Genomic DNA, 115343 nt, shown 5'->3' on the forward strand with positions numbered 1-115343 from the left:
GGTGACGCTGATGCCGCTCGCCACCGCGTGCTCGGTGAGGAGCGCCGGCGCGCTGAAGCGGGCCTCTTCGGCGACATTCGCCACGAGCACGGGGCCGTCGGTGAGGAGGGTGTAGCCGGCCTGCGAGCCGCCGCCTCTCGGGACGCGCGCGCTGCCGACGAGGCCGTCGTCCCACCCGACCCCTTCGCGCAGGAGCAGGGATTCACGGTCGGTGCCGAGTTCGAGCACCTCGCACAGCGGGGCCTCGGCGGCGGCGGCGGCGGCCTCGACGGCCTGGCGCATCAGCTTATCGAGCGCGCCGCCGCCGAGGGCGGCCCGACCGAGCTCGGCTACGGCCGCTTGCTGGCGCGCCTGCCGTGCCGCCTGCTGCTCCGCGCGCTTCGTCGCGTCGACGTCGACGAAGGTGACGACTACCCCGTCGATCAGGCCGTCCTCTGTGCGGTAGGGCAGCATCCGCAAGAGGAACCACCGCCCGTCCCGGTCCTGCACCTCCTCCTCGACGTGTTCGAGCTGCTCCAGCACGCGCTGCGCGAGTGCGGGGAGCGGTAGCCCTGAAGGCAGCGTCTGCCTGTCGAGGCGGTGGGAAAGGTGCGCGAAGGGCCGCCCCACGTCGGACGGGATCACGTTGAAGAGCTCGTCGGCGCGCGGCGTGAACCGCTTCAGGTGCAGGTGCCGGTCGAGGAAGAGCGTCCCGATGTCGGTCGAGGCGATGAGGTTTTGCAGGTCGCTGTTGGCGCGGCCCAGCTCCTCGATCTTGTTCTTGAGCTCCTGGTTGACCGTGCGCAGCTCCTCGTTCATCGACTGGAGCTCTTCCTCCGACGTCTCCAGTTCCTCGGTCGTGGACTGGAGCTCCTCGTTCATCGACCGCAGCTCCTCGTTCGAGGCCTTGAACTCTTCGTTCGAGGTCTCCCGCTCCTCGATCATGGCCTGGAGGTGCGCGCGCGTGACCCGGAGCTCTTCCTCCAGGCGCGGGACGCGCGGGTCCTCGTCGGCCCCGTGGGCGTCGGGCACCGACGACCCGAGCAGCCGCGTCGAGGCGGGATCGAGCTCCAGGAAGGCGACCTCGACGAGGCGCTCTGGGAACCCGTCCTCCTCGACCGGCCCCACGCGCATCCGCACGATCCGGTCCTCCCCGGCGACCTCTATCCGCTGGAACAGCGTCTCCGTCACCGCGTGTGCCTCGAAGGCCCGGAAGAGCGCTCCGCGCAGATCGAGCCGCAGCGCACGCTGCACCTTCTCGGTGACCCTCTGCGTGGCCGGTCCTTCCCGGTCGCGGAGGAAGCGCCCGGCCTCACCGAACACATGCGTGATGTCGTAGTCTTCGTTCACGAGTAGCCGGGACGGCGCGTAGCGCCGGAGCGTCCAGTCCCGGTAGCGCTCCATCAGCGAGCGCTCGTCAATGGGGCCGTCCCCCGTGTCGCTGCGGTCAGCGGGACGCGGCACATCTACATTCCGCACGGGAAACGTCGACGTGGCCGCGACGCCGTCCCGCCGCTGGAAGAGGCGCTCCCGCTTGCCCACGTCGCGGAACGTCTTCGAGAGCGAGTCCAGCGCTTCCGATGACCCGAGGAAGAGGTAGCCGCCCGGCCGGAGCGCGTAGTGAAAGGCGCTGAAGACGCGCGCCTGCACGTCGCGCTGGAGGTAGATGAGCAGGTTGCGGCACGAGACGAGGTCGAGCCGCGAGAACGGCGGGTCGTGGATGAGGTTGTGGCTGGCGAAGAGCACGGTCTCGCGGAGGTCCGGCCGGACGCGGTAGCCGTCCGCGTTCTCCTCGAAGAAGCGGCCGAGCCGCGCGGGGCTCACGTCGGCGGCGATGGCGTCCGGGTAGAGGCCCTCGCGCGCGAACTCGAGCGCCTCCTCGTCGATGTCGGTGGCGAAGACTTGGAGGTCGGGGGCGGAGTCGAGCGTGGCCGCGTGCTCCTTGAGCAGTAGGGCGATGGAGTAGGCCTCCTCGCCCGTAGCGCATCCGGCCACCCAGACGCGCACCTGGTCGCCGGCGCGCTTCCCCTCGAAGAGCGCGGGGACGACGTCGGCTTCGAGCTTCTCGAAGGCGTCGCGGTCCCGGAAGAAGTTGGTCACCGAGATGAGGAAGTCCCGCATGAGGTCGTGCAGCTCCTCCGGGTTGTCGCGCGCGAGGCGGAGGTAGGCGGGCAGCCCCTCCGCGCCGACGATCTGCATCCGCCGCCCGATGCGGCGTAGGATGGTCGAGCGTTTGTAGTCGCGGAAGTCGTGGCCGGTCTGCTCCTGGAGCCGCGTGAGGAGCCGGTGCAGCGCCTCGGCGTCGGTGGTGGGGAGCGCCTCCTCGTCCCCGGGGAGGTCCGCGAGATCCGCCGCCCGCCGCACCTCGACGAGCTTGGCCGCTAGCTCCGCCGCCGTGCCGGTGAGGTCCACGAACCCGGTGCCGATGGCGCTGCGCGGCATCCCGTCGTACTCGGCGTCGGCGGGGTCCTGCGCCATCGTGAGCCCGCCGCGCTCCTTGACGGCCCTCAGCCCGAGCGTGCCGTCGGAGCCCGTCCCTGAGAGTACGATGCAGACGGCGCGCTCGCCGAGGTGCTCGGCGAGCGAGCGGAAGAACAGGTCGACCGGGGAGCGGTGGCCGCGCGCCCGCTGCGGATCGGAGAGGCGAAGCCGTCTGCCCGCCACCTCCAGGTTCTTCCCAGGCGGGATGACGTAGACGCGGTTGGGCTGGATCTCCGGGTGGTCCTCCACCTGGGCCACTTCCAGGTCGGTCTTCGCCTGGAGCAGCTCGGCAAGCTCGCTCTCGTGGTCCGGTGAGAGGTGCTGCACGACGATGAACGCCATGCCGGGCTGGACCGGGAGGGCCTCGAAGAAGGCCTGGAAGGCCCGCAGCCCTCCCGCCGACGCGCCGACGCCCACGACCGGGAACGCGACACCCCCCGCTGCAGCGTCATCGGGCCTCGCCGTCTCCGGGGACGGGGCCTCCGTGGACGGCGTGTCCTCCGAGGGGGGCGAGTCCAGAGGTGGACTGGACGAGTCGGGAGCGTTAGAGCGGGTATCGCGATTCATGAGACGGGGCCCGGGTGGTGGGTGTTGCCGCAGACCGTAGAGCCGGGTACGCATGGCTCCGGCGCATCTGTGGCTGGAGGGCATAACGATAACCCCGGCACATGTCTGAGTCAAACACGCACCATTCACCTAGGGCCTGTCTGAGATTCGGTCTCCGGGCTCCACCTCGGCCTGCGATCCGCTCGCTACGTTGCGCTACATCGCCGTAGCTGGCGCTACGTCTGGTGAGGTCGCTACGCTCCCTGATCCTGCGGATTCGCGCGCCTTCCGAGCAGCTTCCAGTCCGTCGGTTCGCCTGCGAATCTCCAATCTCAGACAAGGCTTAGCTTCACCCGTCGCAGTAGGGCCCGTCGCGAATACTGCCCTGCTCGCGCGTCCGCCTCGGCGCGTCCGTTCTCTGCGCTTCACGAGCGAGCGCTCGGTCTCGCTGCGGCCCTTTCGCTGGGACTGACGACGGGGACGGCGTGGCCGCGGTGCTGGACGCGCCCACGCCGAGACCCCGCAAGGTTTCGTCTCGCGGGAGCTTGTTCTGTTCGCGTTCGGGGCGAGGCTCGCGCGCCGGCGAAACCGGCGCGTGCGGGGCACCTTCGCGTAATCTGCACGGCATCCGACGCCGGTCTTATCTAGATTGGGTCTAAACAATAGGCCGCCCAGCTCCATGCCCCGCCTCGCCCTTCTCCTCGCCCTGCTCGCTGCGCCGGCGGCGCTTGCCCAGCAGCCCTACACGCTCGTGCAGCCCATGAGCATCCCCACGGGCACCGCGGCGCAGTTCACCGAACTCGACCTCGCCCCGACGCTCGACCTCGCCATCGCCAGCGGGGGCAGTGCCGGAAGCTCATCGTCCAACGGCGACGTCACCTTCCCGCTCTACCAGCCCGGCTTCGGGGACAACTTCGTGCCGATTCCGGGCGGGCTCGGCGAGGTCTACACCGAGATCACCGGCTTCGCCATCGCCGACTTTGTCGGGGGCGGCCTCCAGCCCGTCGACGGCGTTGTCCTCGGAACGCGGACGGGGCAGGGGACGGCGTCGATCACGACGCTGATCAACAAAGGCTTTCCGTTCGTCCCGCTCACGGTGGAGCAGGAGCTAGCCACGGGCATCCAGGCCGGCCGCGTGGTCCAGGTGGCGGACCTCTCCGGCGACGGCATCCTCGACATCGCCGCCTTCTTCACGAACGCCTCGGGCACCGGCCAGGCCGTCTACTACCCGGGCGACGGGGCCGACGTCTTCGGGACAGCCCGCACGATTGCGGCCCCCAACCGGCTCGTGAACGTCGAGGGCGCGGCGGTGGCCGACGTGGACAGCGACGGCGACCTCGACGTGCTGACGGCTTCGCAGAGCGAGGTCCTCGCCTTCCTCAACACTGGCAGCGGCTCGTTCGGCGCGCCCGTCGTGATTGACGCCGCGCTCGCCTCGGCCCAGGACGTGGCGGTGGCCGACATCAACCGGGACGGCAACCCGGACGCCGTCGCAGCCGGGGCGTCGGGCGTGATCGCCTACTACGCCGGCAACGGGGCCGGCGGCTTCGGGTCGCGCTTCACCGTCACCGACGCGGCGACCGGGGCCACGCGCCTCGACCTCGGCGACGTGGACGCGGACGGCGACGTCGACATCGGGGCGGCCGAGGCGTCGCGCTTCACGATCTACCTGAACTTCGCCAGCGGCCGCTTCACCGAGCCCTACACGGTGGTCACCGGCTCCGACCCCACGGACATCCTCATCGGCGACATCGACCAGGACGGCGACGGCGACGTGGTGACGATCGACCGGGGCGGGACGAGCGGGTTCTACCGCAAGACGAGCCAGGGCTTTCCGGTCTCGTCCGAGGACGGCGCGGCCCCGAGCGAGGACCTCGGGCTGAGCGTCTACCCGAACCCCGTGGGTGCCGATGCCACCGTCCTGCTGCGCGGCGAGGCCGGCGGCGCGGTCCGCGTCCGCGTCGTCGACGTGCTCGGCCGCGAGGTGGCCGTGCTCCACGACGGCCCCACGACTACCCTGCACCCGCTGCGCCTCGACGCAAGCCAGCTGCCGGCCGGCGTCTACCTCCTCCAGGCGCACGGGTTGCAGGGGTCTGTTTCTCACCCCCTCACCGTGGTGCGATGACGCGCGCTCCGCTGCTGGTCCGGGCCACGAGCACGCCGGTCCTGCTGGCTGCGTGGCTGCTGTGCATCCTCTTCGCGCAGGGACCCGCTGCCCAGCCCGCGACAGGGCAGATCGAGGGGCGCGTCACCGATGCCGAGACGGGCACGCCGGTCCCCGGCGTCAACCTCGTCGTGGAGGGCACCCCGCTCGGAACCTCGTCCGGGATCGACGGGCGATTCGCGCTGGACGCGGTGCCGGCCGGTGAGCAGACGCTCGCGGTGTCCGCGCTCGGGTACGAGCGGGCGACCCGGTCGGTGGCGGTGCGCGCCGGGGAGACGGCGCGGCTCGCGCTCGCGCTCCGGCCCGACCTCGCGGCGCTCGGCGAGGTCGTCGTGACCGGGCAGAAGGTGCAGCGCTCGCTCGTGGACACCTACGCCAGCGTCGGCGTGCTCTCGCCGCAGGAGATCGAGGCGTTCGGCGTCAACGACCTCGCCGAAGCCATCGCGCTCGTCGGCAACGTCAACCTCGTCGAGGCCGACAACCGCAAGAGCATCTCGCTGCGCGGGATCAACTCCGACGGCCTGACGCAGCCGTCGGGTGACATCCGCTCGGTCCAGGTCGTGATCGACGGGGTGACCCAGACCAGCATCGCCACGCGGCGGGGCCTGCGCGGGCTGTGGGACCTCGCCCAGGTCGAAGTCCTGCGCGGGCCGCAGTCGGCGACCTACGGCCGCAACGCCGTCGCCGGGGCTGTCGTGATCGAGACCGCGCGCCCGACCTACGGCTGGGCCGCGCGCGCGCGCCTCATCACCGACGCCGAGGAGGGCCGCGAGGGTGCCTTCGCTGTCGGCGGGCCGCTCATCACCGACCGCCTCGCGTTCCGCGTGAGCGGGCAGCTCGCCACGGACGAGTTCGGGATCGAATTCACGACGCCGGGCAACGAGACCCTCGACGACGCCGAGTACCGCAACCTCCGCGGGCGGCTCCTGGTCGAGCCCGATGTGCTGGAGGGCCTGACGATCTTGGTCAGCGCCTCGACCTCGTTCGACCAGCCCGGCAGCGCCCAGGTCTCCGGCCCCGACTTCTTCGCGCGCGTCGCCGACCTCCCGCCGAGCCTGGAGTTCCGCGAGACCCGCCTCGAGAGCTACGGCGCGAACGCCACGCTCGACCTCGGCTCCGGCCTGCAGGTCGAGTCCATCACCGCGCGCGCCGTGGGCGACACCGAGATCTTCACCCCGGACTCGTCCAACTTCATGCGGGACGAGCTGCGCGCCGAGGAGTCGCTTACCCAGGAGGTGCGGGCCACCTACGCCCCGACCGGCGGCCCCCTCGCCGAGCGGCTCTCCGGCACCGCCGGCGTCTTCTACGGGCGCTTCGACAACGACCGCGACTCCGACGTCGCGATAGGGGTGCTCCCGTTCCAGCAGATCGAGAGCGCGGGCCGGACTGTCAGCCGGGACGCCTTTGCGAGCGGGCGCTTCCGCGTCATCGGCGGGCTGACGGCGATCGCCGGGCTGCGCTACACCCGGACGACGCTCGACGACTTCGTCGTGGACCTGCTGCGCGACGACACGACGGACGTCGAGACCACGTTCGAGGCGTGGCTGCCGGAGCTGGGGCTGGCCTACGGCCTGGACGACTTCTTCGGGACCACGCAGCGCCTTGCCTTCACCGCCGCGCGCGGCTTCCGCGCCGGCTTCGCCGCGACCGAGCCGAGCACGAGCGAGGTCTACGAGGTCGACCCGGAGTACCTGTGGAACGTCGACCTCGCCTACCGCTCGCGCTGGCTCGGCGGCCGGCTCGCGGTCAACGCCAACGCCTTCTACTACCGCTACACCGACCAGCAGATCGCGGTCGAGGACACGCTCCTGGCAGGGGGCCTCCCGCTGACGGTGACGCGCAACGCGGGGAGCTCGTTCGCCTACGGGTTCGAGCTCGAGCCGCGCGTGTTCGTCGGCGAGGGGCTCTCGGTCTATGGCTCGGGCGGCTGGCTGCGCACGGAGCTCGACGACTTCGTCGCGGCCGAGGGCGATTTCAGCGGCAACGAGTTTCCGCGCGCGCCGCGCTTCACCGGCGCGCTCGGCGTCGCCTACGAGCACCCGACTGGGCTCCGGGCCTCGGCGCGCGTGACCCACACCGGCGGCTACTTCAGCAACCCCAGCGCCGGCACCGAAGGCCTCCGCAACGACACGCTCTCGACCGTCGACGAGCGGACGCTGCTGGGCCTCCGCCTCGGCTACGAGTCGCCGCCGGTCCAGGGTGCGCGCTTCACGCTCACCCTCTTCGCCGACAACGCCCTCGACACGGACTACCTCACGAGCCGCAATGCGGACGCCTTCGCCTCGGTCGGCCGCGAGCGCCGGCTCGGGATCGAACTCAGCGCCCGGTTTTAGCCTCTACTGCCATGAACTGCTCCCATCCGCTCGACCCGCTCTTCCAGACCGACCGCGGTGCCGTCTTCCGCTGCGAGCACTGCGGGTGGTTCAACGTGCTCTTCCGGCCCGTCGTCTTCACACACAGCCGCGAGGGGTTCGAGGACTTCTGCGCCCTGATCCGCATGCTGGAGCCGGACCCCGGCGCGGACCCGCAGACGAACGAGTGCTGCTACCATCTCCACACGCCGGACCGGCAGATCGGGCTGCTGCTCTCGCAGGAGGAGGTGGACGACCTTCGCGAGCTGCTCGACGGCGCGGCGGCGATGGACGAACTGGACGGACTGATCGATGACGCCCTGGACCCGACCGGCAGCCCGCCCGGCTGACCCCTTCTGACCCTAACCCCTCGCCGCTGCGATGCTCAGCCTGCTCTCCGCGCTTCTGACGGTGCTCTCCGTGCTGCTGGCCTTCGTCGCCTGCGGCTGCCTCTACGCAGCCATCCCCACGGAGCCATCGGAGGCGTTGCCGCAGCGCCGCCTGCGCTGGTCCGGCGGAGCCGCCGCCGTGCTCGCGCTGGGCTGCTCGGTCATCGCGTTCGGCCCCGGCCTCGGTCCGGTGATCGTGGCGACGGTGGCGATGTCGGCGGCGTCGGCCGCCGCGATGGCAGACCCCCTGTTTGCTCCGGAGCTGTAGGCCGCACGCCGCGCCGCCCGTTTCCGAGCCCGTCCTCCGCCGCGCTCGCCCACACCCTCTGTGTAGGCACCTTCGGTGCGGAATGGGCAGCGTGGGGGAATGGAACGAAGGGGACAGACGCGCACTGACGCTCCCCCGATTCCTCCCGTTCTCCCGATTCCTCCTCACCCGGTCCTCGGCCGTTGCTCCTGCGCCGCCGTCTGCGTATCCTCCTACTATGCTCCTCGCTCTCGCCCTTCTCCTCGCCGCGGCCGCCTACGGGGCGTTCTACGTCGGTGCGCCCGGCCGGCAGTCCGAGGCGGTCGGGCCGCCGCGTGCGATGCGCGTGGCGGGGGGCGTGCTGACCGTAGCGGCCCTCACCGTCTCCCTCGCGGCGACGGGGTCGTCGGTTGGCCCGGTGCTGGTGCTGGTGGTGATGAGCGCTGCCGCGTCGGCCCTGGCCCTCGCGGGTCCGTTCCTGCTGCCCGAGGCGACCCCGCCGGTGCGTCAGCGAGCACCACAGCCGAAGGCGGCCGGCCGGGGGCCGACGCTCCCGCCGAAGCGGCCTCCGGCGCGCACCCCCAAACGCCCGCCCACGCGTCCGCCCTCCGCGCCGTGAAACACGACTGGACCAAAGGCGAGGGGTGGGGCAAGGGCACGGCTGTTTTCTTCGGCGGCTTTCTGGGCTTCGTCCTGTTCGGGCTCGCGCTCGGGACGGTGCTGCCGGACCTCGGCGTGCCGATTGGCGTGGCGGTGGCGCTCGGCGTCGTGCTCTCGGCGCCGGTGTGGATCGGACTCGGCGTGTGGGCTGTGCTCGCGCCGAGCGGGCGCGGGGCGTGGCTCCGCGTGGGGGGAACCGTCGTCGTCCTCGGGGCCGTTACAGCCACCGCCTACTTCCTCTAGCTCCGCCCCGCCATGGAGACGGTCCGCCGTCCGCCCTCCCCGCCCGCACGTCCGCCCACGCCGGCGAAGGGGAAGGCCGCGCCTGCGAAGCAGCAAAAGCTCGTCGGGCCGCGCGCGTTCAAGCTGCTGTGGGACACCCACTCGGTGACCGGCATCGTGATCGGCCTCGGGCTGTTCGTGATCTTCTACGCTGGGGCCTACGCACTCTACCGCGGCGAACTCCACGCCTGGGCTGACCCTGCGATGCGCGTCGCCGAGGCCGGGGTCACAGTCGACGAGGCCGTGGCTCCGCTCTTCGCCGAGCGCCCGCCCGCGCAGGGCACCGACGTGCAGGTGAACCTCCCTTTCCGCGAGCGGGCCTACTACTCCGTCCGCTACCGGACGCCGGTCGGCGACACGACCGAGGCCGTCACGGCGACGCTCAGCCTGGAGACGGGCGAGGTCATCGCCGAGGACGGGCGGGGCTTTCGGAGCGACCTCTCGGAGATCCTCTACAAGCTCCACTTCTTCGGGCAGGCCGGGTTCTGGGGCGAACTCGTCGCGGGCTTCATCGCGGTCTTCTTCCTGCTCGCGGTCGCCAGCGGCATCCTGATCCACCTGCGGAAGCTCCCGAAGGACTGGCACACCTTCCGCCCGCGCGGCAAGCTCCGCGACGCCCTCGCCGACGCCCACACCGTCCTCGGCCTCATCGGACTTCCGTTCGCGGCGATGTACGCCATCTCGGGGGCCTTCCTCGCACTTCTCATCATCCTGCTTGCCCCGACCGTCCTCGTCGTCTTCGGCGGCGACCTCGAAGCCATCGACCCCATCGTAAACGGCTACGAGATGCCGCCGCACGAACCAACCGGCGAGGCCGCCGAGATGCTGTCCTTCGCCGAGTACGTCGAGGCCCTCCCGGCGTCGTGGGAGGGCACCGTCGCGCCGACCTTCATGAGCGTCCACGGCTGGGGCGACCAGGCCGGCATCGTCCAGGTCTTCGGCGAGGCGGCCAGTTCGCTCACCGCCGGCCCGCAGGCCATCCTCCAGGCGACGACCGGCGAGGTTCTCGCCGCCAACAACCCGACGCGCGGCACGGCGCTCGGCGGGACGACCGCCGCGCTCGTCAACCTCCACTACGGGCGGATGGGGCCGGGGACGCCGGTGGCGAAGGTGCTCTACTTCTTCCTCGCCCTCGCCACCGCCGCCGTCATCCTGACCGGCAACATCCTGTGGGTGCTCGTCCGCCGCCCGAAGGACCCGCGCGCGACGCCGAAGCTACACCGGTTCCTGGCGCGGCTCACGGTCGGCGTCGGCTGCGGCCTCGCCGTGGCGGTGCCGGTGCTGTTTCTGACGACGGCGGCGCTGCCCATCGAGTTGCCGAGCCTCAAGACGTGGGAGAACGTCGCGCTCTTCGGCGCGTGGGGCGCGCTGACGGTGGCGGCGTTCGCCGGGCCGTCGGCGGTGTGGGCGGCGCGCTGGCAGCTCGGCCTCGCGGGCGCGCTGAGCCTGCTCGTCCCGCCTGCGGGCGGGGCGCTCGGCGGGATGTGGATCTGGACGGCGGCTGCGAGCGGGCTGTGGGGCCTCGTCACGGTCGACGTGGGCTTCCTGCTGATGGGGCCGGCGCTCCTGTGGACGGCGCGGCGGCTTAGGCCCGACGCCCTCGCCCCGGCCCTCGCGGGCGACGGCGCGACCGCCGAGGCGGCCCCCGCCGGACCTATCCCTGCCCCTTCGTGACGCGCCGCCTGCTCCTCGCCGCGCTCGCCTTCTTGCTACCCACTGCGCTGTCGGCGCAGACGGCGTCGGCGCAGACGGCCGCGCCCGTGCCGCCGCCGCCGACCGAGCGCGTCGTCACCGCCACGTTCGCCGACGAGGCACCGCGCATCGACGGGCACCTCGACGAGGCGCTGTGGGACCGGGTCGCGCCCGTGACCGTCTTCACCCAGGTCTGGCCCGAGACCGGGGCGGCGGCGACCGAGGACACCGAGGTCCGCGTCGCCTACGACCGCGACCACCTCTACTTCGCCTTCCGCAACCTCGACCGCACGCCGGCGCTGATCCGGGCGCGCAACCTCGAGCGCGGCGGCCCCAACGGCAACGACGACCACGTCCTCATCGGCCTCGACACCTACCGCGACGGGCGCAACGCCTACCTCTTCGAGATGAACGCGCTCGGGACGCAGGACGACGCGCTCATTACCGACGAGCAGATCGGGTTCGAGAGCTTCACCTGGGACGCCGTCTACCGCTCCGAGACCGTGATCGACGAGACGGGGTGGTCGATGGAGGTGGCGATCCCGTTCCGGCAGCTCCGGTTTCCCGAGGGCGACGACCTCGCCTTCGGGCTGATGTTCTCGCGCGTGATCAGCCGCAAGAACGAGCGCGTGATGTGGCCCGCGATCGGGCTGGACCGGGGGTCGAGCTTTGAGGCGCTCGCCACGGTCTCGCAGTACGGCCTGCTGCGCGGTCTCCGGGGCGTGCGGCGCGGGCAGAACCTGGAGGTCAAGCCCTACGCCATCTCCGGCGCCCAGCAGGCCCGCCCCGACCTCAGCCTGCCCGCCGAGGACGCCGAGCTGAGCGTCGACGCCGGCCTCGACCTCAAGTGGGGCGTCACCTCCAGCCTCACGCTCGACGCGACGGTCAACACCGACTTCGCCCAGGTCGAGGCCGACGCGGCGCAGATCAACCTCACCCGGTTCAGCCTGTTCTTCCCGGAGCAGCGCGAGTTCTTCCTGGAGCGCGCCGGCCTGTTCGCCCACGGGTCCTCCGAGGCGGCCGAGACGTTCTTCTCGCGCCGCATCGGGCTGGACGAGTCGATCCTCGCCGGGGCGCGGCTGACGGGCCAGCTCGGCCCGCTCTCGCTCGGGATGCTCAATATCGAGACCGGCCCCGGCCTCGGCGACCTCTTCGGCGCGGCCTCGGCCAACAACACCGTCGCCCGCCTCCGCGCCGACGTGCTCCCGCGCACGACGGTCGGCGGGATCGTGACCAACCTCGCGCGCGGCGGGCAGCGCAACACGGCGGCCGGCCTCGACGGCGAGGTCCGGGTCGGGCGCAACAGCGTGGTCCGGGGCTGGGCGACGCAGGTCTGGGACTCGGACCCCGCGCTCCGCAGCGCGGCCGGGTCGGTCTACGGCCGGCTCGCAGACGACCGCGTCGGCGTCGAAGGCGCGTTTCGGAGCGTCGGGAGCCGGTACGCGCCGGCGCTCGGGTTCGTCCGGCGGCGCGACTACCGGCGGGTCTTCGGCCGCGCGTTTCTCCGGCAGCCCCTCGCGCAGCGCCCGCTCGGGCTGCAGCGCGTCGGCGGCGACGTGGACGGCACCGTCTTCTGGGGGCTCGACGGCGCGCTCCAGTCGTCCGAGTTCGAGGTCGAAGGCTTCGCCGAGTCGGCGAACAACGACCAGGTGGGCCTCGGCGTCCGCCGCGTCTTCGAGCGCCTGGAGGAGCCCTTCACGATCCGCGACGGCGAGACGGTCCCGGCCGGCGACTACGGGTTCACCGAGGCGTTCGTCTTCGGCGAGACCGACGACAGCCGCGCCGTCTCGGTCGGGGCCGGGGTCCAGGTCGGCGGGTTCTTCTCGGGCCGCCGGCTGGAGGTCGAGGCCGGGGCGGGCTGGCGGCCCTCGGCCGGGTTCTCGCTCAGCGGCGAGGTCGAGCACTCGCTGATCGACCTCGGGAACGGGCCGTTCGCGGCGACGGTTGGCTCGGTGTCGGTGCGGACGGCGTTCAGCCGCGCGCTCTTCGGGCGGACGCTCCTGCAGTACGACAACTTCTCGCGCCAGCTCCGGGCCAACGTCCGGTTCAACTGGATCCATACGCCCGGCAGCGACCTGTTCCTTGTCTTCAACACCGCCTACGGCCTCGGCGAAGACGACCCGCTGGACCCGCGCCGGACGGTCGTCTTCCGCGACCGGCTCGCGGTCGTCAAGCTGACGTACCTCGTCCTCATCTGACCGTCCCGGACCGGGTCCCGACCCGGACGTGTCTCTCACTGTCTCACCCGTCTCTTCCATGACCAGCCCCCGCCGCTTCGCCTCCCGACTCCTCCTTGCGCTCGCCGCTGTCAGCCTCGCCGCGTGCGGCGGCGATGCGGCCGAGACCGACGCTGCTGACACCGGTGCCGTGTCGTACAGCGAGAACGCCATCGTCATCCGGCCGGTCGGCAACGAGATGCGCTACGCGCAGACCGAGTTCACCGTCGAGGCCGGCCAGGAGGTTGAGCTCGTCTTCGAGAACATCGCCACGAGCCCAGTCATGCAGCACAACATCGTCCTCCTCAACACCGACGACCAGGCCGCCGTCGACCGCGTCGGACAGGCGGCGCTCGCCGTCGGGGCGGCCGGGGCCTACGTGCCGGACGACCCGGCCGTGCTCGCCTCCACGTCGGTCTCCGGCCCTGGCGAGACAGTGAGCGTGACGTTCACAGCCCCGAGCGAGCCGGGGCGCTACCGCTACCTGTGCACCTACCCCGGGCACTACGCGCTGATGCAGGGAACGATGATCGTCACGTAGAGCGCAGCACTGGTCTCGACGCATGGTGAGAAGCCACGGACGGCTCGCCGAGCCGTCTGCAGCCTCCGGTAGAGTTACTTCGGCTTTGGGAGGGTGTGGTCGCCGGACACGCCAGCGCCATCTCGGCCCGTGCGGTTTGGTTGCCGGCCGAGGCTGGGGGCGAGGTTCGGCGAAGGTTGCGTGAAGCCAGAACGACGGATAAAGAGAATGTGAGCACGGCTATTTAGATTTAGTCTACACATCGCCCCATCACCTCACCCCTCTTCCCATGGCTCGCCTTCTCCTCTCCGCGGCCCTGCTTCTTGCCGCCCTCCCAGCCTTTGCCCAGACCGGCAGCATTGTCGGCACTGTGACTGACACGGACGGCGCGGCGCTCCCCGGAGCCAACGTCCGCATCGACAACACGACGCTCGGCACCGCTTCCGGCGCTGACGGCACGTTCCGCATCCCCTCGGTCCCGACCGGATCGCAGACGGTGATCGTGACGCTCCTCGGGTACGCCCGTGCCGAGCGCGACGTGACCGTGACAGCCGTCGGTGAGGTCCGCCTCGACGTGGCGCTCTCGACCGACGTGCTCCGGCTCAGCGGGGTCGCGGTCACGGCCTCGCGCCGCGAGGAAGACCTCACGCAGGTCCCGCGCTCGGTTGCGATCGTTCCGGCCGAGACGGTCCAGCTCTACACCGAGCAGTCGCCGGACCTGAGCGCTACGCTCGGCAAGTTCGTCCCCAACTTCACCGCGCCGAACGTCGGCAACAGCGTCTTCACGGCGACGCTGCGCGGGCGGGCCCCGCTCTACCTCCTCGACGGCGTGCCGCTGGCGACGAACGAGGGTGTCCGCGGTGCCATCCTCGGCAACCTCGACCCCTCGACGATCGAGCGCGTTGAGGTGCTCTACGGGGCGTCGTCGATCTACGGCGGCGGCGCGCCGGGTGGCGTGATCCAGTTCTTCACGAAGGAGCCCAGCCAGGCTCCCCTCTCGGCCGAGGCCACGCTCTTTGCCCGGAACTATCTCGTCGACGGGGCCCTCCTCGAGGGTGAGGCCCTCGACTACCGCGCGGCCCTCACGGTCTCAGGCACGCAGGACCGGTTCAGCTACCTTGTCAACGGGGCGATCGAGACCAACAACGGCATCTTCGAGCCGGACGGTGACCGCCTCGCGCCCGGTGCCGGCCGCGGCGACTTCAGCGACTACGCGGTCTTCGCCAAGGCGGGCTACGCCCTCACCCCCTCGCAGTCGGTACAGCTCACCTTCAGCAACTCGTTCCTCCGTCCTAACCGGTTCGACTTCCAGGCGACGGTCCGGGAAGAGGAGGTCGAGGCCGACCCCGAAAGCGCGACGGCGATCTCGGAGCCGGTTCCCGAACCGTTCACCTATGACGAGTCGCCCAGCCAGCGCTACACGATGGTGAATGCGGAGTATGCCCACTCGGCGCTCGGCGGCGGTGCCCTTCGCTTCCAGGGGTTCTACTACGACCTCAACTTCCTCCAGGAGGGCGGCGACATCCGCTCGTTCGTCGAGGACGGAACGTTCCCCGAGTCCTGGCCGGGCTTGTTCCAGACTAGTTCCTCGGGCCAGGAGATCGGTGCCCGCGCCGAGTACGTCCGCCCGTTCGGCGAGCAGGTTCTCCTCACCATCGGCGGTGACGTCCAGCGGGAGGAGAACGCGACGCCCGTCGTGGTCTCGACCGATGACGGCACCTTCGACCAGAACCGCGTCTTCGACGGCGGGGGCGGCACGCGCGACCAGGGCGCGCCGACCGAGATCCTCAGCGGCGGTGCCTTCGCGCAGCTCGACGCCGACGCGCTACCCAACCTTCGGTTCTCGTACGGTGCCCGGTTCGACTACATCGACTACGACGTGCTCCCCTTCGTGCCGACGTTCACAAGGAACGAGCCTGGCCTGGAGCGCCTCGGCGGCTCCGGCTCGGACAGCGGGTTCTCGTTCAACCTCGGCGCGGCCTATGAGGTCGTCCCGCAGACGACGCTCTTCGTCGGCCTCTCGCAGGGGTTCTCGCTGCCCCAACTCGCGTTCTTATTCACGAACGTCGAGCCCGGCGTCGTCATCCGGGGCGACGACGTCGTCTCGCCGCAGATCGTCACGAGCGTCGAAGGTGGTATCCGAGGCCAACTCGGGGACCGCTTCGCCTACGGCCTTGCTGGGTTCTACGCATTCTCCGAAGAGGGGGCGCAGATCGTCTTCGTCGACTCGACGGGCTTCGGCGAGCGCATCCAGGCCCCGCAGCGGAACTACGGGTTCGAGCTCACAGCCGAGGCCGCGCCTGTGGAGGGCCTCCGCGTCGGCGGCGACCTCTCGTGGACCGAGACCGACGTCGACCCACAGGACGACGGCACCTTCCAGCCGTCGCGGAACATCGAGAGCATCCCGCTCAAGACCACGTTCCGGGCTTCGTACGCGCCCCCGGTCCTGCCTGGCCTCTCGTTCCGCGCCGAGTTGCTGGGCCTCTCCGACCGTGACCGCGCCTTCGACTTCTTGGTCGACAACGACGGCGATGGCGAGATCGACGTTGACGACGAGGGCAACCCCTCCCGCGCCGATCAGTACGCCATCAACGGCTATATCACGCTCGACCTCGGCGTGGGCTACGAGGTCCCGGCGGAGGTGCTTGGTGGCGCGCGCGGGCGGGTGAGCGTGCAGGTGCTCAACGTGCTCAACGAACTCTACATCCCGCCGATCGAGCAGCGCAACGTGGGGGCCGTCTTCGCCTCGCGCCGCGTAGCCGGACCGGGCCGCACGCTCACGCTCACGCTCGGCCTGGAACTGTAGCCGCCAGCCAGCAGCAGACCGTACGAGACGGTGCCGGGTGGGCACAATCCCTCCCCGGCACCGTTGTTTAGTTTTCGGCCGGTTCTCCCGTCTGCTTTTCGCCGCTCGCCATGCAGCCTGCTGCCCCGCCGAAGCGCCCTCCGGTGCCGCGCCCTGTGGCCCCCGCGCCTACGCCGCAGAAGCAGCGGCCGTGGTCGCTCGGGCCACGGGCCCAGCGGCTTATGTGGGACGCCCACTCGGCAACGGGCGTCGCGCTCGGGCTGGTCCTGTTCGTGATCTTCTTCTGCGGCGCCTTCGCGCTCTACCGTGCCCCGCTCGACGCCTGGGCCGACCCGGCGCTGCGCGGCCAGCCAACGCTCTCGACCGAAGACATCGTCGGGCCGGTCTTTGCCGAGCGACCGCCCGAGCCGGGCTCCGGCGTCACCGTCGTCTACGCCTTCGGCGAGCGCCGGACGGTCCTCCTGATCTACAACCCCGCAGGTGAGACCACGCCGGAGGGAGATCCCGTCCGAGCGGTGCTCACCTACAGCACCACGACCGGCGAGGAACTGGCCCCGGGCGGGCGGAGCCGGCTGAGCCTCGTGCTCTTCCAACTCCACTTCCTGCTCCAGCTCCGCCACGTCCTGCCGGGCAGCAGCCTCATCGGGATTGCGATCGCGGGTGTGTTCGCCGTCTTCATGCTCTTCGCGCTCGTCAGCGGGGTGCTGATCCATCTCAAGAAGCTCCCCAAGGACTGGCACACGTTCCGGCCGCGCGGGACGGTCCGCACGGCGCTTGCCGACGCCCACACCGTCCTCGGCCTTGCCGGGTTGCCCTACGCGGTGATGTACGCCGTAACGGGCGGCATTATCTCGATTATGATCATGCTTGCCCCGCAGATCGAGACGGCGTTCTTCGACGGCGACGGCGACGCCTACGACGCAGCCATCTACGGCGTCGGCGTGCCCGAGGCCGACTCGACCGGACGGGCGGCGGCCATGCTCGGGCCTGACGCGCTTGTGGCGGCACTCCCCGAAAGCTGGGCGGGCATCGACCCCATCTTGGTCCGCTACAGCCGCTGGGGGGATGCCGGCGCGACGGCGACGCTCCACGGGCATGTCAGCGAAACGCTTACCACATCCGGAAAGGCGACGCTGCGCGCGGCCACCGGTGACGTCATCGCCCACAACCCTCCGACGACGCCGACAGCGCTCGGTGCGACCTACGCCGTGACCGAGCAACTCCACTACGGCGACGTAGGCGGCTGGCTGCTCGACGCGCTCTTTTTCCTGCTCGCCCTCGCCACGGGTGCCGTCATCCTGACTGGCAACGCGCTGTGGATCGTCGTGCGCCGCCCGAAGGACCCGCGGGCGACGCCCCGGCTGCACCGTGTGCTCGGCCGCCTCACGGTCGGGTTCGGGTGCGGACTCGTGGCGGCTGTGCCAGTGCTGTTCATCCTTGCGCACGCGATCCCGACGGGCGCGGCCGACCGGAAGGTGTGGGAGGAGGCGCTGTTCTTTGCCGCGTGGTTCGCACTCATCGCGGCTGCGTTTGCCGGGCCCTCGACCGTGGGAGCGGCGCGGTGGCAACTCGCGCTCGCCGCCGGGCTGTGCCTGCTCGTGCCGGTGGCGAATGGATGGGCTACCGGCGACTGGCTCTGGGCAAGCGCCGCGAACGCGCGGTGGCAGGTGTTCTGGATAGACCTCAGCTTTGTCTTCGCGGCGCTGGTGCTTGTCTGGACGGCGCAGCGACTCCGGCCGGTGGCTCCGGACCGCGTGCCTGTGGTACCGTAAAGACGCCTCGGCGAGGTACCCCTGCCGGTGGCTGAGTCGGCGCTGTCCCGGAGCGCCCGCCGTCGATCCATACGCCGCGAAGTCTGCGTGAAGCAGGTGCTTCACCTCGGCGCGGCGAGGAGAGCATGATAGTTTAGACCCAGTCTAGATAGCTCCGTGTCGCAGCGTCATGCGGCGTCGGCAGGCTGTCGGGCGTTCCCTTCCCTTCACCTTCCCTTGTACCCATGAACCGCTTGTTCCTTCTTGCGGCGCTACTCGTCGCGGTGCCCTCTGCCCTCGGGCAGACCTTCACGCTCGAAGAGACGATCCCCATCGAGACGGCCTCCGAGATCCAGTACGTCGACCTCGACGGGACCGGCAACCTCAGCCTCGCGATTGCCAGCAACGGCAACATCTTCGGCAGCGAAGTCGGCAACCTCTCGTTCCTCCTCTACCAGGACGGGCAGACCGGGGCCGACACCTACTCCGACCCGATCACCGCGCTCGACGGCGTCTACGGGTTCGTCGGCGGGCTTGAGGTGGCCGACCTCAACGGCGACTTTCTGCTCGACGCCGTCGTGGCTGGTATCCGCACTGGGGCGGCTGGCTTCATCCCCGACGTGACAGTCTTCCTCAACCAGGGCTTCCCGTTCGCGCCCTTCCTGGAGGCCGACACGCTCGCCTCCGGCCTGCGCGACGCTCGCATCGTCCTGATCGGCGACGTCACGGGCGACGCTACCCCGGACATCATCGCGGCCTTCACCGACCCGTCCAATATTGGTCAGCTCGTCTACTACCCCGGGGACGGGACGGGCAGCTTCGGGGCCGAGGTCAACATCGCCGACCCGAACCGGGCGCGCGACGTGCGCGGCGGCGAGCTCGCTGACCTCGACGCCGACGGCGACCTCGACCTCGTCGTCGCCTCGACGACGGGGCAGGAGGTCCTGGCCTTCCTCAACGACGGCACCGGCAGCTTCGGCCAGCCCGTCGTGCTCGACGGCTCGATCGCGCAGGCGCAGAGCGTGGACGTGGGCGACCTCGACGGCGACGGCAACCTCGACGTGGCCGCCGCCGGCCAGAGCTCGGCGCTGCTGACCTACTACCTCGGCGACGGCACCGGCGGCTTCGGCCCGCGCGTCACGCTCGACGCAGCCGCGACCGGCATCAACAAGGTCACGCTCGCCGACGCCGACCAGGACGGCGACGTGGACGTGTTCACCTCGCTGGCGTTCTCCGGTGCCCAGTTCCAGCGCTACACCAACTTCGGCGGAGCCCTCTTCAGCGCGCCGTCCCAGATCGCAACCGGTGCCACGCCCCGCGACATCGCGCTCGGCGATGCCGACCAGGACGGCGACCTCGACATCACGACGGCCGACCTCGGCGGGACGGTCCAGTTCTTCCGCAACGACCAGACGCCGGCCACGGTCTCCATCCCGTCGTCCGAGTTCTTCGGGGCCGACGGCCAGCCCGAGACGGGTGAGGGCTTCCGCGTCCTCGCCGCGCCCGTCGGCGGCCTGACGGTGGCCGACCTCGCCGAGATCAACGTCGTCGTCGGCGTCGAGGGCCAGTACCCGGGCTTCGGCGACTCGAACCTCGCCCTCGGCTTCGCCGGTCCGACGCCGAACGACCTCGTCCTGGCCGAGCGCGAGACGCAGCCAGTCCAGCTCGGCCGCGGCTTCCGCTGGGAGTGGCCTGACCGCAACATCACCATCCCGCCCAACGCCCTCGGCGGTGGCACGAGCCAGGCCTTCGAGAACGCGGGCGTTGACCTGACGGCGACGGGCACGGCGCTCGTGGCCGACCACACGGTCGCCTTCCCGGAGCGGACCTCGACCGGCAACCGGGCCTTCTACCTGCTCGGCAACCCGTTCGCCGAGGACTTCCGGGTCGAGCCCGGTGTGACGCTCACGCTCGACGCCGGCGGCGGCACGCTGTCCTCGACCTTCTTCCGCTTCGACCCGGCCGCGGGCGGCGGGCAGGGCCGGTTCGTCCCGTTCAGCACGGCCGACGGCAACGCGGCCGATGACATCGTCTCGGCCTGGCAGGGCTTCGTCGCCCAGGTCACCGGCGGCACGTCGGCCCCGACGTTCACCTACGCCGTGAGCGGGCAGACGACCGGCGGCTCCTTCGTCGGCCGTCCGCTGGCAACCGGCGGGAGCCTGGTCGAAGCCAGCCTGCTCACCGGCTCGGAGGTGGACTGGACGCTGCTCGAAGCCTCGGCTCCGGCTCCGCTGGCCGCGTCGGCGGCCGAGACCCAGCCCGCCCTCAGCACCGTCGGGCCGAACCCGACGCGCGGCACGACCTCGGTCACGCTGACGCTGGACGAGACGCAGCCCGTCGTGGTCCGCGTCGTGGACCTGCTCGGGCGCGAAGTGGCCCGCGTGCTCGACGGGGAGGTCCAGGCGGGCGCGCACACGCTCCGCGTGCCGGCGGGCTCCTTCGCCGCAGGGACGTACCTCGTCGTCGTCGAGGGCCGCACGGTCCGCGAGACGCGCCGCTTCACCGTCGTCCGGTAGCGGCTAGTCCGTAGCATCTCCAACGGTCCCGAGGCGGCCGAGGGTGGCGGCTTCGGGACCGTTTGTAGTTGAAACGTGAGGAGCGTGCGAAGGACGGCCGATGTGCTTGTGCGGAGCAAAAGACGTTTGTATAATTTAGAATCTGTCTAAACAGAAGCGCTCAGAGCTATGCGTGTGGTTGCAGCTTTCCTGCTCTTCGTACTTCTCGGCCCGGCAGCCGACGCCCAGCCCCTCGCCGAAACGGACACCACGATCGAGATGTCCTCGGTCGTCGTCACGGCGACGCGGACGCCGAAGGCGCTCGAAGACGTGGCCGTCCCGACGACCGTCATCCCGGCCGAGACGATCCAGCGCCAGGGCGCGGTGCGCCTGAGCGACGCGCTCGCGGCGGTCCCGGGCCTGCACCTCTTCGACGACCACGGCACCGGCCTCCAGGTCCAGGGCTTCGCGCCGGACTACACGCTCATCCTGATCGACGGGCAGCCGGTGATCGGCCGGACGGCCGGGACGCTCAGCCTCAACCGGATCACCGTCCAGGGCGTCGAGCGGATCGAGCTCGTGCGCGGGCCGTCCTCGTCGCTCTACGGGAGCGAGGCGCTCGCGGGCGTGGTCAACATCATCACGGCCACCCCGGGCAAGGGCGTGGGCGGCAGCATGCAGGTGCGCGGCGGCTCCTTCGGCACGAGCGACCTCACGGCCAACCTCGAAGCCGGCTTCGACCGCGGCGGCGTGCGTCTCCTCTTCAACCGCTACGCTTCCGGCGGCTACGACCTCACGCCGAACTCGTTCGGGCAGACGGTCCCCTCGTTCGACGACTGGACGGCGGACCTCCGCGCCCGCGCCCGCCTCTCCGACCGCCTCAACCTCAGCCTCGGCGTCCGGGCGGCCGTTCAAGGCCAGGACGGCGGCTTCGCCCTCCTTGACGGCGAGGGCAACGAGGTCCGCTACGACGACAACGGGTGGCGCGGGGACTTCAGCATTCACCCCGAGGCGAACCTCCGGCTCAGCGACCGCTTCGGCCTGCGGGCGACGCTCTACGCGGCGCGCTACCGCACCGAGTCGGAGTCCGTCCGCCAGAGCGACGGCAGCCTCTACTTCCGCGGCGACTTCGACCAGCGTCTCGCCCGTGCCGAGACGCAGTTCAACGCGGCCTGGAACGGGCAGCACCTCACCGTGGTCGGCGGTGGCCTGACCGACGAGCGGCTCGTGAGCGACCGCTACAACTTCAACGGCGACCAGCCGGTCGCACAGCACGCCTACGCCTTTGCGCAGCACGAGTGGATGCCCCTCCGCCTCTTCGAGGCCAGCGCGAGCGCCCGCCTCGATGCGCACACCGACTACGCTGCGCAGCTTTCGCCCAAGCTCGCTGTGCTCGTGCGTCCGGCCGAGGCCGTCCGACTCCGCGCCAGCGTCGGGAGCGGCTTCAAAGCCCCGGACTTCCGGCAGCTCTACCTCAACTTTACCAACCCCGTCGCAGGCTACTCCGTCTTCGGCTCGACGCTCCTCGAAGAGCGGGTGGCTGAGCTCGAAGCCGACGGCCAGATCACCGAGGTCTTCATCGACCCGAGCACGCTCGAAGCGATCAGGAGCGAGAGTTCTGTTGCCTACAATGTCGGCGCGACGGTCGAGCCCGCGCGGTGGCTCTCGGCGTCGGTCAACGCCTACAACAACGACATCACCAACCTGATCGAGACCCAGGTGGTGGCACGCAAGGCGAACGGCCAGTCGGTCTTCGGCTACTACAACGTCGCCGGGGCGTACACGCGCGGCCTCGAAGCGGAGATGACGGTCCGCCCGCTCGCCGCGCTCGGTGCCAGCGCCCGCAGCTCGCTTGACCTGGCCTTCGGCTACCAGTACCTCCAGGCCCGAGACCGCGACGTCCTCGAGGCCATCGAGGCCGGCACCACGTTCGGGCGCGACCTCGACGGGCAGGAGTACCGCCTCACGGCCGGCGACTACGGCGGCCTCTTCGGGCGCTCGCCGCACTCGGTGACGCTCCAGACGACCTACGCCCACGCCGACCTTGGCCTCGCGGCGAGCCTCCGGGGCCGCTGGCGCAGCCGCTACGGCTACCGTGACCAGGACGGCAACGGTATCGTCAACCGCGACGACGAGTATGTCCCCGGCTACGCCATCGTCGACGCGACGGTGACGAAGTCCTTCCCGGTGCCCGGCGGCACCGAGGCCGAGGTCCAGCTCGGCGCGGACAACCTCTTTGGCCTAACGCGGACCCTCCGCGAGGGCAACGACACGAGCGTCCTCGTGCCGTCGCTCCCCGGCCGCCGGCTCTACGCTTCCGTCCGGTTCTCGTTCTAGACCGCAGTACCCTTCCACACAGCCTCAACTGCTATGCGAATCCCTCTGCCCCGCCTTCTGGCTTCGTTCTGCTTCTGCGCGCTCCTCACGCTCGCGGCCTGCGACAGCGCCGACCCGATGAATGACCCGGGACCCGACGACCCGGGGCCAATCGATCCCCCGCCGCCGCCGCCGCCGCCGGACGATGACCCCGTTCCCGTCCCGCTGCCCGTCGTCACCGTCAGCGACGTGGCGGCCGACCCCGCGATGGGCGGGGGCGGACCAGGCTCCGGCACGGGCCGCTTCACGCTCTACGACCTCGACGAGAACGAGGTGGTCCTGTCCTGGGCCGAGGAGGACCAGGCCGTCCGAGACGCCGCCATCAACTCGCCCACCTGGGACATCGGCTTCCAGAGCACCACGATCATCTTCAACGGCGGCGACAGCGGCCCCGGCATGGGGACGGCGCAGGTCCTTGAAGACCTCTTCGCCGACGTGACCGAGGCACCCGCTAACGGCTACGCCGCCGACGGGGCCAACGCCGACTGCTCGACCGGCTTTGCCGTCTGCACCGGCTCCGACAACGGCTGGTACAACTACAACTTCATGACCAACATCGTCTCGCCGCTCCCCGGACGGACGATCGTCATGACGACCGGCGAGGGCGACTACGCGAAGGTGCGCGTGATGAGCTACTACCAGGGGGCCCCGACCGACCCCGACCCGTTCTCCGACCCGAGCCGGTACTACACGTTCGAGTACGTCCTGCAGCCCGACGGCTCGCGCAACCTCGAAACGACGATCCCGGACGACGAAGGCTAAACCGCCTGCCGCGCCCGTCCAGCCCCAGCTCCATGCCCACCCCGTCCGCCTCCGCCCTCGCCGACCCCGTACTCGCACGCTGCACCGCCGGATACGTGCGACGCTGTCCGTGCTGCTCGGGGTTCGAGCTGCGCTTCGACGGCACGACGATCACGCTCTCCGCTGCGCAGCTTCGCCAGCTGAGGTCCACGCTTAGTGCGGTCTGCAGCGAAGCCGGGCGGCCGGGCGCGTGCTGGGGCTGGACGCTGCGCGTCCGAACGTCGTCGCAGCAGGCCTCCTTCCTGCTGTGGACCGCCGAAGCCGAAGCATTGGGCGTCCTCCTCGACGAGGCGCTGGCGACGCTGGACCTGGACACCCTACTCGTCGACGTGCTCGGGCCGCGCCCGCCGGCCGTCTCGTGATCGGGGCCCGCCCCTCACCGGCCGTACCCATGCACGCGTCCTCTTTCACAAATCTCGCTTCCTCAGTGCAGCCCTGACCCCCTCGGCACCTTCGGTTCCGAGGAGCGGCACAGGCGGTGCTGAGCACAGAAACCCGGCCGGCTGGCCCACACAAGGCGTGGTGGGACGCCCGTGGGCCCGTCGCCGGGGTTATACTTAGGCTCATCCGGGCAGACTTGACCAGCAAAGCCTGAGCGAACGGGCGCGAAGCAAGGCGCGCGAGCAGCCAGGCGCAGCCCAACGGGCGTCGCGGATGGACCACCAGCCGGCCCAGCGCCGGCGAACGCGTGACCGCTCGGCGGGTCACGGCCGTCGAACAGACCAGCACCGTACCGCTATGACTTGGCATCGCATCGTCCCCAGCCTCGCTCTCGCCGCCATCCTCGCCGGGTGCGCGGGCGACCCGGCACCCACGCCCGCACCTGGGGCAGAGCCGGCCTCGGTCGTCGGCACGGACGGGGTCGAACTCGCCGATGCGGACCCGACGCGGATCGTCACGCTCGGCGGGCCGGTGACGGAGATCGTCTACGCCCTCGGCCTGGGCGACCGGGTGGTGGGGACCGACGCGTCGAGCCTGCACCCGGACGAGGTCATGGAGAAGCCGCGGCTGAGCTACTTCCGCCGCATTTCGGCCGAGGGCGTGCTGTCGCTCGACCCGACGCTCATCATTGCCCTCGACGGGATGGGGCCGCCGCCGGTCGTCGACCAGCTTCGGACGGCCGGGGTGCCGGTCCTGCTCGTCCCCGAGACCGAGGCGATTGAGGAGGCCGAGAACCGCATCGAGACGCTCGGCGCGGCCCTCGACCGGCGCGCCGGGGCCGACTCGCTCGTTGCCCAGATGCAGGCCGACCTCGCTGAGGCCGCCGCGATGCGCCCGGAGCAGGCTCCGAAGGCGCTCTTCGTCTACGCGCGCGGAGCCGGCGTGGTCAACGTCTCCGGCAGTGGCACGGCGGCCGACCTCGTCATGCGCCTCGCCGGTGCGGAGAACGCCGTCACCGAGTTCGACGGGTTCCAGCCACTCACGGCCGAAGCGGCGGCCGAGGCGGCCCCCGATGTCGTCGTGATTCCGGCGCGGGGGCTCGAGAGCCTCGGCGGGGCCGACGGCCTCTTCCGGCAGCCCGGCCTCGCCCAGACGCCCGCGGGCCAGAACCGCCGCGTGATCGCCATCGACGACGCGCTGCTGCTCGGGCTTGGGCCGCGCGTCGGCGAGGGCATCAAGCGTCTTGCCGGAGCACTCGCCGAGGTCTCGGCACCGCCCGCCGTCACGGCGCAGCGATGAGTGCCTCGCTCTCGGTCCTGCTTGACGGTGCCCGAGCCAGCGATGCGACGACGCCCCCGGCCGCTGCGGTGCCGTCGGCCGACCCCCGCGCGCGCCTCGTGCTGGGCAGCCTCGGCCTGGCCCTGGCCGGGGCGATGCTCTTCTCGGTCGGCGTCGGGGCGGTGGCCATTGAGCCGACACAGGTGATTGCGATCCTCGCGGCGAGCGTGGGGCTAGAGACGCCCTGGGCCTACGAGGCGCAGCAGGCGCTCGTACTGACCGGCATCCGCCTGCCGCGCGTGCTGCTCGGTGCGCTCGTCGGGGCCGCGCTCTCGGTGAGCGGGGCGCTCATGCAGGGCCTCTTCCGCAACCCCCTCGCCGACCCCTCGCTCATCGGCGTCTCGAGCGGTGCGGCCCTCGGCGCGGCGACCATGATCGTGCTCGGCGGGACGCTCCTCGGCGGCGTGCTCCTCGGCGCGCTCGGCATCGCCGTGGCGGCCTTCGGGGGCGGGCTCGTGGTGACCGTGATCGTCTACCGGATTGCGACGCGCGGACGGCGGACCTCGGTGGCGACGATGCTGCTGGCGGGGATCGCCCTCAACGCGCTCTGCGGCGCGGGCACCGGCGCGCTGGTGCTGCTCTCCAACGACGGGCAGCTCCGCGACCTCACCTTCTGGACGCTCGGCAGCCTCGGCGGGGCGACGTGGGGGACGCTCGCCGTCGTCGCGCCGCTGGCGGGGATCGCGCTCGCGGCGACGCCGCGCCTCGCGCGGGCACTCAACGCGCTCCTCCTCGGCGAGTCCGAGGCCCGCCACCTCGGCATCAACACCGAGCGTGTGAAGCGGACCGTGATCGCGCTCTCGGCGCTCGCCGTGGGGGCCGTCACCGCCGTGAGCGGGCTGATCGGGTTCGTGGGCCTCGTCGTGCCTCACCTGATCCGCCTCGCCTTCGGGCCGGACCACCGGCTGCTGCTCCCAGCCTCCGCGCTCCTCGGCGCGACCCTGCTCGTGGCGACGGACCTTTTTGCTCGTATCCTTATCGCGCCGGCCGAGATTCCGATCGGCATCCTCACGGCGCTCGGCGGCGCCCCGTTCTTCCTCGCCCTTCTCCTGCGCGGCCAGCGCCGCAGCGCTCTCTGACCTCTCTCCGCATGGACATCTACCGCACCACCATCACCGTTGCCTCGATCCTCATCCTCACGGGCGTCGCGGCCTACGTCGGCTCCGGCACGAACAGCGTCACGGCGCTGATCCCGTCCTTCCTGGGCCTGGCGATTGCCGGGCTGTGGGCGCTCGCGCGGGCCAAGCCGGACCTCGGCAAGCACGCCATGCACGGCGTCGCAGTCGTGGCACTCCTCGGGGCGCTCGGCAGCCTCGGGCGCGTCGTGCCGGCGCTCCTCGGCGGCGACATTGCCCTCCCGGTCGCGTTCGCGGCGCAGCTCGTGACGACGGTGCTGTGCGTGTGGCTGATCGTGGCGGCGGTCCGCCACTTCCGGGCCACGCGCCGCGCCTCCGTCTGAGTCCACCGGTCGTTTCCGTGCTTGAACTCCGCGACCTCACCTACCGCATCCGCGAGAAAGCGCTCGTCGAGGGCGTCGGCCTCGCGCTGCATCCGGGCGAGGTGGTGGCGGCCGTCGGGGCCAACGGGGCGGGGAAGACGACGCTGCTCCGCCTGCTGAGCGGGGAGCTGACGCCGACGAGCGGGTCGGTACACCTGGACGGCCGGCCGCTCGCGGACGTCGACCCGGAGCGGCTGGCGCGGCGACGGGCCGTGCTCCCGCAGCAGTCCGCGCTGACGTTCAGCTTCTCGTCGGTCGACGTGGTCCGGCTCGGGCGGACGCCGCACGCGACGACCGGGGCGACCGACCTCGACATCGCCCGCGCCGCGATGGAAGCGGCGGGCGTGGCGCACCTCGCCGCGCAGCGCTACCCGACACTCTCCGGCGGCGAGCAGCAGCGCGTCCACCTCGCCCGGACGCTCGCCCAGATCTGGGAGGCCGACTCGGACTCGGACAGCGGGCGCTACCTCCTGCTCGACGAGCCGACGGCCAGCCTCGACCTCGCGCACCAGCACGCCGTGCTCCGCATCGCCCGGCAGTGCGCCCAGGCCGGCTTCGGCGTCCTCGCCGTGCTGCACGACCTCAACCTCGCCGCGCAGTACGCCGACCGCATCGCCGTGCTGCGCCGAGGCCGGCTCATGGCCGAGGGCACCCCTGCCGGCGTCCTCACGGCGGAGACGATCTACGACGCCTTCGACATCGCCGTCCTCATCGCCGAGCACCCGCGCGTGGACTGCCCGCTCGTCGTCCCCATCCCGGAGCACGACGCCGCCTCGCCGGCTCCGTCGCCGGACGCGACCCGCCAGGCCGCCGCCCTCTCATAGTTCCCTACACCGCACCGTCCCCATGCTTACGACCTCCGAGCCCCTCGCCGAACTGAAAGAGCGCTGGACCGCGTACCGCCGCGAGAACCCCAGCGTCCGCATCCGCAACGCTGCCGCCGAACTCGGCGTGAGCGAGGCCGAACTCGTCGCCACGAGCGAGGGCGACGGCGCGACCCGGCTCGACGGCGGCTGGGGTGCGCTCCTGGAGGAGGCCGAGACGATGGGCGAGGTGATGGCGCTGACGCGCAACGACGCCTGCGTCCACGAGAAGACCGGCACCTACCGCAACGTCAAGCTGATGGAGAAGCACGCGATGGGACTCGTGCTCGACGAGGACATCGACCTCCGCCTCTTCCTCGGGCGCTGGCGCTTCGGGTTCGCCGTCGAGACCCCGTGGGACGGCGCGAAGGACGGCCTCCGCCGCAGCCTCCAGTTCTTCGACGCCCACGGCACGGCCGTCCACAAGGTCTTCCTCAAGCGCAAGAGCGACATCGAGGCCTACGACCGCCTCGTGGCGAAGTACCGCCACGCCGAGCCGGAGGCCGCCCTCGGCATCGAGCCCGTCCCGGAGCCTGAGCCCGAGACGCCCGACGCCGACCTCGACCGCGCCGCCTTCCTCCAGGCGTGGGCCGAACTCAAGGACACGCACGACTTCTTCCCGCTCCTGATGAACCACGGCGTGGGCCGCCTCCAGGCGCTCCGCCTCGCCGAGAACACCTTCGCCGAGCGCGCCGAGCCGGCCAGCGTCCGCCAGATGCTGGAGCACGCCGCCGCCGCCGCGACGCCGATCATGGTGTTCGTCTCGAGTGCGGGCTGCATCCAGATCCACACCGGGACGGTGAAGAAGCTCAAGGAGTACGGCCCGTGGTACAACGTGCTAGACCCCGGCTTCAACCTCCACCTCAACGAGGAGCACATCGACTCCGCCTGGGTCGTCCGCAAGCCGACGATCGACGGGACGGTGACGGCCCTCGAGATCTTCGACGCCGAGGGCGAGCTGATCGTGCAGTTCTTCGGCAAGCGCAAGCCGGGCACGCCGGAGCTGGAGCCGTGGCGCGAGATCATCGCCGGGCTGCCGCGAACCTGATCCCTGTTTCCTCAACGGGCTGCGCACTGCGCGAGGAGGTAGGGACGGCTCGCCGATCCGTCCGCGCTCGGCCGTGCTTGCCAGGGTAGCACGCTCGGCGAGCACGCCCGACCGCAGCCCGGTCCCAGCGTGCGGAAGTCGGCCAGAGGCCGTAGTCAGGCCGGAGCGCACGAGGGCGCGACCGCTGAAGCCGCCGTGCCCTCGCGCGTCCGGCCAGGCAGCCGGGGCTAGCGCGTAACCGCGATGCACTGCGTCCGCCTGAGAGTCGGGGTCAAGCGCTCGTGCGGGCGTTCCGGTTGTGGCCTGCGCGACCCTTGCTTCGCGTTTCAATCTAGTGTACCATGCCACCACTCCACTGGCCGTCACCCGGGACTACCAATGCCCGACCGGGGTGCCCATCGCTGCCGCATCTGCTCTAGGCTGCGGCCCACGCTCGTCCTCGCGCTGCTCGCGTTCGGCTTCGCAGCCGACGCCCTCGCGCAGCGTGAAACGGTGGGGAGCATCGAGGAAATAGGGCGTGACCGGCGCTCGGTGGACTCGACCGACGCCGTCCGGCTGACCTCCACCCCGGTCTACACCCGCAAGCCCGCCCGGCGGCAGGACGCGCTCCACATCGGGGAGCTCGTAGAACTGCTCGAACCGTACTACGTCCGCGCTAACCTCAGCCGTGGCACGACGCGGACCCGCCTCTTCGCGGGCTCCTCCGGCGCGTCCATCAACGTGTTCGAGCTAGAGGAGCGCGGAGCCTACGAAATCCTACCGGGGGGCGTGGACCCGCTGAGCGGGCTAGAGCTTCGCATCCGGCACGGGGTCATGGTCCTCGAACACGCCGCCGGCCGGCTCGACGTGTGGGTCGACAGCACCCTCATGCGCATCTTCGGCACGACGGTGCTCATCGCGGCGGACTCAGCGAGCACCGAGGCGTTCTGCTTTCTCCAGCAGGGCCACGTTGCGTTCCCGGACTACGGGATCGACGCCCGCGGCAGCGACGTGATGTGGCGGCTCCGCGCCGGGGCGGCCCCGGAGCGGATCGGGATGGGCGCGGTGGTGCAGGAGCAGTTCCGCCAGGAGATCCGGCACATCACGCACGAGGTCTGGCCCGTCGCCTTCTGGCGGAAGCCGGGTTTCTACCTCCCGGTCGGGGCAGCCGTCCTCGGCGCGGGCCTCTACTTCCTCCTCAGGCCTGGCGGCGGCGATGGACGCTCCGGTGATGTCCTCATCCGTCTTCCCGGCTGACACGCACGAGGCGTTATGACGGCCTCTCGTCTCTTCGTTCTGACCCTGATCGCCGCGGCCCTCACCGGCTGCGCCGACGAGCACGCCGTCGCGCCTGACCTGGAAGGCGCGAGCCCCGATGTCGTCTTCGATCTCCGGCCGCTCTTCCGGACCGACGACGGCCAGGAGCCCTGCGTCTCCGTGGCGGATTCGCTCACGCTCCTGGTCGAGGATGCGGACGGAGGACGCCAGACCCGCCGCGTGGACCTGAGCCCCGAGGTCGCGGAGATCCGCCTTCCCGTCGAGGTTGAGGCGGGCACCGTGACGTTCACGGCGGAGGTGACGAGCAACAACGGGGCGCTGCTCTACGCCGGAGCCGAAACGACCGTCATCGATGCCGACGCGTTCCGCGTAGAGGTCGAACTCCGCGCCGTAAACGCGGTGCTCAAGGCGTGCAACGTTCCCGCGCCGCTCGTCTTCAACGACGATGCCTTCCGCGGGGCCGTGCAGGTGATCAACCGCGGGACGCGGGTGGCCGCATGGCGGGCTGTCGTGGACGCGCCGCTGTGCGACAACGAGCCGTGCCTCGTCCTGACTCCCGACTCTTCCTCGACCGCGCCGGACGACACCACCGACGTGCTCGCCCGCGCCGACTTCGGAAGTAGCGGGTCGGCCTTCAGCGCGCGGATCGATTCAGAGGTGGGATTCCTCGACCTGCGCTTCGTCATTCAACCCATCAACCCCTCCCTCTCATGGACCCCATTACGCTCATCGTCACGGCGCTCGCTACCGGCGCGGCGGCTGGACTGAAAGACATGCCCGCCAAGATCATCACGGACACCTACGAGGGTCTGAAGACGCTGATCAAGGACAAGTACAACAAACGAGACGCCGACGAGGCCATCGCCGATCTCGAAAAGAAGCCCGCCTCGGAGGGGCGCAAGGCGGTCGTGCACGAGGAACTGGAAGGCGCAGGGGCCGGCCGGGACGAGGCGGTGTTGCGCCAGGCCCAGGCCGTGCTGAGCGCGGTCCGGGAGCACGCGCCCGAGGCCGCCGAAATGGTAGGGGTCCGGCTCCGAGACATCGAGGTGGCGGAGAACCTCGATATCCACGACGTGGTCTCGTCGGGCCGAGGCGTTGATGCCGAAGGGGTGAGCGTCGGGGGCAGCATGCGGATTGGGGGAGTGCGCGCCGGGACCGACGGCGGAGCGGAGCCGGGAAAGCAGCGCCCCTAGCTACGGGCGCTCTGCCGGGCGCGCTCCTCGAAGAAGGCCTGGCGTCGGTCTTTACGTTCAAAGACGTCAAAGTCGGGCGCGACCTCATCGTGCGCGGCGTCGAGGTCCACCTTCCACCTGCGCCGCCCGCGCCGGAAGACCAGCCCTGGCTGGACGAGCTGCGGCAGTACGTGGGCCGTGAGGTCGGTCAGTGGTTGGAAGACGAACTGCACGGCGGGGCGCCGCTCCAGCCCGGCAAGCAGGAACTGAGCGAGGCCGTAGGTCGCCGCCGGCCGGTGCTCGTCAGCGAGCGCGCGGCGGACCGCCTGCTCGATCCGGCGGAGCCGCTGGCCGAGGTGTTCGTCAACGAAGCCCGGTCGCTGCTCATGCTCGGTGCTCCCGGTGCCGGTAAGTCGGTGATGCTTCGCCAGCTCGCCCGCGACCTCCTCGCGCGCGCCGAGGCCGATCCCCACGAGCCGGTCCCCGTGCTCCTCAACCTCGCAGGCTGGACCGACGACGGGCGGACGTTCCTCGACTGGCTCGCCAGCAGCGACGGCCTGCGGCGCAGCTACCGGAGCTACACCGAGACCGACCTGAAAACGTGGCTCAGAGACCGCCGCCTCTGCCTGCTGCTCGACGGCCTCGACGAGGTGCACCCTGAGCACCGCGCCGCCTGCGTAGCTGCCATCAACGACTTTGCGGCGGGTGCCGGCGGCGGCTCGCCCGGCGGCCTCGTCGTGTGCTCCCGCCTCGGCAGCTACCAGGAGTTGGCCCTCGGCGGTGCGCACCTCATGCTCGGGGCGGCCATCTACCTCCAGCCCCTGACGGAAGAGCAGGTGCGCCGGTACCTCGCGGCAGGCGGTCCTCCCCTCGACGGCCTGCGCGCGGCGTGGAACGAAGACCCGTCCGTCCGAGAACTCGCCCAGAACCCGCTCATGCTTAGCACGATGAGCCTCGCCTTCGAGCGCCTCGGGCGGCTCCGGGGGGAGAACCGGATCGCCCGGCTGCTCGATGCCTTCGTCGAGCGGGTCTTCGAGCGGGCCAGCGAGCGCTTCGGTCGTCAGGAGGAGGCGTCGGCGCTGCCGCTGGACCCGGACGGGCCGGCGCTTCCCTACGACCAGGCACAGACGCTCCGCCGCCTCGGGTGGCTCGCCGACCGGCTGGACGGGCGTGCCACGTTCTACCTGGAGGAGCTTCAGCCAAGCTGGCTGCCCTATGGACGCCCACGCCTGGTCTACACCGTCCTCTCCCGGTGCGCGGGCGGCATCCTGCTGGGCCTCGCCACGAGCATTCTTTTGCTGGCTGCGCTAGGTCTCAGCGGTTCGCTCTTCGGCGGGGTAGCCGAAGCAGCGGCGACGGCGGGAATCGTACTGGCGCTGAGTGTGGCCGGTGCCCTCGCTGCGAGCGTCTTCGCCGTGCGGCGCTTCGCCGCTGCGCCCGACGGCCGAGCGGAGGGGCAGAGCGCGCCGGGGTACCGGCTGTGGCCGCTCACGCTGGCGGCGCTGCTCACCGGCATGGCCTTGCTGGGGGGACTGCTTTTTTCGGCCGGCGGCCCGGCGGGAGCGAAGTACGGAATCCTCTTCGGGGTGCTGTGGGGAGCCGTGACCGCAGTCGTGTTCGAGCCCTCAGCGGGATGGCGTACCGTGGCACGCGACATCCGCCTCGTGGAGCCGCTCCGCTGGTCGTGGCAGAGCGCGGGTCGGGCAGCCCGACGGGGCCTGCTCGTCGGCGCGCTCGTCGGGGCGGTCGCAGGGGGGCTCTGGTCGTGGGTGTGGGGTACGTCGGGGATAGGCGTCGTTCTTGCCGGGGTCGCGGCGGTGGGCGTGGGCGCGGTCGCAGCCGCTGTGGGAGGCGCGCTGGGGGGACTGCGACAGGGGAGCCTAGCGGCCGAGCCTCGCCTAAATCTGGGCTTCCGACTCTCGCTCCGCAACGCCGCCTTCGCCGGAAGCGTCACCGCGCTTGCGGCGGCGGTCGTGTTTCTCCTGCTGGGCCTCATCGTCTCCGCCCTACTCAGCAACCCGACCGGTAGTGCCGCCACAGCCCTGCTCTCTGCGGCGTCCGCTCTCTGGTGGAGCCTCGGCGGCGGACTGCTCTGCGGGCTGCTCGCCGCCCTTCGCTACGGCGGCCTCAACGCCGTCTACCACCTCACCCTGCGGATGCTGCTCGCCCGAGCCGGGCACCTACCGTTCGCCGCCGCCGCCTTCCTCGACTTCACGGCTGACCTCGCGCTGACGCGGCGGGCCGGGGGAGGCTACGCGTTCGCCAACCGGTTCCTGGCTGCACACTTTGCAGCCGGCGGTTCCTCACAGCCGGACTTGGTCGCAGACGCCGAACAGAGCAAAGCGCTGCCCTCCGAAGAAGACGAGCCGCTCGTTTCCGGTCAGGGATAGAGCTGTCGCTCAGCCTCGGCGAGCATGGCGGGGGTGTCCACGTCTTGCCAGAACCCGTCGCCGATGTCGAGCACCGTCATCCGGCCTGCCGCAGCGAGGCGGCCGATACCGTCGGAGAGCGAGGCGTCGCCGCGCTCGTCGTAGACGTCTGCCAGGGCGTCGAGCAGGGCGTGCGTGCAGACGAAGAGGCCCGTGTCGATGCAGTTGTACTCGGCGAGCTGCTTGCCGATGTCGGCGATCCGGCCCTGCTCCTCCCGCACCTTCGTCGCGTCGTCGAGGTCGAAGACGCCGTCGATGTCGTAGTCCACGAGGAGCGTCGCCCCTTGCTCAGGTGGCGTGTGCGCTCCGGCGAGGCGCAGCACGTCGTCGCTGAAGACGTGGTCGGCCATCGTGAGGAGGAAGGGGGCCTCGACGTGCGGGTGGGCGGCGAGGACGGAGATGCCGTTGGCGAGGTCGTAGCGCTCGTTCACCACGAAGTGCAGTTCGGCCTCGCCCGTGTGCACCGACCGGGCAGCAGCCTCGACCTCGTCCGCGCCGTGCCCGACGACAACCACGATCCGCTCGCACCCGGCGACCTCCAGGCTGCGAAGCGTCCGCTGGATGAGGGGTACCCCAGCCACCGGCGTTAGCGGCTTCAGCGCCGTTTCGTCGCTCACACCTTCGAGCCGGGACCCGAACCCGGCGGCGAGGACGATGCCCGTCTTGGTGAGATCGGTCCCGGTGCCGCCGCTCACTCGACTTCCTCGGCTTCGGCGTGCGTCTCGAAGTGCTCGGAAAGATGGGTGATCGGCTCTTCGCCCGCCATCACGCGGAGCGTGTTCTTGAGCCGGAAGTGCTGGATGAACAGGTCATGCTCCTGGACGTGGCCCGAGGGCGTGTGCGGGCTCTTGAAATAGAACGAGAGCCACTCCTGGATCCCCGAGCGCCCGGCGCGCGCGGCGAGGTCGAGGAAGAGCGCGAGGTCGAGCACGATCGGCGCGGCGAGGATCGAGTCGCGGCAGAGGAAGTTGACCTTGACCTGCATCCGGTAGCCGAGCCAGCCGAAGAGGTCGATGTTGTCCCAGCCCTCCTTCGCGTCGCCGTGCGGCGGGTAGTAGTTGATGCGGATTTTGTGGTAGAGGTCGCCGTAGAGGTGGGGGTAGGTCTCGGGCTGGAAGATGGTGTCGAGCACGCCGGCCTTCGTGACCTCTTTGGCGCGGAAGCTGTCGGCGTCGTCCAGCACCTCGCCGTCGCGGTTGCCGAGGATGTTGGTCGAGAACCAGCCCTTGAGCCCGAGCATCCGGGCCTTGAAGCCGGGGGCGAGGATGGTCTTCATCATCGTCTGCCCGGTCTTGAAGTCCTTCCCCGCGAGTGGGACGCCGCGCTCCTCGGCGAGTGCTTCGAGCGCTGGGAAGTCAGCCGAGAGGTTGGGCGCGCCGTTGGCGTAGGGGACGCTCTCCATGATCGCGGCGTAGGCGTAGAGCTGGCTCGGCGCAATCGCCGGGTCGTTGTCCTTCATCCCCTGCTCGAACGCCTCGACGGTCATGTGGCAGGGCGACGGAGCGAGGTACACCTCGGTCGAGCCGCACCAGACCATCACGGCGCGCGTCGCGCCCGTCGCCTCGAGCTGCCCCCGGATGTCGTTGCGAAGCTGCTCGGCGAGGTCCCACTTCGTCTCGCCGGTCTTGACGTGCGTCCCGTCGAGCTTCTTGACGTAGGCCCGGTCGAAGGCCGCCGTCATGGGCTCGATGCCGTGGAGGAAGTCCGCCATCGGTTCGAGGTCGCGGTCCTCGAGCACGCCGGCGCGGACGGCGGCGTCGTAGGCGTCGTCCGGGATCGGGTCCCACCCGGCGAAGGCGAGGTCCTCCAGCGGGGCGAGCGGGAGGAGGTCGCGGATGAGCGGGTTCCGGTTCTCGGAGCGCTTCCCGAGGCGGATCGTCTGCATCTGCGAGAGCGAGCCGAAGGGCTGCGCCGCGCCGCGCCGCACGGCCTCGACGCCTGCGATGAACGTGGTGGCGACAGCCCCCATGCCGGGGAGCAGGACGAGGAGCTTGCCGTCGTGGGCGGGGAGGGAGGTAGTCACGGTGGAAGCCGGTCGGGTGGCGTGGAGAACGTGTAGAAATATACCGGGCGGGCTCCGGCCGGTTGGTCGCCCCAGAGCAATTCAGCCCATTCTCACGTCATCGCCCGGCTGCCCGCGCCGAAGCCACCACCTCCTGCATCGCAGCCCACGCCCGCTCGGCGGCGTGCCCGTCGGCTCCGAGCATGTGTCGGTCGAGGAAGTTCTGCGCGGCGTCGCGGCAGCAGGCCGGCTCGTCGAGGCCTCGGTCGATCTGTGCCATCATCTCGTCGAAGTCGTAGGCGAGCAGGCCGCCGTGGTCCTCGGGCGGCAGCTTCCAGACGAACCGCGCCGACTCGACCTCCTTCTCCCGGACGCCGAAGACGGTGTACTGCCGCTCCATGAACGCCTCGTCGGCGCTCGCCACCGGGTAGACGTGGACGGTCGGACGGAGCGTCGCGTAGAACAGATTGGCGATCGAGGAGAAGTTGGTCACCAGCACGTCGGTCACCTGGAGGTCGAGGAAATTGTCCGGATGGCGGTCCTTGAACTTGAGGAGGACGTTCGGATAGCGCCGAGCGAGGTCGTCGAGAAACCGGCGGTAGGGTGCCGGGAACCGGAACGAATCGTGGAGGCGGAGGATGACGTTCGCCTCGCGGCGGTCGAGGTGGGCGAGGAGCCGGTCGAAGAGGTCGGCGTCGCGGCCCCAGTGAGCGAAGACCTCGCCGTAGTGCCACGTCGGGGCGATCAGCACAGTCTTACGATGAACCACATCGAACGGGTAAACCGGCTGCGCGAGCGCCCGGTCGAGCGGGACGCGGAGGTCGTCGTGACTGACGGCCCCAATCAGGCGGCAGTTCTCGGGCGCGAGGCCGCTGACCTCGGTGCGGTGCCCCAGATCCCACGGCCCGAAGCACTGCCAGCGGAAGCGCGGGTTCGGTACGCGGGCATCGCCGAAGGCCTGGCGGACGGAGCGGTGCAGCCACGCGAAGTCGGTCTCGGCGGCGTTCGGGCCGCGCCACCCGAAGCCGTGCCACAGCATCAGCCCCGCCGCCGACGGCGCGCGTAGCGGCACGCGGTTGTCCATCACCGTAAGGTCCGGCCGGAACCCCGGCACCCCGAGGAGCCGGTGCCACGGGCGGCGCTTGACGAGGCGCGTACGCTCCAGCGGAAAAAGCTGCGCCACGCCCTCGCGCCGGAACGTCGCCGGGTCGTCGAGGACGACGCGGACCGCGCAGTTGCCGCGCCGGTCGAGGTACCGGGCGAGGCTCCAGAGGTCGGCCCCGAACGTTGTGGCCCAGATGAGAATTTTCATGGGATGGGAGATCGGACGCTGAGAAGGAGTGCCATGGGGGGCGGTACCTTGTCGAGCGGTCGTCTCCGCGAGCGCCCTGGCCGCATGAGTAAGATTCTTCTCGCCTCCCCTTCTCTCTTCTCGACGGGGGGCGTCCCCAGCATCTGATGAGGTCCTTCCTCGCCTTCACAAGCCACACGGTAGATGTGATGACGAAGGCAACCGAACGGGCGGCTTCCCGAAACACGCCCGAGCCCCTCGCCAACGAGGTCCACTTCATCGACACGAAATCGGGGGCCTGCCGCATCTCGCTCTTCAGGAGGCTCAGGCGCGCTGACTACGGCACCGTTTACATCTCCTTGCTCCAGCACGTCGACAGTGCGTTGATCCCCGCGGCTCTCGGAAGTAAGGTGGTCTGTCATGCACACGGGAATGATCTCTTCACTACCCGGAGGGCGGACCCCGTCACGCGCTGGGCTCGCACGCGAGGGATGCGCAGCGTGGCCCGCTTCATCGCGGTGAGCGACTGGACGGGCGAGCCGCTCGTCCAGCAGGGCGTCGAGACGGCGCGGGTCCAAGTTATTCCCAACGGGGTAAACGCTGCCGCCTTCGCCGCCAGTCCCGTCCGGGATGTCGCCGATGTCGGCGAGGCGGCGTCCGTGCTGCTCACCGTAGCCCGCCTCGTCCCCCGGAAAGGGCACGCTCTCGTGATTGAAGCGCTGCGCCGTCTCCCGGATGTGGCCTACCTCATCATGGGTGAGGGCTCGGAGCGCGCCTGCCTCGAACGCCTCGCCCGTGACACCGGCGTCGCCGACCGTGTCCGGTTCGTGGTCGCGGGATACGTGCCAGACACGGAGTTGCCTGCCTATTGCCACGCCTGCGATGCCGTCAGCATGGCCAGCCAGCACCTCGCTGAGGCGGGCAGCGTGGAGGGGTTCGGGCTGGCATTTCTGGAGGCCAACGCCGTGGGCAAGGCGGTCATAGGGACGAGGACGGGGGGTATTGGTCGGGCTGTGAAGCACGAGCACAACGCCCTCCTCTGCCAGCCCAACGCGCGCGACTGGAGCCGCGTCGTGCACCGGATCGACGAGGTGCTGGCGGCATGAGTACGCCGGACCCCGATCCGCCCCCCGGCAACGACGGCCGGGGGCAGGTCCAAGACGAAGTCCAGCGCGGGGCCGTAGTCAACGCGCTCGGTCTCGCCGCGAAGGTGACGGGGCCGCTGTTCCTGCTCGTCGTCACACGACTTTACGGAGCCGAGGTGTTCGGCGTGTTCGTCTCGGCAGCGGCGCTTGTCGAGATCGCCCTGGCCCTGCTGACCTCCGGGTTCCGCGACGCGGCGGTCCGGTATGTCGCCCGCTACGCGGAGAGCGACCGGGCCCGGCTCTACGATGCACTCGCTAACACGCTCGGCCTTAGCATTGGGGGGGCTATGCTGCTCGCCGCAGCGACTCAAGTGGTCGCCGTGCCCATCGTCCGAGCCCTGTATGATTTCGGCGATGTGCTCGCGCCGGCGGTGCAGGTCATGGCGCTCGCCCTCCCCCTGATGGCGTTCGAGCGCATCGTGCTCGCGGCGACGCAGGGACTGCGGATCATGAAGTACGAGGCCTTCTTCGGGGGCGCGCTGAAGTCGCTCATCTTGCTCGTGATGGCCTACGCGCTCCACCTCGCCATGCCGACGGTGCAAGGGTTGGTGATCGCCTGGATGCTGGCGCAGGCGACCAGCAGCTTCGTGGCGCTGGCGATCTACGGGCGGGAGTTCGCGTGGCGGCCGCTGGGCCACGCCTTCCGGCGCTTCCGGCTCGATCGCAAGCTGCTGAGCTTCGCCATACCTCAAAACCTCAACATGACACTCAACCGCTTTCTGACAGGGGTTGACGTGCTGATGCTTGGGGCGCTCGGCGCGAGCGCGGCGGCAGTCGGGACGTACGGGGCCGGGGCCGCTGTCGTGCGCGAGATTCGGCAGGTCAGGCTCGCCTTCTCTAGTGCCCTCGCCCCGCAGATCGCCCGGCTGTACGGACAGGGCGAGCGCGAGGCGCTGAGCCGCGTCTATTCCACGACGGCCCGGTGGACGGCGACCCTCGGCATCCCGCTCCTGCTCGCGGTGGCGGTGCTCCACACCGACCTGCTTCGGGTCTTTTACCCGGACTATGAGGACGCGGCGGCCTTCATGCTCTGGCTGCTGCTGATCCCTTATTTGAGCACCGGCTTCGGGCTGGCCGGCAACGTCGTCGTGATGACAGGGCACTCCCGGCTCAACCTGTTCAACAGCGTCTCCTCGGGGATCATCAACGTCGCGCTGAACTTCGTGCTGATCCCGCGTTTCGGGTTGGTCGGTGCCGCGGCGGCCTCAGCGCTCGGCTCGCTCGTCACGACCGTGCTCCAACTCTTCGAAGCCCACTGGATCGTCGGTGTGTCGATGCAGCTGGGTGTGATCTACCGCCCGCACGTAGCGGGCCTAGTCGGTCTGGGGGTGGTAGTCGGTATCGCGCTGGCGGTCCCACTGCCGTCGATGCCGCTCGGGTACCGGATCGGAGCAGCCCTTGCCGGTGCGGTCGTCTACGGGCTTGTGCTCTGGGCGCTGACCGGTCGGCCCGGCCCGCCCGAGGCCGTCTAGCTCGCTTGCGCGGCCAAGCGGCGCTCGAGGTATTTGAGGATGCGCACCGCCCGATCATCCCACGTCTGCGCCCCGCCGCGCGCCGCTTCGGTGAGGCGCGCGCGGAGAGCCTCGTCCGCCAGGAGGGCCGAGAGCGCATCGGCGGCGGCCCCGATGTCGTCCGGGGGCACGAGGCGGGCCGAGACGCCGTCGACGAGGACCTCGGTGAGGTCGGGCGTCGCCGGTCCGAAGATAGCCCGCCCGGCGGCCCGGTACAGAAACGTCTTCATCGGCAGCACCGTGTTGCCGACGGACTCGAGCGGGCCGCGCGTCGGCGGGACGAGCAGTACGTCGGCGGCGTAGAGGTACGGCACGGTCGCCGAGAAGGGCTGCCACGGCACGACCGTCACGTTCGCCATCCCGGCGGCCCGTCTCTCGACCGGCCCGTCACCCTTCGACCCGACGAGTACGAACTGGGCCTCCGGGAGATGCACGGCGAGGTCGAGCACCAGGCCCAGCCCCTTCTCCGGCGAGACGTGCCCGGCGTAGGTCACCACAGGCTCGCCCACCGGCAGGCCGAGGCGGGCGCGAGCGTCCTGCTGCGAGAGCACCGGCTCCAGGCGCGCCGGCTCATACCCGTTGTGCGCCACCAGCAACTGCTCGTCGCGCGCCCCGATGCGCCGGTAGCTGTCGGCGGCGAGGCGCGAGTGTAGCACGGCTCCGAGAAAGCGCGGGTGCCCAAAAATCCAGCGGAAGAGCGGCGTGCGGCGCGGGTGCTGGTCCGGCCATGGGCGGTAGGTCTCGTAGACGACCGGCGTCCGCCCAAACCAGAGCGCGGCGAGGACGGTCGGCAGGTTACGCGTGTAGAGCACCTCGGCGGCTGCCGCGGCATCGTGGTGAGCCACGACCAGCGAGTGGATCAGCTTTTCCAGGCCGCGAAACGTCGGGAGCCCCTCACGCAGCGCCGTGACGGCGAAGGTCGGGCCGACCTCGTAGAACGCGGCGAGGTCGGCCGCCGTCGGGGCTGGCTGCTGGGCATAGTCAGGCATCAGCAGGTCGACCCGCGCTCCGGCGCTCCCGAGGCTGGAGACGGTCGCCATTAGCTGGTCCGCGTCGGTCGCCGTGCGCGGCAAGAACTGGTCTGTGGAGTAAGCGATCCGCATAAGCGGGAAGGAGCGAGCGCGGGGCGGATACCGGGCGACCGCTGCACAGATCCGAGGATCACGATACGCACCGTCTCTTCTTGCGCGGCACCGCCGGTCGGCCTAGTTTGGCGGCACCGCCCACCAAGCATAGCGCCGATGCCTGCCCGCTCACGTCTCCTGCTCGCTGCCCTCTCCTTTTCTGCCTGCACGCCCGCCCGCGTCACGGTTTCCAACGTCTCCGCTCCGGTCGAAGTCGGGGCGAACGAGAACCTCCACGCCGTGCTCTGGACCCAGACGGCAGCCGAGTACCGCGCCCTCACGCGCCAGACCTACGCCACCGCCGAGCGCGCCCTCGCCCGCGCCCTCGCCGATCCGAGCTGGACCGCCGACACGGAGCAACTCGCGGCGGGCGGCTACGAGGCGCTCCCGCCGGCGGTCGTGCTCGACGTGGACGAGACGGTGCTCGACAACTCGGCCTACCAGGCGCGGCTCGTGCGGACGAACGGGCAGTACGACCGCGAAAGCTGGAAGGCGTGGGTGATGGAGGAGGCCGCTACCCCGGTGCCGGGCGCGCTCGCCTTCACCCTCGCCGCCCAGGACCTCGGCGTGACCGTGGTCTACCTCACCAACCGCCGCACCGACGAGGAGGACGCCACGCGCGCCAACCTCGCCGCGCTCGGCTTCCCCATCGCGGCCAAGTTCGACGGCGTCCTGACGCGAGGCGAGGCCGACGAGAAGAGCGACAAGACCGCCCGGCGTGCCGTCGTCACCGAGCAGTTCCGCGTCGTCGCCTACTTCGGCGACAACCTCGGCGACTTCCTCCCGGACGCGGCCGACTCCGTCGACGCCCGCAACGCCGTTGCCGCGCCGTACGCCGACTGGTGGGGCGAGCGCTGGTTCATGTTCCCGAACCCGCAGTACGGCCACTGGGAGGGCGTCGTGTTCGGAGGCGACTACAGCCTCTCCCGCGAAGAGCGCCTCCGCCGCAAGGCCGACGCGCTGCGCGTCGATTAGGAGCGGAAGAGCGGAGAACGAGAAGAGCGAAAGACGTCCGGGTGCACCGCCGAGTCAGCCTTCCCCGCGTCCGCTCGTCCTTTCCGCCGCTCCTAACCCGCTGACGAACGCCCGGAGCGAGGCATACCCGAGCCGCCCCACCGCCTCGCTCCACGGCACCCATTCGACGGCCTCGATGCCCTCGCAGGCCTCGGGTGTGAAGGTGCGCTCCGGCGTCTCCATCACGTACCAGTGCGTCGTCTTGACCGCGTAGCGGTTCTTGTGCGGGTAGCCGTGCACTGTCGTCCCCGCCGGCCGGACGATCCGCAGCCGCTCGACGCCGACCTCCTCGCGGACCTCGCGGAGCGCGCAGGCCTCGACGGTCTCGCCGGGGTCGAGCTTGCCTTTGGGGAGGTCCCACGCGCCGCGCCGGAAGATGAGCAGCAGGAGCGGCTCGCCCGGAACGCCCGCGTCGTGCCGGACGACGAGGCCGCCGGCGGCCGTCACGGGCACGGGTGGGCGGTAGGGGTCGAGGTTCGGAATCGCCTCGGGCGGTGCGGGGTCGGCCGAGCCTTCGAGGACGAGGAGGCGCTCGGCGTCGGTGCACGCCGCGCGGGCGGCGTCGAAGGCGTCGAAAAAGCGGGCGGTGTTATCCTTCCGCGACACGCCCCGCGTGCGTATCGTGTACAATGCCTCCGCCGGGACGCAGGCGAACCGAAGCGCGTACCCTGCCTGCGAGACCCCGTCCTTTTCCATGTCCGTGATGCGTGAAACGTGACGCGCGAAGGTACGCGCCGACACCGGGTTCACGCCTTGCGCCCGATCCTTCACCCCTCATGTCCAGCTACGCGTACGACCTCATCGTGATCGGCGGCGGGGCCGCCGGCCTGACCGCCTCCGGCCTCGCGGCCTCCTTCGGGGCCAAGACCATGATGGTCGAGCGCCACCGCCTCGGCGGCGACTGCACCTGGACCGGCTGCGTCCCGAGCAAGACCATCATCAAGGCCGCCCACGTCGCCCACGCGATGCGCGACGCCGGGCACGTCGGCCTCACCGACACGGCACCGGAGATCCCGTTCGACAAAGTCGTCGCCCACATCCACGCCGTCCGCGAGGAGGTCTACCACGACGCCGACCGGCCCGAGATCTACGAGGACCTCGGCGTGGACCTCCGCTTCGGCGACGCCCGCTTTACGGATCCGCACCGGATCGTGATCGAGGGCGAGGACGGGAGCGAGGAGGTCTCGGCGCGGAAGTTCGTCATCGCCACCGGCGGACGCGCCTTCGTCCCGCCCATCGACGGGATCGACGCCGTGGACGTGCTCACCAACGACTCGCTCTTCGAGATGACCGAGCAGCCCGCCTCGCTCGTCGTCATCGGCGGCGGGCCGATCGGGACCGAGATGGCGCAGAGCTTCACCCGACTCGGGACCGAGGTGACGGTCGTCGACCAGGGCCAGCGCATCCTCGGGCGCGACGACGCCGAGCACGCCGAGATGCTCCGCGCCTCGCTCGAGGCCGAGGGCGTCCGCTTCGTCCTCGGCGCCCGCGTCGAGCGCCTCGCCGAGGAGGACGGCCAGAAGGTGGTCTACGCCTCCGTGGGCGGCGAGGCTCGGGCGCTCCGGGCCGACGCCGTCCTCGTCGCCACCGGGCGGCGGCCCAACATCGAAGACCTCGGCCTCGACGCCGCCGGCGTCACTACGACGAAGCGCGGCATCAAAGTCAACGACCGCTGCCTGACCTCGCAGAGCCACATCTTCGCCGCCGGCGACTGCACGGGCGAGTACCAGCTCACCCACATGAGCGAGCACATGGCGAAGATTGCGACCACGAACGCCATCCTCCGCGTCCCGTCCACCCTCGACCGGAAGCACGTCCCGTGGGCTACGTTCGCCGACCCCGAGATCGCGCATGTCGGCGCGACGGAGGAGGAGTTGAAGGAGCGCGGGGCGAAGTACGAGGTCTTCCGCTTCCCCTACACGAAGGTGGACCGCGCCATCACCGAAAGCTCAACGACCGGGCAGATCAAGGTCTTCGCCACCAAGTGGCGCGGCACGATCCTCGGCGCGAGCGTCCTCGGCGACCGGGCGGGCGAGCTGATCTCGCTCTACGGCGTGGCGATGAAAAACGGCGTCACCCTCCGCGCCATAGCCGACACGATCTTCCCCTACCCGACTTACGCCCTCGGCGCCCGCCGCGCCGCCGATCAGTGGTACGCCCGCAAGCAGTACCCCGGCGTCGTGCGGACCGTCCAGAAGCTCTTCGGCTACCGCGGTCCCGAGCCGAAGCCCATCGACCCGAACCGGATCGTGTGAAAACAGAAGAGGACTGCCCCGTCGCCGGAGCAGCCCTCGTGCGGTCAGTCGCTCTCTGGAGGGGTAGCCCTCAGGGAGCACACGGCGCGGCTTAGTTGAAGCCGAGGCGGGTGACGTTCTCCGCGGCGGGGCCCTTCTGGCCCTGCGTGATGTCGAACTCGACCTTTTCTCCCTCTTCGAGGGTCTTGAAGCCATCGCCGTTGATGGCGGAGTGGTGGACGAAGCAGTCCTTGGAGCCGTCCTCGGGCGTGACAAAGCCGAAGCCCTTGGCGTCGTTGAACCACTTCACTGTTCCTGTCGTGCGCATACTGCTATACCTTCTGGTTGTGGGCGGCACAGCGCGGGGAGCCCGCCCGTGCCTGCTCGGTCCGTGCGTCCATCGCCCCACACGGTGGGCGTTGAGCAAAAAAGAAGGACCGGGTCGATAGTCGTCCCGGTCCCTACAACACGGGTGCTGCCACTCACGGGAGCATTCGCTCGCGGAGTGCTTGCTGCTCGATTGAGGGCAGAATACGCAACAGGGACCAGCGAGTCCCGTGTTCACGGACTCTTCGTGATGCGTCAACTCAGCATCCGGCGTTCCGGCAAGCGCCCTTACCCGTCATCTTCCCAGTGAAACACGCTGGCCTGACTCTGCCGACTTGTAGATTGCCGTCATAATCCGCACGTCGCGCATACCTTCGAGGCCTGGCGTCTTCGGTTTGCGGTCGTCTTGCACGGCCTCGGCCATCTCGTCGAGCATCGCGGCGAACTGGTTGACGTTCGGGATGACGATGCGCTCGTGGGTGCGGCCCCGCGTGAGGATGAGGCGGCGCTCGTAGTACTTCGTCGCCGGGTCGAGCGTGACGGTGCCGGCGTCGCCGAAGACCTGGAGCCGGTTGGCACCCTCAGTGAGGTAGCTCGACGTGCAGCTCGCCACCGCGCCCGACGGAAACTGCATCGACCACGCGACGCCTTCCTCGACCTCCACCTCGGGGCGGCCGCTGCCCGGCGCGAACCGGGCCGTCACCTCGGTCGGCTCCTCGCCGAGGAGGTAGCGCACCCCGTTGAGCGCGTAGATGCCGATGTCGAACAGCGAGCCGCCCCCGGCAAGGTCGCGCTTGGCCCGCCACCCGTCGCGCCGGTCCGCGAGGTCGAGGATGCGCCCGTGGTTGCCGACCGCGATCCGGGGCGTGCCGATCTGCGCGCCCTCGCCGCGCACGAGGTCGATGGCGCGCAGGTTGTACGGGTCGAGCTGCGCCCGGTAGCCGATCATCAGCTTGCGGCCCGCCGCCTGGCCCGCCGCGATCATCGCCTCGCAGTCCGCGACGGTCGCCGCCATCGGCTTCTCGCAGAGGACGTGCTTGCCCGCTGCGAAGGACCGCTCGGTCCAGGCGCGGTGCATCGTGTTCGGCAGGATGAGGTAGACCACCTCGACGGTCTCGTCCTCCGCGATCCGGTCGAAGGTCTCGTAGCTGTAGACGTGCCGCTCCGCGAGGCCGTGCGCCCGGGCGACGGCGCGCGCCTTGTCCGGGTCTCCCGAGACGACCGCCGCGAGCCGGCATCGCCGCGTCGCCGGCAGGTTCGGGAGGATCTGCTCCAGCGCGTACGCGCCGAGGCCGACCAGGGCGAACCCGACGCGCCCGGCAGGGGGCAGCGCGAGGGGCGTGAAGTCAGTCATAGGGGAAAAGCTGAGGGCGATGAACAGAAAAGCCTCTAGCGCGTATACTGGTCCTGCAGATCCCGCACGTTCCAAGCCACACCGTGCCGGGCTGCGAGCATCGCATTTGTCCGATCAACAACAGAGGTCGTTGTGGGAATCTACACGCTGAAGGAAGCCGAACTGAACGGAGTCGAGGGGCAGGGCTACGCCTACCCCGTCAAGACATTTCGAGGGAAGGAGTACAAAGGCGTGTTCTTCGCCGAGAACGAGGAGGCCATCGAAGTGGCCGAGGGCGAGGAGGAGGTCGAGTTCACCGGCACGATCTACGACCGGACGCGCGAGCGCGTGGAGACGTTCAACGTCAACGTCGTCAACACCGTCTCCGCCGGCATCGGCGAGCGCGCTGACTTCGTAGCGCTCGAAAAGCCCTAGCCGAGCAGCAGAGGTGCGGCCTCTCGGCGGGGAGCCGATGAATGCCTCCCCGCTCGGCGGACTCGGGAGACTGCCGGGCCACCTGCTCCGGAACCGATGGCCGGTGACGCGACTGCCCTGGAAACCTACGGCGGTCACCTCCGGGTCCGCGTCGGGGCGCTGGTGTTCGACGAGGCTGAGGTGCCCGGCGCGGTTCTGCTCGTCGAGCACAAGGCGCTTCGCGGGGAGGGTTCGTTCTGGACCCCGCCCGGCGGCGGCGTGGAGTTCGGCGAGTCGCTCCCGGAAGCCCTGCGGCGCGAAGTAGAGGAGGAGACCGGGCTCCGCGTGCGCGTCGGCCCGCTGCGCTACACGCTCGACTTCGTCCGGCCCCCGCTGCACGCCGTCTCGTTCTACTTCCAGTGCACCGCCGAGGGTGGCACCCTCGCCACAGGCTCCGACCCCGAACTCGGTAACGATCAGCTCATCCGCAGCAGCGGCTTCGTTTCGTTTGACGCGCTCGGCGGGCTGACGCTCTACCCCGAGGGCTTCGCCGAACGCCTGCCGGCCGAAGCCCGAAGCGGGTTTCCATCGGGAACGCAGCACCTCGGGACATTGCGCTGAACCGCCAGGTTGCTTACAGCCGGCGCATCACGCTGCGCACGGGGCCGATGACGTGGCAGCCAGGGTCCTTGACGCTGAAGACCTCGTTGGGGTACGTGCGGTCGGCCGACCTGAGGTGGAACTTGTTGTCGACGAGGTGGAACTCCCGCGCCAGGAGCGACTCGCCGACGAGCGCCGCGACGACGATCCCATCGCCGAGCCGTCGCCACTTCGTTTCCTGGATCACGAGGTAGTCGCCCTTCAGGATGCCCGCCTTGCCCATGCCGTCGTCCCCGGCGCGGCCGATGAGGCAGTCGTCTTCGTCGGCATCGTTCAGGAATAGCGGGTCTGCGAACAGCGCTCCTTTGGGTCGGCGGCGCAGGCGGCTGGGCTGGGCGCTGTCGGTCCGGCTGACGAGCAGCAGGCTCGGCACGTCGGCGTCGAACGCGTAGGGATCGGTGCCGGCATCGACGAGCGAGATGCCGCGCGCTTCGTTCGGCGTGCGGCGGATGTAGCCCTTCTGTTCGAGGGCAGCGAGGTGCTTGGAGACGCCGTTGGTGGAGCGGATCGAGAGGGCTGCACCGATCTCTTTCAAGGTCGGCGGCTTGCCCTGTTCGCGGACGTAGGCCCGGATGTGTTCGTAGACCTGGTCCTGGCGCTTAGTGAGGTGGGCGGGAGGCATAGTGAGTGGGATGAGGCCGAAGCAGGAAGGATATGTGTACCCAAGCGATTGTGGATGGTGAACAAATTAGCACCAAAACGTTAAGGGTGCGAAGAGTGGTGAAAGTAATTTCACTTCCTGGGCAGAATCATCTCAGCGGCTACTGAAATTATATGTGTAAAAGGTCGAAGCCCGTCTTTTTATCCACAAAAAAAGGCTGTTTTGGGCGTTTTTGCTTGACTTTAAGCACATGCGTGCTACTTTGGAGGCCGGTGGGGGAAAGTGGGGATTCAGACCACGCCACCCCGACCATCCATTCTCCGGGCCTCGCCGTGGCACGCTTCAAAGGACAGGCTACAAACTCAGTAGACGAGAAGGGTCGCGTGGCGATCCCGGCTAAGATGCGCCGCGTCCTGACGCCCGAAGCGAACGAGACCTTCACCGCCACGCTCGGCTACGAGCAGTGCATCAACCTCTACCCCAACGACCGCTGGGAGCAGATGGAGGAAGAATTCGGCAATCTAAACCAATTCAACAGCGAGACCCGCCTCTTCATCCGCGACACCCTCCGCTGGGCCGAGGAAGTCTCACTCGACAAGCAGGGGCGCATCGTACTCCCGAAGGACCTGATGCGGGAAGCCGACCTCGGCGACACCGCCCTCGTCATCGGTGCCCTGGACCACATCGAAGTCTGGGACCCGGCGCAGTACGAAGACTACCTCGACGACCGGCCTGCGCCGAAGGAAGAGGTAGCCGAGAAGGTGATGGGTCAGATCCGCAGCGGAGGTGCCGCATGACGACGACGTTTCCCCCGAGCGCTATGAACCGACGCACCGACCGGCCTCAGTCCGAGCCGCCCGCGCCCTACGCGACGGACTACCACGCCCCGGTCCTGTACAGAGAGGTCGTCGGTGAACTCATCACCGACCCGGCGGGCGTCTACGTCGACGGTACGCTCGGCGGCGGGGGTCACGCGGCGGCCCTCCTCGACGCGCTCGCGCCCGAGGGCCGCGTCGTCGGGATCGACCAGGACCCGGAGGCACTGGCGACGGCCAAAGCCCGGCTGTCCGGCGAGGCCGAGGCCGGGCGCTTCCGCACGCTCCGCGGCAACTTCGGCGACCTCGAACGGCTGCTCGCCGAGGCAGGTATTGAACAGATCGGTGGTCTGCTGCTCGACCTCGGCGTGTCGTCGCACCAGATCGATGAGGTGAGGCGCGGGTTCGCCTACGTCGCGAGCGGCCCGCTCGACATGCGGATGGACACCGGCGCCCCACTGACGGCTGCTGACCTCGTCAACCGCGCCGAGCCGGAAGAGCTCGTCCACATCCTGCGCGCTTACGGCGAGGAGCCGCGCGCGCCGAAGATCGTCCGCGCCCTCGTCAAAGCTCGGCCCATCGAGACGACCGGCGAGTTGGCCGAGGTCGTCCGCGCAGCGACGTACCACCGCGAAGAAGTCAAGACCCTGGCTCGCGTCTTCCAGGCGCTCCGCATCGCAGTCAACGACGAACTGGCCGTGCTGGAGCGGGCGCTCATCGCCGGGCTGCGCGTGCTCCGGCCCGGCGGGCGGATCGCCGTGATCGCCTACCACTCGCTGGAGGACCGGCGGGCCAAGCAGTTCCTGCGCTACGGCAACTTCGCCGGCGAGCCGATGCGCGACTTCTACGGCACCCTCCTCACGCCGTGGGCTCTCCTCACCCGCAAGCCGGTCACGGCGAGCGATTCCGAGATCGAGGCGAACCCGCGCGCCCGCAGCGCCCGCCTCCGCGTCGCCGAGAAGCGTGACCCCGAAGAGTCGGGCCTCGGCTCCGCCTTCTCCTATCCACAGACCCCGTAGACCGGCTGGTCGCCCACCCCACGATGCCGACCTCCAAGACCACCTCGACTCGCAAGGCCCCGTCCCGGCGCACGAAGGCGTCGGCGACCAAACGCTCGTCGGCCTCGCGGGCGCGGTCGGTGCAGCGCAGCGGGCGGAAGGCACTGACCTCGCCGAGCCGGCTGCCGTCGTGGAGCGACCTCGCCTCGAAGCGGGGCGCTTCAGCGCGCCGGGCGAAGGCTCCGAAGCGCGGCCTCGCCGAGGGCGTCCCGACGCTCCGGTTCGCGGGCTACGTCGCCGCGGCGTGCGTGCTGCTCACGCTCTACGTCGGCCACATCTACTCCACGCAGGAGCTTGCGGCCGAAGTCCAGCAACTCCAGCGCGAGAACCACCGCCTCGTCCTCAAACACAACCGCCTCCGAGGGGCCTTTGACCGCATGACCGCGCCGTCGGTCATCCTCCAGCGCGCCGGCGCGCTCGGCCTGGAGACCGGCTCGGCGTACGGCCCCACCATCCAACTAGAGACACCGTCCCGATGATGCCAATGTAGGGGCTTGATTAATCAAGCCCCTACCACTCCGCAACCTTGAGTAGCCCTCGCTCCGATATCCTCACCCGCCTGTACGTCGTGCTGACGCTCCTGGCGCTGCTGCCCGTGCTCGTCGCGGTGCAGCTGGTGTGGATCTACGTCAGCGAGCGGCCGGCGCTCGTGGAGCAGGGTGAGCGCCAGGCCGAGAGCTTCGTCACGATCCCGGCGGTGCGCGGGGCGATCCTCGACCGGGCCGGGCGGACCCTTGCCGCGAGCGCGGCCCGCTACGAAGTCGCCCTCGACCCGACGGCCCCAGGTTTCGCCGATGTCGAAGAGGCTTTCTACGAACGGTTCGGCCGGCTGACGGGGCGGAGCGCGGCACAGGTCCGGCGCCAAGTCAGCGAGCGGGCGAGCCGGCAGTACGTCCTGCTGCACCGGCGGCTCGGCGAGGTGCAGAAGGAAGAACTCGACACCTGGGGCGTCCCCGGCTTGATCCTCACGCCGGGCTTCGAGCGGCGCTACACCTACGACCGGACCGGCGCGCACGTTCTCGGCCACGTCGACACCGACCTGCGCGGGACGGCGGGGCTCGAGTTGCGCTACGACGACGTGCTGCGCGGCGAGCCGGGGCGGCAGGCCGTGCAGCGCGACCGGCGCGGGTACATCAAGGCGCTCGTCGGCGGTACGGTCGTCGAGCCGAAGCACGGCGAGAGCCTCGTGCTCACGCTCGACCTCGTCTTGCAGTCGATCTTGCAGGAGGAACTCGTGCGCGGGGTTGCAGCGGCCGAGGCCGCCTGGGGCACCGCCGTCGCCCTCGACCCGAAGACCGGGGCCATCCTGGCGATGGCGAACGCGCCGGACTACGACCCGAACCGCCCCGATGCCTTCTCGACGGCCGCCCGGCGCAACCACGCCGTCACCGACCAGATCGAGCCGGGGTCGACCTTCAAGCTCGTCACCGCTGTCGCCGCGCTCGAAGCCGGGGTCGTCGCGCCCGAGGACTCTATCGAGACCGGGCAAGGCTACGCCGTCTTCGGCGGCCGGCCGATGCGCGACTCGCACGCCTACGGTACGATCACGTTTGCCGAGGCCATCGCCAAGTCGAGCAACATCGCGCTCGCCAAGACGGCGCAGCAGCTCGGTCCGGGCACCCTCTACCGCACGGCCCGCGCCCTCGGCTTCGGCCAGCCGACGTGGGTGGACTTGCCGGGCGAGGCCGGCGGGACGCTCCGCCGGCCGGAGGCGTGGAGCGGGACGACGCAGACCTCCCTCGGCATCGGCTACGCGGTCAACGTGACGGCGCTCCAGGTTGCGACGGCCTACGCTGCGCTCGCCAACGGCGGCCTCCTCGTGCAGCCCTACCTCGTCGCCTAGCGGCGAGACGTGACGGGGCGGACGGTCTGGACCGCGCCGCAGGACTCGGTCCGCCGCGCCTTCACGCCGGAGACGGCCGAGCAGCTTCGGCCCGTGTTCGAGCAGGTCGTCGCCGAGGGCGGGACCGCGCCGCAGGCGGCCGTCGAGGGGATGCGCGTTGCGGGCAAGACCGGCACGGCCCGCCTCGCTACGGCGGGCGGCTACACCAACATCTACCGCGCGAGCTTCGTCGGGATGTTCCCGGCCGACGACCCCGAGGTGGTGCTCCTCATCCTCATGCACCACCCGAAAAATGGGCGCTACGGCGGGACGGTCTCAGCCCCCGTCTTCGGGCGCGTCGCCGCGCGCTGGACCGGCGTGCAGCCTGCCCTCGCTGGCCGCACTGCCGCGACCGGTTCGCTCCCGGTCCGCACCGCCGCCGCGCTGCCCGACGTGACGGGCCTGCCCCAGCCCGTCGCCGCGCAGCGCCTGCGCACCCTCGGTTTTCCTGTCGCCCCTGAGTCCGCTTCCGCCACGGAGCGGGGCGACGCTTGGCGGGAGGTGGCCGTCCAACACCCCAGCGCAGGCTCCAGCCAGGAGCTACGCCGGACGGTCCGCCTCGCCGCCGCTTCTTCAGACGACCTAGACGCCCACGGCCTGATGCCGGACCTGCGCGGGCTGAGCGCTCGGCAGGCTGCCGGCTGGCTGGCTGCGCTCGGCGTCGCCGCACAGCTTCGCGGCGCGGGCGTCGTTGCCGACCAGTCGCCCGCGCCGGGGAGTCCGCTCCCCGAGACGGCGGTGCTGACCTTCCGCTACTTCCCGTGAGCCGCCATGAACCGCTGCCGCTTCAACGCCTGCTGGCCCCTCTCCGCGATGCGGGGCTGCTCGTGGCGGCCACGGGGAATCTTGACCTACCCATCGACCACCTCGCGCACGACAGCCGGGCGGTCGGCCCCGACGGGTGCTTCTTCGCGATAGCGGGGGAGCAGGCCGACGGGCACCTGTTCATTGACAAGGCTGTGCAACACGGGGCGACGGCAGTGGTCTGCCAGTCGCCTCCCGAATCGCTCCCGGCGAGGGCGGCGCTCGTAACCGTTACGGACACGCGGGCCGCCCTCGCCGAGGCAGCGGCCGTCTTCTTCGGCTACCCCAGCCGCGAGCTGCAACTCGTCGGGGTGACCGGGACGAACGGCAAAACCACGACGGTCTTTTTGCTCCACCACCTCCTCGCGGCGCTCGGCCAGAAGACCGGGCTCATCGGGACGATTGAGGTGCGGATCGGGAGCGAAACGAAGCCGGCAACGCATACGACGCCGGACGCGCTCGCGCTGAACGCCCTCCTCCGGGAGATGGCGGACGCGGGCTGCGCGGCGTGCGCGATGGAAGTCTCCAGCCACGCGCTCGCCCAGGAGCGGGTGCGGGGCCAGCGCTTCGCCGCCGCCGTCTTTACCAATCTGACCCACGATCACCTCGACTATCACGGTTCGGTGGAGGCCTACCGCGGCGCGAAGGCGTCGCTGTTCAAGGGCCTCGCCGAGGGGGCCGTGATAATCGCCAACCGGGACGATGCGGCCTGGACGGCGATGGTGAAGGGGTCGGCGGCGCGGCTCGTGACCTTTGGGGCGAACGCCCCCGAGGCCGGCCGCGCCGCCGACGAATTGCAAGGCGGTCTCGCCGAGGAGCACCTCCGTACTGAGGAGCACCTCGGCTTCGAGATCGTCGAGAACGACCTCGCGGGGCTGCGGCTGCGGCTCGGCGGCGAGGTCCGGCCGTACCGGCTCGCGGGGGCGTTCAACGCCTATAACCTCGCCGCGGCCTACGGCGTCGGGCGCGCGCTCGGCTATCCAAGCGAGGCCGTGCTCGATGCGCTGCAGACCGCCCTGCCGGTGCCGGGCCGGCTGGAGACGATCGCGTCCGAAGACGGCGTGCTCGCGGTCGTCGACTACGCCCACACGCCGGACGCGCTCGAGAACGTCCTCTCGACGGTCCGCGACATGATGGACCCCGAGGCCGTGCTGACGGTCGTCGTCGGCTGCGGCGGCGACCGGGACCGCGCCAAGCGCCCCGCGATGGGCGCGATCGCCGAGCGCCTCGCCGACCGCGTGGTCCTGACCAACGACAACCCCCGCACCGAAGCGCCGGGCGCGATCCTCGCCGAGATCCTCGCCGGCATGGCGGACTCGAACACCGCAACCGTCCTCCCGGACCGCGCCGAGGCGATCCGCCACGCCATCGGCCCTGCGGTGCCAGGCGACGTGGTCGTCGTCGCCGGGAAGGGGCACGAGACCTACCAACTCACCGGCACCGAGCGCCACGCCTTCGACGACCGCGAACAGGTCCGCGCCGCTTTCGACACTCGCACTTCCTGAAGACCTGCACCTCCCGAAGGCTGCGAAAGCACGAGCGAATGAGCTTCTATCTCTCAAACAAAATAGCTAGTCATCCCGGCCCCCGAGCCGGGATCCACCGGCTTGCACGTCCTGTGGATCCCCGCCTGCGCGGGGATGACGAGCGCGAAAAAGCGGAGCCAGACTTCGCCCGCCGCACCGCCTGATCCTGCTCGCCATGCTCTATCACCTCTTTCAATGGCTGGAAGCGACCTACGCCCCGCCGGGCTTCCAGGTCTTCGCCTTCATCACCGTCCGCGCCTCGCTCGCGGCGGTGACGGCGCTCCTCATCGCGCTCTTCGCCGGGAAGAAGATTATCGCCTTTCTCCGCACCCGGCAGCTCGGCGAGACGGTCCGCGAGGGCGAGGACGCCGGGGCCGTCAGCCACGAGCACAAGGCCGGCACGCCCACGATGGGCGGCGTCATCATCCTGCTCGCCATCTGCGGCGCGACGCTCCTCTGGGGCGACCTCACGAACGCCTACGTCCTCCTCGTCCTCCTCGCCACGCTCTGGATGGGCGCGATCGGCTTCGCCGACGACTACGTCAAGGTCATCAAGAAAGACAAGGACGGGATCAGCGAGTGGACCAAGATCGCCGGCCAGACCTCGCTCGGGCTGCTCCTCGGTGCGGCGCTCTACTTCCTCCCGGCCTTCCGCGAGACCAACACGCTGACGAGCCTGCCCTTCATCGCCAACGGCACGTTCGACTACGACTTCCTCAGCCCGCTCGTTGGGGTCGACCTCGGCTGGCTGATCTACATCCCGATTGTCGTCTTCATCGTCACCGCGCTCTCGAACGCCGTCAACATCACCGACGGCCTCGACGGCCTCACGACCGGCACCGCGGCGTTCGTCTCGATTGGGCTGATCGGGCTGGTCTACATCACGGGCAACGTCAACCTCGCGGCGTTCGTGAACGACCTCTACCTGCCGCGCTCGGGCGAGCTCACCATCTTCGCCGCGGCAATGGCGGCGGCGTGCTTCGGCTTCCTGTGGTACAACGGCTACCCGGCGCAGGTCTTCATGGGCGATACCGGCTCGCTCGCGCTCGGCGCGGCGATCGGGACGACGGCCATCATGATCAAGAAGGAACTGCTGCTGCCGGTGCTGTGCGCCATCTTTTTCGTCGAGACGCTCTCGGTGATCATCCAAACGGTCTACTTCAAATACACGAAGGCCAAGACGGGCGAGGGGCGGCGGGTCTTCAAGATGGCCCCGCTCCACCACCACTACGAGGCGCTCGGCACGCACGAGTCGAAGATCGTCGTCCGCTTCTGGATCGTGACCGCGATGTTCGTCATCCTCACGCTCCTCGTCCTACGTATCCGATGAACGTCGAGGGCAAAAAAGTCACCGTCGTCGGGGCCGCGCGCAGCGGGCTCGCTGTGGCGAGGCTCCTCGCCGCGCGCGGGGCCGAGGTGTTCCTGACCGAGCAGGGCCGCGCTGCGCCGGGCGTGGCCGACGACCTCGACGCGGCCGGCGTCGCGCACGAGTTCGGCGGCCACACCGTCCGCGCGCTCGACGCGGACTTCCTCGCCGTCTCGCCCGGCGTCCCGACCCAGGCCAGCCTCGTGCAGAACGCGCTCGGCGGCAGCCTCGCGGTCTACTCCGAAGTCGAGGTGGCGTCGTGGTTCTGCGACGCGCCCATCATCGCTGTCACCGGCAGCAACGGGAAGACCACGACGACCTCGCTCGTCGCCCACATCGTCCGCACAGCCGACCGCCCGCTCGTCGTGGCCGGCAACATCGGGACCGCCTTTGCGGACCGCGTGGCCGACTGCGACGCCGAGACCCTCGCCGTGCTCGAAGTCTCCAGCTTCCAGCTCGACCACATCGACACTTTTCGTCCCTGCGTGAGCGTCCTCCTCAACATCACCCCCGACCACCTGAACCGCTACGACGGCGACTTCGGCCGGTACGCAGCGGCCAAGCTGCGCATCTTCGAGAACCAGCAGCCCGGCGACGTGCTCGTCTACAACCACGACGACGACCTCGTCCGCGAGCGCGCCGAGCAGACTGCTCCCGACGGCGTCACGCGCTACCCCTTCAGCCTCGACCACGAACTCGACCGGGGGGCCTTCGTCCGCGATGGCTCTATTGTCCTCCGCCTGACCTCACCCGAATCCTCAATTGCCATGGAAGAGGTACTCATGCCCGCCTCCGACCTGTCCCTGCGCGGACGCCACAATCTCTACAACTCGCTCGCCGCGGCGGTCTCGGCGCGGGCGATGGAGATCTCGTCCGACGTGGTCCGCGAGAGCCTCGCCTCGTTCGAGGGCGTGGCGCACCGGCTGGAGTTCGTCCGCGAGCTCGGCGGCGTGCGCTACGTCAACGACTCGAAGGCCACCAACGTCAACGCCGTCTGGTACGCGCTCGAGAGCTTCGACGAGCCGGTCGTGCTGATCGCCGGCGGGCGCGACAAGGGCAACGACTACGCCTCGCTCGTGCCGCTCGTCAAGGCGGGATGCCGCGGCGTCGTCGGGCTCGGCGAGAGCGGCGACAAGGTGGTCCTCGAACTCGGCGACCACGCCAAGGCCGCCGCCCGCGCCCAGTCGATGGCTGAGGCGATCCAGTTCGCGCGCCTCATGGCTGAGGAGGGCGACGTGATCCTGCTCAGCCCCGCCTGCGCCTCGTTCGACATGTACACCAGCTACGAGCAGCGCGGCGACGAATTCAAACGCCTGGTAAACAGTTTGTAGTTAATGGTTTCTGGTTTCTCGTCGGGTAACCCCGACCGCACTCACTAGACGAGAAACTAGAAACAGTAAACCAGAAACATGGCGAGTGTAACGAGCCATATCAGAACCCGCGCGGCGGCGCTCCCGCCTGCCGACAAGTACGTCGTGTGGGTCGTGTTCGCCCTCGCGGCGCTCGGCGTGGTGGCGGTCTACAGCGCGGTCTCGTTCTTCGCCGAGACGGTGCCGGGCGGCGACACCGAGCGGATGCTGTTCCGGCACCTCGGGCGGATGGGCCTCGCGCTCGCGGCGGTCGGGGTCGTGTCGGTGCTGGACTACCGGCGGGTGGCCCAACTCTCGAAGTGGCTGCTGGCGGGCGCTCTTGCGCTGCTGGTGTTCGTGCAGCTCTCGGGGGTCGTGCTCGGCGGGGCGCAGCGGTGGCTCGAGGTCGGCGGCGTCTCGTTCCAGCCGTCGGACTTCGCCAAGGTGGCCCTCATCCTCCACCTCGCCGTGCTGCTCGCCAAGAAGCAGGTCTACATCAACGAGTTCGAGCGCGGGTTCGTCCCGCTCCTCGTCTGGACGGTCCCGACGATCGCCCTCATCGGGATGGAGGACCTCTCGACGGCGGCGGTGCTCTCGGCGGCCGTCGGGGTGATGATGGTCGTCGGGCGCGTGCCGACGCGCTACCTCACCGCGCTCGTGGCGGTCGGCCTCCTGGCGGCCTACCTCTTCCTCCTGACCTCGCCGCAGCGGGCGGCGCGCGTCGAGAGCTGGCTCGGCGCGAAGGTCTTCCCGCACACCGAGGCCGTACAGGTTTTCTCCGACCAGGACGAGGGCTACCAGGCGCGGCAGGCGCGGATCGCGATTGCGATGGGCGGGCTGACGGGGGTCGGCCCGGGCAAGTCGGTCCAGCGGGACTTCCTGCCGGCTCCGTTCAACGACTTCATCTTCGCCATCATCGCTGAGGAGTGGGGGGTGCTCGGCGCGGGCGCGCTGCTCTTCGGGTTCGTGGTGCTGCTCTTCCAGGGGTTCCTGCGGATCGCTCGGCAGGCTCCCGACCCGCTCGGGCTGTTCCTCGCGGTCGGGCTGACGACCGTCCTCGTGCTCTACGGGTTTGTCAACGCCGGCGTGGCGAGCGGCCTCCTGCCCGTCACCGGCCTCCCGATGCCGTTTGTCTCCTACGGCGGCACCTCGCTCCTCGCCACCGGCGTCATGGCCGGGCTGCTCCTCAACATTTCCCGCCACGCAACGCCTGCCTGAATCCACCTATCTGTACGGGCGGGTCTGAGACCCGCCCCTACGCCTGACAACCCACACCCTGTACGGGCGACCGGCCGGTCGCCCCTACTGCCATGCCCTCTTCGACCTCTTCCCATATCGCACCGCGCGTCCTGTTCGCCTGCGGCGGCACGGGCGGGCACGTCTACCCGGCGATCGCAATCGCCGATGCGCTCCGCGAGGAGGCCCCGGACGTGGCGATCGCCTTCGCGGGCACGCGCGACCGGATGGAGTGGGAGGCTGTCCCGAAGGCGGGCTACCCGGTCCACGCCGTCACCGTGACCGGCTTCCCGCGCAGCCTCTCGCCGAAGCTGCTCGCCTTCCCGTTCAAGCTGGCCAAGGGCCTCGGGGATAGCTGGACGCTCGTCGGCGGGTTCGACCCCGACGTGGTGGTCGGGACGGGCGGCTACGTCGCGGGGCCGGTCGGCCTCGCGGCCTACCTGCGCGGGGTGCCGCTTGCGATCCAGGAGCAGAACGCCTACGCCGGGGCGACCAACAAGCTGCTCGCACGCGTTGCCGACCGCGTCTTCGTCGCCTTCGACGCGGCGACCGGCTATTTCCCCGCGGGCAAGAGCGTCCTCACCGGCAACCCTGTCCGGGCCGACCTCGCGGGGGCGGACCGGAAGGCGGCACGGGCGCACTTCGAGGTCGAACCGGGCCAGCGGGTGCTCCTCGCCATGGGCGGCTCGCTCGGGGCCGGGCCGGTCAACGACGCGCTCCGCACGCACCTCGACGCACTCCTCGCCGACGAGGCCCTCACCGTCATCTGGCAGACGGGGCGACGCTACTTCGAGGACCTCCGGCGGCAGGTGCCTGAGCACCCGCGCCTGCGGCTCCTCCAGTACCTCGACCGGATGGACTTCGCCTACGCCGCGGCCGACCTCGCCGTCTGCCGCGCCGGGGCGATTACGTGCAGCGAACTCGCCGTCACCGGCACGCCCTCGGTCCTCGTCCCGAGCCCGAACGTCACGGCGGACCACCAGACCAAGAACGCCCGCGCCCTGGCCGACGCCGGGGCTGCCGTCCTCCTCCCCGAGCCGCGTCTTGCCGGCGAGTTTCTACCGACTGTGCAGACGCTCCTCACCGACGGCGACCGGCTCGCGGCGATGAAGACCGCCGCCCTCGCCCTCGCCCGGCCCGGCGCAGCCCGCGAGATCGCCCGCGCCGTCCTCGCCCTCGTCCAGCGGGAGGTGACGGCATGACGGGCACGATGCGCAGGCAGGCGAGCTTCGGGCGGATCAAAAACGTCCACATGGTCGGCATCGGCGGGATCGGGATGTCGTCGATTGCCGAGGTGCTCATCGCGCGCGGCTACCGCGTCAGCGGCTCCGACCTCCAGGCGAGCCCCGTCACCCGGCGCCTCGCCTCGCTCGGGGCAACGGTTCACGAGGGCCACGCCGCCGAGCACGTCGCCGACGCCGACGTCGTCGTCTACTCGTCCGCCGTGCGGCCCGAGGCCAACCCCGAGACGCAGGAGGCCGAGCGCCGCCGCGTCCCGCTCATCCGCCGGGCCGAGATGCTCGGCGAGCTGATGCGCGCCAAGTACGGCATCGGCATCGCTGGCACGCACGGCAAGACGACCACGACCAGCATGGCCGGCCTCGTCGTCCAGCACGGCGGCTTCGACCCCACGATCATCGTCGGCGGCAAGGTGACGGTCTTCGACTCCAACGCCGTCTCGGGCGAGGGCGACATCATCATCATCGAGGCCGACGAGTACGACCGGACGTTCCTCCGGCTGACCCCCGCCCTCGCCGTTGTCACCAACATCGAGGCCGACCACCTCGACATCTACAGCGACCTCGGCGACCTCAAGGACGCCTTCGTCGAGTTCGCCTGCTCGGTCCCGTTCTTCGGCGCGGCCATCGTCTGCCTCGACGACCCGGCCGTGCGCGAGGTGCTCCGCCGGATCGAGCGCCGCGTCATCACCTACGGCACGAGCCGGCAGGCGCAGATCCGCGCCGAGAGCATCGAGCAGGTCGGCCCCGTGACGCGGTTCGGGGTGGTCCGAGACGGCGAGATGCTGGGCGAGGTGACGCTCCGTGCGCCCGGCCTCCACAACGTCCGCAACGCGCTCGCCGCCGTCGCCATCGGGCTGGAGCTGGACATTCCGTTTTCCCGGATTCAGGAGGCGCTCGCGGCCTTCACGGGCGTCGACCGCCGCTTCCAGATCAAGGGCGAGGCCGCCGGCCTGATCGTGATCGACGACTACGCCCACCACCCGACCGAGATCGAGGCGACGCTCGACGCGGCCTCGACCGGGTGGCCGGACCGCCGCGTCGTCGCCGTCTTCCAGCCGCACCTCTACAGCCGCACCCGCGACTTCCAGGAAGCGTTCGCCCGCGCGTTCTACGACGCCGACGTCCTCGTCCTGACCGAGATCTACGGCGCGCGCGAGGCCCCCATCGAAGGCGTCACCGGCAAGGCCCTGGCCGACCTTACCTCGCGCTACGGCCACCGCGACGTGCGCTTCGTCCCGGACACGTCGGACCTGCCCAGCTTCCTGCGCGAGGTGACGCGTCCCGGCGACCTCGTCCTCACGATGGGCGCGGGCGACGTGTGGACCTGCGGCGAGGAGTTTCTGGAGCAGCTTCAAGACGAGGAGGCTGCGTGATGGCGAAGCCGACGAAAAAACAGCAGGCCCGTCGCCGCGCGCTACGCCACTCGTGGCTCCGCCGCGTGCTGGCCGTCCTCGGCCTCACAGCCGCGGCGGCGGTCGGCGTGCTCGGGTGGCAGTGGCAGGCGGCGCTGCCGGTCCGCGCCGTCGACGTCTCGGGCACCGTCCACGCCGACACCGCCGCCGTGCTCGACCTCGTCGCCGTCCCGGACTCGGCGCGGCTCTTCGCGCTCGACCCGGCGATCGTCGCCGACCGCGCCCGCCGGCATCCGTGGGTGCAGGACGCCCGCGTGACGCGCTGGCCGACAGGCACCCTCGGCATTGCCGTGACGGAGCGCGTGCCCGTCGCACTCGTCCTCGACGCGGTCGGGCGGGCGGAATATTTCTTCGACGCGGCCGGCTTCAGGATGCCGGTCGCGCCGGACGCGGCCTACGACGTGCCGCTCCTCTCGGGCAGTTTCGGCCCGTTCCACCCGACGCAGCCCTCTAGCCACGCGATGACGCTCGAACTCCTGGCCGCGCTCGCTGCCGCCCCGCCTGAGACCGACGCCCTCGTCTCCTTCATCGAGCGAAGCCGCGACGGGTCTCTCACCCTCACCACCGCACCCCTGCCGGACGGCCGCGCGCTCCCTGCCGCGCTCGGCCGCACCGGCTTCACCGAGAAGTTCTCTCGCCTCCACGCCTTCTGGCACCAAGCCCTCCTCACCCGCCCCCAAACCCCCGTCCGCCGAATCGATCTCCGCTTCGGCGGGCAGATTGTAACAGAATAAGCTATTAGCTCTTGGCTTTTAGCCTCTGATCCCCGGAGCTAACAGCTAATAGCCAACAGCCAAAAGCCCCAAACCCATGAATGAACGCATCGTAGTCGGCGTGGACATCGGAACGACGAAGGTGTGCGCCGTCGTCGCGGCCGCCGACGAACTCGACCGCATCAACGTCCTCGGCGTCGGCGTGGCCCACTCCGAGGGCCTCAACCGCGGCGTCGTCGTCAACATCGACAAGACCGTCGCCGCCGTGCAGGAGGCCGTCGGCGAGGCCGAGCGCGCGGCGGGCGTCGAGGCGCGGAGCGTCTACGTCGGCATCGCGGGCGACCACATCCAGAGCTTCCAGAGCCGGGGTGTGATCTCGTCCCGCAACGGCGAGATCACGCAGCGCGACGTCGACCGCCTGCTCGAAGACACCCAGCACGTCGCCATGCCCGCCGACCGGCGCATCCTCCACGTCATCCCGCAGGAGTTCATCGTCGACGGCCAGGACGGCGTCGCCGACCCGATTGGGATGAGCGGGATCCGGCTGGAGGCCAACGTCCACATCATCACCGGCCTCGTCTCGGCGGCGAAGAACGTCTACCGCTGCATCGAGAAAGCCGGGTACGAAGTGGCCGACATCGTCCTCGAACCGCTGGCCTCGTCCTACGCCGTGCTGCACGAGGACGAGAAGGCGGTCGGCGTCGCCCTCATCGACATCGGCGGCGGGACGACCGACATCGCCGTCTTCGAGGACAAGACGATCCGCCACACCGCCGTCGTCGCCGTCGCGGGCGAGAAGGTCACCGACGACCTCCGCAAAGGCCTCGGCATCCTCGACGACCAGGCCGAGCGCCTTAAGCGGCAGTTCGGCGTCGCGCTCGTGGACCTCGTCGAGGAGGACCAGGAGATCACGATCCCCGGCATCGGCGGGCGGCCCGAGAAGGCGATTGGCCAGAGCACGCTCGCGCAGATCATCCAGCCCCGGCTGGAGGAGATCATGGAGATCGTCGGCATCGAGATCAAGCGCTCCGGCTACGGGCGGCACCTCTCGGCGGGCGTCGTGCTCACCGGCGGCGGCTCGCTCACGCGCGGCACGGCCGACCTCGCGGCCGAAGTGCTCGGCGTCGAGGCGCGGATCGGGACCCCGCTCGGCCTGGCCGGCGGCCTGATCGAAGAGGTCAACGACCCGGTCTACGCGACGGCCGTCGGGCTCGTGCTCTACGGCCTTCGCCACGAGACCACCGAGTCGGCGCTCCTCGCGGTCGGCGTCGGCGGCGACACCCTCGTCACTAAGCTCGCGGGACGCATGAAGAGCTGGTTCGACGAACTCTGACAAGTGTATGGGCAGGTTTCAAACCCACCCCTACCACCACCTCGTTCCATCCACTAACACATCAGCAAGACAACCTGGCGTAAAACCCCCGGAGGATTCATCATGCCCGACCAATTCAGCACCCGTTTCGCTTTCGACTCCGAAGCGAAAGAGAAAGCAAAGATTTCCGTCGTTGGAGTCGGCGGCGGTGGCGGCAACGCCGTCAACAACATGATCGGCAAAGGCATCCACGGCGTCGAGTTCGTCGCCATCAACACCGACGCGCAGGCCCTCGGCATGAACAAGGCCCCGGCCAAGCTCCAGGTCGGCCGCGAGCTGACGAAGGGCCTCGGCGCGGGTGCCCGCCCGTTCGTCGGGGCCGAGGCGGCCGAGGAGAGCCGGACCGAGATCGAGAAGGCAATCGCCGGCTCGGACATGGTCTTCGTCACGGCCGGGATGGGCGGCGGCACCGGCACCGGCGGCGCGCCCGTCGTCGCGGCGATTGCCAAGCGCCTCGGCATCCTCACCGTCGGCGTCGTCACGAAGCCCTTCGACTGCGAGGGCCGCAAGCGGATGAAGTCCGCCGCCGAGGGCCTCGACCTCCTCAAGGAGACCGTCGACACGCTCATCGTGATTCCGAACGAGCGCCTGCTCGACATCGCCGAGGACGACACGACGCTCGTGGAAGCCTTCGAGATGGCCGACGACGTGCTCTACAACGCCACGCGCGGCATCTCGGACCTCATCACCGTCCACGGCCTGATCAACCTCGACTTCGCCGACGTGCGCACCACGATGGCCGACGGCGGGACCGCGATCATGGGCTCGGCGACGGCGCAGGGCGACAAGCGCGCCGAGCGCGCAGCGATGGAGGCCATCTCCAGCCCGCTCCTCGACGGCGTCTCGATCCAGGGCGCGCGCAACGTCCTCGTCAACATCACCGCCGGCGAGAGCCTCGGCATTCGCGAGGCCACGCAGGCCACGTCGGTCATCCAGCGCGAGGCCGGCGACGACGCCGAGGTCATCTTCGGCACCGTCATCGACCCTGAGATGGGCGACGAACTGCGGGTGACGGTCATCGCCACCGGGTTCGACACCGCGCGCCCGGACGCCCGCGTCCGCCGCACCGTCCGCCTCACCGGCGACGAGCCCGTGCCGGGCTACAAGGGTGAGGACAACCTCAAGCACCTCGACACGCCCGCCTACGAGCGCCGCACCCCGGCCCTCCTGGACGACGACGAGCCCGGCCGCAAGCGCCCGGCGAACGTCCGCCGTCTCCAGGCCGAGGACTTCAAGCGCCGCAACGAGCGGGACCGCGAGGACGACACCGACGTGCCCGCGTTCCTGCGCAAGATGATGGACTGACCCTTCAGGCCGTTCCTGGTTCACAGTTTCCAGTTTCTGGTCGGCACAAACGACCGGGTGTGCTCGAACTAGAAACCAGGGACGAGAAACCCGACCGCTGTGTCACACTGCTGGCACTGGCGGTCCGTACCCTACCACCGTCCCCTCCGGATAACCTCGCCAGGGTTGTCCCCGAGCCCTGCGCGTACCTCGGTGCGCGCGGGGCTCTCTCGTTGGTTAGGAAGGGCCGAACAGCGCCTCGGCATTCGCCGTCGTCGCGGCTTCTACCTCCTCGACTTCGATGCTTCTGACCGCTGCCAGCTTCTCGGCGACGAGGCGGACGTAGGCCGGCTCGTTGCGCTTGCCGCGGTGCGGGACGGGCGCGAGATACGGCGCGTCGGTCTCAAGGATGATCCGGTCGAGCGGCACAGCATCAATGGCCTCGGGCACGCCGCCGTTTTTGAACGTGAGCGTTCCCCCGAGGCCGACGTGAAAGCCGAGGTCGAGCACGGCCTCGGCCAGCCACGGCGGCCCGCCGAAGCAGTGGAAGACGCCGCGCAGGCGCTCACCGCCGGGCTCAGTTTTGACCTCACGCAGGATATCCACGAGATCGCGCGAGGCGGCGTCGCTGCCCTTCTCGTCGCGGTTGTGAAGGACGAGCGGGAGGTCGCGCCGAACGGCGAGGCGAGCGTGGCGGCGCAGGTAGGCCTGCTGCTTGGCGTTGAACGAGCGGTCCCAGTAGTAGTCCAGTCCGCTCTCGCCGACAGCGACCACCTCGGGCCGGTCGCACAGCGCCTCGACCTCGGCGAAGTCGGCGTCGGTCGCGTCCTTGACCTCGGAGGGATGGAGCGCCGCCATCGCCCGGAAGAAGCCGGGGTGCTGCTCGCAGAGACCGAGAGCGGCGTGGACCGAGGGCACGTCGATGGCCGGGAGGAGAACGGCCGTGACCCCGGCGGCTTTCGCGCGCTCGACGACGGCGTCGCGGTCGTCGTCGAAGCGGCCGAGGTAGACGTGGGCGTGGGTGTCGATGAGCACGAGGGCGAGCGGAAGCGGGGAAGAGCGGAGGCGGGGAAGATAGCGTGGCGGTGAATCTTGACCTTCTTCCGCTCTTCCACTCCTCCTCGCTTGAATGCCTACCTTTACCGGCGCTCTAGCTTTCCGAACCAATGTCTGTTCCCAAACGCGCTGCGCTCCGCGTGCTCGTCGTGCTCGTCCCGCTCGTGTCGCTCCTGATGCTGGGGCGGCTGGTAGCGGACTGGCGGGCGATTGCTCAGGTCACCGGGGAAACGCCGGCGGCCTCGGCCCCGCGCGGGTTCGACTGGGTGCAGTGGCAGGACCGCGACGGCGAGATCGTGGCGGCCTATGTCTATCCGGGCGGGACGGCCTACGCGGCCGGGCTCCGCGAGGAGGCCGTGCTCTACCAGTTCGAGTTCCAGCAGTTCTTTTCGGCCGAGGACCTAAAGCGCGCCGTGGAAGGGGTCGCGCCGGGCGACATGCTGGTATACGACGTGGTGCAGGACGACCAGCTTCAGTCGTTCGAGATTCCGATCTCGCGCTACCCGACGTTTCTGTACCCACTCGGCGGCATGCTGTGGCAGGCGTCGCTGTGGGGGTTCGCGCTCGCAGCGTTCCTGCACCTGCTCGGCCTCACGATCGTGGCACCGCTCGTGGGGCGGAGCCGGCGGTCGTGGCGGTCGTTTGCGCTGTTTGCCGCGGCGTCGCTCTGGGTGTTCGGCAACCTAGTCCGGCTGCTGAGCCTGACGCTCGCCGGGCCCCCGATGGGCGGCGGATACGCGGCGTTCTTCCAGGCCGTGACGCTGCTCGCGCTCGGCGGGTGGGTGCTGTTCCCGGCCCTCCTGCTCCACCACGTCCTCGCCGACGTAATGCGACTCCGGGCGGTAGTGCTTGCGGCGGTGTATCTCCCGGCGGCGGTGCTAGGAAGCGCAGTCGCTGGTGCCGTGATCTGGGGTAGCGTGGGGCCGCTCACGCTCGACGCGCTCATCGCGCCGATCCTGTTCTACGTCTGCTGCTACGTCGCTGCCGCGACGGGGCTGAGTCTTGCGTCGCCCAGGCCGGACGAGACCCCAGAGGGCGACGCCGTCCCTGCGTCGACGGCGTGGAGCCGGGCCGGGAGCGCGGCCGTGTTCGCGCTCGCGGTGCTCGGGGCGCTCTCGGTCTACGGGATCGTACCGCTGCCGGGGGCGGTCTCGGACGCCGGCGTCGGCGGGCTGATCGTGCTCATCCAGCTCCTGTCGCTGGCCCCGGTCGGGCTGGCGTCAGTCGCGACGCTGCGCTACGGGCGGGCCGACGCGGTCGTGACGCGGGCGCTGGTCTACGTGCTGCTCTTCGGCGCGGCGTTCTTCGTGGTCGTGGGCGGGCTGCTGCTCGTGGAACGGGTGTTGCCCTCGGGCCTGGGGGCGTGGCCGCGCTCGGTCGTGGCGGGGGTGTACGTGGTGCTGCTGATGCTGCTGGCCGAGCGGGGCGCGCGCGTGCTCCGCCGCTACGTAGCCCGGTGGTTCGTGACCGAGCGCCAGCGGGCGCGCGCCCAGATTCGGGCCTTCAGCGAGCGGCTGCGCCACGTCCTCGACGCGCACCGCCTGGCCCAAGAGACCGTGCAGACGGTGGGCGCGGCGCTCGGCGCGCGCTCCGGCGTGCTCTTCCTGCGCGACCCCGCGGGCGACGACGCCTGGGTGCGGGCCACCTACCACCCCGACCCGCCGTATTTCACCGAGGCCGAACTGCGCCAGGTCTGGGACCGGCTCCAGCAGGCCGGGACCGTGTGGGCCCGCAACGCCGAGCTCGACGAGAGCGACCTGTCGCCGGAGGAGAACCGGCTCCTGCAAACGCACGGCGTGGCCCTCGCGGTGCCGGTGGCGGGCGGCGAGACCGAGCCGGCGGGCCTCCTCGTGCTCGGGCGCAAGGCCCGGCGCCGGGCGGTTTACAACCTCGAAGACGTGGCGATGCTACGCTCGCTCGGCGGCCAGCTCGCCCTGGCCGTCGAGCGGCTCGCCCTCGTCGAGCGCGAGAAGGCGCTCGTGCGGCAGAGCGCCGAAGCGCAGCTCGCCGCGCTCCGGGCGCAGATCAACCCGCACTTTCTCTTCAACACGCTCAACACCATTGCCGCGCTGATCGACCAGGACCCGCGCGAGGCCGAGGGCACCGTCGAACGCTTGGCCAGCATCTTCCGCACCATCCTCCAGACCGGTAGCCGCCCCTTCGTTCCGCTGGCCGACGAGGCGCGGCTCGTCGAGGACTACCTCGCCATCGAGCAGGCGCGCTTCGGCCCGGCCCTCCGCATCGAGCGCGCGTGGGACCCGGCGCTCCGCGACCTGCCCGTGCCCGCCTTCGCAGTCCAGACGCTCGTCGAGAACGCCGTCAAGCACGGCATCGAGCGCAAGCGCGGCGGCGGCACGCTGACCCTCGCCAGCCGGCACCGCGGCGACTGCGCCGAGGTCTGCGTGACCGACACCGGCCTGGGCATCCCCGCTCTCTTCTCCGGCGGCGACGGCGTTGCGGACGTGGCGCACCCGGCGTCGTTCTTCGGCATCGGGCTGCGCAACGTGGCCGCCCGGATGGAGCAGCTCTACGGGCGCACCGACCTCCTCCGCTTCGCCAGCGCGCCGGACACCGGGACCGAGGTGAAGCTGCTGATTCCGCTCGCCGAGACCAGGCCGGTGTGACGAAGACTCTGCACGCGGCAGCGTCCTGGAGCGCATCTCTGGGCGAAGAGAGCGCCCCAGGGTTTAGAGTCTGTTCAGCCCCGCCGAACCTAATGCCAGCGCCGCCCTGCGCTTTCCGCCGAGAACCCTGCCCTACCTCTGTCGTCTGTCCAGATCATGCCTGCAGGTCCCGCCCGGTCTCCCTTCTCCGGTGCTTCCTCGTCCCTCGTCTGGGGGAGGAAGGACGGGCGCGTCATCTACCAGTGCCCGGACACCGGAGCCACGTTCTACGACCGGACCGAGGTGTCGGGACGGCTCGAAGAAGACTATCCCTACCTGAAGGGGTTCGACGCCGAGCGGTTCGAGTGGGAGGTCCGCATCCGCCGTCCGAAGTTCCAGCGGCAACTCGAACGGATGCGGCGCTACGTCGACGGCGAGCGACCACACCTGCTCGATGTCGGGGCAGGCCCCGGCTACCTCGTCTACGTCGCAAACGAAGAGGGATGGAGTGCCGTCGGTGCCGAGGTGTCGGCCGACGCCGTCCGGTACGGGGCGCAGCAGTACGGGGCGCGCTACGTCGAACTGGACGAGGTCGAGCGCGAGAGCGTGGACGCGCTGACGTGCCACCACGTCCTGGACCATGTCGACGAGCCGGTCTCGTTTCTGGAGACCTTGCACGCCAAGCTGAGGCCGGGCGGACTCCTCGTGCTCCACGTATCGCACCAGCAGCCGCTTACCTTCGCGCTGCGCGACACGCTGCGCCGGCTGACCTCGGGCGGTGCGGCCGAGACGGTCTGCAAGCTCTACGAGGGCCTCCACGTTTCGGGCTTCACCGCAGCCTCGCTGCGGGCGGTCGCCGAGCGCGGCGGCTTCGAGACGCACTTCACCAAGACGCCGGGGATGTGGTCGCGGTACTATGACCCGTTCTTCTTCCGTAGTCTTGCGCGGGAAGGACGCTGGGGGACGATCGCCCGTAAGGCCCTTCGCCACGCGGCGGAGAACCTCGGCCGGCCCTTCGGGCTGGGCGACTGGGTGGTGGGGTATTTTCGCAAGGCGTAGCCTCTGCGCCTGGTCCTGCAATCGTTTGACTCTGCTCCCCTGAGCGAAGCGCCGCCGTGAGGAAGAGAAAGGGCGTGGAGAGCAAGGAGGGAACGGAGGGTAGATTGAGGGGCAGGGGACGTGAGTCCCTCCTCGCCCTCCGTTCCCTCCACGCAGGGAACGCCCCATTCCTCCCTCTCCTCCCATTCCGCGCCGCAGGCGCACCCCCGCCATGCTCAAAACCCTGATCGTAGACGACGAAGCGCCGGCCCGCAGCCGGCTGGCCCGCCTGCTCGAACCCTTTGCGGAGGAAGAGCGGATTGAGGTTGTGGGAGAGGCCGTTGACGGAGTCGAGGCGCTGGAGAAGCTGGCGGCGGGCGGCGTGGACCTCGTCCTGCTCGACATCCAGATGCCCGGGCTGGACGGCTTCGACGTGCTCGACCGACTGCCGCCCGAGAACCGGCCCGTCGTCGTCTTCACGACTGCGCACGACGAGCACGCCCTCCGCGCCTTCGAGGCGAGCGCCGTGGACTACCTCCTCAAGCCCATCCAGCAGGACCGCCTCGCCCTCGCCCTCGCCCGCGCCGAGAGGCTGGCCGGTGGGGACGGAGCCCGGCGCGACGGCGAGGACCGCCTCGCCGACCTGCTCGAATACCTCGACGGGCACGCCGGGACGGCCCTGGCCGGGCAAGACGGCGACCACCTCAAGCAGCTTTCCATCCCCGGCTCCGACCGGCTCGTGATCGTCTCGGTCGAGCAGGTGCTCTCGGCGGAGGTGGAGGACGGGATCACCCGGCTCTACGTCCTCCAGGACGACGAGGCGCGTCCGCCGGGCCGGCCCCGGCAGGCAAGCCGCCACATCGTCTCCCACACGCTCGACGCGCTCGAAGGCCGCCTTGACCCGGCGCAGTTCATGCGCGTGCACCGCTCGGCCATCGTGCAGCTCCGGCACATCCGCGAGATGGTCCAGTGGTTCAGCGGGCGCTACAAGCTCGTGCTGGCCGGCGGGCACGAGGTCATCGCCAGCCGGAGCCGCTCCCGCGAGCTCCGCGACCGGCTGAGCCTGTAGCGGCTCGGGGCTTCCCTGGGACGTATCGTAGGGTAATTCCTAGGAGTTAGGCTTTTTAGATAGCGCCGGAGTTACGGAATCATTACCTTCTGGTTTGGCTCCCGGAAGGCCTTGCGGAGCCGCCCGTAGCTCATCCCACCAAAAAAGAGGCCCATTCATGCGCCAGCGCTACAGCGTGAGGGCGACCTGTGCCGTCGCCCTATTCCTGCTCGGAACGCTCTCTGCATCCGCTCAGTCCGTCAACGGAACCGTCACCGACGCCGACACCGGCGAGCCCCTGCCGGGCGTCAACATCCTCGTTCAGGGGACGACCGTCGGGACCACGACCGACCTCAACGGTCGCTACGACCTCGAGCTGCCGTCTGGCAACCGAGGCCTGCTGTTTTCGTTTGTCGGTTACCGCGACTTCGAGGTCGTACTGCCACCCGGCGTGACGGCCTTCGACGTGGAAATGGAGGAGGACCCACTTGGTCTCGACGAAGTGGTGGTGACAGGCCTGGCCACGTCGGTCAAGCGCTCGAACCTCGCCAACTCGGTCGGGACGGTCTCGGCTGAGGAACTCGTGCCCGCCCCGGCGCAGACGCTGGAGCGCGCACTCAGCGGCAAGATCGCCGGCATCTCGATCAGCCAGAACACCGGCGCGCCCGGCGGCGGTATCAACGTCAACCTCCGCGGCACCTCGACGATCACTGGCGACACGCAGCCGCTCTACGTGATCGATGGCGTTATCATTGACAACTCGGCCATCGAGCCGGGTCTCGACATTGTAACGGCCGCGACCGGTGCAGGCAGTGCCCGGCCACAGGGCCAGCCCACCAATCGCATCGCCGACCTCAACCCGAACGACATCGAGAGCATCGAAGTCCTGAAGGGCGCGAGCGCCGCTGCCATCTACGGCGCGAAGGCGACCAACGGCGTGGTCCTCATCACGACTAAGCGCGGCCGTCCCGGTGAGACCCGGATCAGCCTCTCGCAGCAGGTCGGCTTCACCTCGATCCTCAACAAGATCGGGACGCGGCAGTTCACGGCTGAGACGGCTGAAGCGCTCGTCGAGGGGGGGGGCGATCTCCTCGCGCAGAACGGACAACTCGACTACGAGGATCTTATCTACGGCGAGACCGGCCTGCTGAGCGAAACCAACATCGGCATCTCCGGCGGTGACCAGAACACGCGGTTCTTCGTCAGCGGTCTTGCGCTCAACGAAGACGGCATCGTCGACAACACGGGCTACGACAAGTACAGCGCCCGCGTCAACGTCGAGCAGCGCTTCAGCGACCGCATCCGGTTCAACGTCAACACCTCTATCTCGCGCTCGACCTCGGACCGGAGCATCACCGGCAACGAGAACCAGGGCAGCACGACGCTCGGCTTTGCGCAGGTGTTCACCCCGCCGTTCATCGACCTCCGGGAGACCGACGGCGTCTTCCCGAGCGGCCCCGCCGGAGCCAACCCGCTCCAGACGGTCGCTCTGCTCCAGAACGAGGAGACCTCCAACCGAGGCATCGGGTCGGTCTTTCTCGGCCTCAACCTGCTCCGTGTGCAGAACCAGACGCTCGACTTCAACGTGCAGGGCGGTGCGGACTACTACACCCTGGAGAACGATATCCTGTCGCCGCCCGAGCTTCAGTTCGAGCAGGCGAAAGACCTGCCAGGTCTCTCGGTTAAGGGCCGTACGACGAGTCTGAACACGAACCTCGGCCTCAGCCTCGTCCACTTCTACAGCACGCCGTCGCAGATCACGTTCAACACGTCGGCGGGCTACCAGTACGAGACGCGCGACCTGAACAACATTTTGAGCCAGGCGCAAGGCATCGTCGAGACCCAAAGCAACCTCGACCAGTCGGCGACGGTCTCGATTCTGGAGAACCGCCTGATCCAGCGGGAGCGCGGGTTCTTCCTCCAGGAAGAGGTCAACTTTCGTGACCAAGTGATCCTGACGGGTGGCTTCCGGGCCGACGCCAGCAGCCGGAACGGCGACACCGAGCAGTTCTTCTTCTACCCGAAGATCTCGGCAGCCCTTCGGCTCTCGCAGTTTGACTTCTGGCAGCCGCTGGGCGGCCTCGCCAACGACTTCAAGCTCCGCGCTGCATTTGGACGCACGGGCAACCTTCCGCTGGCGCGGGCCAAGTTCACATCGCTGATTCCCGAGAACGTCGCCGGCACCGGTGGTGTCCTCTCCCCGACGCGTCGCGGCAATCCGGACATCGAGCCGGAGCAGGCGCAGGAGTTCGAGGTAGGTGCCGACGCTACGTTGTTCGATGACCGCGCCTCGGTCGAGTTCTCGTACTACACCCAGAATATCACCGACCTCATCCTGCAGAACGCGCTGCCCCCGTCCTCCGGATTCACCTCGGAGTTCATCAACGCCGGTGACATGACCACACAGGGCATCGAAGCAGCGCTGACGGCTACGCCGGTGGACGGGGCCGTGACGTGGAGCACGCGCTTCAACTTCTTCACGTCTTCGTCCGAGATCACGAGCCTCGACGTGGACCCGTTTGAGATCGGCGGTTTCGCCCTCTCGCTTGGCCAGTTCCGCATCGAAGAGGGTGTCTCGCCGAACGAGATCACCGGACTCGACGAGGACGGCAACCAGGTATTTCTGGGGAACGAGAACCCGGACTTCCAGCTTGCCTGGAACAACGACATCTCGTTTAACCGCTTCAGCCTCGGCTTCCTGTGGGACTGGAAGCAGGGCGGCGACGTTATCAACCTCGGCAAGTTCCTCTCGGACCTCGGCGGAACGACCGAAGACCTCGACACGCAGGAGGGGCAGGACCGCCTTGCCGGCGTGGGTGGCACCGGCCGCTACGTCGAGGACGGGACGTACCTCAAGCTCCGGGAAGCGAGCCTCACCTACGACGTCGACCCGGATGTCGTGGCGCGCTGGACGAGCGGGCAGGCCCGGAGCCTCACCTTCGGCATCTCCGGCCGTAACCTCCTGATGTTCACGGGCTACGACGGGTATGACCCCGAGGTAAGCCAGTTCGGGAATGTCGCCATCGGGCGATCCGTGGACGTGCTCCCGTTCCCCTCCGCTCGCAGCTTCTATTTCAAGGTCGCCGTGGGCCTCTAGGCACGCCACGCTCTCCGACTTGCTGACACCAGCCGACAGATCTATGACTTCCCTACGCTTGTTCCAACGCCGCTTCACCCGGCTCTGCGCCGCAGCCCTCGTAGGCGGCTTCGCGCTGTTCTCCTTTTCAGGATGTGACAGCCTTGACGTTGCCAACCCCAACGCTCCCGAACCCGAGGTAGTGAGCATCCAGGCGCTCGCTACGGGCCTCGAAGGCGGCCTTCGTGCCGGCATGGGCGTTTACTGGCGCGTCAACGGCATCTTCGCTCGCGACCTGTACTACTTCGAGCCGGCCGATCCCCGCTACACGGGCGAGCTTTACACGGGGCCGCTTGATCCAGGTGGTTTCCTACTCCTCACGCCCTGGTCGGGCCGCTACCGGGCCATCGGCCAGGCACGAATCCTGATCGAGCAGGCTGAGGCCCGAGGTTTGGGCGAGGCCGAGCAGGCAGGCATCCGAGGCTACGCCAACACGCTCATTGCGCACCAGCTCCTGCTTGCCCTCAACTATCTCGGTGAGAACGGAATCAAGATTGAATTCTCCGACCAGGTCGATGTCCCGTTCGTGACCCAGGAGGAGGGCTACGCCGAAATCAACCGGTACCTGGACGAGGCGCTGACGGACCTGCAGAGTGCCGGCGATGCGTTCCCCTTCTCGCTCTCGGGCGGCTTCGCAGGGTTCGACACGCCGGCCGGCTTCGCCCAGTTCAACCGGGCCATCCGGGCACGCGTCGCCATCTACCAGGGCGATGCTGGGGCAGCCCTCTCGGCGCTCGAAGGGTCGTTCATCAGCGACGGCGACCTCAACGGCGGCGTGTACCACACCTTCGGCGCGGGCAGCGGTGACCGTCTCAACCCGATGTTCGAGGTGCCGACGGCTGACTTCGTGAAGCTCCGGGCGACGCCAGAGTTCGTGGCAGACGCCGAGGCGGGCGATCAGCGCGTCGCCAGTAAGGTGCTGGATCGGGGCGAGGAGCTTCCGGCCAGCCCCGGTTCGGCAAACGGACTGGCCAGCTCGGTCGTCGTGACGACCGCGTCGAGTTCGTCAGGCTCGTACCCGGTCATTCGGAATGAGGAACTGCTCCTCATCCGGGCGGAGGCTAACATCCTCAACGGCGATCTTGACGCGGCCGAGACCGACATCAATGCCGTCCGCAGCGCAGCCGGTCTCGGCAACGTTGAGCTAGACGACGAGAATGCCCTCGATCAGCTCCTCTTTGAGCGGCGCTACTCGCTCTTCGCTGAGGGACACCGCTGGGTAGACCTCCGGCGGTACGACCGGCTCGGCACCCTCCCGACTCCCGAGGTCGGCGAGGGGATCACGTCGCAGATCTTCGAGCAGTGGCCGCGTCCCAACTCCGAGGTTCCAGGCTGACAGACCAGCCATCCGACGGTATCAGCGCGAGGCCGAGTGCATGCTCGGCCTCGCGTCTCGTTGATGCCAGGGGCTGCATCTTCTCCGGGAGGTAGAGCCCTTTGTGCTTGTCGTGGCCTCGCCGTGCCGGATGCCAGTCTCGCGCCGGGTGCTATCTTTGGGGCGTATATGTGAACCGCCTCTCTTGCCTCTCGATGCCTCTCCTCGCGCTCCTCCTCCTCCTTCTCGCCGCCCCGGCCTCGGCGCAGCCGGCGGACAGCACGGGGGCGACGGGTTTTGAGGAAGGGGTGGTGTGGAGGCAGCCGGACGACCTCCAGGCGGCGCTGCGCGACCTCCGAGCGATGCGCGAAGCGGGCGTCGAGGCGGTGCGGACGGGTCTCGTCACGCGCACACCGGTGCTGCGGACGGCTGACCTGCTCGGGCTGGCGCTCTACCAGGACCTGCCGGTGTCGGACCTGCCGGCGGCGCGGCTCGCGGACACGCTCGCCTTCGCCACGCGCGAACTGGACGCGGCCCTCGCCCTCGCCGCACAGCATCCCTCGGCCCGCGCGTTCGGCCTGACGCGCTTCTCGGACACGAGCGACCTGGCGGCCTGCGCCTACGTCGAAGCCCTCGCCGCCCGCGTCCGCGGTGCTGGGCTAGCGGGCGCAAAGACGTACTACCTCTCGCACTTCGTCGAGGACGACGCGTGCGCTGGCCAAGTGGACCTCGTGCTGCTCGACGCGCGAGGCCACGATCCACTAGACCTGGTCCGGCGGTGGCGCTCGGCGCACGAGACGCCGGTCGGCCTCGGCAGCTTCGGGGCACCCGTGGACGACGGCGTCGAGGGCGGCTACCGGACGCCCCGGTCGCCGACAGCCCAGGCGCGGTTTCTCGAAGCAGGCCTGGCGGAGTTGGGCGACCTCGACCCGCCGCTCGCGGCTCTGTTCGTCTTCGCCTGGCGCGACGGCGTCGAGGCCCCGTACGGGCTGATCCAGACCGACGACCGGACGCGCCCGGCGTTCAGTGTGCTGCGCGGCTTCTACACCGGCGAGCAGCGGGTCTTCGCGTTCGACGCGGGGCCGGAGCCGGTGGCGCGGGTCAACACGCCCACGTTCGTGCTCGTCGCCTGGCTGCTGGCGATAGGGTGTGCCGTGATGATGGGGTTCGCTCCGCGCTTCCGGCAGCTCGTCCCGCGCTACTTCGCCCGCCACGCTTACTACCGCGAAGCGCTGCAGCGAGGGCGGGCCGCAGAGGATTGGACCGGCGTTGCCCTCGCCGTCGTGCTGGCCCTCGCGGCCGGTGTGATCGGCGCGGTCGTGCTTCACGCTGCGACCCGGACCGACGTGCTGGAGGCCCTCGTAGGCGGACTGGAGCCCAAAGCCGAGGCCCGCGTGCTCGGCCTGATCGGCGCACCGCTCGCCGTTGTGCTCCTCACCGGGATCGTCTACGGGGTCTGGCTGCTGCTGAACATGCTGTGGCTGCTCGCGCTCACGGGGCGGAGCTCCCACCGCGTCCGGCCGGGGCAGGCGCTCACGCTCGCCGTCTGGAGCCGGTGGCCGGTGCTGGTCCTGATGGTCGGGGCGGTGCTGGTGGCCGTGCAGCCGGCCCCGATCCGGTGGGTCCCGCTGCTGCTCGCGCTGTGGGTGGTTGCCGAAGCCGTGGCCGCCGTGCGAATGCTCTTCGACTTCAGCCGCGTCACGCGCGTCCCGATGCCGCGGGCGCTCTTGCTCGGCCTCGGCGTCCCGCTCGGGGTTCTCGCCGCGCTCTGGGTGTTCGCCTTCGTCGCGGTCCGGCCGGAGCTAGGCTTCCTGTGGCACCTCGCCACGCGGCAGTGAGCGCCGTCAGCCGCGGGCGAGGCGCTTGCGGAGGCTCGCCATCAGGGTCTCGAAGCCGTCCGCGACGCCCTTGCGCTTCATCACGCGCTGGAACGAGGTGGCGTAGCCCTCGACCGTGCTCACGTCGTCGATCACGATGTCGGTGACGGCCCACGCGTCGCCGGTGCGGGCGAGGGCGTAGACCACCTCGGCGTCCACGTCGCCCGAGCGGGCCGTCGTGAAGGCGGTCGCCGTCGCCCCGGTCACGGCCACGTCGCCGTAGCTGACGCGGGCGCGGTAGAGGTCGAGGTCGGCGAGGCTCTGGGCGCGGATGACGCCGCCGAAGGCCTCGGCGAACTCGGCCTGCTGACCGGCCGAGAGGTCGCTCCAGAACGGGCCGAGGGCCTGCGCTGACATCGCCTCGAAGTCGATCACGTCGTTGACGACAGCGCGGAGTTCGTCGCGCTGCGCGGCGGTCGGGGTGCCCTCGCCGAGGATCGTCTTGATCTCGGCGTCGCGCTGCCGGAGCATCTCCTCGATGCCGTCGGACTGCGCCGCCGCGGGGGCGACGAGGACGAGGGTGAGGAGGACGAGCGTAATGCTGTTCAGGATAGTGGTCATGGTGGACGTCAGAGAGGTAGAAATCGATGGGCTGGGAGGCGGGAGGCGAGGGGAGCTAGCCGCCGGAGGATGGTCCAAACCCTGTGCCGCGCTCAGCGCGCTCGGCGAGCGTGCCGGTGGCGTGGAGGAGGCGCAGCACGGCGACGTTGTAGGTCTGGACGGCCTCTAGGCGCGCCGCCCGGCTCTCGAGGTCGGCGCGGACGGCGGCGATGAGGTCGTCCACGTCGCCGAGGGCGAGGTCGAAGTTGATCTGCTCAGTGCGCAGCCACTCGCCGGCGATGCGGACGGCCTCGCGGCGGGCGCGGAGCGCGGCCTCGGCGATCACGAGGCGGCGGTAGGCCTCCTCGACCTCGAACAGGACGAGCTGCTCGGCGGCGGTCTGCTGGAAGCGCACCTCGGCGCGCTCGGCCTCGGCCTGCTGGACCTTCGCCCGCGTCTGGAAGAACGTCAGGTTCTGCCGCACGCCGACGCCGAAGCGGAGGCCCGCGCCGAGGAAGGAGTCGCTGATGAACGGGTTGCCCTGCTGCGTGCGGCCCTCGGCGTAGCGCCCGCTAGCCCGCCCGCCGATGAACAGCTTAGGGTAGTAGTCCGACTTCGCCACGCGGACGAGCGCGTCGCGCGCCCGGAGCCCCGCCTCGGCCTGCCGAAGCTCGGCGCGGTGGGCGAGGCCGAGCCGCTGGTAGACACCGAGCGAATCGCGCTCGAACGCGATTGGTTCGAGGGGCCGGGTGCGCACCGCTGCGCCGGGCCGCAGCACCTGCCGTCCGAGCGCCGACGCCGCAAGCGCTCGCTGCTCGCCGACCTCGGCCCGCTGCCGGAGGTACTCCTGCTCGAAGAGCCGGAGCTGGAACAGGTCGGCGTCGCTCACCGAGGCGTCGCCCTCGTCGAGAAGGCCTTGCAGTTCGCCTCGGGCCGTGCCGAGCGCCTCGCCGGTCTCGACGGCAATCGCGGACAGGGTCTCGGCGAGGAGGAGGCCGTAGTAGAGCTCGCCGGTGCGGAGCGCGACCTCGCTCGCCTTTGCTGCCGCCTGCGCCTCTTCCAGCGTGACGGCGGCGTCGGCGGCGCGGATCTGCCCGCTCAGTTCGCCCCAGGTCCAGAGCGGCTGAATGGCCTCGGCGGTGAACTCGTTGTAGGGACGCGCGTCGTCCCAGTCGTTGCGGACGCCGGGGTCGAGGTAGAGCTGGTCGGCGGGGAGCGTGGAGCCGTTGCGGTCGAGGCCGGGAGCGACGGCGTGGCCCGTCGTGAGGCTGAACTCGGTCAGGAAGCGCGCCGCCCGCGCCTGCCGCGCCCGCGCCGCCGCAAAGTCCCGCCCGGCGCGCTCGATCTCGACCTCCGGGCTTCCGTCGAGCGCCAGCCGCATCGCCCCGAGCACGTCCACGTCGAGCGTGTCGGGCTGGGCGAGGGCCGCCGGCGCGAGGGCGGCGAGGAGCGCGAGCAGTCGGAGCATGGAGGCGGTAGGGAACGAGACGAAAGATAGCCGTGCCGCCCATTTCAGCCGAGGCGAACGCAGTGGAGGTAACGCGAAGAGGGACGCGTGCAGTGTGAAGGACCGCTAGCCAGGGCGAGACGCGTGATCGAGAGCAGATCGGTGAAGTACCTTCGGTCTACCCCCACGGTCCCAACCGCTGCAGAGGCGTAGCATGAAATCGAAGAGATAGGGTTGCATCCTCCGCTCTTCCCTTCCTCCGCTCGTCCGCTCCTATCCATGCCCTACCACAACACGCCGCAGCCGCTCGGGGCCGTGCTCCGCGAGGTGATCGACAAGGCCGGCTACCGCGAGAAGATCGACGCGGTGCGGGCCGTGGAGGCATGGGCGACGCTCGCCGGACCGCAGATCAACGGGGTGACGGAAAAGGCGTGGGTGAAGGGCGGGGCCTTGTTCGTCAAGATCCGCTCTGCCCCGTGGCGGCACCAACTCCACCTCCAGCGCCGCCCCTGGTGCGAGCGCCTCAACGCCGAACTCGGCAGCGAAGTCATTCGCGAGATCGTGTTCCGCTGAGGGTGCCCTAGCTTCTGGTGAGCGTGTTTAGCTCGGCCAGCGCGGTGCGAGCGCGGCGCGTGAGGCGGTGGTCGTCGCCGCGCCGGGCGCGGAGGGTGACGTAGCCGGTGTCGAGGAGGACGCGCGCAGCCTCAGTCTGCCCGAGGTGCATCAGGCAGGTGCCGAGCGCTACGCGGGCCTCGGCCGTGCGCACATGATCGGTGCCGAAGGCGGCCTCGCGCAGCCGCAGCGTCTCGCGGAGGGGGGCCTCGGCCTCGCGCGCTGCGCCCTGCGCGTCCAGCATCCGGCCCTGGCCGAGCAGGGCGGTGGCGAGCGCCTCCGGGGCTTCCGGCCCGGCCCGTAGCGTGGCCACGGCCTGCTCATAGAGCGGAGCGGCCCCGTCGTAGTCGCCCCGGTCGCGCAGTACGTCGGCGACCGCCGCGTAGCCAATGCCGACGTCCGGGTGATCGTCGCCGTGGATGCGGCGGTAGAGGGCGAGCGACTCGCGGCTGAGGCGCTCCGCCTCGTCGTAGTCGCCCTGGGCGCGGGTGACGAAGGCGAGGTTGTGCTTGACGAGGGCGACGTACCGGTGCTCCGGCCCAAGCTCTTCGAGGTCGAAGGCGAGCACCTTCCGGTAGAGCGGCTCGGCCTCGTCGTAGCGCCCCCGGTCGCGCAGCACGTTCGCGAGGTTGTTCGTGACCGTAGCCGTGTTGATGTGGTCCTCGCCGAGGCGTTCGAGGTCGAAGGCGAGCACCTGCTGGAAGAGCGGCTCGGCCTCGTCGAGCCGGTCGCGGCGGCGGAGGATGACGGCGAGGTTGTTCATCGAGGTCATCGTTTCGACGTGGTCCTCGCCGAGCACGGCCCTGCGGATGGCGAGGGCTTCGCGGGCGAGCCCCTCGGCCTCCTCGTGGGCCCCCTGCCGGCGGCGCACGATGGCGAAGTTGGTGAGCACGGCGGCGACCTGCTCGTCCTCGTCGCCGAGCGTGGCGCGGGTGATGGCGAGGGCGTCGGCGAAGAGGCGGGACGACGCGTCGTAGTCGCCCTTGCGGTGGAGCGCCTGCGCGAGCACGGCCATGCTCGCCGCCGTCGCTGGGTCGCGGTCGCCGAGTTCGGCGCGGCGAATGGCGAGCGAGCGCTGAGCGAGGGTCTCCGCTTCGTCGTAGTCGCTTGCTGAGAGGGCGAGTTCGCTGAGCGCGTGGGTGCTGGCTGCGACGAGAACGTGGTTGGGCCCGTAGACCGTCTCGCGCAGGACGAGCGAGGCTTCGTACAACTGCTGGGCCTGGTCGTAGCTCCCGAGCTTGGCGTGGATGTCGCCGAGCACGCCCATGAACTCCGCCTGGAGGTCCGGCTCCTGCGCCAGCGACCGGTCGATCAGCCGCTCTCCCCGGTCCATGATGTCGCGGGCCGTCACGCTGTCGATGGCTGTCGTATTGGGGTCGGCGACCTCGAAGATGTCCAGGAAGAAGCCCATGACGGCTTCCGTGCGGGCGGCCTCGCGCTTGAGGGCCTGGGCCTGGGAGAGCGTCACGGCGAAGCCGGCCGTCAGCAGGACGAGGGCGACCGTAGCCGTCGCGACGCCGACGCGGTGGCGCTGGACGAACTTCCGCGCCCGGTAGCCGGGGGAGTCCTTGCGCGCCGCCACCGGACGCCCCTCGAGGTGCGCGCACACGTCGTCGATGAACGCCTCGACGCTGGCGTAGCGGCGGTGCGGCTCCTTGCGGAGCGCCTTGAGGAGGACTGTGTCGAGGTCGCCCGCGAGGTGGCGGCGGAGCACGGTGAGGGGCGCGCGGCGCGCCGCGGCCACCTCGTCCGGCCGGATCGTCTCGACGGTCCCGCTGGAGCGGCGCACCTCCTCGGTCTGGCCGACGATCGTGCTCGGGCGCGGCGGCTCGGTCTCGCAGATCACCCGCTCCATCTCGCTCGCCGACCGCCGCTCGAAGGCGTAGGGCCGGTGCCCGGTGAGGAGCTCGTAGAGCACCACGCCGAGCGCGTAGATGTCGGTCGAGGTCGTGACGGCGTCGCCCCGGGCCTGCTCGGGAGCGGCGTACTCCGGCGTCATCACGCGGAGCCCCATCTGAGTCTCGATGAGGGTTTCCTCGGCGTCGTCCTTGTGGAGGAGCTTGGCGATCCCGAAGTCGAGGAGTTTGACGCGCGGGGTGCCGTCGCCGAGCGTGCCGGCCCCGGCCTCGGCGATGAGGATGTTCGACGGTTTGAGGTCGCGGTGGATGACGAGGTTGCGGTGGGCGTAGGCGACCGCCTCGGCGACGGACAGAAACAGCCGGATCCGGTCCTCGACCGTGAGGCGGTGCCGGTCGCAGTAGGTCGTGATCGGCTGGCCCTCGACGAACTCCATCGCGAAGTAGGGCTGCCCCTGGCCCTGGCCGGGCTCGGGCTCGGTCACGCCCCCGTCGAGGAGGCGGGCGATGTTGGGGTGCTGGAGGCGGGCGAGGATCTGGCGCTCCTGGAGGAAGCGGCGGATGATCTCGCGCCGGTCCATGCCGGGCCGGATCAGCTTGAGCGCGACGCGCTGCTCGAACTGCCCGTCGGCCCGCTCGGCGAGGTAGACCGTCCCCATGCCGCCCTGCCCGAGCGCCTCGACGATGCGGTACGGCCCGATGAGGGCTCCGAACTCGGGCTGCGGCCCGGCCGTGGCCCGTTCGAGGTCCTCGAGGAGGGTCGCGGCGAAGCCCGCCGCCGAGTCGTCGAGGAAGCCGCCCGCCTCCTCGTCGGCCGCGACGAGCGCCTCGATCTCGGCGCGGAGGTCTGGGTCGTCCGAGCAGGCCGTGTCGAGAAACGCGTCTCGCGCCTCGGGCGCTAGGTCGAGCGCGTCGTCCAGGAGCGACGCGAGGCGCTGCCAGCGCTCGGGACTCATCGTGGGCATGGGGACCAAAAGGGTGAGCCGGAGGGCGGCTTAGGCCACGTTCTCCTCGCTGATCATCTGGTAGAGAAAGGCCCGGGCCTTGCGCCAGTCGCGCTTGACGGTCCGCGCCGAGAGGTCGAGCACCTCGGCGACCTCCTCGATCGAGAGGCCCGCGAAGAAGCGCAGCTCGACGGTGCGCGCCAGCCGCTCGTCGAGGGCGCTGAGGTGGACGAGGGCCTCGTCGAGCGCGAGGATTTCGTCGGCCTTGTCTTCGACCGCGACGCGCTCCTCGTCGAGGAGGGTCGGGCGGGCGTTGCCGCCGCGCTTGAGCGCCCGGCGGTGGCGGGCGTAGTCCACGATGATGTGCCGCATCGCCGTGGCGGCGACGGCGAAGAAGTGCTGCCGGTCCTGCCACCGGCCCTCGGACTGCCCGACGAGCTTGAGGTACGCCTCGTGGACGAGGGCGGTCGAGTTCATCGTCTGGCCGGGGCGGCGGTGCCCGAGCTGGCGGTGCGCGAGGGCGTGCAGCTCCCGGTACACCAGCGGGAACAGCTCGTCGATGGCGCCGCGGTCTCCGTTGCGCAGCGTCTCGAGCAGCCGGGTGACTTCACCATCAGGTCCCATGCGACGTATCCTTCCCTAGCGGCAGTGCCAGAAGACGGGGCGTGTTGACTACAAAATATAAGGTACCCACGTTACGGCACTTCCGGCCGGAACACAAGGGGCGCGAGGTTAAGACACGGGTTCGGTCGCAGCGCCTCGGAACGGCGCGGCGGGCGGCGGGTTGTGCCGGCGGCCTCATCACATATACCCTACCTATGCTTCTTCGACTGCTTCTATGCACCGGCCTGCTCGCGGCGCTCTGCGCCCCGGCGGCGGCCCAGTACGTCCCGCGCGGCGAACGCGGCGAGCGCGACGCCGAGCGCAAGACGCTCATCGACGCCAACCGCGTCGCCATCACGCACTTCAACTACGGCCTCGGCGGCGGCGTGGGCGAGGTCCGGGGCAACTGGCCCAAAGGCTCCGACGACTTCTACCTCGGCGACTTCCAACTCATCGTCGGCGCGGAGGTGACGGACGAGAACGGGATGACGGTGCAGAACGTCGTGACCTCGCGCTCGCCGCGTGCCGGACAGGACGGGCCGCCGGGACAGAGCAGCGTCTTCTGGGGGTTCGAGGCGGTGCCATCCTACCAGAACCCGGAGAGCGAGACCTGGGCGCGCAGCGACGACCCGGCGTCGTGGCCGGACGTGTGGCCGGACCGGCTCGGCGACGCGGACGACCCCGGCTGGCCCGGCGCGTGGAACGGCCTCCTCGGCAAAGACGCCTTCATCGACGGCGTCGAGCTCTACAGCCACTACGCCGACAACCCCGACGAGGAGTTCGACTACGTCCCCGACCCCGCCAACCCCGAGCGCGGCGGCCTCGGCCTCGTCGTCGCCCAGCGCGTCCTCGCGTGGCGCGACCCCCTCCTCGAAGACGCCGTGGTCTACGTCTACGACGTCTACAACGCCAGCCCGAAGCCGCTCGACACCGCCGCGCTCGGTTTTGTCCTCGGCACGCTCGCCGGCGGCGACGGCGACTCGGTCGACGACCTCATCGAGTACGACTTCGACCGCGACGTGGGCTACTGGCTCGACTTCGACAACAGCGGCAACCAGGGCCAGCCCGTGGGCGTGGCGGGCCTCGCGCTGCTCCAGACCCCGACCGTTGGCGGAGTGGAGATCGGAATGACGGGGGTGTTCGGATTCGATCCGCCCGGCGCGGTCCGGATGGACGACGACGACCGGCTCTTCGAGATTCTCACCCGCGACGGGGCCAACGATGAGGATATCGAACGCTGCGCGTTGAGCGGCGGATGCGACGGCGACCTGATCGTTTCGGCCGGGCCGTTCGCGCTTCCAGCGCTCTCGTCGCAGCGGGTCGTCGCCGCGCTCGTCTTCGGCGAGGACCGGGCCGAGGCGGAGGGGCGGATCGACGTGCTGCGCGGGTTCGTCCGCAACGGGTATGTGCTCAGCGGCGGCACCGCAGTGGCGATTACGTCGCCAGGAGACGGTGACGTGGTGAAGGACGGGACGGTCGAGGTCGCGTGGACGGCCGAGGGCGAGGACCTCCGCGTAGCGCTCGACTACTCCGACGACTTCGGGCAGACGTGGACGCCGCTGGCCAGGGACGAGCCCAACGACGGCGGCTACATCTGGAACGCGTCGTCGTTTCCCGCGGGCGTCTACCAGGTCCGTGTCACGGCCTACGGTCCCGGCGGTCTCGGCTCGGCCGCGTCCGGCCGGTTCCGCCTCGACTCGGCCGGCAACGCCGCGCCGCAGGTCGTCCTCGGCGAGCCGCAGCCCGGCACGGTGTCCGGCGTCTATCCCGTGACCTGGACCGCCGCCGACGCCGACGGGGACGACCCCGTCGTGGCGCTTTCGTACCGCACGGCTGGCGGGCCGTGGCTGCCGCTCGCGGGCGACCTCCCGGCCGAGGGCACGTTCGCGTGGGACACCGCGCCGCTGCCCAACGCGCCGGACTACCAGCTCCGCGCCGAGGCGGACGACGGTGCCGCCGTCGGCACTGACATCACGGCTCCCTTCGCCGTCGAGAACGAGCGCGACGGGATTGCCCTGCCGCCGACGTTCGAGGGGCTGGGGACCGGGACGCTCGCCGTCCGCGTCGTGGACGCAGCCGCGCTCACCGAGCACACCTACCGCGTCGCGTTCAAGGCGGAGCCGACCGGGACCGCCTACGACGTGACGAACCTGACAACGGGCGCCCTCGTGCTCAGCGATGTCCCCGTCGCCAGCGACGGGTCGGAGGGGCCGCTCTTCGATGGGCTGCGGCTGGTGGTGCTGGAGGACGAAGCCGCTGTCGATCCGGCCCGAACGGCCTGGGCCGATCCGGAGGGCTTGATCGAGGTCTTCGCCGACCGGATCAACATCGACATTCCCTTCCCGCGCGAGTGGGTCTTCCAGGGCACCGCCGCGCCGTACGACTACGAGGTCCGGTTCGACGACGACCTCGTCGGGCAGTCCTTCGGCGGGTTCACGCTCGGCTCCGGCAGCAGCGCCCCGATGGCCGTAGCGACCGAGACCAACTTCACGGTCCAGAACACGACGCTCGACCGGCCGGCTCCTTTCGTATTTCTGGAGTCGAGAGAGGAGAGCGCCAACGGCCGGCTCGACGACTACGAGTTCGTCTTTGTCTACGAAGACCTCGACGGTGACCCTGGCACCGACTCGGAGCCGACGTACATCGTTCGGCCTGCGCGTACCGACCCTGAGGGTTCGTTCCCGGCCGAGGGCGACGTGCTCGCGCTGCGGACCTTCAAGCCGTTCGCCACGGGCGACGCGTTCCAGTTCGTGGCGAGCCAGACGGTCGATGCGGAGGAGGCCGCGACGCCCGCGGGCGTACGCTTCGGTGGCGTCTTCCCGAACCCCGTGCGACGCTCGGCGACGCTCGTCTTCGAGACGGGCCGCGCCGGCGCGGTGCGGCTCGCGGTCTACGACGTGCTCGGGCGTAAGGTGGCCGTCCTCGCCAGCGGCGAGCGGCCTTCGGGCGTGCACGAGGTCCGGCTCGACGCGCGCGGCCTGGCCAGCGGCATTTACATCATCCGGCTCGACGCGGCAGGGCAGACCCACACCCGGCGACTGACCGTGCTGGACTGACGCCTGACGCACCGCACCCCGGCCTGCCGAGGCAAGCCGGGGTGCAGGGTTTGGTGGCGCAGCGCCGATCAGTCGATCATGTCCTCGGCGCGGTCGGCGGCCTCGGAGCGGAGGTTGCCGGCCTCGCGCTGCACCTTGCCCTGGGCCTCTTCCATCCGGCCTTCGGCTTCCATGCTCTCGTTGCCGACGAGGTCGCCGACGTTCTTCTTGACCTTGCCCTTCATCTCGCCGAGGGCACCGGCTGCCTGGTCCTTGCGGCCTTCGGCCTGCTCGTGGTCGAGGCGGTCTTCGAGACGATCTTTCGTGTGGTCCATGCTAGTGTGGTGTGAGATGAGAAGTGCTGAAGTTCACCCGCACTGGGTGAATGTGCATATTATATGATGCAGGAGCACCTTTGTGCCCGGGGACCTACGCAATTCACGAGGGCATGTGGCTCAGGAGCCTGTAGCGCGCGCCTCCAGGAAGTCTTCGCGCAGCGCCTGCGTCACGCGGTCGGCGGCGAAGGCGGCGAGGCGGGCCAGGCCGCGCTCCATCTCCTCGGCCGAGAGCCCAGCGAGCGCCCGCGCCGTGACGACGTTGCCCGCCGCCGGGGGCAGCCCGAAGAGGGCGTTCGTGAGTACCTCGCGCTCGCGGAGTTCGTCGTCCCAGACGACGGCCCGCGTCTGCCCGTCGAGCAGCACAATGTCGGCTTCGAGCGCGAAGTAGGTCGCGCCCTCGAACGAGTCGGCGACGAGGCCGATCTCGTAGACCCGCAGGTCGAGCACGAAGTCGGCGGCGGCGGGGTCGTCGACGGGGCGAAGGCCGAGGATGGGGGCGCTCCCGGTGAGCGCCCGGCGAGCCAGGATCTCGGCCACGTCCACGTTCGCCGCCGCCGAGTCGAGCCGGGCCTGGGCCTTGCGCGCCTGCTCCCACTTCGCCGAGGCGGTGCCGATGCGGACGGCCGTCCCGATGGGATCAAAGGGATCCACGAACGCGTCGCTCCACGAGCCGCTCATCACGCGGGGCCCCGGCGGGATGGCCGCGATGACGGCGGCGCTGCGGTCGCTGAAGGTGTAGTCGGCCAGCCGATGGGACGGCCCGCAGCCGGCGGTGAGCAGCAGCGCGAGCAACGGTAGGCAGCATGATAATCGCAGAAAACGCATCGGAATCGCAGTTGTCGGGGACAGTGACGGAGGATCAGGACCGGGGCGGCGGGCGTACCTTCTGGCCTTCAGGCACAAGGCCGCTCTGCCCGCACTGCGGGTAACACTTCCCATTCTCATGCCGTACGTCGTTGCTCAGCCCTGCATCAATTGCAAGTACACCGACTGCGTCGAAGTCTGCCCGGTGGACTGCTTCTACGAGGGGCCCAACTTCCTGGCGATCCACCCGGACGAGTGCATCGACTGCAACGCCTGCGTCCCGACGTGTCCCATCGAGGCGATCTATGCCGACGACGAACTGCCCGGCGAGTGGGAGCACTACGCCGAGTGGAACGCCTACCTCGCCGACCAGTGGCAGCAACTCGGCTACAACATCACCGAGAAGAAGGACGAGCTGGAGACGGCCGACGAGTACGCGGCCGAGCCGCAGTGGAGCAGCAAGTCCGAGGAAGACATCCTGACGTGGGAAGGCGCGGAGTAGCCCTCGCCCGAGACCGCTGTTACGGTCGTGTTCAGTGCGACTACCGACCACGGCTGCGGGCGCACGCTGGAACAGCACCGGGTCACCGCACGAGTGTGATCCGCTGCGTCTGCGCTTGCCCGCCCGCCACGAGCCGGACGACGTAGACCCCGCTCGGCAAACTGCCCGCGCCGAACTGAGCCGCGTGCGCGCCCGCTTCTCGGGTCTCGTCGATCAGCACCGCCACGCGGCGGCCGAGGGCGTCGTAGACCGTCAGGCGCACCGGCCCGCGCTCGGCGAGGCGGTAGGGGATCTCCGTCCGGGCGCGGAACGGGTTGGGGAAGCTCGGCAGCAGGCCAACGTCTTCTACAGTGCGCGCTGCCTCGGGCGCGCGGAGGTCGTGGACGGTGCCCGGCGCGAGGCGCTGGCCGTCGGCACCGAAGGCTAGCCACGCGTCGTCGGTGCCGAGTGCACCGCCGGTGACGGCCGCGCCGAAGCTGTCGCTGGCGAGCGTGGTCCCGCCCGGTCCGGCGTTCATCGTGTAGACGTAGTCGCCGAGCGGGGCCGCGTTCGGGACGCGCTGGCTGAACGAGAGCGTGACCGTCTCGGGCGGCGTGATGAGTACCGTGTTCGGACCCAGCAGCGGGCCCCGCACCGATCCGTTCGGCAGCGTCGCCTCGGTCCAATACTCGAACGACGCCGGCCCGCCCGCCCCGACCGCGAACGTGGCGTCGAAAAACACCCGCTCGCCGCGCGCGAGAACGACCGGCACCGGAGCCGTCGGCGTGAGCGTGACGGCGAAGTCGGGGAGGGCGGTCTCGGTGACGGTCAGGAGGTAGGGCTGGCGCCAGTCGCTCGGCCCGGTGCCGTCGTGGCGGACGCGGACGAAGTACGTCCCCGCCGGAAGCACCACGTCGGGGATGGCGAGGCTCGCCGTGCCCGGCGCGAAGTCCACGCCGAGGGATGCGTCCCCCGTCGCGTACGAGCCAGGGGCGATGTCATAAAAGTCCAGCCGCCCGCCGAGCCCGGCGCTCGGCTCCAGCGTCACCGTCGCCGCGCCGCCCGTCGTCTGGACGCGGTACCAGTCGGGGTCGGTCGTCCGCACGCCGTCCGGGACCTGCACCGAGCGGACGGTCGCGGTCCCGGCGTAGGTCGTGCCCGGCGCGATGTCGTAGGCAAAGGCCGGATAGTCGCCCTCGTCGAGGCCGCGGATCACGGTGTCCGTGTCTTCCTGGAGGTCGAGGTGGAAGCGGTCGGTGAGGAGGGTGTCGGTCATCCGGTAGGGGGTGCCGTCGGAGGGGACGGGTACGGAGCCGCTGTAGAGCCACTGCCGCTGGAGGTCCACCACGAGGTCGCCCGAGGTGCCGACGTCGCTCGTGATCCAGGTGTAGCGCACGTCGGTCGGGAGCGGCATCGCGGGGTTATCGGTCGTCCCGTCCCAGGCGTCGCCGAAGCCCTGGCTCTGGCCCCGGATGTTGATGCCGGTGATGACATCGTTGTCGTCGCCGTCGCCGTTGATGTCGTCCGTGTGCCAGCCGAAGCCGTTGCCCTCGTCGCCGCCGAAGAGGTAGGGGCCGGGGGACGAGCAGAAGAAGCAGAAGTAGTTGTACCGGAGGTCGCGCGTGGCCGACGAGTTGATGTCCGGCGTGTCGTCGCGCTGCACGGTGGAATCCGCCGCAGTCGAGTCGGCGAAGGGGAAGGGGTTGCCGAAGAGGTTGCTCCCCCGGTGCGGCGTGGCGACGGTGACGAGCTTGGCGACGCGGTGGCCCCCAGCCTCGCCCGGCTCGACCCACCACCGGGGCACGCCGCCTTCGCGCCGCTGCAAATACTCCCGCCCCACGAGCCCGCCCATCGAGTGCCCGACGAGGACGACCTTCTCCTTGCCCGGGTTCGCCGCGAGCACACGCCCGATCATCCGCCCGAGCGTGTACCCCTGCTTAAAGCCCGACTCCTCGTTCGAGTCCGACTCCGAGGCGAAGAAGCCGCCCGGCGAGTCGCCGCTGTTGATCTCGATGAGTGGGTTTGAGGGGTTCTCGTTCCAGAAGTTCTCGAAGTTCGAGGCGTAGAGGCACCCCGGCGCGAGCGCGTTATCCTCGTTCGCAAACTGGACCAGCACGTCGTCGTCGGGGGTGTCCAGCACGCCGTCCGGCCCGGCGATGCGCTCCTCGTTCTCGTAGGCGTTGAGGACCGCGTGGAACACGCCGGCGCGCGGCCCCCAGATCGCGTTCACGGTGGGCTCGTTCGTGAACGGCACCCAGCTTTCCTGGCTGCCGGTGTAGCCGTGGAGGAAGAGGACGGGGTAGGGGCAGTCGCCCGCCGGCTGGGCGAGCGCGGGCGCGGCGGCGAGCAGGAGGGCGAGGACGGCGTAGCGCATCGGTACGGGGCGTTGAACAGGGCGGCAAGATACACGGGGCCGCCTACGCACGCCGGCCGCCCCGCCGAAGCGGAGCGGCCGGCCGTTCGGTCCCGAAGGCTAGGCTCAGCGCACGAGCGTGACCTGCTCGGTCCGCACGTCCGCGCCCGCGACCAGCCGGACGAGGTAGACCCCGCTCGGCAGCGCTGCTCCGTCGAGCACCGCCTCGTGCCGACCCGCTTCCAGTTCGCCGTCGGCGAGCCGCGCCACCTCGCGCCCGAGCACGTCGTAGACCGCCAGCCGCGCGTGCTGCGCCTCGGGCAGCGCGAACGCCACGGTCGCCGCCCGGCCGAACGGGTTCGGATACGCCCCGGCCAGCTCGACCGTCTCGGGCACCGCTGCGCCCGACGCGGCCTCGACTGCATCGGCCTCCGGTGCAGCGGCCTCGTCAGCCTCTTTGGCTCCCGCCATCGGCTCCGGCACCCACGGCCCGACCTCCAGCGCCGCCCACGCCTCGGCACCGCTCGCCGCCCGTGCCGGCGTCACCACGATCTCGAAGCAGTCCTCGTCGATCACCACGTTCGGGAACAGCCCCACGCGCAGGCAGAAGTCGTACGTCGCCACCGGCGCGTTGCCCGGCACCTGCTGCACGTACGGGACCGTCACCTGCTGCCCCGAGGGCAGCGTCCCGTTGGTGATCACCCCCTCGGCCAGCGTCGGCCCGTTCTGGAGCGCCGCCGAGAACCACGACTGGCCCGTGGCCGGGTTGGCCGTGCCGTTGGCGACGACGTAGGTGAACGACACCTGCCCGCCGCGCGGGACGGTCAGCGGACTCGTCGGCGTGGCGTCGATCGTGATCTCGCCCGAGAGGCCCGCGTCCTCGACCTCGACCGAGGCGGCGAACTCGCTCGTCTTGCGGTAGCCCTGCGGCAGGGTCCCTGCGACCTCGGTCGCGTTGGCCGTCACGAACGAGCCGGCCGGATACGCGCTCGCGCCGAGCGTCTGGGTGCCACTCGCGTTGCCGCTCCCGTTGGTCGTGGTCGTGGCGAGCGCGTTCGGGGTCTCGCACTCGCCGAAGCCCGAGGCGTCGGGCGCGGCGTTGCGGCAGAAGAGCAGCTCGTAGGTGGTGTTGGCCTCGGCGTTGAGGGTCCAGGCGATGACGGAGTTCGAGCCGTCGTTCTCGGCCGAGGTGATGACGGGGAAGTTGAGGCGGTCGTTGGCCCCGCTGTCGCCGTCGCCCGCGTCGTTCGGGTTCGGCCCGTCCGGGGCGAGGTCGACCGCGAGCTGGCCGTTGGAGTCGATGACGTTGCCGACGATGGCGATGTCGGAGCACCCACCGCTGAGGAAGATGCCGTCGCGCTCGTTGAAGCGGATCGTGTTGGGCTGGAAGTTCTGGCCGATGCGGACGCCGGAGGCGCTCTGGCAGAAGATGCCCGCGAGGCCGTCCTCACCGGGGATGCCGTTGCCGAGGTCGTCGCCCGCGGCATTCGTGCCGATGAAGTTGTTTTCGAGCACGACGCCCGAGACGCCGCCGAAGAGAAAGACGCCGGTGTCGGTGTTGCCGGAGATCGTGTTGCCGGAGACGGTAGCGAGGCTGGCGCTGTTGCCGAGCACGAGGCCGGACTCGACGTTGGGGCGGGCGGCGGAGCCGTCGGCGGTGGTGCCGATGCGGTTGTCCGACACGACGAAGGCAGCGCTGGAGCGAGCAGCGGTCGTCCCACCGGCATCGCCCCGGAGGGGGCCGGCGAAACGGATACCGGAGCCGTTGTTGCCGCTCACGGTGTTGCCTCGGATCACAGGGTCGAAGCTGTCGAAGACGTCGATGCCGCTATTTTGGAGGTTGTCTCCGACTTGGCCGTTGGGGCGGACCGCCCCCGCGGCGTTGAGGCCGATGGTGTTCCCCTCAACGTGGGTGCTGATGCCGCCACCGAGAAAGACGCCACTCAAGACGTTGCCGGAGATGACGTTCCCCTCGCCCGCCGCGAGCCCCCCGATCCGTGTACCGAGCGGGTCGTCACCATCGACTAAGACGCCGGAGCCGTTGGGTGCGGCGTTCCCGTTCAGGGCCAGCCCGACGGTGTTGTTTCGGATGCGGGTGTCCGACACGCCCGATCCGATGACGGAGATGCCGAATGTGTTGTTGCCGACGAAGTTGCCGTTGCCCGCGCCCGGTAGCCCGATGTCGTTGTCCACCAAGTCCTCGAAGGTATCGTCGTCTTCGACGAGGATACCATCGAACGCGCCCATGCCGCCGGGGCCGACCCCGCGGTTCTTGGTCAGCCCGACCGTGTTGTTGGTCAGCACGACGCCCGAGGGCACCGCCCCGTGCTCGCCCGGATCGAGGCCAAGGAAGATGCCCTCTAAGACGTTAGCTGAGGCGAGGTTCGTGTTGATGTCGGCGTTGTCGCCCGAGACCCAGATTCCGGTGGAACCGTTGCCGAGAGGCTGGTTGCCGTCGGCGTCACTCCCGACGAGGTTGCGCTGGACTATCATCCCACTCTCGAACGGATAGGGGATGATGCCGATGTTGCCGTTGCCCGAGACGAGGTTGTTCTGCGTCGTGCCGTTGACCTCGATGCCGTCGAAGTTGCCGGCGGCCGCCTCGCCGGTGAAGTCGGTGCCGACGTAGTTGCACTCAGCGAGAGAGTTCTCCCTGAACGCTCGGATGCCCATCCCGGGGAAGTTCTGGATGACGAGGCCGCGCACCGTCATCCCCGGCTCGTTGAAGTTGCTCAGGCCATCCCCGAACGAGAGCAGGCTGCCGTCGAGGACGACGCGGAGGTCGTGCTTCGGTCCCGAGACGAGGTCGCCGCAGGAGGCCCCCGGCTGGGTCAGCCCGTCGATGGTCACGTCGGACGTTTCGATTCTCGGGAGCGGGTCGGGACCCATACTCGAGACGAATTCGACTTGGATCTGCCACACGCCGGGGGCGATCTCGGAGCCTGTGGGGCCGTCGTCGATGGCAAACTCGATGGTGATGGGGCCAGTCGCGGCATTAGCCTCGTCAATCGCTGCGCGTAGCTGGCACTCGTCGGGGAAGCTGATGGTCTCGCAAACGCCGTCCCCCGGATTCGCGTCCCCTCCGCCGTCGTCAAAGGCCGCATCGACGGTGAGAACGAGAGAAGATCCTCGGTAGACCGGCACCGGCGGCACACGAGCCGAACGGTCTGCGGCGCGGCGCGGCGCACGCGGAGCCACGGCCGGGAGGTCGGCCCGGAAGGCAGCAGACGCCGCGCGGCCCGCCTCGTTCAGCACGAGGCCGCCGAGGGCTTCGTCGTAGCGGTAGTAGACCGGGCGCTCCGTAGCCGGGCGGGCGGTCGGACGGGCCTCGAGCGCGGCCTCGGCATCGAGGGCGGGGGTGGAGCGCTGCTGGGCGTGGGAGGCCGGGGCGGCGAGCAGGGCCGCGAAGCAGAGGAGCGTGAGGAGTCGGCGCATGGGTTGGCTCGGGGGGTAGGGAAAGAAGGCCCGAGGCCGAAGCACCGGGACGAGTAGCGAAGAATAAGTCACCAGGCGTTAAAAAACTTAGCTTTGTCATACGCTTCCGGCGCAAACCCGTAGCGCCTTTGACTCCCAAACCATAGATCACACATTGGCGTTCGGGCCTAGTCAACGCTTGGCTCACGCAGAGCAGGCCAAGCACTCGGTGGAGCCTGCCCTGCTTTCGCTGACCGGGAGAAGCTCCGGTCTACTGCGCGAGCGTCACGCGCTCGGTGTGCACCGCGCCGCCGGTAGCGAGCCGGACGAGGCCGACCCCGCTCGGCAGCACCGCTCCGTCGAGGGTTGTCTCGTGGCGGCCCCGCCTCGGCCTCACCGCCGGCGACCCGCTCGTGCCGAAACCCCGCGCCACGCCCGCCGGTTGGCCCCGTCCCTTCTCACCCAACCCTATCCTCCATGTCTCAGCTCTCCGACCACACCGTCATCGTCACCGGCGCCTCGTCCGGCATCGGCGAAGCCACGGCCCGTCTCCTTGCCTCCGAAGGGGCCGCCGTCGCCCTCGCCGCCCGCCGCACCGACCGCCTCGAAGCGCTCAAGTCCGAGATCGAAGACGCCGGCGGCCGCGCCCTCGTCGTCGAGACCGACGTCACCGACCGCGCCGCCTGCCAGAACCTGATCGACCAGACCCTCGACGCCTTCGGGCGGCTCGACGTGCTCATCAACAACGCGGGCGTGATGCCGCTCTCGTTCGTCAAGAACGTCCGCGTGGAGGAGTGGGAGCAGATGGTGGACGTGAACATCAACGGGGTGCTCTACTGCACCGCCGCCGCGCTCCCACACTTCACCGAGCAGAAGAGCGGCCACATCGTCAACGTGTCGTCGGTCGCCGGGCGGCGGCTCTTCACCGGCGGCGCGGTCTACTGCGCGACCAAGCACGCCGTCACGGCCTTCTCCGAGGGGCTGCGCCGCGAGCTAGGCCCCGCCTTTGGCATCCGCGTCACTTCCATCGAGCCGGGTGCCGTAGCGACCGAGCTCCCCGAGGCGATTGCCGACCCCGAGTTCCAGGAGGCGATGGCCAGCTTCGAGGTGACCCCGCTCGAAAGCGAGGACATCGCCGAGTCGATCCGCTACGCCCTCGCTGCCCCGCCGCGCGCAACGGTCCACGAGGTCCTCGTCATGCCCACCGACCAGGCGATGTAGCGTTGCCCCGTCGTCGGGCGGGCACTCGCTCTCGGTAAACGCGTACCTACGCCATCCCGAGATACCGAATGACGATGGACACGCTGAACGTTTCTCTTCCGCCAGGTCTCGACCCTGCAACGGCGCGACTCGCACTCGCGCTTGGGCTGTTCCAAGAAGAAGAGGTCTCGGTCGGTAAGGCTGCTGAGATCGCGGGCCTCTCGTACCGCGCCTTCCTCGACGCCCTCCACGCGCGCGGCATCTCGGCCTACACCTACACGGACGAGATGCTCGACGAGGACCTCGCCTTCGTCCGCCGTTTCAGAGAGGACCGGCGGCTGTGACCGACCTCGTCGTCACCGACACGTCGTGCCTGATCGCCCTCGACCGGATCGGGCAGATCAACCTCTTGCCTGCGCTCTTCACGGTTCATGCGCCACCGGCTGTTGTCGAAGAGTTCGGGAGCCGTCCACCCTGGCTACTCGTCGAAGAGGCCGACGCGGCCCGCGTCGAGGTTCTGATGCAGCACGTCGACCGCGGCGAAGCCGAGGCGATTGCGCTGGCCGAGTCTTACGACGATGTACAGCTTCTCATCGATGAGAAAAAAGGTCGGCGGGTGGCACGAGAGCTTGGCCTTTCGGTGACGGGGACCGCCGGCCTCCTGCTCGCGGCGAAAGCCGCCGGGCGGATCGCGGAGGTCCGACCCCTTCTCGACGCGCTCATCCGCGCGCACGGATTCCGGCTGAGCAAACGGCACTACGAGCAGGTGCTCCACGCGGCTGGCGAGGCGTAGCAGCGCGGCGAATCGGAAGGCAAGATCGGGAGATCGCCGCTCCGTGCGCGCCGTTATCTTCCGCTCCCACCTTCGCTCCTCGGCTCATGTCCCCTCCGTCTACCGGTCCCGCGCTCGGCTTCGAGTCTGTGCTCTGGGACGCCGCTGACCTACTCCGCTCCAACCTCGACCCCGCCGAGTACAAGCACGTCGTCCTCGGGCTCCTCTTCCTGAAGTACGTCTCCGACGCGTTCACCGAGCGCCGCGACGAACTGGCCGCCGCCGTGGCCGACCCCCACTCGGAATATTTCGTCCCCGAGGCGGAGCGCGAGGCGGAGCTAGAGATGGTGCTCGAAGACCGCGACGAGTACACCGCCGAGAACGTCTTCTGGGTGCCTCTCGAGGCGCGGTGGGAGCACCTCAAGGCGCACGCCTTCCGCCCCGAGATCGGGACGCTCGTGGACGATGCGATGGTGGCGATCGAGGACGCCAACCCGCAACTCCGGGGGGCGCTGCCGAAGATCTTCGCCCGGCCCGCGCTCGACAAGGAGAACCTCGGCAAGCTCATCGTTCGGTTCTCGGAGTTGGGCCTGGGCAGCCGTGAGCACCGCGACACCGACGTGCTCGGGCGCGTCTACGAATACTTCCTCGGGCGCTTCGCCTCGGCCGAGGGCAAGGGCGGCGGCGAGTTCTACACGCCCCGCTCCGTCGTGCGCCTGCTCGTCGAGATGCTCGAACCCTACGAGGGCCGCGTCTACGACCCGTGCTGCGGCTCCGGCGGCCTGTTCGTGCAGTCCCTCGCCTTCATCGAGGCGCACGACGGGCGGCGCGACCAGGTCTCGGTCTACGGCCAGGAGTCCAACCCGACGACGTGGCGGCTGGCGCGCATGAACCTCGCCATCCGCGGCATCGAGGCCCACCTCGGGCACAAGCACGCCGACACCTTCCGCGAAGACCTCCACCCCGACCTCCGCGCCGACGTCGTCCTCGCCAACCCGCCGTTCAACATCAGCCAGTGGCACGGCGAGAAGCTCCGCGACGACGTGCGCTGGCGCTTCGGCGCGCCGCCGGTGGGTAACGCCAACTACGCCTGGATGCAGCACATCCTGCACCACCTCACCGCCACCGGCACGGCGGGCTTCGTGATGGCGAACGGCTCGCTCTCGACCTCGACCGGAGGCGAGGGGGCCATCCGCCGGAAGATGGTCGAGGCCGATGTCGTGGACTGCATCGTGGCGCTGCCGCCGCAGCTTTTTTACCAGACGCAGATCCCCGTCTCCCTCTGGTTCCTCACCAAGCACAAAGGACGGCTGGAGCGGACCGGCCGCCCCGCGCTCCGCGACCGCACCGGCGAGGTGCTCTTCATCGACGCCCGCGAGATGGGGACGATGGAGACGCGCGTCCACCGCATCCTGACCGGCGAGGACGACGCCCGACCGGGGCCGGAGACCGACATCGGGCGGATCGCGGCGACCTACCACGCCTGGCGCAACGCCGACGGCGACTACGCCGACGTGCCCGGCTTCTGCAAGAGCGCGGGGCGAGACGAGATCGAGCGCAACCGGTTCGTGCTCACGCCGGGGCGCTACGTGGGCGTGGCGACGGTGGAGCGGGAGGGCGAACCGGTGGGCGAGGCGATCCAGCGGCTGATCGGCGAGGTCCGCGAGCAACTAGCCGAAGCGCGAGAGATGGACCCGACAATCGAGAACGTACTTAGCCTGCTTGAGGATGCCTGATCTTCCCGAAGGCTGGTCAGAGTCCGCCCTCGGCGATGTCGTTACGCTGAAGCGTGGATACGATCTCCCCAAGCGCTCCCGTCGCGAGGGACCGGTCCCTGTAATTTCGTCTTCGGGGTATTCGGGAAATCACAACGAGGCGAAGGTCGATGCCCCCGGGGTCGTTACTGGGCGATATGGTACAATCGGCGAGGTCTACTACATCGAAGAGAATTTCTGGCCCCTCAACACGGCGCTCTATGTCCGATCCTTTCATGGAAACGATCCGCTGTTCATTTCCTACTTTTTGCGGACTCTGAACTTTGAAGCGTACACGGACAAGGCGGCAGTTCCCGGCATCAACCGAAATCACTTGCACCAGGAGCGCGTCGTTATTCCTGAGCCGGAGGAGCAGCAACGGATCGCCTCTGTGCTCCGGCTGCTCGACGACCGGATTGCGCTGAACCGGCGGATGAACCGGACGCTGGAGGCGCTCGCAGCTTCGCTCTTCCGCCAGCGCTTCGTGGCCTTCGAGGGGCAGGGGCCGCTCGTGGACTCCGGCACGCCGCTCAGAGCCATCCCGGAGGGGTGGGTGGTCCGGCCCATCGGGGACGTACTCAAAACGGTCGGCGGCTCCACGCCGAGTACCAAGGTGGCTGAGTTCTGGGATGGAGGTTCCGTTCACTGGACCACACCCAAAGACCTCTCTTCGCTGGATACTCCGGTCTTGCTCGACACCGCTCGCCAGATCACCGAGGCAGGGCTTGCCAAGATCAGTTCTGGCTTACTTCCAGCGGGAACGGTGTTGATGTCCTCCCGCGCTCCCGTCGGCTACCTCGCCATCGCAGAGATTCCTGTTGCCGTCAACCAGGGCTATATCGCCTTCCCGCCATCCGACGAGTTCAGCAACCTTTTCATTCTCTTCTGGCTCCGCGCCAACATGGACCGGATCGTCGGGCGCGCAGGCGGAACTACGTTCAAGGAAATCAGCAAGCGAGGCTTTCGTCCTATGCTCATGGCCGTCCCACCGGCTGAGCTACGTGCTGAGTTTGAAACCGTGGCTCGCCCGCTCTACGACCGAATCGTAGCGAATGAGAAGCAGAGCCGGACACTGGCGGCGCTGCGGGACGAGCTGCTGCCGGAGCTGATCTCGGGTCGCCTCCGCGTACCCGAGACACTGGACGACCTCATTTGATCTCGAAACACGGCCTCATCGATGCCTACTCAGAAAACCCACGTCCGCATTTTCGCGGCCTCTCCCGGCGATGTCACCGCCGAGCGCGATGCCCTCGATGAGGTCGCCGCCGACCTCAGCCACAGCCTCGACGGCGTCCATGTCGAGGTACTCCGGTGGGAGCGCGATACCTACCCCGCGATGGGCCGCGCGCAGGGCCTCGTCTTCGACCAGATGGGCGAAGACTTTGACATCCTCGTCGGCATCATGTGGAAGCGATTCGGGAGTCCCACCGGCGAGGCCGAGTCCGGTACCGAGGAGGAGTTCGACCGCGCCTACGCACGGTGGCAGCAGACGGGCCAACCGCCGATCTTGTTCTACTTCTGCGAGCGTCCCTTCTTCCCGCGCACCGACCGCGAGGTAGAGCAGTTCCAGAAGGTGCAGGCCTTCCGCCAGCGGCTCGAAGGCTCCGGCCTCATCGGCACGTACGAGGCTGTAGACGACTTCAAGAGGAAGGTCCGCCGCGCGCTCGACGCCACGATCCGCCGCGATGTGCTCGGCAAAGTTCCGGCGCAAAGCACGGACGCTTCCGCAGAGCAGACAGCCCCTACTCTGCCGGACGCCGACACCCACGAGCCTGTACCGTCTCGTTTCGGTGACATCCCGATGCCGCGCCGCCGGGCACGCGCCACCGACCTCGACAAGCACCGCTTCGTCCGCGACGGCTTCAGCACCATCGTCTCCTATTTCGAGGATGCCGGCGACCGCCTACGTCAGTCTGACCCGGCACTCGACGTAGACCTTGAGACCGAGTCCTCGCGCGCCTTCCGTGCGACCGTATTCGAGAACGGCCAGGCACGCAGCCGCTGCCGCATCTGGATTTCCGACTCGATGGGAGCAGAACAAATCGCCTATCTCGAAGGCGGGCGGGGCGGGGGATTTTCCAACAACTCGATGAATGACTACGTCAACGTGGCGGAGACCGATGGCGGCCTTGCGTTCGCGCTGTCCGGGATGGACTTCTCGACGCAGCCTGGACAGGTCGTGGATGCAGAGGGCGCAGCCCGGCATTTCTGGACCCGATTCACCCGGCCGCTCGACGACGCTTCGCGTTCGCCGTGGGGATGATCTTTCGATTCTTCGATGCTGTGTGCCGACGCGCTGTGTCGGAGTAAACCTTGCCCTGCGCACCCATAAGGCAGCATTACAAGTTTCCGGTCGTTACTCCGACATTTCCGGGTCGGAGTAAAATGTCGGAGTAAACCGCCTATCCATGAGCCAACGTGTTACCGAGAACACGGTCGAAGAGGCCGCCATCGCCTACTTCGCCGGGGAAACGAAGGCCGCCGGGCAGACGCTCGAAGGACTCGGCTACGCCTACCAGCCCGGCCTCGCCGTCGAGGACGAGCGCGGCGGGCCGGCGGGCGTTGTCCTCGAACGCCGCTTCCGCGCGGCGCTGCAACGCCTCAACCCCGACCTCTCGTCCGACACCCTCGACCTCGCCGCGCGCGAAGTCCTCCAGCCGCAGTCGGCCGCGCTCGACGAGGCCAACCGCCGGTTCACGCGCCAGCTCCAGCGCGGCGTCGAGGTCGAGGTCCGCACCGAGCACGGTACGCGCGGGGCCCGCGTCCGCCTCGTGGACTACGACAACGCAGAGGCCAACGACTGGCTCGTCGTCAACCAGCTCACGGTCGAGGAGCAGACGGCCAACCGCAACGTCCGCCGCCCGGACCTCGTGGTCTACCTCAACGGCCTGCCCGTGGCCGTGGCCGAACTCAAGAACGTCGCCGGGAGCAAGACCGAGCTGGCCGACGCGTGGCAGCAGTTCGAGACCTACAAAGACCAGATCCCGAGCCTGTTCGTCTACAACGTCGCGCTCGTGCTCTCGGACGGGCGGCAGGCGCACGTCGGCAGCCTGACCGCGCCGCTGCGCCGGTTCGGGCCGTGGCGCACGATGCCCGACGGGAGCGTCGCCCCCGAGGCTGCGCCCGCGCTCCGCACGCTCGTCGAGGGCTTCTTCGCGCCCGCCGCGTTCCTCGACGTAGCTCGCCACTTCCAGGTCTGGGAGACCGACCCCGACTCGGGCCGCCTCGTCAAAAAGCTCGCCGCCGACCACCAGCGCCGCGCCGTCAACCGGGCGCTCGGGGAGATCAAGACCGCCATCGCCGAAGACTCCGCCCGCGGCGGCGTGGTGTGGCACACGCAAGGCTCCGGCAAGAGCGTCTCGATGGCCTTCCTCGCCGCCAAAGCCCTCGTCACCCCATCGCTCAAGACGCCCACCGTCCTCGTCCTCACCGACCGGACGGCGCTCGACGACCAGCTCTTCGGGCAGTTCGCCGCCGTGCGCGACCTCCTCCCGGCCCCCGAGCAGGCCGAGACCCGCGAGCACCTCCGCGACTTGCTCGCCACCCGCGCCGGCGGCATCGTCTTCTCGACGCTGCAGAAGTTCGGCACCCGCAAGGACGAGGCGATGCCCGTGCTCACCGAGCGCCGCAACGTCATCGTCCTCGCCGACGAGGCCCACCGCAGCCACTACGACTTCACCGACGGCCTCGCCCGAAACCTCCGCGACGCCCTGCCCCACGCCACGTTCGTCGGCTTCACCGGCACGCCCCTCGAACTCAGCGACCGCTCCACCTCGAACGTCTTCGGCGACTACGTGGACACCTACACGATCTCCGAGGCCATCGCCGACGACGTGATCGTACCGCTCTCGTACGAGAACCGCCTCGCCACGCTCGACCTCCCCGAGGAGGCTGAGTCGTTCCTTGACGAGGGCTTCGAGGAGGTGACCGAAGACCAGGAAATCTTCGACGTGGCGCGCATCCAGCGCAAGTGGAAGCAGCTCGAAGCGGTGGTCGGGCTGCCCGCTCGGCTCCGCGTCGTGGCGAAGGACATCGTCGCGCACTACGAGCGGCGGATCGAGACGCTCGAAGGCAAGGCGATGGTCGTCGGGATGAGCCGCCGCATCTGCGCCGAGCTGTACCGCGAGATCGTCAAGCTCCGCCCGGAATGGCACTCGGACAAGGACGAGGAGGGGCAGATCAAAGTCGTCATCACCGGCTCGGCCAGCGACGAGGCGCTCATCGCGCAGCACGTCCGCTCAAAGGCGCGGCGGGCGGTCATCGAGAAGCGGTTCAAGGAACCCATCGGCGAGGTCGAGCGCCGCAACGCCGAGGCCCGGCAGCAGGCAGAAGAACTGGGTCAGCCCCCGCCCGCCCCCGAGGTCCCGCTGCGTCTCGTGATCGTGCGCGACATGTGGCTGACCGGCTTCGACGTGCCGAGCGCCCACACGCTCTACGTCGACAAGCCGATGCAGGGTCACTCGCTGATGCAGGCCATCGCCCGCGTCAACCGCGTCTTCGCCGACAAGCCCGGCGGTCTCATCGTGGACTACATCGGGCTGGCCGACCCGCTCCGCAAAGCCGTCGAGACCTACAGCCGCTACAACGACCAGCCCACCCTCCCCATCGACGAGGCGCTCGGCGCGCTCCGCACCGCCGTCGGGCGCGTGCGCGACCTCTTCCACGGGTTCGACCTCCGCGACCGCTACGTTGAAGGCGGCCAGACCGAGCGCGTCGAGGTCTACAACGAAGCCCTCGACCACCTCTTCGGGCTCGGTACCGCCACCGACGAGCGGGGACGCGAGCGCACCGGCCCCGAGCGGTACCACGACGCGATGGCGAGCCTCCGCAAGGCCGCCGGACTAGCCCTTCACCTCGAAGCCGCCCGCGACCTCCGCGACGAGATCGCCCTCTACGAGCAGCTCCAGCAGAGCGTCCGCAAGCAGAAGAAAACGGGCGGCGCAGGGGCTTCGGACAAGCGCGCTGTCGACTTCGCGCTGCGCCGCCTCGTCTCGGCCTCCGTCCACACCGACGAGGTCGTCGACCTGTTCGAGATGGCCGGGCTCGAACATCCCGACCTCTCTATTCTGTCGGATGCGTTTCTGGAGCGGGTCCGCGCCGTCCCGCACGAGAACTTGCAGCGGGAGTTGTTGGAGCGAATCGTACGCGACCAGATCCGCAGCCAGCGCCGCCAGAACGTGGTCCAGGCCGACCGGTTCTCGGAGGCCCTCAAGGCCACGCTCAACCGCTACCACAACCGCTCGCTGGAGACGGCGCAGGTCATCGCCGAGTTGATCGAGCTAGCCAAGACGATCCGCGCACTCCCCGACCGGGCGGCTGAACTGGGCCTCACGAACGACGAGCTTGCCTTCTACGACGCCCTCGCGGCTCAGGACGGCGTCACCGATGTGATGGACGACGATGCGCTCGGTGCTATCGCAAAAAGCCTCGCCGACACCATCCGCCGCTCCGCCACGATTGACTGGACCAAGAAAGAGGCCGTGCGCGCCCGGATGCGCGCTCGCGTCAAGCGCCTCCTCCGCCGCCACGGCTACCCCCCCGAAAAGCAGGAAAGCGCCGTCGAGACCGTCATCCACCAGGCCGAGGTGCTCGCCTCGACCACGGCTGCGTCATAGTAGTAGCCAAACGAGAGACCTATCGGATGGCAACCCCTTCACGCAACCCCGACTTCGACACGACTCTTTCTGCCCAAGTAGATCCTGGCGGGAAGCCTATTCATATCGCAGGTGTCTCGTTCGACCCCGCCGACGTGCTGTCTACGATGGATCCGGTAGCCTACGAGGCTGCCCTCACCGAGTGGACGAGAGTCAGTGAGCCGCTGGAGGACGTGCTGGCCCGTGCGCGTTCAGTCTTGACGCTCAGCGCTTCCAATCGTGAGCGGTTCGAAAGGCTGTCCGAGGTGGTCCAGCGCAACCAGGCAATCCCGTTCGTGGGAGCGGGACTGTCTCATCCATGTGGCAACCCACTGTGGAGAGAGTTTCTTCTTCGTCTCGCTGGAGAGTCAGGCATGGATGTCCCCAACATCGCAGCACGCCTGAATGCTGGGGGGTACGAGCAAGTCGCAGAGGAGATCGTCGCTGCCCGACCGGCGAACTGGTTTAACGAGCGGTTGACGACCACCTACAAGCGCGACATGGAACTGGCAGGGGCCGTTCTCCGCCTCCCACGCCTGTTTCAAGGGTGTCTCATCACGACTAACTTCGACGCTGTTCTAGAAACGGTCTATAAACAGGCTGCATGTGCTTTCGATCACCGGGTCATCGGGGGTAATGAAGGTGGATTCACGTACGCCCTTTCTCAAGGTGAACACCACCTCCTGAAGCTGCACGGGGACTTGGAATATCCTACGCACCGCGTCCTAACCTATTCGGAGTATGTCGCGGCCTACGGCGATACCGCCTTCGACTTCAGCTTGCCACTGCCGAAGGCAATCAAGGGAGTCTATGAGAACTACTTCCTTGTTTTCCTCGGGTGCAGCCTCGGAGCCGACCGGACGATGGACCTATGGGACTACCTCATCACAGCCGCTGGCTCCGATGCCATCCCTCGACATATCGCCATTATCGAAAGCCCAGAGGTGGACCGACTTCCGCCAGATCGCGAAGATGAGCTAGTCATCCGAAACATCTTTCCCATCTGGTATCCCAAGGATCAGCATCAAGCCGTAGATGACCTGCTCGCTCTCCTCGATGCGGTTGTCAACGAGGGCGAGTCTATCGACAGGTAGAGTGCAAGCTAGCGTGTCAGTACGACCCGCCGCGAGGCGCTGAACGGTCCGGCCTCCATGCGGACGAGGTAGACGCCGCTCGGGAGGCGCGCCCCGTCGAGGCGGACCGTGTGCCGGCCGGCGGGCATCGCCCCGTCGGCGAGCACGGCGATGCGGCGGCCGAGGAGGTCGAAGAGCGTCAGCCGCACCGTGCCCGGCTCCGGGAGGGTGAACCGGACGGTCGTCGCGGTGCGGAAGGGGTTGGGGTAGGCCGCGTCGAGGGCGTAGGCGGTCGGCAGGCCGGGCGCGCCGTCCTCGGCGTCGACGGCGAAGAGGGTCCACGCCGGGTCGTCGCTGCCGAAGGCGTCGCTCGCGCCGAGCGTGCCGGGGTCGGCGTTGCCGGTGGCGTCGCTGACGGCCTGCCCGGCCCCTTCGTCGAAGCGCCAGTAGCCGACCAGGCCCTCGCTCGCCGGATCGACCGTCTCCTGGCTCGCGGCGATCTGCTCGGGCGTGCGGGCGACGTTCCAGACGCGCACCTCGTCGATCCCGCCGGGGAAGGTGCGCTCGGGGCTGTTCTCGGAACTTCCGACGCGGAGCGCGAAGTCGTTGGCCGTGATGCTGTGGCTGAGGCTCCGCGCGGCGACCTCTGCGCCGTCGACGTAGATCCGCATCGTCGCGCCGTCGTAGGTCGCGGCGACGTGTTGCCACACGTTGAGGGCGAGCGTCCCGTTCGGCGTCGTCAGCTCCTGCCACGAGCCGTTGCCGAGCAGCAGGTTGGCCCGCCCGTTGCCGCCGACGCGGAGCGCGTAGCCCTCGTCGTTCCCGGCCCCGCCGGCCTGCTCCTTGTTGAGGACGCTGCCCTGGAACGGCTGGTCGCGCCACGCGGTCGGGTTGATGCGGGCTTCGAGGGTGATCTGGGTGCCGGTCACGCTGAGGGCGGCGCCGCTGCCGAGGTCCACGAAGTCGTCCTCGCCGTCGAACAGGAGCGCGGCCCCGGCGCTCGCGCCCGTGCCGGTCGTGAAGCTCCACACCGGGCCTTCGGTCGTGCCCGCCGGGTTCACCTCGTCGGCGCGCCAGAAGTAGGTCGTCTCCGGGTCGAGCGGGCCGGGGTCGTAGAGCGGGTCGTCGGTCTCGGCAACTTGGGGCGGCGTGCTCGTGGTGCCGAAGTAGACGACATGGCTCACGGCTCCGCCGCCGGGCGTCCACGCGAGGCGGGTGTTGGTCGGTACGTTCGCCGCGCCGTCGGCCGGGTTGGGGGCCGAGGCGACGCCGGGCAGGTCGAAGCTGTTGACGGTGAGCGTTGCCGGTGCCGAGCGCGCGCCGGTCGGGCTGACAGCGACGACCTCGACCGGAATCTCGGCCTGCCCGTCGACGCGCCGCAGCGACGGGACGAAGTAGGCCGTCCCGGCAGCCCCGCCGATGAACTCCGGCTCGCCGCCCGGCAAGCGGCGGAGGACCTCGTAGTGGTGGACCGCGTCGGCGTCGGGCGAGGCCGTCCAGCGGAGCCGGAGCGTGATCTCGTCGGCCGTCTCGTCGACCCGGCGCTCGACGGTCACGCCCGAGGGCGGGGCCGGGGCCGGGTCCGCGTCGTAGACGGCCAGCTTGCCGACGTGGACCTCGAAGCCGCTCCCGGCCGAGGCGGGGACGACGAGGCTCAGCCCGGCGAGCGAGCGCCCGCCGAAGCCCGACAGGTCGAGCGTCTCCACGTTCCAGCCCGCCGATGCGGCCGGGCCGAGCGCGAGCGTCGCCACGCCCCCGAGGTCGTCGGCAAAGGTCAGTCCGGCGGCGAGGGCCACCGGTCCCGCGGCGTCCACGCGGTAGGCGACCTCGAGGGTGCTGCTGCCGGTCAGGTCGAGATCGGTCTGAAAGAGGCGGACCGTCTGCTCGGCCGCCACGTCGCCCGCGAGCCGGAGCGACGAGCCGCCCTGGTAGGCCGTGTCGAAGTCGTACCGGACCGTGACCGGCGTGCCCGCCGTCTCGACCCACCACCGCCACGTCGGGGCGAGGTCTTGGAGCGCGAGGTTGTTCCAGCCGTCGGCCTGCCACGCCGGGGCCGCGATGTCCTCGCCGCCCAGGAAATATCCCAGCCCCTGCCCGACGTTGAAGTGCGTCCCGAACGGGAGCGCGTCGATGCTCGTCGCGGCGGGGATGTAGTGCGCGATGCCCTTCCAGTTGCCGGCGTCCTCGCGGCTCGGGTCGCCGTCGGCCCCGACCCAGAGGGCGCGCTCGGCTTCGTAGAAGTTGTCGAGGTTCGGGACGAGGGTTTCGTCCGGGCGGAAGATGCCGAGCGAGGTCCGGTGGGCTTCGCCGTCGGGGAAGATGCGCGGCATCGAGGAGGCGATCCCGAGGCCGCGCGCGCCGTAGTCGACCCCGGCGAACAGTTCGTAGGGGTCGCGCCCGAGCGAGGTCGCGTAGGCGTTGCTCGAGGCCAGGTCGTTCGCCGTCCAGCCGAAGTCGAGGAACATGTAATCGGACACGCGGACCTCGCCCTGCTGGAAGAAGGCGTCGTTCTGCGCGTTGAGCTGCTCCTGCCAGAAGATCGACCCCGACTCGGTCATCGCGTCGTACCACTCGATCTGCAGGTCGGAGTTGTCCTGGAGGTAGATCATGAGGTCCTGCAGGTCGGTGGCGAGCGCTGCGTTGCCGCCGGCCGTCTCCTGGTTGATGAACCACCCGTCGAAGCCGTAGTACGCGGCGGCCTCGATCAGCTTGTCGGCGACGGGGAACGCGTCGCCGTCGCGCTGCACGAAGTCGCGGACCCACTGGATCTGCCCGCCGAAGACGGTAGGCGGGAAGAAGACCGTCCCGAGGACCGGGATGCCGTGGCGGTGCGCGGTGTCAGTGACGCCGGGGTTGGGCGCGAGGATCAGCCCCTCGCTCGCCGAGCCGCCCCAGAAGATGAGCACCTCCACGTAGGGCCAGTAGCTGAAGGCGTAGTAGCTCGCGTCGAGGCTCCCCTGCGAGGGGTTGCCGCTCGTCGGGGCGAAGACGGAGAGCGGGTTGATGCCGGCCTCACCGAGCCGGGCGTTGCCGTTCGCCTGGAGGCCGGGGACCGCGAAGCGCGAGGCCAGCGGGACCGCCGACCGGTTGTACGGCGCGTCGGGGTCCGTCTCCGGGCTCCAGTCGAGGATCGTGTTCGGGAACCACGCCGAGGCGAAGGGCTGGTCCGAGGGCACGCTCCGCGCGAGCGGCGGGGTGGCCGGGGTCATCTGGGCGTGGGCCGCCGGCAGCAGCGCGGCGAGGACGGCGAGGAGGAGCGTGAGGCGAGGCATCGGGGCAGGGGGATGAAGACCGGCGGAGGATACGAACACGCCCTGCCGGCCTCAAGCGCTGCTCTGGCTACCAGCCCGTGCGGAGGTCGGGCGGCGGGCGCGGCGGGACCGCCGCCGGGCGAACGGGGATCGGGGCGAGCAGCGCGGTGCGCCCCGTCGCGGCCGGGGCCTCGGTGTAGAGCGGCGCAGCCACCTCGGGCGTGCGCTGCGTGACGCGCGTCTCGGCGAAGTAGAACGCGAGGATGTCGCGGTATCCGTAGCCCTGCCGCGCCTGCTCGCGCGCGCCGTACTGGCTCATCCCGACCCCGTGCCCGAAGCCGCGCCCCTCGAACACGTAGCGGTCGCCCTCGCGCCGCGCCGAGAAGAACGCGCTCCGCAAGAGCCGCGACCCGAAGGCGTTGTTGAGGGTGATGCGGAAGTCGTTGGCCTGGACCGTCTGCGGGCGCGGCCCGAGCAGGCGCACCGAGCGCGCCCGCCCCTCGCGGCTGCGCTCGCCGATCTCGACCCCTGTCACCGACCCGCCGTAGCGCGCCGACAGCGTGCGGAGCAGCCGGGTCCGGTCCACGCTCGTCGTCCAGCGGTGGTTGGGCGAGGCGCGGTCGAAGGGGTCGGGCCGGCCGCGGAGGTAGGGGAGCGGGCGGCCGCTCCAGACGGCGTCGTTGTCGGCCGTGTGCCCGCCGGACGAGGACGAGTAGACGGCCTCGACGAGGCTCCCGCGCCAGGTCAGCACCTCGCCGCGCGTCGCCTCGGCCGCCCGCCGCGCCGTCGCCGTCTCGGTCCCGATCCCCCGGTAGACCTGCGAGCGGACGTCGTCCACGAGGTCGTAGGCCCCGTACTTGCCCTTCGACCGGAGCGCGTAGGTCCGGGCGAGGATGGCCTGCGCCTTGACGCCCTCGGCCTCCCGGAACGGATACTCCGACGCGACCACGCTTGCCACGTAGTCTTCGAGCCGCACCGCGTTGATGAGCCGGAGCGGAGCCCGCCCGCCGGAGCCGTCGGCTGAGGCCGAGAGGGTACCGTGGTAGGTCCGGTCCACCGACCCGGCGCGGAGCCGGAGGTGCGCCCCCCGGTGCGGCACGAACCGGACGCGCTCGGCCGCCTCGCGCTCGCCGAAGGCGCGGAGGGCGAGCGCCCCGCCCTCGGTCTCCACAACGGCCGCCTCGCCCGGCCGGAGGGTCCCGAGGAGGGCCGCCCCGACGCGGACCTGCACCGGCCCGCCGACCGCCCCGACGGTCGCCGAGCGCGGAGCCGTGCGTTCGAGCAGGCGCACGCGGACGACCTCGTCGGGCAGGTCGGCCGGGTACGCCTGAGCGCCGAGGGCGAGCAGCAGGAGAGCGAGAAGGCAGGGCATGGGCGGGCAGCGTGGGGACCGAAAGCTACGGCGCAGCCGGACCGCAGGTAAAGCGGTGACGAGGGACGCCACCGCGCCGGGTATCTTCCGCCTCCTCAAGCCTCAAAACCTGCCTATGCGCATCTCGTTGCTAGCCGGCGTCTGCCTCGTGCTCGCAGTCGCCTGCCCGGCTCAACCGACGTTCGACCGCCCTGCGCTTGGGCCGACGTTCTCGCTCACGATTCCGATCAACCGGGCGAGTGGGGCACCGCCGCTCTCGGCGCGCGCGTGGCTGGAGATGGGGGCCGTTGCGCTGACCGGCGCCGGGCACCTCGTATTCTCGGCCAACGACGCCTCGGGCGTTTTCATCCCGCTCGCTGCGGGCGGCTGGGCCGGCTACGTCGGGGTCCGGGCGGCGACGGAGCCGGGGTTCCTCGGCGCCCTCGGGCTGACCCGGCAGAACCTCGGCCCGGCGTTCCGCGACGCCTCGATTCTGGCGGGCGTGTCGCTGGCGGGAATGGCGGCGGTCGGCGCGGCACAGGGGACCCTGAATCTCGACGCCGATTTCCTGCCGCTGTTCGTGCTCTACCCGGCGTGGGGCGTCGTGCAGCAGACCCTCGTCCAGGGCTTCTTCACCCGCCACCTCGACCGGACGGGTCTCTCGCCGTGGATTATCGCGCCGGCCTCGGCGGTGGCGTTTGGCTCGGTTCACATCCCCAACTGGGAGCTGACGGCCGCGACGACGGCGCTCGGTGCGGCCTATGCGGCGCTCTATCTTCGGCACCGGAATCTCTGGCCGCTCGGGTTTTACCACGGCGTGCTCGGCGCGTTCTTCTACCGCTGGGTGCTCGACCGCAACCCGTGGCAAGAGCTCGTCGACGAGTTGTGAGCGCTGCTGGCAGGCTCGCGCTCACCAGCGGAGACCCCTGTGCGCCGTGAAGCGCAGCCAGCGTTCGCGGGCTTGGCACAGGGGTGTGCTTGTCGGTTCGGTGATACGGCGGGGCGGTGTTTTACGAAAGGAGAGAACCCCCCTCTTTTCCAACCCCGAACCGTCATGCGCACCGTCTACCTCGCACTTCTTTCCATGCTTGCACTCCCAGCGGCGGCCCAGTCGCCCGCGTTCTCCGTGGACACGAGCACCGTCGCCCTCTACACCTTCGACGGGGCCAACCCCGACACGACCTTCGACCTATCCGGCAACGACCTCCACGCCTTCAACGACGGCACCACCTCTGTACCCGGTCGCTACGGTAGCGCTCGCGAATTTGACGGCGTAGACGACCGGATCGACATGGATGCCGTTCGCGTAGCGCTCCAAGGCTCAAGTGCGTGGACGCTGGAATACATCGCCGCAGCGACGACGGACGTCTGGATCCCGGTCCTGCTCACGCACACCTGCGGCAACGGATGGTGGCTCTATGCCGGAGGGACGAGCGCCCGCTACGCGGCGAAAACCACGGCCTCCGGCGGTTGCAACTGGAGCCCCGACCAGACCCTCACGATCCCCGACATCGGCACGGACTGGCACTACTTCGCGCTCGCTTTCGGAGGCGGGCTGTTGAGCTTCTACATCGATGGTCACCCGGTGGAGAGTCTGCCGGCCTCAGGAGTCTTCCAGGGCGGCGGCGGGCAGCGGGCATGGATCGGGCACAGCGACTCTGGCGACGGGTTCTATTACTCCGGCTTGGCCGACGAGCTGCGCGTCTCGGACGTGGCACGGTCCGCAGGCGAGATCTGCATGACGGCGAACGATCTCGGCTGGCCGTGTGCCGTCACGGCGGATGAGCCGGGCGCGGAGCGTGAGGCGGGCACCCTCTATCCCGCCACCCCCAACCCGTTCGCCGACCGGACAACGCTGGCGTTCGCGCTGCCCGAGGCGGGCCGGGTGACGGTGGCGGTCTACGACGTGCTGGGCCGCGCGGTGGCGGTGCTGGCCGACGGCGAGCGAGCAGCAGGGCGCTACGAGGTGGCGCTCGACGGTCGAGGCCTGCCGAGCGGGGTCTACCTCGTGCGGATGACGGCGGAGGGTTTCGCCGAGACGCGCCGCGTCACGCTCCTGCGGTGAGCGTGCGGTCGGGTGCGGGGGAAGAGGCCGCTCCTCCGTGTCCCGGCTTCGCGCCAGGGTCTGCTCGTCGGTTCGGTGATACGACGGGACGGTGTTTTACGAAAGGAGAGAAACCCCCTCTTTTCCAACCCCGAACCGTCATGCGCACCGTCTACATTCTGCTCACGCTCCTTCTGCTCACCGCCGCCACGGCCGACGCCCAGACTCGCTACGAGTGGGCCGGCGGGGCTCAAGGCGACTGGACCGAGCCCACCAACTGGTCCCCCAACGGCGTCCCCGCCGCCACCGACATCGCCGTCGTGACCGCTGTCGTGGCCGGCAACCCCGTGACGGCGACCCTCACCGAAGCCACGACCGTCGCGGGGCTGGAGATCACCGGCAACAGCGCCGTCGGAGGCGACTTCGACCTGAGGATCACCGACCGCCTCCTCTGGTCGAGCCGCGGCGTCGACTCGGAGACGTTTCGCGGGACGGGGACGGTCACCCTCGCCACCGGCGCGACCGGCCACATGGCCGAAGGCCCGCCTCGCTTCCAGCTGAGCGCCGGGCGCACGCTCGTCAACGACGGCAGCATCTTGTGGGACGGCTCCGGGTTCTGGGCAGGCTCGGGCCGCCTCGTCAACAACGGCGAGCTACTCCTCGCGATGGGCGAGACGACCATCACCTTCTCCTTCATCGCCGACGCCATCACCAACAGCGCGACGGGCACGATCCGCCGGACGGCGGACGGCGAGGCGACCATCGTCTCGAGCCTCGTCAACGACGGCCTCGTCCGCATCGAGACCGGCTCGCTCAGCCTGAGCGGCATCGTCACCGGCGACGGGGCCCTCGAAGTGGCGGGGGCGGGGCTGCTGCGGATCACCCGGGCGGTATCTCAGCGCAGCGTCACCGGCACCGCCGTCACCATCTCCACGGGACAGCTGAGCGTGTCGGACACGTACGACGTTGCCACGACCCGTCTCGAAACAGAAGAAAGCTCTCTCACCCTCGATATCGACGCCACACTCCCCACGCTCGTAATCGAGGACGGGACGCTGGACGGTAGCGGCACGGTCACCGTCACCGACTCGCTGGCGTGGACCGACGGCCAGATGGGAGGCAGCGGCACGACCGTCCTCGGTCCCGCGTTTCTGCCTACCATCGGCGGCACCGCCGTCATCCGGCTCGCGGACACGCGCACGCTCCGCACCGAGGGGCCGGTGACCTGGACCGGCGACGCCGACCTCGCGGGGGGCTTCGACAATACGTTCGAGAACACGGGCACGCTCACCTCCTCGGGGCCGGGTACGCGGCTCCTCAGCTTCCTCCGCTTCCGCAACGTCGGCACGCTCGTCCACGACGGCGGCACGCTGCGGTTCAGCAACAGCCAGCCGGAGAACCTGGGGACGATCCGCATCGAGGACGGAACCGTCGAGACCATCGCGAACGTGACCGACATGGGCCGCACCGAGATCGCCGAGACGGGGCGGCTGGCGCACACCTCGGGGACCTACACGTTCACCGAGACGGCCGAGGTCGTCGGCACGGGCGCGGTGTCGTTCACCGCCCCCGTCGCTAACCGTGCGACGTGGCGGCCCGGCGGCGAGGCCCCCGGCACGCTCACGGTCGACTCCGACCTGCCCGCGCCCGAGCCGGAGGCGGTCTTCGACTTCGGGATCGGCGGCCCGACGCCCGGCACCGACTTCGACCAGATGCCCGTCACCGGCACCGCGAATCTCGGCGGCACGCTCCGCATCACCCTCACGGACGGCTTCGAACCCGAAGACGGCGACCGCTTCCTGCTTCTCCCCGCCGCCGCCGTCGAGGGCCGCTTCGACGCGCTCGACCTGCCCGACGGCCTGGAGGCGTTCGTCGACCGCACCGACGCCGGGGCCGAGCTGGTGATCGGCCAGCCCGTCTCCAGCGAGGACGAGGCGGGCGAGGCCCTCCCGACGGCGTTCGCCCTGGGGCGGGCCTACCCCAACCCCTTTGCCGAGCGGGCGACGCTGCGCCTCGACGTGCCGACGGCGAGCCGGGTGACGGTCGCGGTCTTCGACGTGCTCGGCCGCGCGGTGGCGGTGCTGGCCGACGGCGAGCGAGCGCCGGGGCGCTACGAGGTCGCGCTCGACGGCCGGGGCTTGCCGAGCGGGGTGTACGTGGTGCGGATGACGGCGGCGGGCTTCGCTGAGACGCGCCGCGTGACCCTCCTGCACTGAGCTCCAAAACCTCCTACCCGTACGCTTCTACCCTCTAGACTCCCGAACCCATGCGTGTACTTTCTTTTCTTCTCGTTCTCGTTCTGGCGACTCCGCTTCTTCGCGCCCAGCCCTTCCAGGGCCTCGGCGACCTGCCGGGCGGGATCTTCCAAAGCCAAGCCTTCGCCGTCTCGGCCGACGGCTCCGTCGTCGGCGGGAATAGCGTGAGCGGCGACTTCAACGAGGCGTTCCGGTGGACGGCGAGTGGCGGCATGGAGGGCATCGGCTGGCTGCCGGAATTCGAGGCGGGTAGCTCGGTGGTGGGCGCGTCGGCCGACGGGGATGTGCTCGTCGGTTGGAGCTATGCAGGCTTTTTTGACGGCTTCCGCTGGACCGCCGATGGCGGGATGCAGGACCTGTTCGGTTCCTCTGTCAGCAGCGCCGACGGGGTCTCGTCTGACGGGAGCGTTGTCGTCGGCTCCGTCCTATCAAACGACAATGTAGGCGAGGCCTTCCGCTGGACGGCGGGCGGCGTGACGTACCTCGGCACCCTGGGTGGCGAGTCCCCTTACTCCCAAGCCCACGGCGTCTCGGCCGACGGCACCGTCGTCGTCGGGGTCTCAACAAACGCCGACGAAAACATCGAGGCCTTCCGCTGGACGGCGAGCGGAGGCATGGTCGGGCTTGGGGTAGGTGATTTCCCGGACGGTGCCAACAGGAGCCAAGCGGTTGCCGTCTCGGCCGACGGCACCGTCGTCGTGGGGGGCACCGGGGTGTCCACCATCCAAGAAGCCTTCCGCTGGACAGCGAGCGAGGGAATCGTCGGGCTGGGCGATCTTCCAGGAGGAAACTTCTTCAGCATCGCGTATGCGGTGTCGGCCGACGGTACCGTCGTCGTTGGCTATGGCACCACCGGGTCAGGCTTCACTGGCCGCGAGGCCTTCATCTGGACGGAGGCGGACGGCATGCGCTTGCTGCAGACGGTGCTCGAAGAGCAGGACGTCGACCTCAGCGGCTGGACGCTCAGGGAGGCCACCGGCATCTCGGCCGATGGCACCGTCATCGTCGGCTACGGCGTCAACCCCAATGGAAACCTCGAGGCCTGGCGCGCCGACCTGAGCCCCACGGCGCGGTGGGTCGCGCCGGCCGCCGGCTTCTTCAACGAGCCTGCGCGGTGGTCCATCGAGGACATCCCGGACGAGAAGCACGCCCTCATCTTCGAGGCCTACGCCGCCTCGCCCTACACCGTCACCTTCGTCCAGAACCAGACGGCTCGCGCGCTGACGGTCGATTCCACCTCGGTCCGCTTCGACCTCGGCAGCGCCACGCTGAGGCTCGGTGAGACGACCGGGCGTCCCCTCCGCGTCGGCGTCGAGGCCGATAGCCCCAGCGCCCTCGCGCTGGAGGGGGGCACGCTGGCCGCCGAGACGGGGAGCATCGGCGTGGCCTCGGGCAGCGACGGCGTCCTGACGCTGGGGGCGTCCGGAGACGCGGCCTCCCTGAGCCTCGATGGGAGCCTTGGCGTGGGCGACGAAGGTCGGGGCCGCGTCGAGGTGTTGAATGGCAGCACCGTCACCATCCGGAATAGCTTGGGGATCGGCTTGTCCGACGGGAGCACCGGCACCCTCACGGTCGGCGACGCCGGACAGCTCCAGGTCACGGACAATCCCTCGGCCGCATGGATCGGGCTGGGGGGCACGGGCACTCTGGTGGTCAACGGCAGCGCCTCGTTCCTCGGAACGGTCGACGTCGGGCGCGGAGCCCTGAGCGACGGCACGTGGACGCTTTCGTCCGCCTCGGGCGAGGCGTCGGCCATCACCCACGACCTGCTGCAGGTCGGCGTCTCCGGTACCGGCGGCCTCGAGGTCCTGGACGGGGCCACCCTCGTCAGTACGCGGGTGGCGCTCGGGGTCAACCAGGGCAGCCTCGGTACGGCCCTCATCCGCGGGCCGGGAGCGCGGTGGGACGTCTCCGTCTCGACTCGGATCGGGGTGGACGGCGCGGCGCTCCTCCAGGTCCAGGACGGAGCTACGGTGTGCATCGAAACCGCCGGCTTTGACATCGGCGAGCAGGGGCGGGTCGAGACGGACGGTACGGTTCGGCTCACCGAGTCCGGCTGCTCGTTCGCCGCCACATCCGGGGGGAGCGCGCGGTCCGGCGGCGCCGTGCTCGCCGCCCCCGGCCTCACGCTCGCCGAAGGGGCTGAGCTGCAGGCCGACGCGGTGATCCTCGGCGAGGGCGGCGTCCTCGGCGGCAGCGGCACGCTCGCCCTGCCGATCACGAATGCGGGCACGCTCGCGCCCGGCGGCACCGACTCGACCGGCGTCTTCACGCTCTCGAACGACTACGTGCAGGCCGCCGAGGGAGCGCTCGCCATCGAGTTCGGCGGCACCACGGCCGGAAGCGGCTACGACCGACTCGCCGTGACGGGCGAGGCGGCGCTCGGCGGCACGCTGAGGCTGGTGCGCCTCGTCGGCTACACCCCGATGGTCGGGGAGGCGTACACGCTGCTGACGGCGGCCGCCCTCACCGGCACGTTCGACGCGGTCGAGGGCCCCCCCGATGTCGAGCTCGACGTGCGCTACACCGCGACGGCGGTGACGGCGACGGTGACGGCGGTGACGGTGTCGAATGAACCCGACGCGGCGCGCCCCGACGGCTTCGCCCTCCACGCCGCCTACCCCAACCCCTTCGACGCCGAAACGGTCGTGTCGTTCGACGTGCCGGAGGCGAGTCGGGTGACGGTGGCGGTCTTCGACGTGCTCGGGCGCGAGGCCGCGCGGCTCGTGGACGGCGAGGTCGCGGCGGGTCGCTACGAGGTGGCGCTCGACGGGCGGGACTTGCCGAGCGGGGTGTACGTGGTGCGGATGACGGCGGCGGGCTTCGCCCGGGCGCGCCGCGTGACCCTCCTGCACTGACCGTCATTGCGGGGTCTGAGCCAGCGTGCTTCGCTCAGGCCCCGCCCGCGGTGCGCCGCAGCGCCTCGGACACGGCGTCGAGCCGGGCCTGCGCGTCCTGCGTCGCTTCGGCGTCCGCCCCCCGACTGGCCGTGAGGACCTCGACGCTGAACCGGAGATGGCCCCCGGCCTCGTCGTAGCGCCCCTGCGCGGCGAGGGCCGCGCCGAGGTTGCGCCGGGCCACCGCCACCCGCCAGTGGCCGGCCCCGAGTTCGGCGCTGAGCCGGTCCATGGCCGGGCGGAGGAGGCGCTCCGCCTCTCGGGCCCGGCCGGCATCGGCGAGGCTGAGGCCGAGGCTGGAGGCGAAGATGAGCGTGTAGATGTGCTCCGCGCCGAGCGTCTCGAGCGCGGCCGCGTGGGCGGACGCGAGCCGGCCGGCGGCGGCCTCGTACGCCTCCACCTCGTGGAGCATCAGCCCGTAGTTGTGGACGGTGATCGCCACATTCGGGTGCAGCGGGCCCAGCCGGAGGCTGTCGGCGCGGATCACCCGCCGGTAGAGCGAGTCCGCGACGGCGTGCTGGTCCCACTCGTCGTAGAGGGTGGCGAGGTTGTTCAGGACGAGGCTCACGCTGGGGTGGTCCTTGCCGTACGCGCCCCGGTTGATGGCGAGGGCCTCGGCAAAAAGCGGCTCGGCCTCGGCGAGCCGGCCGCCGTACTGCAGCACCGACCCGAGACTGTTCAGGCTCGACGCGAGGTGCGGGTGGCGGTCCCCGCGAAGCGTGCGCAGGAGGTCGATAGACTCGCGGAGGAGGGCCTCGGCCTCGTCCAGGTCGTCGGACTCGAAGACGAGGACGGCGAGGCTGCCGAGGGTTTCGGCCAGCCGGGCGTCGGCGGTGCCCGGCCCGGCCCGGTACGCGGCGATGGCCTCGCGGAAGTGCGCGTCGGCCGCGCCCAGGTCGCCCTGCTTGTGCTGCGAGATGGCGAGGTCGTTGAGGGCCTGGGCGAGGGCCGGGTCGGCCTCGGCGTGGAGCCGCCGGCGCAGGGCCACCGCCTCCCGGTGCAGCGCCACGGCGCGGTCGGGCTCGCCCCGGTCGCGCGCGAGCCGGCCCCGCAGCTCCAGCGTGCTCACCACGTCGGCGTGGAGGCTGTCGGGGTAGCGGGCCTGCCGCAGTTCGAACGCTTCGGCCAGGAGGTGCCCGGCGCGGTCGTGCTCGGCC

86 protein-coding genes and 1 pseudogene (2 of these 87 only partly in view) are annotated in these 115343 nt (G+C 69.9%); 65 read left to right on the forward strand and 22 right to left on the reverse strand.

What is annotated here, in order from left to right:
• A protein-coding gene (locus tag AAGI91_00265; GenBank protein MEM1041038.1) for a chemotaxis protein CheB crosses the window boundary here: on the reverse strand, positions 1 to 3027 show its 5' portion. 2007 nt of this gene lie to the left of the window's left edge; only the first 3027 of its 5034 coding nucleotides appear in the window; it begins with the start codon at positions 3025 to 3027; its stop codon lies beyond the left edge, outside the window.
• A 658-nt stretch (positions 3028 to 3685) separates the two neighbouring features.
• On the opposite strand from AAGI91_00265, the gene AAGI91_00270 reads away from it, so the two are divergent.
• The 24 genes from AAGI91_00270 to AAGI91_00385 all read left to right on the forward strand — a co-directional run bounded on the left by AAGI91_00270 (position 3686) and on the right by AAGI91_00385 (position 33703).
• Positions 3686 to 5131, forward strand: a complete 1446-nt coding sequence (locus tag AAGI91_00270; protein ID MEM1041039.1) for an FG-GAP-like repeat-containing protein — start codon at positions 3686 to 3688, stop codon at positions 5129 to 5131.
• Entirely contained in the window at positions 5128 to 7503 is a 2376-nt protein-coding gene (locus AAGI91_00275; GenBank protein MEM1041040.1) for a TonB-dependent receptor, read from the forward strand. Before AAGI91_00270 ends, AAGI91_00275 begins: the two co-directional genes overlap by 4 nt.
• Positions 7504 to 7514: 11 nt before the next feature.
• A complete protein-coding gene (locus tag AAGI91_00280) occupies positions 7515 to 7871 on the forward strand; it encodes a DUF6686 family protein (GenBank protein ID MEM1041041.1) in 357 nt (118 codons plus the stop codon).
• Between the two features lie 31 nt (positions 7872 to 7902).
• Complete coding sequence (locus AAGI91_00285) at positions 7903 to 8178, forward strand: hypothetical protein (GenBank protein ID MEM1041042.1); 276 nt, start codon at positions 7903 to 7905, stop codon at positions 8176 to 8178.
• A gap of 217 nt (positions 8179 to 8395) precedes the next feature.
• Positions 8396 to 8776, forward strand: a complete 381-nt coding sequence (locus AAGI91_00290; protein ID MEM1041043.1) for a hypothetical protein — start codon at positions 8396 to 8398, stop codon at positions 8774 to 8776.
• The gene (locus AAGI91_00295) at positions 8773 to 9060 is read left to right on the forward strand and encodes a hypothetical protein (GenBank protein MEM1041044.1); all 288 of its coding nucleotides are present in this window, start codon (positions 8773 to 8775) and stop codon (positions 9058 to 9060) included. The genes AAGI91_00290 and AAGI91_00295 overlap by 4 nt, the downstream gene beginning before the upstream one ends.
• 12 nt (positions 9061 to 9072) lie before the next feature.
• Complete coding sequence (locus AAGI91_00300; protein MEM1041045.1) at positions 9073 to 10773, forward strand: PepSY-associated TM helix domain-containing protein; 1701 nt, start codon at positions 9073 to 9075, stop codon at positions 10771 to 10773.
• Positions 10770 to 12989, forward strand: coding sequence for a DUF5916 domain-containing protein (locus AAGI91_00305; GenBank protein ID MEM1041046.1), 2220 nt, complete (start codon positions 10770 to 10772; stop codon positions 12987 to 12989). Before AAGI91_00300 ends, AAGI91_00305 begins: the two co-directional genes overlap by 4 nt.
• Positions 12990 to 13047: 58 nt before the next feature.
• Positions 13048 to 13548, forward strand: coding sequence for a plastocyanin/azurin family copper-binding protein (locus AAGI91_00310; protein ID MEM1041047.1), 501 nt, complete (start codon positions 13048 to 13050; stop codon positions 13546 to 13548).
• 268 nt (positions 13549 to 13816) lie between these two features.
• On the forward strand, positions 13817 to 16333 hold the full coding sequence (locus AAGI91_00315; protein MEM1041048.1) for a TonB-dependent receptor: 2517 nt from the start codon (positions 13817 to 13819) through the stop codon (positions 16331 to 16333).
• Between the two features lie 221 nt (positions 16334 to 16554).
• Positions 16555 to 18105 carry a PepSY-associated TM helix domain-containing protein gene (locus AAGI91_00320; protein MEM1041049.1) on the forward strand — a complete coding sequence of 517 codons (1551 nt, stop codon included), beginning with the start codon at positions 16555 to 16557 and terminating at the stop codon, positions 18103 to 18105.
• A gap of 224 nt (positions 18106 to 18329) precedes the next feature.
• The gene (locus AAGI91_00325) at positions 18330 to 20600 is read left to right on the forward strand and encodes an FG-GAP-like repeat-containing protein (GenBank protein MEM1041050.1); all 2271 of its coding nucleotides are present in this window, start codon (positions 18330 to 18332) and stop codon (positions 20598 to 20600) included.
• Between the two features lie 168 nt (positions 20601 to 20768).
• Positions 20769 to 22916 (forward strand): TonB-dependent receptor, encoded by a 2148-nt coding sequence (locus AAGI91_00330; protein ID MEM1041051.1) that lies wholly within the window; start codon positions 20769 to 20771, stop codon positions 22914 to 22916.
• A gap of 33 nt (positions 22917 to 22949) precedes the next feature.
• The gene (locus AAGI91_00335) at positions 22950 to 23717 is read left to right on the forward strand and encodes an HmuY family protein (protein MEM1041052.1); all 768 of its coding nucleotides are present in this window, start codon (positions 22950 to 22952) and stop codon (positions 23715 to 23717) included.
• Between the two features lie 32 nt (positions 23718 to 23749).
• Entirely contained in the window at positions 23750 to 24118 is a 369-nt protein-coding gene (locus tag AAGI91_00340) for a hypothetical protein (protein ID MEM1041053.1), read from the forward strand.
• Positions 24119 to 24494: 376 nt separating this feature from the next.
• Positions 24495 to 25436: an ABC transporter substrate-binding protein gene (locus AAGI91_00345; protein ID MEM1041054.1), complete on the forward strand. Its 942-nt coding sequence runs from the start codon at positions 24495 to 24497 to the stop codon at positions 25434 to 25436.
• Positions 25433 to 26554: an iron ABC transporter permease gene (locus tag AAGI91_00350; GenBank protein MEM1041055.1), complete on the forward strand. Its 1122-nt coding sequence runs from the start codon at positions 25433 to 25435 to the stop codon at positions 26552 to 26554. The genes AAGI91_00345 and AAGI91_00350 overlap by 4 nt, the downstream gene beginning before the upstream one ends.
• 11 nt (positions 26555 to 26565) lie before the next feature.
• Positions 26566 to 26934, forward strand: coding sequence for a hypothetical protein (locus AAGI91_00355; protein ID MEM1041056.1), 369 nt, complete (start codon positions 26566 to 26568; stop codon positions 26932 to 26934).
• 17 nt (positions 26935 to 26951) lie between these two features.
• Positions 26952 to 27797, forward strand: coding sequence for a heme ABC transporter ATP-binding protein (locus AAGI91_00360; GenBank protein MEM1041057.1), 846 nt, complete (start codon positions 26952 to 26954; stop codon positions 27795 to 27797).
• A gap of 22 nt (positions 27798 to 27819) precedes the next feature.
• Positions 27820 to 28884, forward strand: coding sequence for a ChuX/HutX family heme-like substrate-binding protein (locus AAGI91_00365; GenBank protein ID MEM1041058.1), 1065 nt, complete (start codon positions 27820 to 27822; stop codon positions 28882 to 28884).
• Positions 28885 to 29262: 378 nt separating this feature from the next.
• Positions 29263 to 30120: a hypothetical protein gene (locus AAGI91_00370; GenBank protein ID MEM1041059.1), complete on the forward strand. Its 858-nt coding sequence runs from the start codon at positions 29263 to 29265 to the stop codon at positions 30118 to 30120.
• A 15-nt stretch (positions 30121 to 30135) separates the two neighbouring features.
• Positions 30136 to 30909, forward strand: coding sequence for a hypothetical protein (locus tag AAGI91_00375; GenBank protein ID MEM1041060.1), 774 nt, complete (start codon positions 30136 to 30138; stop codon positions 30907 to 30909).
• Positions 30852 to 31334 (forward strand): hypothetical protein, encoded by a 483-nt coding sequence (locus tag AAGI91_00380; GenBank protein ID MEM1041061.1) that lies wholly within the window; start codon positions 30852 to 30854, stop codon positions 31332 to 31334. Before AAGI91_00375 ends, AAGI91_00380 begins: the two co-directional genes overlap by 58 nt.
• Positions 31335 to 31423: 89 nt before the next feature.
• Positions 31424 to 33703, forward strand: coding sequence for a hypothetical protein (locus AAGI91_00385; GenBank protein MEM1041062.1), 2280 nt, complete (start codon positions 31424 to 31426; stop codon positions 33701 to 33703).
• On the opposite strand, the gene AAGI91_00390 is transcribed toward AAGI91_00385, so the two are convergent.
• The 3 genes from AAGI91_00390 to AAGI91_00400 form a co-directional block, all read right to left on the reverse strand.
• The gene (locus AAGI91_00390; GenBank protein ID MEM1041063.1) at positions 33694 to 34437 is read right to left on the reverse strand and encodes an NTP transferase domain-containing protein; all 744 of its coding nucleotides are present in this window, start codon (positions 34435 to 34437) and stop codon (positions 33694 to 33696) included. The genes AAGI91_00385 and AAGI91_00390 overlap by 10 nt on opposite strands.
• On the reverse strand, positions 34434 to 35765 hold the full coding sequence (locus AAGI91_00395) for an inositol-3-phosphate synthase (protein ID MEM1041064.1): 1332 nt from the start codon (positions 35763 to 35765) through the stop codon (positions 34434 to 34436). Before AAGI91_00395 ends, AAGI91_00390 begins: the two co-directional genes overlap by 4 nt.
• A gap of 97 nt (positions 35766 to 35862) precedes the next feature.
• Positions 35863 to 37056: a hypothetical protein gene (locus AAGI91_00400; GenBank protein MEM1041065.1), complete on the reverse strand. Its 1194-nt coding sequence runs from the start codon at positions 37054 to 37056 to the stop codon at positions 35863 to 35865.
• 146 nt (positions 37057 to 37202) lie between these two features.
• Here AAGI91_00400 and AAGI91_00405 point away from each other — a divergent pair, with 146 nt between their 5' ends.
• The gene (locus AAGI91_00405) at positions 37203 to 38141 is read left to right on the forward strand and encodes a glycosyltransferase family 4 protein (GenBank protein MEM1041066.1); all 939 of its coding nucleotides are present in this window, start codon (positions 37203 to 37205) and stop codon (positions 38139 to 38141) included.
• Positions 38138 to 39652 (forward strand): oligosaccharide flippase family protein, encoded by a 1515-nt coding sequence (locus AAGI91_00410; GenBank protein ID MEM1041067.1) that lies wholly within the window; start codon positions 38138 to 38140, stop codon positions 39650 to 39652. Before AAGI91_00405 ends, AAGI91_00410 begins: the two co-directional genes overlap by 4 nt.
• Here AAGI91_00410 and AAGI91_00415 read toward each other — a convergent pair.
• Positions 39649 to 40794, reverse strand: a complete 1146-nt coding sequence (locus AAGI91_00415) for a glycosyltransferase (protein ID MEM1041068.1) — start codon at positions 40792 to 40794, stop codon at positions 39649 to 39651. The two genes, AAGI91_00410 and AAGI91_00415, sit on opposite strands and share 4 nt — an antisense overlap.
• A 138-nt stretch (positions 40795 to 40932) precedes the next feature.
• Here AAGI91_00415 and AAGI91_00420 point away from each other — a divergent pair, with 138 nt between their 5' ends.
• On the forward strand, positions 40933 to 41790 hold the full coding sequence (locus AAGI91_00420) for an HAD family acid phosphatase (GenBank protein ID MEM1041069.1): 858 nt from the start codon (positions 40933 to 40935) through the stop codon (positions 41788 to 41790).
• A gap of 54 nt (positions 41791 to 41844) precedes the next feature.
• On the opposite strand, the gene AAGI91_00425 is transcribed toward AAGI91_00420, so the two are convergent.
• Positions 41845 to 42525, reverse strand: a complete 681-nt coding sequence (locus tag AAGI91_00425) for an NUDIX hydrolase (protein ID MEM1041070.1) — start codon at positions 42523 to 42525, stop codon at positions 41845 to 41847.
• Between the two features lie 80 nt (positions 42526 to 42605).
• Between AAGI91_00425 and AAGI91_00430 the strand changes: the two genes are divergently transcribed.
• Entirely contained in the window at positions 42606 to 44084 is a 1479-nt protein-coding gene (locus tag AAGI91_00430) for an FAD-dependent oxidoreductase (GenBank protein MEM1041071.1), read from the forward strand.
• A gap of 91 nt (positions 44085 to 44175) precedes the next feature.
• On the opposite strand, the gene AAGI91_00435 is transcribed toward AAGI91_00430, so the two are convergent.
• Positions 44176 to 44391, reverse strand: a complete 216-nt coding sequence (locus AAGI91_00435) for a cold-shock protein (GenBank protein ID MEM1041072.1) — start codon at positions 44389 to 44391, stop codon at positions 44176 to 44178.
• A gap of 294 nt (positions 44392 to 44685) precedes the next feature.
• Positions 44686 to 45744, reverse strand: a complete 1059-nt coding sequence (locus AAGI91_00440; protein MEM1041073.1) for a Gfo/Idh/MocA family oxidoreductase — start codon at positions 45742 to 45744, stop codon at positions 44686 to 44688.
• A gap of 132 nt (positions 45745 to 45876) precedes the next feature.
• Between AAGI91_00440 and AAGI91_00445 the strand changes: the two genes are divergently transcribed.
• Complete coding sequence (locus AAGI91_00445) at positions 45877 to 46158, forward strand: hypothetical protein (protein ID MEM1041074.1); 282 nt, start codon at positions 45877 to 45879, stop codon at positions 46156 to 46158.
• A 96-nt stretch (positions 46159 to 46254) separates the two neighbouring features.
• Positions 46255 to 46758, forward strand: a complete 504-nt coding sequence (locus tag AAGI91_00450; protein ID MEM1041075.1) for an NUDIX hydrolase — start codon at positions 46255 to 46257, stop codon at positions 46756 to 46758.
• Positions 46759 to 46771: 13 nt separating this feature from the next.
• Here AAGI91_00450 and AAGI91_00455 read toward each other — a convergent pair whose 3' ends face one another.
• Positions 46772 to 47419: a S24 family peptidase gene (locus tag AAGI91_00455; protein MEM1041076.1), complete on the reverse strand. Its 648-nt coding sequence runs from the start codon at positions 47417 to 47419 to the stop codon at positions 46772 to 46774.
• A gap of 311 nt (positions 47420 to 47730) precedes the next feature.
• Here AAGI91_00455 and mraZ point away from each other — a divergent pair, with 311 nt between their 5' ends.
• The 14 genes and pseudogenes from mraZ (at position 47731) to ftsZ (ending at position 63477) form a co-directional block, all read left to right on the forward strand.
• Entirely contained in the window at positions 47731 to 48195 is a 465-nt protein-coding gene (gene mraZ / locus AAGI91_00460) for a division/cell wall cluster transcriptional repressor MraZ (GenBank protein ID MEM1041077.1), read from the forward strand.
• 23 nt (positions 48196 to 48218) lie between these two features.
• The gene (gene rsmH, locus AAGI91_00465; protein ID MEM1041078.1) at positions 48219 to 49232 is read left to right on the forward strand and encodes a 16S rRNA (cytosine(1402)-N(4))-methyltransferase RsmH; all 1014 of its coding nucleotides are present in this window, start codon (positions 48219 to 48221) and stop codon (positions 49230 to 49232) included.
• Between the two features lie 23 nt (positions 49233 to 49255).
• The gene (locus AAGI91_00470) at positions 49256 to 49750 is read left to right on the forward strand and encodes a hypothetical protein (protein MEM1041079.1); all 495 of its coding nucleotides are present in this window, start codon (positions 49256 to 49258) and stop codon (positions 49748 to 49750) included.
• A gap of 218 nt (positions 49751 to 49968) precedes the next feature.
• A pseudogene (locus AAGI91_00475) lies at positions 49969 to 51441 on the forward strand (penicillin-binding protein 2).
• Between the two features lie 312 nt (positions 51442 to 51753).
• Positions 51754 to 51918: a PASTA domain-containing protein gene (locus AAGI91_00480; GenBank protein MEM1041080.1), complete on the forward strand. Its 165-nt coding sequence runs from the start codon at positions 51754 to 51756 to the stop codon at positions 51916 to 51918.
• Complete coding sequence (locus AAGI91_00485; protein ID MEM1041081.1) at positions 51915 to 53462, forward strand: UDP-N-acetylmuramoyl-L-alanyl-D-glutamate--2,6-diaminopimelate ligase; 1548 nt, start codon at positions 51915 to 51917, stop codon at positions 53460 to 53462. The genes AAGI91_00480 and AAGI91_00485 overlap by 4 nt, the downstream gene beginning before the upstream one ends.
• Before the next feature lie 196 nt (positions 53463 to 53658).
• Positions 53659 to 54813 (forward strand): phospho-N-acetylmuramoyl-pentapeptide-transferase, encoded by a 1155-nt coding sequence (gene mraY / locus AAGI91_00490; protein MEM1041082.1) that lies wholly within the window; start codon positions 53659 to 53661, stop codon positions 54811 to 54813.
• On the forward strand, positions 54810 to 56180 hold the full coding sequence (gene murD / locus AAGI91_00495; protein ID MEM1041083.1) for a UDP-N-acetylmuramoyl-L-alanine--D-glutamate ligase: 1371 nt from the start codon (positions 54810 to 54812) through the stop codon (positions 56178 to 56180). Before mraY ends, murD begins: the two co-directional genes overlap by 4 nt.
• Before the next feature lie 78 nt (positions 56181 to 56258).
• Positions 56259 to 57416, forward strand: coding sequence for an FtsW/RodA/SpoVE family cell cycle protein (locus AAGI91_00500; protein ID MEM1041084.1), 1158 nt, complete (start codon positions 56259 to 56261; stop codon positions 57414 to 57416).
• 92 nt (positions 57417 to 57508) lie between these two features.
• Positions 57509 to 58636, forward strand: coding sequence for an undecaprenyldiphospho-muramoylpentapeptide beta-N-acetylglucosaminyltransferase (gene murG / locus AAGI91_00505; GenBank protein MEM1041085.1), 1128 nt, complete (start codon positions 57509 to 57511; stop codon positions 58634 to 58636).
• Positions 58633 to 60048 (forward strand): UDP-N-acetylmuramate--L-alanine ligase, encoded by a 1416-nt coding sequence (murC, locus tag AAGI91_00510; protein ID MEM1041086.1) that lies wholly within the window; start codon positions 58633 to 58635, stop codon positions 60046 to 60048. The genes murG and murC overlap by 4 nt, the downstream gene beginning before the upstream one ends.
• Positions 60048 to 60821 (forward strand): FtsQ-type POTRA domain-containing protein, encoded by a 774-nt coding sequence (locus AAGI91_00515; protein ID MEM1041087.1) that lies wholly within the window; start codon positions 60048 to 60050, stop codon positions 60819 to 60821. Before murC ends, AAGI91_00515 begins: the two co-directional genes overlap by 1 nt.
• A gap of 76 nt (positions 60822 to 60897) precedes the next feature.
• The gene (gene ftsA, locus AAGI91_00520; GenBank protein ID MEM1041088.1) at positions 60898 to 62133 is read left to right on the forward strand and encodes a cell division protein FtsA; all 1236 of its coding nucleotides are present in this window, start codon (positions 60898 to 60900) and stop codon (positions 62131 to 62133) included.
• Positions 62134 to 62235: 102 nt separating this feature from the next.
• Positions 62236 to 63477: a cell division protein FtsZ gene (gene ftsZ / locus AAGI91_00525; GenBank protein ID MEM1041089.1), complete on the forward strand. Its 1242-nt coding sequence runs from the start codon at positions 62236 to 62238 to the stop codon at positions 63475 to 63477.
• Positions 63478 to 63693: 216 nt separating this feature from the next.
• Here ftsZ and AAGI91_00530 read toward each other — a convergent pair whose 3' ends face one another.
• Positions 63694 to 64491 carry a TatD family hydrolase gene (locus AAGI91_00530; GenBank protein ID MEM1041090.1) on the reverse strand — a complete coding sequence of 266 codons (798 nt, stop codon included), beginning with the start codon at positions 64489 to 64491 and terminating at the stop codon, positions 63694 to 63696.
• A 131-nt stretch (positions 64492 to 64622) separates the two neighbouring features.
• On the opposite strand from AAGI91_00530, the gene AAGI91_00535 reads away from it, so the two are divergent.
• From AAGI91_00535 to AAGI91_00560, 6 genes are all read left to right on the forward strand, one after another.
• Positions 64623 to 67136 (forward strand): histidine kinase, encoded by a 2514-nt coding sequence (locus tag AAGI91_00535; GenBank protein ID MEM1041091.1) that lies wholly within the window; start codon positions 64623 to 64625, stop codon positions 67134 to 67136.
• A gap of 156 nt (positions 67137 to 67292) precedes the next feature.
• Complete coding sequence (locus AAGI91_00540; GenBank protein ID MEM1041092.1) at positions 67293 to 68174, forward strand: class I SAM-dependent methyltransferase; 882 nt, start codon at positions 67293 to 67295, stop codon at positions 68172 to 68174.
• Positions 68175 to 68385: 211 nt separating this feature from the next.
• Complete coding sequence (locus AAGI91_00545) at positions 68386 to 69222, forward strand: LytTR family DNA-binding domain-containing protein (protein ID MEM1041093.1); 837 nt, start codon at positions 68386 to 68388, stop codon at positions 69220 to 69222.
• A 157-nt stretch (positions 69223 to 69379) separates the two neighbouring features.
• Entirely contained in the window at positions 69380 to 72298 is a 2919-nt protein-coding gene (locus AAGI91_00550; protein ID MEM1041094.1) for a SusC/RagA family TonB-linked outer membrane protein, read from the forward strand.
• Between the two features lie 43 nt (positions 72299 to 72341).
• Entirely contained in the window at positions 72342 to 73673 is a 1332-nt protein-coding gene (locus AAGI91_00555; GenBank protein MEM1041095.1) for a RagB/SusD family nutrient uptake outer membrane protein, read from the forward strand.
• A gap of 194 nt (positions 73674 to 73867) precedes the next feature.
• Entirely contained in the window at positions 73868 to 75490 is a 1623-nt protein-coding gene (locus tag AAGI91_00560; protein ID MEM1041096.1) for a hypothetical protein, read from the forward strand.
• 6 nt (positions 75491 to 75496) lie between these two features.
• Here the strand turns inward: AAGI91_00560 and AAGI91_00565 are convergent, their stop codons facing one another.
• Entirely contained in the window at positions 75497 to 76090 is a 594-nt protein-coding gene (locus AAGI91_00565; protein MEM1041097.1) for an ABC transporter substrate-binding protein, read from the reverse strand.
• A gap of 55 nt (positions 76091 to 76145) precedes the next feature.
• A complete protein-coding gene (locus AAGI91_00570; GenBank protein ID MEM1041098.1) occupies positions 76146 to 77537 on the reverse strand; it encodes a TolC family protein in 1392 nt (463 codons plus the stop codon).
• Positions 77538 to 77795: 258 nt separating this feature from the next.
• Here AAGI91_00570 and AAGI91_00575 point away from each other — a divergent pair, with 258 nt between their 5' ends.
• Positions 77796 to 78089, forward strand: coding sequence for a DUF721 domain-containing protein (locus AAGI91_00575; protein ID MEM1041099.1), 294 nt, complete (start codon positions 77796 to 77798; stop codon positions 78087 to 78089).
• Positions 78090 to 78096: 7 nt separating this feature from the next.
• Here the strand turns inward: AAGI91_00575 and AAGI91_00580 are convergent, their stop codons facing one another.
• Positions 78097 to 80949 (reverse strand): serine/threonine-protein kinase, encoded by a 2853-nt coding sequence (locus AAGI91_00580; protein MEM1041100.1) that lies wholly within the window; start codon positions 80947 to 80949, stop codon positions 78097 to 78099.
• Positions 80950 to 80979: 30 nt separating this feature from the next.
• The gene (locus AAGI91_00585) at positions 80980 to 81552 is read right to left on the reverse strand and encodes a sigma-70 family RNA polymerase sigma factor (GenBank protein MEM1041101.1); all 573 of its coding nucleotides are present in this window, start codon (positions 81550 to 81552) and stop codon (positions 80980 to 80982) included.
• 194 nt (positions 81553 to 81746) lie between these two features.
• Between AAGI91_00585 and AAGI91_00590 the strand changes: the two genes are divergently transcribed.
• A complete protein-coding gene (locus AAGI91_00590; protein MEM1041102.1) occupies positions 81747 to 84587 on the forward strand; it encodes a T9SS type A sorting domain-containing protein in 2841 nt (946 codons plus the stop codon).
• Positions 84588 to 84655: 68 nt separating this feature from the next.
• On the opposite strand, the gene AAGI91_00595 is transcribed toward AAGI91_00590, so the two are convergent.
• Together AAGI91_00595 and AAGI91_00600 are read right to left on the reverse strand one after the other, a co-directional pair.
• A complete protein-coding gene (locus AAGI91_00595; protein MEM1041103.1) occupies positions 84656 to 84901 on the reverse strand; it encodes a CsbD family protein in 246 nt (81 codons plus the stop codon).
• Between the two features lie 120 nt (positions 84902 to 85021).
• Positions 85022 to 85696 (reverse strand): hypothetical protein, encoded by a 675-nt coding sequence (locus AAGI91_00600; protein ID MEM1041104.1) that lies wholly within the window; start codon positions 85694 to 85696, stop codon positions 85022 to 85024.
• A 151-nt stretch (positions 85697 to 85847) separates the two neighbouring features.
• Between AAGI91_00600 and fdxA the strand changes: the two genes are divergently transcribed.
• Positions 85848 to 86210 carry a ferredoxin FdxA gene (gene fdxA, locus AAGI91_00605; GenBank protein ID MEM1041105.1) on the forward strand — a complete coding sequence of 121 codons (363 nt, stop codon included), beginning with the start codon at positions 85848 to 85850 and terminating at the stop codon, positions 86208 to 86210.
• Positions 86211 to 86292: 82 nt separating this feature from the next.
• Here the strand turns inward: fdxA and AAGI91_00610 are convergent, their stop codons facing one another.
• From AAGI91_00610 to AAGI91_00620, 3 genes are all read right to left on the reverse strand, one after another.
• Complete coding sequence (locus AAGI91_00610) at positions 86293 to 88563, reverse strand: T9SS type A sorting domain-containing protein (protein MEM1041106.1); 2271 nt, start codon at positions 88561 to 88563, stop codon at positions 86293 to 86295.
• Between the two features lie 105 nt (positions 88564 to 88668).
• A complete protein-coding gene (locus tag AAGI91_00615) occupies positions 88669 to 91977 on the reverse strand; it encodes a right-handed parallel beta-helix repeat-containing protein (GenBank protein ID MEM1041107.1) in 3309 nt (1102 codons plus the stop codon).
• A gap of 250 nt (positions 91978 to 92227) precedes the next feature.
• Entirely contained in the window at positions 92228 to 92389 is a 162-nt protein-coding gene (locus AAGI91_00620) for a hypothetical protein (GenBank protein ID MEM1041108.1), read from the reverse strand.
• Between the two features lie 44 nt (positions 92390 to 92433).
• Here AAGI91_00620 and AAGI91_00625 point away from each other — a divergent pair, with 44 nt between their 5' ends.
• From AAGI91_00625 to AAGI91_00660, 8 genes are all read left to right on the forward strand, one after another.
• The gene (locus AAGI91_00625) at positions 92434 to 93177 is read left to right on the forward strand and encodes an SDR family oxidoreductase (GenBank protein ID MEM1041109.1); all 744 of its coding nucleotides are present in this window, start codon (positions 92434 to 92436) and stop codon (positions 93175 to 93177) included.
• 74 nt (positions 93178 to 93251) lie between these two features.
• Positions 93252 to 93500 (forward strand): UPF0175 family protein, encoded by a 249-nt coding sequence (locus tag AAGI91_00630; GenBank protein MEM1041110.1) that lies wholly within the window; start codon positions 93252 to 93254, stop codon positions 93498 to 93500.
• A complete protein-coding gene (locus AAGI91_00635) occupies positions 93497 to 93949 on the forward strand; it encodes a DUF3368 domain-containing protein (GenBank protein MEM1041111.1) in 453 nt (150 codons plus the stop codon). Before AAGI91_00630 ends, AAGI91_00635 begins: the two co-directional genes overlap by 4 nt.
• A gap of 86 nt (positions 93950 to 94035) precedes the next feature.
• Positions 94036 to 95664 (forward strand): class I SAM-dependent DNA methyltransferase, encoded by a 1629-nt coding sequence (locus AAGI91_00640; GenBank protein MEM1041112.1) that lies wholly within the window; start codon positions 94036 to 94038, stop codon positions 95662 to 95664.
• Positions 95657 to 96838, forward strand: a complete 1182-nt coding sequence (locus AAGI91_00645; protein ID MEM1041113.1) for a restriction endonuclease subunit S — start codon at positions 95657 to 95659, stop codon at positions 96836 to 96838. The genes AAGI91_00640 and AAGI91_00645 overlap by 8 nt, the downstream gene beginning before the upstream one ends.
• Before the next feature lie 21 nt (positions 96839 to 96859).
• A complete protein-coding gene (locus AAGI91_00650; protein MEM1041114.1) occupies positions 96860 to 97945 on the forward strand; it encodes a hypothetical protein in 1086 nt (361 codons plus the stop codon).
• Between the two features lie 145 nt (positions 97946 to 98090).
• Positions 98091 to 101297, forward strand: a complete 3207-nt coding sequence (locus AAGI91_00655; GenBank protein MEM1041115.1) for a type I restriction endonuclease subunit R — start codon at positions 98091 to 98093, stop codon at positions 101295 to 101297.
• Positions 101298 to 101323: 26 nt separating this feature from the next.
• Entirely contained in the window at positions 101324 to 102409 is a 1086-nt protein-coding gene (locus AAGI91_00660) for an SIR2 family protein (GenBank protein MEM1041116.1), read from the forward strand.
• Positions 102410 to 102417: 8 nt separating this feature from the next.
• Here the strand turns inward: AAGI91_00660 and AAGI91_00665 are convergent, their stop codons facing one another.
• Positions 102418 to 105660, reverse strand: coding sequence for a LamG-like jellyroll fold domain-containing protein (locus AAGI91_00665; GenBank protein MEM1041117.1), 3243 nt, complete (start codon positions 105658 to 105660; stop codon positions 102418 to 102420).
• A 67-nt stretch (positions 105661 to 105727) separates the two neighbouring features.
• Positions 105728 to 107011, reverse strand: coding sequence for a SpoIID/LytB domain-containing protein (locus tag AAGI91_00670; GenBank protein MEM1041118.1), 1284 nt, complete (start codon positions 107009 to 107011; stop codon positions 105728 to 105730).
• 115 nt (positions 107012 to 107126) lie between these two features.
• Between AAGI91_00670 and AAGI91_00675 the strand changes: the two genes are divergently transcribed.
• From AAGI91_00675 to AAGI91_00690, 4 genes are all read left to right on the forward strand, one after another.
• Positions 107127 to 107879, forward strand: coding sequence for a CPBP family glutamic-type intramembrane protease (locus tag AAGI91_00675; protein MEM1041119.1), 753 nt, complete (start codon positions 107127 to 107129; stop codon positions 107877 to 107879).
• 165 nt (positions 107880 to 108044) lie between these two features.
• Positions 108045 to 109055, forward strand: coding sequence for a LamG-like jellyroll fold domain-containing protein (locus AAGI91_00680; protein ID MEM1041120.1), 1011 nt, complete (start codon positions 108045 to 108047; stop codon positions 109053 to 109055).
• 140 nt (positions 109056 to 109195) lie between these two features.
• Positions 109196 to 111250 carry a T9SS type A sorting domain-containing protein gene (locus tag AAGI91_00685; protein MEM1041121.1) on the forward strand — a complete coding sequence of 685 codons (2055 nt, stop codon included), beginning with the start codon at positions 109196 to 109198 and terminating at the stop codon, positions 111248 to 111250.
• A gap of 50 nt (positions 111251 to 111300) precedes the next feature.
• Positions 111301 to 114147, forward strand: coding sequence for a T9SS type A sorting domain-containing protein (locus AAGI91_00690; protein MEM1041122.1), 2847 nt, complete (start codon positions 111301 to 111303; stop codon positions 114145 to 114147).
• A gap of 34 nt (positions 114148 to 114181) precedes the next feature.
• Here AAGI91_00690 and AAGI91_00695 read toward each other — a convergent pair whose 3' ends face one another.
• A protein-coding gene (locus AAGI91_00695) for a serine/threonine-protein kinase (protein ID MEM1041123.1) crosses the window boundary here: on the reverse strand, positions 114182 to 115343 show its final stretch. The gene runs 1487 nt beyond the window's last position; the window shows 1162 of its 2649 coding nt (coding positions 1488-2649); its start codon lies off the right edge, out of view; the stop codon is at positions 114182 to 114184.

The sequence above is a fragment of the Bacteroidota bacterium genome (genome assembly GCA_038746285.1).
Classification (GTDB): domain Bacteria; phylum Bacteroidota; class Rhodothermia; order Rhodothermales; family JANQRZ01; genus JANQRZ01.

What these genes read in the sequence shown, in the direction of transcription:
- AAGI91_00580 (MEM1041100.1), bottom strand. Translation starts at nt 80,949, where the DNA reads ATGCCCACGATGAGTCCCGAGCGCTGGCAGCGCCTCGCGTCGCTCCTG.
- AAGI91_00365 (MEM1041058.1), top strand. Translation starts at nt 27,820, where the DNA reads ATGCTTACGACCTCCGAGCCCCTCGCCGAACTGAAAGAGCGCTGGACC.
- AAGI91_00535 (MEM1041091.1), top strand. Translation starts at nt 64,623, where the DNA reads ATGTCTGTTCCCAAACGCGCTGCGCTCCGCGTGCTCGTCGTGCTCGTC.
- AAGI91_00630 (MEM1041110.1), top strand. Translation starts at nt 93,252, where the DNA reads ATGGACACGCTGAACGTTTCTCTTCCGCCAGGTCTCGACCCTGCAACG.
- AAGI91_00415 (MEM1041068.1), bottom strand. Translation starts at nt 40,794, where the DNA reads ATGCGGATCGCTTACTCCACAGACCAGTTCTTGCCGCGCACGGCGACC.
- AAGI91_00455 (MEM1041076.1), bottom strand. Translation starts at nt 47,419, where the DNA reads ATGCCTCCCGCCCACCTCACTAAGCGCCAGGACCAGGTCTACGAACAC.
- ftsA (MEM1041088.1), top strand. Translation starts at nt 60,898, where the DNA reads ATGAATGAACGCATCGTAGTCGGCGTGGACATCGGAACGACGAAGGTG.
- AAGI91_00325 (MEM1041050.1), top strand. Translation starts at nt 18,330, where the DNA reads ATGAACCGCTTGTTCCTTCTTGCGGCGCTACTCGTCGCGGTGCCCTCT.
- AAGI91_00660 (MEM1041116.1), top strand. Translation starts at nt 101,324, where the DNA reads ATGGCAACCCCTTCACGCAACCCCGACTTCGACACGACTCTTTCTGCC.
- AAGI91_00540 (MEM1041092.1), top strand. Translation starts at nt 67,293, where the DNA reads ATGCCTGCAGGTCCCGCCCGGTCTCCCTTCTCCGGTGCTTCCTCGTCC.
- AAGI91_00280 (MEM1041041.1), top strand. Translation starts at nt 7,515, where the DNA reads ATGAACTGCTCCCATCCGCTCGACCCGCTCTTCCAGACCGACCGCGGT.
- AAGI91_00480 (MEM1041080.1), top strand. Translation starts at nt 51,754, where the DNA reads ATGCCGGACCTGCGCGGGCTGAGCGCTCGGCAGGCTGCCGGCTGGCTG.
- AAGI91_00680 (MEM1041120.1), top strand. Translation starts at nt 108,045, where the DNA reads ATGCGCACCGTCTACCTCGCACTTCTTTCCATGCTTGCACTCCCAGCG.
- AAGI91_00375 (MEM1041060.1), top strand. Translation starts at nt 30,136, where the DNA reads ATGACGGCCTCTCGTCTCTTCGTTCTGACCCTGATCGCCGCGGCCCTC.
- AAGI91_00370 (MEM1041059.1), top strand. Translation starts at nt 29,263, where the DNA reads ATGCCCGACCGGGGTGCCCATCGCTGCCGCATCTGCTCTAGGCTGCGG.
- AAGI91_00435 (MEM1041072.1), bottom strand. Translation starts at nt 44,391, where the DNA reads ATGCGCACGACAGGAACAGTGAAGTGGTTCAACGACGCCAAGGGCTTC.
- AAGI91_00640 (MEM1041112.1), top strand. Translation starts at nt 94,036, where the DNA reads ATGTCCCCTCCGTCTACCGGTCCCGCGCTCGGCTTCGAGTCTGTGCTC.
- AAGI91_00315 (MEM1041048.1), top strand. Translation starts at nt 13,817, where the DNA reads ATGGCTCGCCTTCTCCTCTCCGCGGCCCTGCTTCTTGCCGCCCTCCCA.
- AAGI91_00585 (MEM1041101.1), bottom strand. Translation starts at nt 81,552, where the DNA reads ATGGGACCTGATGGTGAAGTCACCCGGCTGCTCGAGACGCTGCGCAAC.
- AAGI91_00610 (MEM1041106.1), bottom strand. Translation starts at nt 88,563, where the DNA reads ATGCGCTACGCCGTCCTCGCCCTCCTGCTCGCCGCCGCGCCCGCGCTC.
- AAGI91_00380 (MEM1041061.1), top strand. Translation starts at nt 30,852, where the DNA reads ATGGACCCCATTACGCTCATCGTCACGGCGCTCGCTACCGGCGCGGCG.
- AAGI91_00420 (MEM1041069.1), top strand. Translation starts at nt 40,933, where the DNA reads ATGCCTGCCCGCTCACGTCTCCTGCTCGCTGCCCTCTCCTTTTCTGCC.
- AAGI91_00310 (MEM1041047.1), top strand. Translation starts at nt 13,048, where the DNA reads ATGACCAGCCCCCGCCGCTTCGCCTCCCGACTCCTCCTTGCGCTCGCC.
- AAGI91_00350 (MEM1041055.1), top strand. Translation starts at nt 25,433, where the DNA reads ATGAGTGCCTCGCTCTCGGTCCTGCTTGACGGTGCCCGAGCCAGCGAT.
- AAGI91_00675 (MEM1041119.1), top strand. Translation starts at nt 107,127, where the DNA reads ATGCGCATCTCGTTGCTAGCCGGCGTCTGCCTCGTGCTCGCAGTCGCC.
- AAGI91_00290 (MEM1041043.1), top strand. Translation starts at nt 8,396, where the DNA reads ATGCTCCTCGCTCTCGCCCTTCTCCTCGCCGCGGCCGCCTACGGGGCG.
- AAGI91_00555 (MEM1041095.1), top strand. Translation starts at nt 72,342, where the DNA reads ATGACTTCCCTACGCTTGTTCCAACGCCGCTTCACCCGGCTCTGCGCC.
- AAGI91_00425 (MEM1041070.1), bottom strand. Translation starts at nt 42,525, where the DNA reads ATGGAAAAGGACGGGGTCTCGCAGGCAGGGTACGCGCTTCGGTTCGCC.
- rsmH (MEM1041078.1), top strand. Translation starts at nt 48,219, where the DNA reads ATGAACCGACGCACCGACCGGCCTCAGTCCGAGCCGCCCGCGCCCTAC.
- AAGI91_00275 (MEM1041040.1), top strand. Translation starts at nt 5,128, where the DNA reads ATGACGCGCGCTCCGCTGCTGGTCCGGGCCACGAGCACGCCGGTCCTG.
- AAGI91_00515 (MEM1041087.1), top strand. Translation starts at nt 60,048, where the DNA reads ATGGCGAAGCCGACGAAAAAACAGCAGGCCCGTCGCCGCGCGCTACGC.
- AAGI91_00570 (MEM1041098.1), bottom strand. Translation starts at nt 77,537, where the DNA reads ATGCTCCGACTGCTCGCGCTCCTCGCCGCCCTCGCGCCGGCGGCCCTC.
- AAGI91_00575 (MEM1041099.1), top strand. Translation starts at nt 77,796, where the DNA reads ATGCCCTACCACAACACGCCGCAGCCGCTCGGGGCCGTGCTCCGCGAG.
- AAGI91_00670 (MEM1041118.1), bottom strand. Translation starts at nt 107,011, where the DNA reads ATGCCCTGCCTTCTCGCTCTCCTGCTGCTCGCCCTCGGCGCTCAGGCG.
- AAGI91_00500 (MEM1041084.1), top strand. Translation starts at nt 56,259, where the DNA reads ATGGCGAGTGTAACGAGCCATATCAGAACCCGCGCGGCGGCGCTCCCG.
- AAGI91_00335 (MEM1041052.1), top strand. Translation starts at nt 22,950, where the DNA reads ATGCGAATCCCTCTGCCCCGCCTTCTGGCTTCGTTCTGCTTCTGCGCG.
- murC (MEM1041086.1), top strand. Translation starts at nt 58,633, where the DNA reads ATGACGGGCACGATGCGCAGGCAGGCGAGCTTCGGGCGGATCAAAAAC.
- AAGI91_00430 (MEM1041071.1), top strand. Translation starts at nt 42,606, where the DNA reads ATGTCCAGCTACGCGTACGACCTCATCGTGATCGGCGGCGGGGCCGCC.
- AAGI91_00665 (MEM1041117.1), bottom strand. Translation starts at nt 105,660, where the DNA reads ATGCCTCGCCTCACGCTCCTCCTCGCCGTCCTCGCCGCGCTGCTGCCG.
- AAGI91_00340 (MEM1041053.1), top strand. Translation starts at nt 23,750, where the DNA reads ATGCCCACCCCGTCCGCCTCCGCCCTCGCCGACCCCGTACTCGCACGC.
- AAGI91_00650 (MEM1041114.1), top strand. Translation starts at nt 96,860, where the DNA reads ATGCCTACTCAGAAAACCCACGTCCGCATTTTCGCGGCCTCTCCCGGC.
- ftsZ (MEM1041089.1), top strand. Translation starts at nt 62,236, where the DNA reads ATGCCCGACCAATTCAGCACCCGTTTCGCTTTCGACTCCGAAGCGAAA.
- fdxA (MEM1041105.1), top strand. Translation starts at nt 85,848, where the DNA reads ATGCCGTACGTCGTTGCTCAGCCCTGCATCAATTGCAAGTACACCGAC.
- AAGI91_00300 (MEM1041045.1), top strand. Translation starts at nt 9,073, where the DNA reads ATGGAGACGGTCCGCCGTCCGCCCTCCCCGCCCGCACGTCCGCCCACG.
- AAGI91_00595 (MEM1041103.1), bottom strand. Translation starts at nt 84,901, where the DNA reads ATGGACCACACGAAAGATCGTCTCGAAGACCGCCTCGACCACGAGCAG.
- murG (MEM1041085.1), top strand. Translation starts at nt 57,509, where the DNA reads ATGCCCTCTTCGACCTCTTCCCATATCGCACCGCGCGTCCTGTTCGCC.
- AAGI91_00625 (MEM1041109.1), top strand. Translation starts at nt 92,434, where the DNA reads ATGTCTCAGCTCTCCGACCACACCGTCATCGTCACCGGCGCCTCGTCC.
- AAGI91_00655 (MEM1041115.1), top strand. Translation starts at nt 98,091, where the DNA reads ATGAGCCAACGTGTTACCGAGAACACGGTCGAAGAGGCCGCCATCGCC.
- AAGI91_00685 (MEM1041121.1), top strand. Translation starts at nt 109,196, where the DNA reads ATGCGCACCGTCTACATTCTGCTCACGCTCCTTCTGCTCACCGCCGCC.
- AAGI91_00590 (MEM1041102.1), top strand. Translation starts at nt 81,747, where the DNA reads ATGCTTCTTCGACTGCTTCTATGCACCGGCCTGCTCGCGGCGCTCTGC.
- AAGI91_00270 (MEM1041039.1), top strand. Translation starts at nt 3,686, where the DNA reads ATGCCCCGCCTCGCCCTTCTCCTCGCCCTGCTCGCTGCGCCGGCGGCG.
- murD (MEM1041083.1), top strand. Translation starts at nt 54,810, where the DNA reads ATGAACGTCGAGGGCAAAAAAGTCACCGTCGTCGGGGCCGCGCGCAGC.
- AAGI91_00320 (MEM1041049.1), top strand. Translation starts at nt 16,555, where the DNA reads ATGTGGGACGCCCACTCGGCAACGGGCGTCGCGCTCGGGCTGGTCCTG.
- AAGI91_00355 (MEM1041056.1), top strand. Translation starts at nt 26,566, where the DNA reads ATGGACATCTACCGCACCACCATCACCGTTGCCTCGATCCTCATCCTC.
- AAGI91_00690 (MEM1041122.1), top strand. Translation starts at nt 111,301, where the DNA reads ATGCGTGTACTTTCTTTTCTTCTCGTTCTCGTTCTGGCGACTCCGCTT.
- AAGI91_00560 (MEM1041096.1), top strand. Translation starts at nt 73,868, where the DNA reads ATGCCTCTCCTCGCGCTCCTCCTCCTCCTTCTCGCCGCCCCGGCCTCG.
- AAGI91_00405 (MEM1041066.1), top strand. Translation starts at nt 37,203, where the DNA reads ATGAGGTCCTTCCTCGCCTTCACAAGCCACACGGTAGATGTGATGACG.
- AAGI91_00550 (MEM1041094.1), top strand. Translation starts at nt 69,380, where the DNA reads ATGCGCCAGCGCTACAGCGTGAGGGCGACCTGTGCCGTCGCCCTATTC.
- AAGI91_00345 (MEM1041054.1), top strand. Translation starts at nt 24,495, where the DNA reads ATGACTTGGCATCGCATCGTCCCCAGCCTCGCTCTCGCCGCCATCCTC.
- AAGI91_00565 (MEM1041097.1), bottom strand. Translation starts at nt 76,090, where the DNA reads ATGACCACTATCCTGAACAGCATTACGCTCGTCCTCCTCACCCTCGTC.
- AAGI91_00330 (MEM1041051.1), top strand. Translation starts at nt 20,769, where the DNA reads ATGCGTGTGGTTGCAGCTTTCCTGCTCTTCGTACTTCTCGGCCCGGCA.
- AAGI91_00440 (MEM1041073.1), bottom strand. Translation starts at nt 45,744, where the DNA reads ATGACTGACTTCACGCCCCTCGCGCTGCCCCCTGCCGGGCGCGTCGGG.
- AAGI91_00410 (MEM1041067.1), top strand. Translation starts at nt 38,138, where the DNA reads ATGAGTACGCCGGACCCCGATCCGCCCCCCGGCAACGACGGCCGGGGG.
- mraY (MEM1041082.1), top strand. Translation starts at nt 53,659, where the DNA reads ATGCTCTATCACCTCTTTCAATGGCTGGAAGCGACCTACGCCCCGCCG.
- AAGI91_00450 (MEM1041075.1), top strand. Translation starts at nt 46,255, where the DNA reads ATGGCCGGTGACGCGACTGCCCTGGAAACCTACGGCGGTCACCTCCGG.
- AAGI91_00470 (MEM1041079.1), top strand. Translation starts at nt 49,256, where the DNA reads ATGCCGACCTCCAAGACCACCTCGACTCGCAAGGCCCCGTCCCGGCGC.
- AAGI91_00645 (MEM1041113.1), top strand. Translation starts at nt 95,657, where the DNA reads ATGCCTGATCTTCCCGAAGGCTGGTCAGAGTCCGCCCTCGGCGATGTC.
- AAGI91_00615 (MEM1041107.1), bottom strand. Translation starts at nt 91,977, where the DNA reads ATGCGCCGACTCCTCACGCTCCTCTGCTTCGCGGCCCTGCTCGCCGCC.
- AAGI91_00285 (MEM1041042.1), top strand. Translation starts at nt 7,903, where the DNA reads ATGCTCAGCCTGCTCTCCGCGCTTCTGACGGTGCTCTCCGTGCTGCTG.
- AAGI91_00545 (MEM1041093.1), top strand. Translation starts at nt 68,386, where the DNA reads ATGCTCAAAACCCTGATCGTAGACGACGAAGCGCCGGCCCGCAGCCGG.
- AAGI91_00400 (MEM1041065.1), bottom strand. Translation starts at nt 37,056, where the DNA reads ATGAAAATTCTCATCTGGGCCACAACGTTCGGGGCCGACCTCTGGAGC.